Annotated in this window: 83 protein-coding genes, 4 tRNA genes, 2 pseudogenes and 1 riboswitch; of the genes and pseudogenes, 76 read left to right on the top strand and 13 right to left on the bottom strand. The window is 47.6% G+C overall.

Going from position 1 to position 91,069, the window contains the following annotated elements; all coding sequences use genetic code 11:
- Nucleotides 1-339 precede the first annotated feature (339 nt).
- The 5 genes from L9W92_RS08645 to L9W92_RS08625 all read left to right on the top strand — a co-directional run bounded on the left by L9W92_RS08645 (nt 340) and on the right by L9W92_RS08625 (nt 3,712).
- Complete coding sequence (locus L9W92_RS08645) at nt 340-486, top strand: hypothetical protein (RefSeq protein WP_240083349.1); 147 nt, start codon at nt 340-342, stop codon at nt 484-486.
- A gap of 188 nt (nt 487-674) precedes the next feature.
- Nucleotides 675-947: a hypothetical protein gene (locus tag L9W92_RS08640; RefSeq protein WP_240083348.1), complete on the top strand. Its 273-nt coding sequence runs from the start codon at nt 675-677 to the stop codon at nt 945-947.
- A 164-nt stretch (nt 948-1,111) separates the two neighbouring features.
- A riboswitch (SAM riboswitch) is annotated at nt 1,112-1,226 on the top strand.
- An 87-nt stretch (nt 1,227-1,313) separates the two neighbouring features.
- On the top strand, nt 1,314-2,519 hold the full coding sequence (locus L9W92_RS08635; RefSeq protein ID WP_240083347.1) for a homocysteine biosynthesis protein: 1,206 nt from the start codon (nt 1,314-1,316) through the stop codon (nt 2,517-2,519).
- 44 nt (nt 2,520-2,563) lie between these two features.
- Nucleotides 2,564-2,965 (top strand): NIL domain-containing protein, encoded by a 402-nt coding sequence (locus tag L9W92_RS08630; RefSeq protein WP_240083346.1) that lies wholly within the window; start codon nt 2,564-2,566, stop codon nt 2,963-2,965.
- On the top strand, nt 2,966-3,712 hold the full coding sequence (locus L9W92_RS08625; RefSeq protein WP_240083345.1) for a UPF0280 family protein: 747 nt from the start codon (nt 2,966-2,968) through the stop codon (nt 3,710-3,712).
- A 22-nt stretch (nt 3,713-3,734) separates the two neighbouring features.
- Here the strand turns inward: L9W92_RS08625 and hslO are convergent, their stop codons facing one another.
- Nucleotides 3,735-4,598, bottom strand: a complete 864-nt coding sequence (hslO, locus tag L9W92_RS08620; protein ID WP_240083344.1) for an Hsp33 family molecular chaperone HslO — start codon at nt 4,596-4,598, stop codon at nt 3,735-3,737.
- Between the two features lie 212 nt (nt 4,599-4,810).
- Here hslO and L9W92_RS08615 point away from each other — a divergent pair, with 212 nt between their 5' ends.
- Complete coding sequence (locus L9W92_RS08615) at nt 4,811-5,008, top strand: hypothetical protein (RefSeq protein WP_240083343.1); 198 nt, start codon at nt 4,811-4,813, stop codon at nt 5,006-5,008.
- 5 nt (nt 5,009-5,013) lie between these two features.
- On the opposite strand, the gene L9W92_RS08610 is transcribed toward L9W92_RS08615, so the two are convergent.
- Nucleotides 5,014-5,154: a hypothetical protein gene (locus tag L9W92_RS08610; RefSeq protein ID WP_240083342.1), complete on the bottom strand. Its 141-nt coding sequence runs from the start codon at nt 5,152-5,154 to the stop codon at nt 5,014-5,016.
- A gap of 272 nt (nt 5,155-5,426) precedes the next feature.
- On the opposite strand from L9W92_RS08610, the gene L9W92_RS08605 reads away from it, so the two are divergent.
- The 13 genes from L9W92_RS08605 to L9W92_RS08545 all read left to right on the top strand — a co-directional run bounded on the left by L9W92_RS08605 (nt 5,427) and on the right by L9W92_RS08545 (nt 17,966).
- On the top strand, nt 5,427-6,719 hold the full coding sequence (locus L9W92_RS08605) for a GspE/PulE family protein (RefSeq protein ID WP_240083341.1): 1,293 nt from the start codon (nt 5,427-5,429) through the stop codon (nt 6,717-6,719).
- Between the two features lie 163 nt (nt 6,720-6,882).
- A complete protein-coding gene (locus L9W92_RS08600; RefSeq protein WP_240083340.1) occupies nt 6,883-8,097 on the top strand; it encodes a type II secretion system F family protein in 1,215 nt (404 codons plus the stop codon).
- Between the two features lie 64 nt (nt 8,098-8,161).
- Complete coding sequence (gene gspG / locus L9W92_RS08595) at nt 8,162-8,641, top strand: type II secretion system major pseudopilin GspG (protein WP_240083339.1); 480 nt, start codon at nt 8,162-8,164, stop codon at nt 8,639-8,641.
- Nucleotides 8,642-8,702: 61 nt separating this feature from the next.
- Nucleotides 8,703-9,200, top strand: a complete 498-nt coding sequence (locus L9W92_RS08590; RefSeq protein ID WP_240083338.1) for a pilus assembly FimT family protein — start codon at nt 8,703-8,705, stop codon at nt 9,198-9,200.
- 29 nt (nt 9,201-9,229) lie between these two features.
- Nucleotides 9,230-9,619 carry a type IV pilus modification PilV family protein gene (locus L9W92_RS08585; protein WP_240083337.1) on the top strand — a complete coding sequence of 130 codons (390 nt, stop codon included), beginning with the start codon at nt 9,230-9,232 and terminating at the stop codon, nt 9,617-9,619.
- A gap of 4 nt (nt 9,620-9,623) precedes the next feature.
- Nucleotides 9,624-10,151 (top strand): prepilin-type N-terminal cleavage/methylation domain-containing protein, encoded by a 528-nt coding sequence (locus L9W92_RS08580; RefSeq protein ID WP_240083336.1) that lies wholly within the window; start codon nt 9,624-9,626, stop codon nt 10,149-10,151.
- Complete coding sequence (locus tag L9W92_RS08575; protein WP_240083335.1) at nt 10,148-11,485, top strand: pilus assembly PilX N-terminal domain-containing protein; 1,338 nt, start codon at nt 10,148-10,150, stop codon at nt 11,483-11,485. Before L9W92_RS08580 ends, L9W92_RS08575 begins: the two co-directional genes overlap by 4 nt.
- A gap of 183 nt (nt 11,486-11,668) precedes the next feature.
- A complete protein-coding gene (locus L9W92_RS08570) occupies nt 11,669-12,010 on the top strand; it encodes a DUF3307 domain-containing protein (RefSeq protein WP_240083334.1) in 342 nt (113 codons plus the stop codon).
- A 273-nt stretch (nt 12,011-12,283) separates the two neighbouring features.
- Nucleotides 12,284-14,332, top strand: coding sequence for a heterodisulfide reductase-related iron-sulfur binding cluster (locus L9W92_RS08565; RefSeq protein WP_240083333.1), 2,049 nt, complete (start codon nt 12,284-12,286; stop codon nt 14,330-14,332).
- 330 nt (nt 14,333-14,662) lie between these two features.
- Nucleotides 14,663-15,415, top strand: coding sequence for an ABC transporter ATP-binding protein (locus L9W92_RS08560; protein WP_240083332.1), 753 nt, complete (start codon nt 14,663-14,665; stop codon nt 15,413-15,415).
- A complete protein-coding gene (locus L9W92_RS08555) occupies nt 15,396-16,316 on the top strand; it encodes a SufB/SufD family protein (RefSeq protein ID WP_240083354.1) in 921 nt (306 codons plus the stop codon). The genes L9W92_RS08560 and L9W92_RS08555 overlap by 20 nt, the downstream gene beginning before the upstream one ends.
- Before the next feature lie 226 nt (nt 16,317-16,542).
- Nucleotides 16,543-17,691, top strand: a complete 1,149-nt coding sequence (locus L9W92_RS08550) for a S1C family serine protease (protein WP_240083331.1) — start codon at nt 16,543-16,545, stop codon at nt 17,689-17,691.
- A gap of 89 nt (nt 17,692-17,780) precedes the next feature.
- Nucleotides 17,781-17,966, top strand: a complete 186-nt coding sequence (locus L9W92_RS08545; protein WP_240083330.1) for a hypothetical protein — start codon at nt 17,781-17,783, stop codon at nt 17,964-17,966.
- 85 nt (nt 17,967-18,051) lie between these two features.
- On the opposite strand, the gene L9W92_RS08540 is transcribed toward L9W92_RS08545, so the two are convergent.
- The gene (locus tag L9W92_RS08540; RefSeq protein WP_240083329.1) at nt 18,052-19,407 is read right to left on the bottom strand and encodes a polysaccharide deacetylase family protein; all 1,356 of its coding nucleotides are present in this window, start codon (nt 19,405-19,407) and stop codon (nt 18,052-18,054) included.
- An 86-nt stretch (nt 19,408-19,493) separates the two neighbouring features.
- Nucleotides 19,494-20,681 carry an MFS transporter gene (locus L9W92_RS08535; RefSeq protein WP_240083328.1) on the bottom strand — a complete coding sequence of 396 codons (1,188 nt, stop codon included), beginning with the start codon at nt 20,679-20,681 and terminating at the stop codon, nt 19,494-19,496.
- Between the two features lie 214 nt (nt 20,682-20,895).
- Here L9W92_RS08535 and L9W92_RS08530 point away from each other — a divergent pair, with 214 nt between their 5' ends.
- The 34 genes from L9W92_RS08530 (at nt 20,896) to L9W92_RS08365 (ending at nt 57,127) form a co-directional block, all read left to right on the top strand.
- Entirely contained in the window at nt 20,896-21,114 is a 219-nt protein-coding gene (locus L9W92_RS08530; protein ID WP_240083327.1) for a FeoA family protein, read from the top strand.
- A gap of 3 nt (nt 21,115-21,117) precedes the next feature.
- Nucleotides 21,118-23,010: a ferrous iron transport protein B gene (gene feoB / locus L9W92_RS08525; RefSeq protein ID WP_240083326.1), complete on the top strand. Its 1,893-nt coding sequence runs from the start codon at nt 21,118-21,120 to the stop codon at nt 23,008-23,010.
- 159 nt (nt 23,011-23,169) lie between these two features.
- The gene (locus tag L9W92_RS08520) at nt 23,170-24,384 is read left to right on the top strand and encodes a D-alanyl-D-alanine carboxypeptidase family protein (protein ID WP_240083325.1); all 1,215 of its coding nucleotides are present in this window, start codon (nt 23,170-23,172) and stop codon (nt 24,382-24,384) included.
- 117 nt (nt 24,385-24,501) lie between these two features.
- Nucleotides 24,502-24,942, top strand: coding sequence for a Fur family transcriptional regulator (locus tag L9W92_RS08515; protein WP_240083324.1), 441 nt, complete (start codon nt 24,502-24,504; stop codon nt 24,940-24,942).
- 76 nt (nt 24,943-25,018) lie between these two features.
- Complete coding sequence (locus L9W92_RS08510) at nt 25,019-25,825, top strand: histidinol-phosphatase HisJ family protein (protein WP_240083323.1); 807 nt, start codon at nt 25,019-25,021, stop codon at nt 25,823-25,825.
- A 152-nt stretch (nt 25,826-25,977) separates the two neighbouring features.
- Complete coding sequence (gene mraZ, locus L9W92_RS08505) at nt 25,978-26,415, top strand: division/cell wall cluster transcriptional repressor MraZ (protein WP_240083322.1); 438 nt, start codon at nt 25,978-25,980, stop codon at nt 26,413-26,415.
- Between the two features lie 74 nt (nt 26,416-26,489).
- Complete coding sequence (rsmH, locus tag L9W92_RS08500; RefSeq protein ID WP_240083321.1) at nt 26,490-27,431, top strand: 16S rRNA (cytosine(1402)-N(4))-methyltransferase RsmH; 942 nt, start codon at nt 26,490-26,492, stop codon at nt 27,429-27,431.
- A gap of 98 nt (nt 27,432-27,529) precedes the next feature.
- Nucleotides 27,530-28,030, top strand: coding sequence for a septum formation initiator family protein (locus L9W92_RS08495; RefSeq protein ID WP_240083320.1), 501 nt, complete (start codon nt 27,530-27,532; stop codon nt 28,028-28,030).
- A 36-nt stretch (nt 28,031-28,066) separates the two neighbouring features.
- Nucleotides 28,067-30,190: a stage V sporulation protein D gene (locus tag L9W92_RS08490; RefSeq protein WP_240083319.1), complete on the top strand. Its 2,124-nt coding sequence runs from the start codon at nt 28,067-28,069 to the stop codon at nt 30,188-30,190.
- A gap of 75 nt (nt 30,191-30,265) precedes the next feature.
- Complete coding sequence (locus L9W92_RS08485; protein ID WP_240083318.1) at nt 30,266-31,762, top strand: UDP-N-acetylmuramoyl-L-alanyl-D-glutamate--2,6-diaminopimelate ligase; 1,497 nt, start codon at nt 30,266-30,268, stop codon at nt 31,760-31,762.
- 68 nt (nt 31,763-31,830) lie between these two features.
- The gene (locus tag L9W92_RS08480; RefSeq protein WP_240083317.1) at nt 31,831-33,273 is read left to right on the top strand and encodes a UDP-N-acetylmuramoyl-tripeptide--D-alanyl-D-alanine ligase; all 1,443 of its coding nucleotides are present in this window, start codon (nt 31,831-31,833) and stop codon (nt 33,271-33,273) included.
- Nucleotides 33,234-34,220, top strand: a complete 987-nt coding sequence (gene mraY / locus L9W92_RS08475; protein WP_240083316.1) for a phospho-N-acetylmuramoyl-pentapeptide-transferase — start codon at nt 33,234-33,236, stop codon at nt 34,218-34,220. The genes L9W92_RS08480 and mraY overlap by 40 nt, the downstream gene beginning before the upstream one ends.
- Before the next feature lie 207 nt (nt 34,221-34,427).
- Entirely contained in the window at nt 34,428-35,789 is a 1,362-nt protein-coding gene (murD, locus tag L9W92_RS08470) for a UDP-N-acetylmuramoyl-L-alanine--D-glutamate ligase (RefSeq protein WP_240083315.1), read from the top strand.
- A gap of 36 nt (nt 35,790-35,825) precedes the next feature.
- Nucleotides 35,826-36,929 (top strand): stage V sporulation protein E, encoded by a 1,104-nt coding sequence (gene spoVE, locus L9W92_RS08465; RefSeq protein ID WP_240083314.1) that lies wholly within the window; start codon nt 35,826-35,828, stop codon nt 36,927-36,929.
- Nucleotides 36,930-36,941: 12 nt separating this feature from the next.
- Nucleotides 36,942-38,063, top strand: coding sequence for an undecaprenyldiphospho-muramoylpentapeptide beta-N-acetylglucosaminyltransferase (gene murG, locus L9W92_RS08460; protein ID WP_240083313.1), 1,122 nt, complete (start codon nt 36,942-36,944; stop codon nt 38,061-38,063).
- A 350-nt stretch (nt 38,064-38,413) separates the two neighbouring features.
- The gene (murC, locus tag L9W92_RS08455) at nt 38,414-39,799 is read left to right on the top strand and encodes a UDP-N-acetylmuramate--L-alanine ligase (RefSeq protein ID WP_286726281.1); all 1,386 of its coding nucleotides are present in this window, start codon (nt 38,414-38,416) and stop codon (nt 39,797-39,799) included.
- Nucleotides 39,792-40,703, top strand: coding sequence for a UDP-N-acetylmuramate dehydrogenase (murB, locus tag L9W92_RS08450; protein ID WP_240083311.1), 912 nt, complete (start codon nt 39,792-39,794; stop codon nt 40,701-40,703). The genes murC and murB overlap by 8 nt, the downstream gene beginning before the upstream one ends.
- Before the next feature lie 15 nt (nt 40,704-40,718).
- The gene (murA, locus tag L9W92_RS08445; protein ID WP_240083310.1) at nt 40,719-41,978 is read left to right on the top strand and encodes a UDP-N-acetylglucosamine 1-carboxyvinyltransferase; all 1,260 of its coding nucleotides are present in this window, start codon (nt 40,719-40,721) and stop codon (nt 41,976-41,978) included.
- Nucleotides 41,979-42,297: 319 nt separating this feature from the next.
- On the top strand, nt 42,298-43,035 hold the full coding sequence (locus L9W92_RS08440) for a cell division protein FtsQ/DivIB (protein WP_240083309.1): 738 nt from the start codon (nt 42,298-42,300) through the stop codon (nt 43,033-43,035).
- A 45-nt stretch (nt 43,036-43,080) separates the two neighbouring features.
- Entirely contained in the window at nt 43,081-43,776 is a 696-nt protein-coding gene (locus tag L9W92_RS08435; protein ID WP_240083308.1) for a DUF881 domain-containing protein, read from the top strand.
- Nucleotides 43,777-43,789: 13 nt separating this feature from the next.
- Nucleotides 43,790-44,494 (top strand): DUF881 domain-containing protein, encoded by a 705-nt coding sequence (locus tag L9W92_RS08430; protein WP_240083307.1) that lies wholly within the window; start codon nt 43,790-43,792, stop codon nt 44,492-44,494.
- A gap of 8 nt (nt 44,495-44,502) precedes the next feature.
- Nucleotides 44,503-44,844, top strand: coding sequence for a small basic family protein (locus L9W92_RS08425; RefSeq protein WP_240083306.1), 342 nt, complete (start codon nt 44,503-44,505; stop codon nt 44,842-44,844).
- A gap of 91 nt (nt 44,845-44,935) precedes the next feature.
- The gene (locus L9W92_RS08420; protein WP_240083305.1) at nt 44,936-46,018 is read left to right on the top strand and encodes a cell division protein FtsA; all 1,083 of its coding nucleotides are present in this window, start codon (nt 44,936-44,938) and stop codon (nt 46,016-46,018) included.
- Between the two features lie 62 nt (nt 46,019-46,080).
- The gene (gene ftsZ, locus L9W92_RS08415; RefSeq protein ID WP_240083304.1) at nt 46,081-47,124 is read left to right on the top strand and encodes a cell division protein FtsZ; all 1,044 of its coding nucleotides are present in this window, start codon (nt 46,081-46,083) and stop codon (nt 47,122-47,124) included.
- A gap of 133 nt (nt 47,125-47,257) precedes the next feature.
- Nucleotides 47,258-48,304 carry a selenide, water dikinase SelD gene (gene selD / locus L9W92_RS08410; protein WP_240083303.1) on the top strand — a complete coding sequence of 349 codons (1,047 nt, stop codon included), beginning with the start codon at nt 47,258-47,260 and terminating at the stop codon, nt 48,302-48,304.
- 163 nt (nt 48,305-48,467) lie between these two features.
- Nucleotides 48,468-49,379, top strand: a complete 912-nt coding sequence (locus L9W92_RS08405; RefSeq protein WP_240083302.1) for a sigma-E processing peptidase SpoIIGA — start codon at nt 48,468-48,470, stop codon at nt 49,377-49,379.
- Nucleotides 49,380-49,454: 75 nt separating this feature from the next.
- Complete coding sequence (sigE, locus tag L9W92_RS08400; RefSeq protein ID WP_248285948.1) at nt 49,455-50,144, top strand: RNA polymerase sporulation sigma factor SigE; 690 nt, start codon at nt 49,455-49,457, stop codon at nt 50,142-50,144.
- A gap of 122 nt (nt 50,145-50,266) precedes the next feature.
- Nucleotides 50,267-51,040, top strand: a complete 774-nt coding sequence (gene sigG / locus L9W92_RS08395) for an RNA polymerase sporulation sigma factor SigG (RefSeq protein WP_240083301.1) — start codon at nt 50,267-50,269, stop codon at nt 51,038-51,040.
- A 143-nt stretch (nt 51,041-51,183) separates the two neighbouring features.
- The gene (locus tag L9W92_RS08390; RefSeq protein ID WP_240083300.1) at nt 51,184-51,441 is read left to right on the top strand and encodes a YlmC/YmxH family sporulation protein; all 258 of its coding nucleotides are present in this window, start codon (nt 51,184-51,186) and stop codon (nt 51,439-51,441) included.
- 253 nt (nt 51,442-51,694) lie between these two features.
- On the top strand, nt 51,695-52,159 hold the full coding sequence (gene nrdR / locus L9W92_RS08385; protein WP_240083352.1) for a transcriptional regulator NrdR: 465 nt from the start codon (nt 51,695-51,697) through the stop codon (nt 52,157-52,159).
- Between the two features lie 20 nt (nt 52,160-52,179).
- On the top strand, nt 52,180-54,192 hold the full coding sequence (gene nrdD, locus L9W92_RS08380) for an anaerobic ribonucleoside-triphosphate reductase (RefSeq protein WP_240083299.1): 2,013 nt from the start codon (nt 52,180-52,182) through the stop codon (nt 54,190-54,192).
- Between the two features lie 92 nt (nt 54,193-54,284).
- A complete protein-coding gene (gene fliY / locus L9W92_RS08375) occupies nt 54,285-55,253 on the top strand; it encodes a flagellar motor switch phosphatase FliY (protein WP_240083298.1) in 969 nt (322 codons plus the stop codon).
- Nucleotides 55,254-55,351: 98 nt separating this feature from the next.
- Nucleotides 55,352-55,864 (top strand): 4Fe-4S single cluster domain-containing protein, encoded by a 513-nt coding sequence (locus tag L9W92_RS08370; RefSeq protein ID WP_240083297.1) that lies wholly within the window; start codon nt 55,352-55,354, stop codon nt 55,862-55,864.
- A gap of 150 nt (nt 55,865-56,014) precedes the next feature.
- Nucleotides 56,015-57,127 (top strand): BsuPI-related putative proteinase inhibitor, encoded by a 1,113-nt coding sequence (locus L9W92_RS08365; protein ID WP_240083296.1) that lies wholly within the window; start codon nt 56,015-56,017, stop codon nt 57,125-57,127.
- A 67-nt stretch (nt 57,128-57,194) separates the two neighbouring features.
- On the opposite strand, the gene L9W92_RS08360 is transcribed toward L9W92_RS08365, so the two are convergent.
- Entirely contained in the window at nt 57,195-57,413 is a 219-nt protein-coding gene (locus L9W92_RS08360) for an FmdB family zinc ribbon protein (RefSeq protein WP_240083295.1), read from the bottom strand.
- A gap of 185 nt (nt 57,414-57,598) precedes the next feature.
- On the opposite strand from L9W92_RS08360, the gene L9W92_RS08355 reads away from it, so the two are divergent.
- The 9 genes and pseudogenes from L9W92_RS08355 to L9W92_RS08315 all read left to right on the top strand — a co-directional run bounded on the left by L9W92_RS08355 (nt 57,599) and on the right by L9W92_RS08315 (nt 72,066).
- Entirely contained in the window at nt 57,599-59,152 is a 1,554-nt protein-coding gene (locus L9W92_RS08355; RefSeq protein WP_240083294.1) for an MBL fold metallo-hydrolase RNA specificity domain-containing protein, read from the top strand.
- Entirely contained in the window at nt 59,149-59,967 is an 819-nt protein-coding gene (gene pgeF, locus L9W92_RS08350) for a peptidoglycan editing factor PgeF (RefSeq protein ID WP_240083293.1), read from the top strand. The genes L9W92_RS08355 and pgeF overlap by 4 nt, the downstream gene beginning before the upstream one ends.
- Before the next feature lie 17 nt (nt 59,968-59,984).
- A pseudogene (locus L9W92_RS08345) lies at nt 59,985-60,341 on the top strand (response regulator); the annotation flags it as partial.
- Nucleotide 60,342: 1 nt separating this feature from the next.
- Nucleotides 60,343-61,830, top strand: coding sequence for a two-component system histidine kinase PnpS (pnpS, locus tag L9W92_RS08340; RefSeq protein WP_240083292.1), 1,488 nt, complete (start codon nt 60,343-60,345; stop codon nt 61,828-61,830).
- A 23-nt stretch (nt 61,831-61,853) separates the two neighbouring features.
- On the top strand, nt 61,854-63,509 hold the full coding sequence (locus L9W92_RS08335; protein ID WP_240083291.1) for an FAD-dependent oxidoreductase: 1,656 nt from the start codon (nt 61,854-61,856) through the stop codon (nt 63,507-63,509).
- A 354-nt stretch (nt 63,510-63,863) separates the two neighbouring features.
- Complete coding sequence (locus tag L9W92_RS08330; protein WP_240083290.1) at nt 63,864-64,265, top strand: thioesterase family protein; 402 nt, start codon at nt 63,864-63,866, stop codon at nt 64,263-64,265.
- A gap of 129 nt (nt 64,266-64,394) precedes the next feature.
- The gene (gene addB / locus L9W92_RS08325) at nt 64,395-67,877 is read left to right on the top strand and encodes a helicase-exonuclease AddAB subunit AddB (RefSeq protein WP_240083289.1); all 3,483 of its coding nucleotides are present in this window, start codon (nt 64,395-64,397) and stop codon (nt 67,875-67,877) included.
- Nucleotides 67,870-71,709: a helicase-exonuclease AddAB subunit AddA gene (addA, locus tag L9W92_RS08320; RefSeq protein WP_312038076.1), complete on the top strand. Its 3,840-nt coding sequence runs from the start codon at nt 67,870-67,872 to the stop codon at nt 71,707-71,709. Before addB ends, addA begins: the two co-directional genes overlap by 8 nt.
- Nucleotides 71,710-71,817: 108 nt before the next feature.
- Nucleotides 71,818-72,066 (top strand): DUF3243 domain-containing protein, encoded by a 249-nt coding sequence (locus tag L9W92_RS08315; protein ID WP_240083288.1) that lies wholly within the window; start codon nt 71,818-71,820, stop codon nt 72,064-72,066.
- A gap of 100 nt (nt 72,067-72,166) precedes the next feature.
- Here the strand turns inward: L9W92_RS08315 and L9W92_RS08310 are convergent, their stop codons facing one another.
- Complete coding sequence (locus L9W92_RS08310) at nt 72,167-72,724, bottom strand: spore coat protein (RefSeq protein ID WP_240083287.1); 558 nt, start codon at nt 72,722-72,724, stop codon at nt 72,167-72,169.
- A gap of 180 nt (nt 72,725-72,904) precedes the next feature.
- The gene (locus L9W92_RS08305; protein ID WP_240083286.1) at nt 72,905-73,324 is read right to left on the bottom strand and encodes a hypothetical protein; all 420 of its coding nucleotides are present in this window, start codon (nt 73,322-73,324) and stop codon (nt 72,905-72,907) included.
- 263 nt (nt 73,325-73,587) lie between these two features.
- Between L9W92_RS08305 and L9W92_RS08300 the strand changes: the two genes are divergently transcribed.
- Nucleotides 73,588-74,937 carry an ATP-binding protein gene (locus L9W92_RS08300; protein WP_240083285.1) on the top strand — a complete coding sequence of 450 codons (1,350 nt, stop codon included), beginning with the start codon at nt 73,588-73,590 and terminating at the stop codon, nt 74,935-74,937.
- Nucleotides 74,938-74,951: 14 nt separating this feature from the next.
- A complete protein-coding gene (locus L9W92_RS08295; protein WP_240083284.1) occupies nt 74,952-75,134 on the top strand; it encodes a hypothetical protein in 183 nt (60 codons plus the stop codon).
- Nucleotides 75,135-75,198: 64 nt separating this feature from the next.
- Here L9W92_RS08295 and L9W92_RS08290 read toward each other — a convergent pair whose 3' ends face one another.
- The 3 genes from L9W92_RS08290 to L9W92_RS08280 form a co-directional block, all read right to left on the bottom strand.
- On the bottom strand, nt 75,199-75,441 hold the full coding sequence (locus L9W92_RS08290) for a hypothetical protein (protein ID WP_240083283.1): 243 nt from the start codon (nt 75,439-75,441) through the stop codon (nt 75,199-75,201).
- 143 nt (nt 75,442-75,584) lie between these two features.
- On the bottom strand, nt 75,585-76,412 hold the full coding sequence (locus L9W92_RS08285; protein WP_240083282.1) for a hypothetical protein: 828 nt from the start codon (nt 76,410-76,412) through the stop codon (nt 75,585-75,587).
- A 147-nt stretch (nt 76,413-76,559) separates the two neighbouring features.
- Nucleotides 76,560-77,948 carry an ABC transporter substrate-binding protein gene (locus tag L9W92_RS08280; protein WP_240083281.1) on the bottom strand — a complete coding sequence of 463 codons (1,389 nt, stop codon included), beginning with the start codon at nt 77,946-77,948 and terminating at the stop codon, nt 76,560-76,562.
- Between the two features lie 503 nt (nt 77,949-78,451).
- Between L9W92_RS08280 and L9W92_RS08275 the strand changes: the two genes are divergently transcribed.
- Nucleotides 78,452-79,321 carry a TIM barrel protein gene (locus L9W92_RS08275; protein ID WP_240083280.1) on the top strand — a complete coding sequence of 290 codons (870 nt, stop codon included), beginning with the start codon at nt 78,452-78,454 and terminating at the stop codon, nt 79,319-79,321.
- 78 nt (nt 79,322-79,399) lie between these two features.
- Here the strand turns inward: L9W92_RS08275 and L9W92_RS08270 are convergent, their stop codons facing one another.
- Both L9W92_RS08270 and L9W92_RS08265 read right to left on the bottom strand, forming a co-directional pair.
- Nucleotides 79,400-79,876, bottom strand: coding sequence for a general stress protein (locus L9W92_RS08270; protein ID WP_240083279.1), 477 nt, complete (start codon nt 79,874-79,876; stop codon nt 79,400-79,402).
- Nucleotides 79,877-80,078: 202 nt separating this feature from the next.
- A complete protein-coding gene (locus tag L9W92_RS08265; protein ID WP_240083355.1) occupies nt 80,079-80,231 on the bottom strand; it encodes a hypothetical protein in 153 nt (50 codons plus the stop codon).
- Here L9W92_RS08265 and L9W92_RS08260 point away from each other — a divergent pair.
- The 11 genes and pseudogenes from L9W92_RS08260 to L9W92_RS08210 all read left to right on the top strand — a co-directional run bounded on the left by L9W92_RS08260 (nt 80,161) and on the right by L9W92_RS08210 (nt 90,194).
- Nucleotides 80,161-80,559: a pyruvoyl-dependent arginine decarboxylase gene (locus tag L9W92_RS08260; RefSeq protein ID WP_240083350.1), complete on the top strand. Its 399-nt coding sequence runs from the start codon at nt 80,161-80,163 to the stop codon at nt 80,557-80,559. The two genes, L9W92_RS08265 and L9W92_RS08260, sit on opposite strands and share 71 nt — an antisense overlap.
- Before the next feature lie 32 nt (nt 80,560-80,591).
- Nucleotides 80,592-81,419: a polyamine aminopropyltransferase gene (speE, locus tag L9W92_RS08255; RefSeq protein WP_240083278.1), complete on the top strand. Its 828-nt coding sequence runs from the start codon at nt 80,592-80,594 to the stop codon at nt 81,417-81,419.
- A gap of 15 nt (nt 81,420-81,434) precedes the next feature.
- Entirely contained in the window at nt 81,435-82,307 is an 873-nt protein-coding gene (gene speB, locus L9W92_RS08250; RefSeq protein WP_240083277.1) for an agmatinase, read from the top strand.
- A 126-nt stretch (nt 82,308-82,433) separates the two neighbouring features.
- A tRNA-Asp gene (locus L9W92_RS08245) sits at nt 82,434-82,510 on the top strand.
- 7 nt (nt 82,511-82,517) lie between these two features.
- Nucleotides 82,518-82,593 (top strand) — tRNA-Phe (locus L9W92_RS08240).
- A 40-nt stretch (nt 82,594-82,633) separates the two neighbouring features.
- A tRNA-Gly gene (locus tag L9W92_RS08235) sits at nt 82,634-82,708 on the top strand.
- Nucleotides 82,709-82,716: 8 nt separating this feature from the next.
- Nucleotides 82,717-82,792: transfer RNA gene (locus L9W92_RS08230), tRNA-Cys, on the top strand.
- A 333-nt stretch (nt 82,793-83,125) separates the two neighbouring features.
- Nucleotides 83,126-83,741: pseudogene (istA, locus tag L9W92_RS08225) on the top strand (IS21 family transposase); the annotation flags it as partial.
- 90 nt (nt 83,742-83,831) lie between these two features.
- Nucleotides 83,832-83,963, top strand: a complete 132-nt coding sequence (locus L9W92_RS18850; protein WP_282442323.1) for a hypothetical protein — start codon at nt 83,832-83,834, stop codon at nt 83,961-83,963.
- Nucleotides 83,964-84,596: 633 nt separating this feature from the next.
- Entirely contained in the window at nt 84,597-88,046 is a 3,450-nt protein-coding gene (locus tag L9W92_RS08215) for a [FeFe] hydrogenase, group A (RefSeq protein ID WP_240083276.1), read from the top strand.
- A 1,176-nt stretch (nt 88,047-89,222) separates the two neighbouring features.
- Entirely contained in the window at nt 89,223-90,194 is a 972-nt protein-coding gene (locus L9W92_RS08210) for a hypothetical protein (protein WP_240083275.1), read from the top strand.
- A gap of 452 nt (nt 90,195-90,646) precedes the next feature.
- Here L9W92_RS08210 and L9W92_RS08205 read toward each other — a convergent pair whose 3' ends face one another.
- The gene (locus tag L9W92_RS08205; RefSeq protein ID WP_240083274.1) at nt 90,647-90,979 is read right to left on the bottom strand and encodes a spore coat protein; all 333 of its coding nucleotides are present in this window, start codon (nt 90,977-90,979) and stop codon (nt 90,647-90,649) included.
- Between the last annotated feature and the right edge of the window lie 90 nt (nt 90,980-91,069).

The raw sequence follows: 91,069 nt of genomic DNA, 5'->3' as shown, positions 1-91,069 counted from the left end.
GCAGCCCACCGGCATAGTGTTGTTGCAGTTGTTCGATGACAAAGCTTTGGTACGTTTCATGCAGTTTAATGACAGGTTTCAAAATAAACATCCCAATCGCAATTAGTAAGGAAAAATATTCCTCCTAGCCGATTCTGGGGTTATTCTGGAAATGTCAAGTGTTTTTGACGAATTTCGCAACAAGATTTCAGATCCGAATTCCCAATTGGATGCGGATTTAAAAAAAATTCCTCTATGGTAAGTAGGAGGAATTCAATAACGATGGTTCAAGCAAAGCCTTGTGCCATCTGCCTCGGCGAATGCCGAGAGGCTATTAGAATAACAAGGAGGTAGGCGGTAATGATTCCACGTAAGAAAAATCACGGGCAAACCCCTGATCCTGTTACTTCCCCTGCTGATGAAGAATGTGATATTTGCCAGGAAATAGAAGAAGATTGCTGCGCTGATGCATTTGTTTCAAAAAATGATAAGAAAAGCACGAAATAAAGGAGACCTATTTTATAGGTCTTTTTTTTATATGCGAATAAATGTCAGCGGCGCGGCTTCATTCCGGCAATATACAGTTCAGTAGGGAGCTGGTGTAAGTTAATCGTCCGGTGCGGGGGTTGTCAGTGTGAGAAACAAGTGCTATATTGGGATCACTTAAAAAAGTAATGTTTAAGGGGTGATGTATTATGAACCACCAGGCAAAAAATTATAGCAGTGATTACCGGGTGAATGTTCTTAATAACGGTACGATTATTAGTGTGGAAGTTACTTGCTGCAGCAGGCATATTGGCGAGATGCGTTTCAAAGACGGCGAGAATAAGAAATGCCCGCTTTGCGGCACGGTCCATCAAATATTTATTCAGCATAATCACTTTCACATTAGACCGGTAAGGCCGGTATCAGATGAAGCAATCGCCGGAAACGACAGCGATCTGGTTATTAAAGAGAAAGCGCTTTAAATATTTACTAGATCTATCAGCGAGCCGGCTTCAGCATATATCAGCATCATATTTCCAGCTGGATTTGTAAAGGAAATTTATTCTGCTGTTTGAATCACACATGAACCGTTGACACGATATATGGTTACTGGTAAACTTAAGATTAGCGTAATACACAATATGTGCTCTTATCCGGAGCGGCGGAGGGACTGGCCCAATGAAGCCCGGCAACCGTTGGGAGGTAAGAAACCCAAAATGGTGCTAATTCCAGCAGGAGAAATTTCTTCTGGCAGATAAGAGGAAGCAATGATTACTTGCAGGCCTCTTCTGTTTGAAGGGGCCTTCAGTTTGTCGGCATGGAAGGGCATAATATGGGGAGGTATGTAAATGGCAATTGAAAAAACCTATGCAGAAATTAATGAGAAAATCAGATCCGGCAAGGCAGTGGTATTAACTGCGGAGGAAGTTATTGCTCTGGTTGAAGAGAAGGGGGTCTCTGAAGCTGCCCGACAGGTGGATGTTGTGACAACCGGGACTTTCAGCCCAATGTGTTCTTCCGGGGTTTTCCTGAATTTCGGGCATTCCAAGCCAAGAATCAGAATGCAGAAAGTATGGCTGAACGGTATTCCCGCATACTCCGGTATAGCAGCGGTTGACGCCTACCTGGGAGCTACCGAGTTGCCGGAGGACGACCCTTGCAACAGCAATTACCCCGGTGAGTTCCGCTATGGGGGCGGACACGTGATCCATGACCTGTTGGCAGGCAAGTCAATAAAATTAGAAGCTTTATCATACGGTACGGATTGTTACCCCAGGCGGGAGTTGGAAACTTATATTACCCTGAATGACATAAACGAGGCCACGCTGTTCAATCCGCGAAACGCCTACCAGAATTATAACTGTGCTGTTAATTTAAGCGGCAAGACTATTTATACTTACATGGGATTGCTCAAGCCAAACTTGGGCAACGCGCATTACAGCAGCGCCGGTCAGCTTAGTCCGTTGCTTAATGACCCTTACTTTTTGACTATTGGGATAGGTACCCGGATCTTTTTGGGTGGGGGCATCGGTTACGTGGCATGGCACGGTACACAGCATTTCCCGGGCATTCAGACAGACCAGGAGAAAAATTCTTATGGTCCGGCTGGCGGCACACTCGCCGTGATCGGGGATTTGAAGCAAATGAAGCCCGAATGGTTGGTCGGTACAAGCTACCTGGGTTATGGCGCTACCTTGACGGTGGGTATCGGCATCCCTATCCCCATCCTTAACGAGGATGTGATGAGCTGTGTGTCTATCACCGATCGCGACCTCTATGCGCCTGTTGTCGACTATAGTGATGCTTATGGCCAGCGTATCCCCGGCAATTTAGGCTATGTCAGTTACGCGGAGTTGAAAACCGGAAAAATTACCATTAACGGCAAGGAAATTCCAACCGCGCCTCTGTCAAGCTATCCTAAAGCCAGGGAGATTGCCGGAAAGTTAAAAGATTGGATTCAGAAAGGGGACTTTTCCCTTTCCGAGCCGGTAAAACTTTTGCCTTCTTTCCAGGATCAAATCACAGCAAAAACTCTAGACATTAATGGTGTTTAGCATCTAGTAAACTGATTATTAAATGATAGAGGAGTGAACGGCGTTTGGCTGCTAAAAAAATAATTCTTCGCTTTGGCAAAGATATATCCGACAAGCCTATTATTTATCACCTCGCTAAGGATTACGGACTTGTTTTCAATATAATTAAAGCGAATGTCAACCCAAACAAAGAAGGTACTGTTGTCTTGGAACTTACCGGGGAACAATATGCAAAAGGCCTGGAGTATCTGGAAAGCGAAGGCGTCCGGGTACAACCTTTGGCTGAGCAGTTGTCAAGGAACGAATTGAAGTGCACCAGTTGTGGCGCCTGTACCGATATCTGTCCCACCGGCGCGCTATATCTGCATAGGCCTTCAATGGAAGTGGCGTTTGACAGTGACAACTGCGTGCTCTGTCAGATTTGCTTAAAAGTCTGCCCGGTCAAGGCTATGGAGGTTAAGTTTTAATTGGATTATGTTGATCGCTCGTACCGGCGGCAATTCCGCCAGGAAGACTTGACTTATTTTCAGGTAGTGGTGCGCCAGACTGATTTAAGTGTTGGTGTGCGCCGGGACAGGTTTTCTTTGGAATTGACGCGCTGGGTGGAGGAAATAGTGCGGGAACAGAGGATTCTTCTGGAAAATTATATCGAGTCGGACCCTGTTTTCCTTCAAGCGATGGAACCGCACGCGATCAGACCAGATGCGCCACCCATCGCGGCAGACATGGCTGATGCGGCCCGTATCGCAGGTGTGGGGCCGATGGCTGCCGTGGCCGGCGCTTTTGCTCAATACGTGGGCCGGGCGCTTGTCAGGCGCTCGAAGGATGTTATTGTGGAAAATGGCGGCGATATTTTTCTGCGCAGCACCCGGCAGCGCAGGATCGGGGTGTTTGCCGGCAGTTCCGCCTTGTCCAATCGAATTGCGCTGGAAATCATGCCGGAAGACACCCCCGTAGGAATTTGCACTTCTTCCGGCACAGTCGGCCCATCATTAAGCCTGGGTAAAGCCGATGCCGCCGTGATCCTGTCTCCATCCGCCATCCTGGCCGACGCGGTAGCCACCACAGTGGGCAATCTTGTCCAAAGCAAGGAGGATATACAAGCGGCAGTAGAGTTCGCCGTGGGAATTGACGGGATCACCGGAGCGTTAATAATAAAAGACGACCACCTGGCTGCCTGCGGCAGATTGAAGCTTGTCCCGCTGACCGTTTGACGGCTCATAAATGCCCCGGCACTTAAATGATTTTATTTAAATCTAGCGCTTCGTAAATATAATTTTCCCCGCAAAAATGGCAATGTACTTCCACCTTTCCTTGTTCCCGCAAGAGTTTTTCAATCTCTTCTTTCCCCATAGCCGCTAAGATATCCCCTACTTTTTCCCGTGAGCACTTACAGGCAAAGCGTACCGGATTCTTCTCCAGGTATTGGACATGCAAACCTTTTACGGCCTTGGCGACGATTTCTTCGGGAGTCATTCCGAGGTTAACCAGGCTGCTGACGGGGGGCATCTCAAGCAGGCACTTTTCCAGGTGGGACAAGATTTTTTCACTCGCACCGGGGAAAAGCTGGATAATCAGGCCTCCTGAAGCCCTCACGCTTGCGTCGGGTCCTACGAGCACGCCCAGGGATACCGCTGACGGAGTCTGTTCCGAGGTTAGAAGATACTGTGCCACATCCTCGCCAATCTCGCCCGACACCAGCTCAACGCTTCCAGTGAAGGGTTCTCTCAAGCCGAGGTCCTTGGTGACATGAAGAAAACCTTTTCCTACGGCGGCCCCCACCGGCAGTTTTCCTGCCCGGGCGGCGGGCAGGTCTATATGGGGTTCCTGAACATATCCCCGCACTTCACCCGCAGCGTTTGCTGTGACAAGAATCGCCCCAAGAGGCCCATCGCCCAGAATACGCAAGGTAAGAATATCATCACCCTTCAGGTTGGCGCCGAGCAGCAGCCCGGCGGTAAGCCCGCGCCCGAGAGCCGCGCTGGCAACAGGCCAGGTGTCGTGTCTGTGCCTGGCTTCTTCCACAAGGCAAGTAGTGACGGCTGCAAAGACACGAAACTGCTCGTCCTCGCCTATTCCTCGCACGAGATAATCTTTCATTTAAATGGTTAAACCCCTTTGCATTATTAATTCCGTTACTATTATAACATCACCGTGTGTTTTTTACCGAAACAGTCGATTCAGTCTTGCAACAGCGAGTAGCTGGTAAAAAAAATAGATCTTTACAAATAAGGTTATTGCTACAGAGGTCACTGATGAGGAATCGTTGCCTGTAGTCGCACAATATGCCGATGTGCTGCAAATAGAGGGCTATGTTAAAAACTGCGGTTAAAATAATTAGCCGCTATTCAGCGGCTTTGTTTTTCAAGGATTCTCTTTTTGTTTTTTTACCACAGTTGCCTTTTGGGGTTATTATTGAAACATTGCCTTCAGGATCGGTTGTTTTATTTTTCGCCGGTACTGTTCGCCGTTTAGCCAATTTAGTTACCCTCCAATCCATGATTTTTTAATTCTGTTATTTGTCTCTTTCTGCAATGGTGCGTAGCGAGTTGGCAATATCTTTCATGTAGAAGATAAAGGGAATTGTCATTAATAAAGACGTTATTGTCATCATTTTTATATCTGATGTTGTTGAAGACATCTCTTTTCGAAACATTAACTACCACCTCCTTTTATATATTTTTATCAATTTTTTGAAAACAAAACGGTAAATATCCTGGTATTGCATCCAGATCATCCCGTATCACTATCAAAGTGGTGCGGGATTGCTGTTTATATAATTAATTTTGGCCTATCGCGGGGGCAAGAATTTTTAATTTACTTTTGACGCAGTCCTTAAAGGGAGGAAAATTATGTATTATTATAGAAGTAATTGTTGGAAAAGGCTTTACCAGGTTTTATTACCAGGCAAGGAGTGAGAATAAAATATTGGATAAAAATATAGAAAAGTACTTGGGGATATGGAATGTTGACAAAGCCTTTGCGGCATATAAACCGCAGGCTGAATTGCGTGAGCCTGAATCAGGGGCTTGGGAAGAGGAGCTGAATGAAGCGCCGGTCGTGCGGCTGGTAAATTCAATTTTCCTTCAGGCAATTGAACAGAATGCCAGCGATATACACATCGAGCCTCAAGAAGGTCGCGCCAGGGTTAGGTACCGGATTGACGGCATGCTTAGGGAGATCATGACAATTCCTCAAAAAACACGTTCTGCTGTAATCTCAAGAGTTAAAATCATGTCCGATATAGATATAGCCGAAAAACGGATTCCACAAGACGGTAGATTTCAGTTGAAATTCAATTCACGTGAAATTGACTTCAGAGTCTCCACCATGCCGACCGTTCACGGGGAAAAGGTTGTTGCCAGGCTCCTGGATAAAGGAAATATAAAATCATTCAAAATCGAGCGGATTGGATTAGGGCCTGAGAACCTGACGAAGTTAACAAACGCCCTGAGAAGGTCTAACGGTATGTTATTGATCACAGGACCAACAGGAAGTGGAAAAACCACTACCCTTTATGCGGCGCTTAATGAGATCAACAAAGTGGACAAAAATATTATTACCGTGGAAGATCCTGTTGAATACATGCTGGATGGAATAAACCAGACACAGGTTAACACCAGGGCCGGTATGACCTTCGCGGCCGGTTTGCGGGCGATCTTGCGGCAGGACCCGGACGTAATTATGGTCGGGGAGATCCGGGATAGCGAGACTGCTAAAATTGCCGTTAGGGCGGCAATGACCGGGCACCTGGTGCTGTCAACCATCCATACTAACAACGCCGCAGGGGCAATTATCCGCCTTGTCGACATGGGTATTGAACCGTTTCTCGTAGCATCGTCGGTGCTTGCGGCAACAGCGCAACGCCTGGTCAGGTTAATCTGCCCAAAGTGCCGCCTGGCGTCTGTCTTAGGTCCAGACGCACCTGAGCGCGCATTCATCGGGGTGGGGCCGGAGCAACCAGTTACACTATATAAAGGCATGGGCTGCGATGAGTGCGGTAATGTCGGCTACCGTGGCCGCATAGCTATTCATGAGGTTTTGCCTATGTCAAACGCGCTGCGTGCGCTGGTTATAAAAAATGCGTCGGCAGATGAAATAGAGCGTAAAGCTTTGGCGGAAAAAATGATTAGTCTGAAAACGGATGGTATCCGGAAAGTTTTAGACGGATTGACGACAATTGAGGAAGTTATGCGAGTTGCTTATAACGATGAAGCCTGATATCCATATATGCCTCATTAGTAGAAAAATGTAGCAATAGGTAAAATAACTGAAAAATTTTCCTAAGAATGAAGGAATTACTACCATTATAAAGAATTGATTGAGTTAGATAAATAGTTTTATAAAAATTTCCATAAAATTTTTTGAAAATAGTGGTGGGTAAATGCTTCTTAAATACGTTTGCAAGGCCCGCAGCAAGCGAGGCCGGCTGGCTAGCGGGAAGTTAGAGGCGAAAGACCGTCGTGAGGCGATAGACCTGATGGGGAAGCGCGGGCTTTTCATGGGGGAAAGAGGGAAAGTATCCGGCGGAAGGTATATTAATCCGGTCGTTTTTTTCGCGAAAAAGGTTGGTGCAAGGGAACTGGTTCTTATGTGTCACCAGTTGGCCACCATGATTCAAGTTGGCATCCCGTTGCTTCAATGTCTAAATATATTGATCCAGCAAAGTGACGATGTGGTTCTCAAAAATACATTAAAGAGAGTAACGGAGAGTCTTGAGGAAGGTATGTCACTGGCGGATTCACTCAGTTCTCACCCAAAAGTATTTTCTCCATTTTTTATTAGTATGGTGAAATCAGGGGAAGTTAGCGGGACGCTTGATGAAGTGTTGAACAGACTTGCCGTAAACGCGCAAAAGGAGTATGAGCTTTTGGCAAAAATAAAATCGGCTATGATGTATCCGGCGGTTGTTGCGGCAGTGGCTGTGTTATCAGTTGTTATAATGTTAACGTACGTAATCCCGAAATTTGTTTTCTTATTGAACAGCATGATGGCTCCCATTCCGTTTGCCACCAGGTTGATCGTCCGGCTCGGAAGTTTTTTTCATGACTATTGGTATTTAACCGCACTTTTATTCGCGGTGGCGGCAGTAAGCTGTAAATGGGCGATCATGACCGAACGCGGCAAGATAGTTCAAGACAAAATAATTATTAGCATTCCAGTAATTGGGCCTTTAATCCGGAAGGTGATTGTCTCCCGCTTTTGCCGGTCGTTTAGCGCGCTTTTGAAAAGCGGCGTTCCTGTTTTGCAGTCACTTGACGTGGTTAAGAATATCACGGGAAATTATGTTTTTATTAAAAGCATTAAAGAGGCGGAGAGCAGCATTAAAAAAGGCGACGGAATTTCTTTGCCGTTGCATAAAAGCGGGATTTTTCCCCCGATGGTAACCAGGATGATCGCCATTGGCGAGGAAACAGGAGCTATTGACACTCTGCTGGAGAAGGCTGCCGACTTTTACGAAAGAGAAGTTGAAGAACTGGTTGCGCGCTTGTCTTCGTTGATCGAACCGGTTTTAATCATTGTAGTGGGTGGAATGATTGCCTTCATCATTCTGTCAATGATGCTGCCTATGTTCAGCATCATGAACTATATTGATTAGGCAAGTTTCATGCGATTGATTATGTATGCCTCCAAGGAATCTAGCTTTGTCAGGAGGGGAAAGGATGTTGGTTGCTAGAGCGCTAAGAAACGAAAGTGGTTTCACTCTAATGGAACTAATGGTGGTGATTGTTATTATCGGCGTGTTGGCCGCTATTGCCGTTCCTTCAATGGTCAAGCAGGTTGATAAAGCCAAGGTAAAAAGAGCCATGGTGGAATTGAAAGCGATGAAAACGGCAATTGACGTTTATCGAGCGGAAAAAGGTGTGTATCCGACTACTTCGCAGATTAATGACGTGCTTGAGGATTACGGCATCAACTTTGGGTCGGCATCATACAAAGACCCGTGGGAAAAACCTTACGTATACTTGACAAATGACACTGAGCCCTCCGTTTATAAGCTTTTCTCCTACGGGCCGGACGGCCTTTCTTCCGGCGGCGACAACATTGTGGCGACCAGTGATGCTAACCCGGCTGAAAATACTTCAGATGCTGAGGCCGATCCCTTGGATGATTTGATAAATTCGGGTGGAAGCGCGCCATGATGCGATTCATGTCATTTATTGAGGTAAGCGGGAGGGTTGTTTCACAACCTTTTTATGAGAGATGAAGCGAAGTCTAAAGAATAAGAGCCTGGTTAATCATTCTGGTTTTTCGTTAATTGAGGTAATGATTGCGGTTGCCATTAGTGGTATGATCGTTGCGCTTGTCATACCTGATTTTAATAGATTAATCGGGCGATACAGCTTGGAATGCGCGGCCAGGGAACTGGTCTCGGACATGCGCGCAGTTCAACAAAATAAGATGAGAGACGAAAACTGCAGTTTTTACATCCAGTTTGACAACGTTATGGACAGCTATTATCTAATCAATGCTGAAAGCGGACCAAAGGCATATAAAACAACCAAGCTTCCTGCCGGTGTGGATCTCTATTATGCAGCTTTTGGCCCAAATAGTGAGCTCCGTCTTTTTTTTAACACCAAAGGAAATCCCGTCAATGGTATTGGCGGTCATGCCACCCTTAAAGACCGGGCGACCGGGGATTCCCTATATGTCATTATTGACTCTGTCGGCAGGGTGCGGGTTAGCAGAAACCATCCGTAGCAAGCATCGTTTTTGGTCGGGGTGATGGGTTGAGATATATTATACAAGATGAGCGAGGATTTACATTAGTAGAAGTACTGGTGGCGTTGGTTATTCTGTCGGTGTCGCTGGCGGCAATGATGGACGGCTTCGTTACCGCCTGCCGCGGTAACGCTGATATATACCGTTATAATACTGCTTTGTCGCTGGCTCAAAGTAAAATGGAAGAAATAAAAAACAGCCCTTTTATTCTGGTGAAGGATATCGCCCTGGTTGATTTTGCCGGGGAAAGTGACTATGCCGGATTTGCCGGTTTTCGGTACTCGGTGGCTGTGGCGGATAACGATTTGATAAGTAAAACGGTCATTGTCACGGTTTCTTATAATGACGCAGGCATCTCGGAAGAAGTGGCTTTAACCGGCGAGATTGCGAGGAGGTGAAAACGTGGGCCACTTTAAAAACGAGCGTGGTTTCACCCTGGTCGAATTAATGCTTTCAACTCTCCTGTTGAGTATACTCTCCTTGGCGTTATGGGATATTTTCAGCCAGTGCTCGATGTTTTGGAAGCGGGCCGGTGACAAGGTGGATTTGTATGACGGCCTGCGCATATCGCTTGGCAGGATGTGTAGAGAAATAAGATACGCGGGAAGCATATCAACCTCCAGCGACGTCGGCAGTTTCACTTTTGTCAACGCTGATGGAAATACCGTTCGCTATTATTGTAATTTAAATGAATTGCTGCGCAGGGAAAAAGGTGTGTCAAGTCCGGTGGCGAGTGATATTGTGAGTGTCAGTTTTGTTTACACCACCAAAGCGGGGTTGGTTATTGACCAGTCCAATATTGCCGGGCAAAAGCTATTACCCAATTGGACTGACTCCGTCGAGCTTCTGACAATATCATTAGCAGCGAAAAAAGAAGACGTAGGTCCGTTTGTGCTCACTCAAAAAGTGCGATTGAGGGCTTTGCCGTGAAAAGTGTCGATAATGAATCCGGCCAGGCGCTCATTTTGGTTGTGATGATGACGTTGCTGATTCTGTTAATTGGTTTTTCGACGCTTACCTTAGTCAGTGAGTGCCGCAAAGCATCCTTAGCGGAAAGAACAATGGTGCAGGCTTATTATATTGCGGACGCCGGGGTGGAGCGCGCGCTTGCCAAGGTCAAGTCGGACAGTGGCTGGCTGTGGGATGACGTTCATTTTGATTCTAATAAGGAAGTTGAATTTATCATCAACCAAAACTACGCCGGTGGCGTAATCACTGAGGTAAAAGTTAAAGAGGAAGGCATTTATCCCGCAGTTCCATTATCAAGGGAAGATGTCGCATATACAAATATTTTAATAACTTCGGTAGGTGCTTATGAAGGTAGTAAAAAAACACTTGAAGTGAGGGCAAGAGTAGACGCGCCGTTGCATTTCTCCAGGGGTGTGTGGGTCAATTCGCCGGAGTCGGATTTTGGCGGCGGAGTGGTGATTTCTCATGTCACATCATCCGGTGATCTGATATTCCGGCGCAACGGCATATTCAGCGGAGAGATAACCGCGGGCGGGACCGTTACGGTTTTAGAAAGCGTGACAGTTGCAGCGGATGAAGTTAAAGCGGCAAAAAGCATTATCCTGGAAAGCGGCGCGCAGGTAAACGGCGGAGTCAGACAAGCAGGCGCCAGTCCTTTTCAAGTGGCTTTAGCCGGCAGGGCCTCGATTAGCGGAGATATTTATTATAACGGGGTTCTTTTTAATGATAGCGGTAATGTCATGGAGGCTTCCAAGCTGCATCAGGGCGGCGCCGGTGTTATAACGGTGCCGCCTTTTCCGGTTCTGGATTTGTCAATGTACGAAAAAAACCATGATTTGAAATATACGGGCGACAAAGCTTTTACCGGCAGCTTTGAAATAAGCGGGATTACTTATGTCACGGGCGATGTGACGATATCGGGGAATTATAACGGAGTTGGCGCAATCGTCGCCGGAGGAGATGTATATATTTCAAGCGACTTAAAAAGAAATCATGATAATCCGGCCAGCAGCCTGGCGATTTTGTGCTTCGGCGACAGAGGTATAACAATCGCCGACGGCAAAGAGGTCTGGGCGTTGTTGTACACGCCCTCCGGGGGAGCGTCGGGCGCGGGAATGCTCAATGTCGGGGGCGCCGCGACAGTGCATGGCAGTCTCATCTGCGATAAAATCATGATCAGCCCTGCAGCCAATACCCTGGTTCAATATGAGAGTTCTTTATCTAACCATCAGCCGGAATGGATCACAACTAAGATAAGCATTACTTCCTGGCATGAAAATTACCCGGTCTTTTAGATGGATTATTTATTTTTTTGCCGATTATTAATGTTAAAAGGGTTTTTGCCATTAACGGGGAATAATTTAAAAAACAACTAGTCAATTATAAAAATTTGACATTAGTTGTCAGGAAGTTGTAAGTAATAGCCAAGAACAGACTATAACAAGATACAGACTATAATATGGAGGCTGTAAATTAGCATGAATATGTTTTCCTGGATGTTGGTGGGGCACATGATCGGCGATTTTCTGCTTCAAACAGGTTGGATGGCTAAAAAAACCAGCAACGCAACTTCGCTGTTAACCCATTGTTTGGTTTACACTATGACCATCTATATTGTTGCCTTGCCGGCGGGTGGTCTGAGTGCTCGGGCTCTTATCGTTATCTTTGTCAGCCACCTTGTTCTGGATCAGAGAAAGTTTGTGCTCTTTTGGGTTCGCCGGGTAAACAATGCTGATAGTCTGCCGTGGATGAGCATTGTAATTGATCAGAGTTTCCACCTGCTGGTACTGGGATTAACAGCGCAGTACCTAGTTAAATAACGGTCGTCAAAAATTTGCGCGCCCGCGTTAATATAACAAAATTATTATGGACAGGGTAGTGAAAATATGATAAAGTTTTTAGCGAAGTGAGACATGAGTTAGAAGACCTGCTTAAGTGCGGACTAACAACCTGCCACGAAAGAGGGGTGGTTAAGATAAGTAAAGATAGGGCCGCGAAGGTCTTTTTTCCCTCATGAAAGAGACCGTCGTGGTTTTTGTTTTTTGTTTTCATGTTAGAAAAAGTACATATCAATATGAAAGGGGAGTGTGGGGATGCTCAGTACGACAGGCATCATAGTATTCATTTTGCTTCTAGCTGTAGCGGGCTACTTCTGTGTGATGGGGTTAGCCAAGCTTTATAACAGAGTGAGGATAGGCCGTCCAATCGACCGCTCCGATCGTCTTATGGAGCGTATAATGGGGTTTTTCGGCCGACAGGATTGTCAGCGCAAGATTGCCAGGGAGCCGGCTGCGGCCCTGATGCACCTTCCTATTTTATACGGAGTGATTTTATTTATCCTCGGCGCGGTTCATCTCGCCTTGGAAAAACTAATAGGTCTGGTTATATTTGGGTCACCGTACTTTTATTTAATTACTGAAATTGGCGGTATTCTGCTTTTATTCGGGATGTTGTACTCAGCCTGGCGGCGCTATGTGCAGAAAATTCCCCGCCTGGACACGGGAACATGGGAAGAAGAAAGATTTATTGTCTTCCTTATTTCAGATCTCTGTTTGATTGTGGTAGCGTTCTTCCTTTCCTACGGGTTTAAACTGATCGCTTCCCCCGAGTATTTTGACCAGTGGCGGCTTTCGATGGCCCCGGCAAGCCTTCTGGTGGCCTCATTGTTTAACGGTGTGGAGCCTGCCATGGCCGGCAAGCTCGAATTGGTCTTCTGGTGGGTGCACATTTTGGCTGCTTTTACCCTGATCGGTATTCCGCGTTACTCTCCATTGCTTCACCCTGCGGCCGCGCCGCTTAATATTATTTTCAGGTATATGGACAGCAAGATCGAGCCGATGGAGAAGATTGACTTTGAAGATGAAGAGAGAGAAACTTTTGGCGTAAATAAGCTGTCGGATTTTACCTGGAAGGATCTGCTGGATTGTTATGCCTGCGCCGAATGCGGCCGCTGTCAGGATAACTGCCCGGCTTATTTGACCGACAAGCCGCTTTCTCCGAAAAAACTGCTGGCTCATATCAAAGAGCACCTGGAAGAGATCGTCCCCGGCGAACCGCGGATCAAGATGGTTGACGGCCACATGGTGTTTGATCAGCAGGAGCAAAAGTCGGAAGATGCCGAGGATGCCAAAAAACTGCTTGGCGAAGTGATCGACGAACATGCAATCTGGGCCTGCACTACTTGCCGGGCCTGCCGTGAACAATGTCCCAACATGAACGAGCATGCCAACAAAATCATGCAGCTTAGGCGGGCGTATGTTTTGGACGAGAGCGACTTTCCTGCCGAGGCCCAGTTGACTTTTACCAATATGGAGCGGAACTCGAACCCGTGGGGGATTGGTTGGGCTGACCGCGCTAACTGGGCTGCCGACTTGGATGTTAAGATCCTTGGTGAAGCCGAGGACGCGGAGAGTGTGGAGTATCTCTTTTACGTTGGCTGCGCCGGATCCTTCGACGACAGAATCAAGAAAGTATCGACTGCCCTGGTTAAGGTTTTAAAGGAAGCGGGAGTAAGTTTCGGCATTCTGGGCACAGAAGAAAAGTGCTGTGGCGACTCGGCACGGCGGCTGGGTAACGAGTACCTGTTCCAGAGTATGGCCGAGGAGAATATCGAAACCTTTAAGGGCTACGGGGTAAAGAAAATTATTACCGCCTGTCCGCACTGTTTTACGGTGATGAAAACCGACTACAAACAGATGGGCGCTGACTTTGAGATAATACACCATACCCAGTTGATTGATCAATTAATCAAAGCCGGTAAGATTAAGCCGGGCGCGCTGGGAGAACAATTAAAGGCGACCTACCATGATTCCTGTTATCTTGGGCGCTATAATGAAGAATACGACGCTCCCAGGAATATTATTGCCGCGGTAAAAGGTGTTTCCCTGGTGGAAATGACCCGGTCAAAACAAAAAGGCTTCTGTTGCGGCGCGGGCGGCGGGCGCATGTGGCTTGAAGAAGATATCGGCAAGCGGATCAACATAGCGCGTACAGAACAGGCTCTGGAACTGGATCCACAGGCTATTATCTGCAACTGCCCGTTTTGCCTGACCATGCTCGAAGACGGCTTGAAGGATAAGGAAGCCACTGATCGAGTTAAAGTATATGATGTTGCCGAACTAGTTGCGCGGATTTCTTCTTAGCGAGTCAATGAATATTGATTAACAAATAACGGGAGCCGGAAGTCAGAGACTAGATGCCGGAATAAGTGAAAGGTTCTTTCCGTATTCCCTTCTTGTTTCTGTTAATCCGGCTTCATTATTTTTGTCAGCCAAGCGCAAGATTACATTTCACCATACTTATTCCCGGGGCTTATTGTGGAACCTAAACGGTTATGTTATAGTAATAAGTCGGGAGTCGGAATGAGAGAACGGCTTGTCGTCTCGGATTATTCCGAATTCCGGCTCCTGAATTTTGAATACCTGAATAGTAGCATGTTATACACTATTCTGTTTTGAAAGGGAGTGTTCGGTGTGCTGGAAATGAAGAACCTGTCCTTGACACTTGAAGGTGATAAAGGTCCTGTGGAGATCCTTAAGGATATCAATATTGTTTTCAAAGACCGCTTGCTATATGTTTTTACCGGACCCAACGGAGGAGGGAAGTCATCCCTGGCCAAAGTAATCATGGGTATTTATAAACCAACAGCCGGTAAGATCCTGTTTAACGGTAAGGATATAACCGGGCTGGGAGTGACCGAGCGGGCTAGATTGGGTATAGGTTACGCGTTCCAGCAACCTCCCCGCTTTAAAGGCTTGACGGTTGGGGAACTGTTACAACTCGCGCTAGGAAAAGATAAAGCAATGAAAGAGTGCAGTCTGCTTTATGACGTGGGTCTTTGCCCGCAAGACTACCTGGAACGAGAGGTGGACATCAGTCTTTCCGGTGGTGAGCTTAAACGGATCGAAATTGCCAGCCTGCTGGCTAGAGAACTGAAGCTTGCTGTTTATGACGAGCCGGAAGCAGGTATAGATCTGTGGAGCTTTAGCAGGTTAACTGAAACGTTTCAAAATTACCACAGAATGCACGACACTACAATTGTGCTGATATCGCACCAGGAGAGAATATTAAGTCTCGCTGATGAAATTATCCTGGTGGCTGACGGTATGATCAAAGAACAAGGAAGTAGAGACGTTGTTTGGCCTTTGATTATGGAGGATGCCTGTTGTAACTGCCGTGACGCATGCAGCGAAGGGAATGAGGAAATTGTTCAATGCCATAGATAAGCATATGTTGCAGACTGTTGCAGGAATGCACGATATTCCCCGGGGAGCTTATAACATTCGTAAGAATGGAGTGGGAATCAGTCGCAATACCACGGCAAATATTGAGATTAAAACGAAAGAAGACAAGCCTGGAATTGATATTATAGTCAAACCGGGAACAAAAGACGAGAGTATCCATATACCGGTGATTTTGACAGCCGAGGGACTGGAGGACTTGGTATATAACACTTTCGATATTGGAGAGGGAGCGGATGTCCTGATTGTTGCCGGCTGCGGCATACATAATCCCGGGGATGCTAGCGCGCGGCACGATGGAATACATAATTTTATCGTTCGTAAGGGTGCGCGTGTTCGTTATGTGGAGAAACACTATGGTGAAGGAAATGGACAGGGCCAAAAAATACTCAATCCGAAGACTATCGTGGAAATGGAAGAATACGCTTATGCGGAGATGGAACTGGTGCAAATCAGTGGTGTTGACAACACAAAACGTGATACAGAGGCTCGTTTGCACAAAAACGCCCACCTGTTTATCACTGAGCGGATGCTTACGGATGGTGTTCAGTTAGCTGAGTCAAGAATACTCGTCGAGTTGGTGGGGCAGGATTCCTCTGTCAGGATCGTTTCCCGTTCGGTGGGCAGAGATAATTCCCGGCAAGTTTTTTACCCCCGCGTGGTTGGGTTAAACCGCTGCCGGGGTCATGTGCAATGTGACTCAATTATTATGCATCAGGCTCAGATTAGTTCCACACCTGAAATTGCTGCGAACCACGCGGAGGCTCAACTAATTCACGAGGCCGCCATCGGGAAGATTGCCGGTGAGCAGTTAATTAAACTTATGTCGATGGGGCTTTCAGAATCAGAAGCAGAAGAAACCATCCTAAAGGGATTTTTAAAATAATTCGTTCATGAACATTAAAGCAACGTCCCAACCCGTCGTGAGTTACTGGGTTTGCAAAATTAGAGCGGCGGGTTGTTTTTATTGGTGGAGTTTTATAGGACAATAGCCCATTTTTACCATTATCGGCCTGTTTTCTGGTTCATTGCTTTTGTTAATGTAATTTTTTGTTATAATAGTAAGGTAAGTTACTAATAATAAGTTACTAATAATATGGAGGTTTGCGATTATGCCGACCAAATTGAAACGGTTGCTATTATTTACAATAGTAGTTGCTTTTTTAGCCGGAATGGTGTTTATGGGCGGCTGTGATTTCCCCGGGAATTTTCTGCCGGCTAAACAGGGTAATCAGGTTGGTGAGCCGGTGAATGCTGATCCACTGCCAGGAACGGCTCCCGACGCTGTTGCTGATGTAGTTTCCAGTACCAGCCAGGCTGTTGTTAAGATTTCCACAAGAATGGTGAATGGTGAAGCTGGCGACCCTCTATTTAACGACCCATTCTTTCGCCAGTTTTTCGGCGTGCCTTATCGGCCCCAGCAGCAGGAAGAAGGCCTCGGCTCGGGGTTTATCATGTCTAAAGACGGTTTTATTTTGACAAATGAACACGTAATTGATGGTGCTAATGATATTGCTGTTACTGTCACCGGCTATGATCAGCCGCTGGCGGCTAATGTTGTCGGATCGGATTATAACCTGGATTTGGCTCTCTTGAAGATAAACGCTGATTCGGATCTGCCCTTTCTAAATATGGGTAATTCCGACCAGGTTAGGGTAGGCAACTGGGTAATCGCTATTGGAAACCCCTATGGATTAGACCATACTGTGACGACCGGGGTGATCAGCGCCAAAGGACGCCCGATTAATGTCGGCGACCGGCAATATGAAAACTTGCTTCAGACAGATGCTTCCATTAATCCGGGAAACAGCGGCGGGCCTTTGCTTAACCTCCGGGGTGAGGTAATTGGGATCAATACGGCCATTAGCGCTCAAGCTCAAGGAATTGGTTTTGCTATTCCCACGAGTACGGTGCAGCGTGTGCTTGAGGAATTGAAAAACAGTGAAAACAGCGCGGGTCCATGGGTTGGCGTTCAAGTGCGACCGGTGGATGAGGAGGCAGCTCGCTATCTTGGGCTGGCTGAGGCGGAAGGGGCTCTAGTGACAGGTGTGATTGCCGGCAGCCCGGCCCAAAAAGCTGGCCTAAAGCAATGGGATGTGATTGTCGAGTTTAACGAGGTCAAGATAAACAATGCGGATGAACTGGTCACGGCGATTAAGGCTACTCAAGTGGGAAATAAAGTGAAGGTTTTATTGGTACGCAATAGGCAGCTAAACTCTGTAAATATTTCAATAGCTGAAAAACCAAGGAACATTAAATAAGAATAGTACTCAGGAGTCAGGAGTCAGAATTAAAGAATTGTTTTATTGTCTCGAGATTTCTGAATTCTGACTCCTGAGTTCTGAATACTATGAGGGAAATGCAGGTTTCGTTTATGGTTGACTGGGACCGGATTTACAGACTGTTAGATGATATTACACCTCTTGCTGTGGACTGCGGCCGTCTTTGTGGATCAGCCTGTTGTTCCGAGTGGGAGCAGGGTGCGGGTATTTACCTTTTGCCCGGGGAAGAAAGCATGTTCAGCGGGTTTGATTAGGGAAAATATAGAGTTGAAGTCACGCCGGATTGATATTATGGAAAAAGATCCATGGAGAAAATTGTTGGGATTAAGTTAACTTAACTCAGTTATTCTTTTTTAAATGATCCTCTCGTTCCACGATTTTACTTTGAGGCGCGCGGGTATCAGGAATGCCGGCGGGCGGGTAACGACGCATCAATTCTTGCCTGGTCATTATTATATATTTGGGCGAGAGTTTTTTTCTGTATGTTTTGGAATTCTTCAAGCCGCCGGGATGAAAAAGGGTCAGCAGCAGATTTTCATACCAGCCTGTAAACATGCGGAAAAGGCCTGGTTTTAACTCATATGCTGTAAAACCAAGGCGCACCGTTCCTCGGTGCAGGAGGGTGATTCCCAATAATACCTTCGCTTTGCCGTACTGCTGATCATCCTGCATAAGTTTGGCCAGTTTAGGCAGACTGCGGCTTATTTCCCGCATGGCGATGATAGCGGTTCGTTCTGTCGAGGAGTTTTCACCAATTAAGCTCAATAAATGGTCGTTGTTGAGATGAATTTCAATATAATAATCTCCTCCTCTCAGCACAGAGCCGTCTTTCATCAGCCACTCCCGCCCGTGGTAACGGCGAAGCGCCAGCCGCCAGATAAACGATTTATTGTTTTCTATGTCTTTAATCCCGCTTAGCCGTCTGATTATCCAATCGATATGGCTCCATAAAAATAAAACTACTCTTTTGATGGTTGATCTGCTGTTTTTACCCGTCATGATCTCTTCCAAAGAAGCCACTCGCAAGCCGCGAAGTGTTATTTCCTCCAAGATTTGAGGCAAGGCGGCAATGACCCGGTCTGGTCCTCCCGGGGCGGCTCCTACGGAGTCGCTGTCATGAAATATCAGGATAACTCCGTCCCGGAGTTTGTTCAACACCCTGCGCGTTATGCTTTCCGGTGTGGCTCGCTTGGTCCAGTCCCAACTCATGTAAGTCCAGAGCACTACTTTTAGACCTCTGCTCCAGTAGTACCAGAGTGAAAACAGGTTATCGAGTCCCCACGTCGGGCGGAAATAAATTGGTTTTTTACCGGTGAGTTCTTCAATGACGCGATTTGTTTCCGCAATTTCGTTGATCGTGGCGCAAGGACCCAACAGCCAGGCAGCTTTGTGCCGGAAACCGTGGTTGCCGATTTCATGCCCGGCCGATACGATCTGTTTTATTAAATCAGGGTAAACTTTGGCCTTGGCGCCGGTAATAAAAAAACTGGCTTTTACTTGATAGCGGTTTAATATCTCCAGTATGCGCGGGGTGTAACGGGGGTCCGGCCCGTCATCAAAAGTAAGGACGACTCTACCTTTCCCTCTTGGGACGCGTGTAATCACATTAACCTGGCCGAAACGGGTCAGAATTGTCGGGACAACAGTATAAATAAGTAGAACTGTAAGTAATATTTTGAAAAAAAACGGTTCCACCAAAAACCCCTCTTGTTTGGCGCCGGAGCCGGAAAACGCTTCACGGTTCCGGTTAAGTCTTGGAGCTTGCCCAGAGTAAAATACGGCTACTTTGTAAATATTCTTTCCACCGGATAAAACAGATAGAAGCAGGACATGATGGCCAATAATGTTGTGCTGATGATGATGGGGGCTTGAATTCCCATATATTTTGCCACAACACCCCCCATTGCCGGACCGATGGCCACACCCATGCCTTCGATGGTGGAAAAGACGCCCCAGCCGGTAGCCTGTCTGTCTGGCGGGACCGCTTTAGACAGTAGGTTGTTCCAGGCGGGTAGAACCGCGGCATATGAAAATCCGATCAGGGCGGCCAGCAGGTATGCGTTAAAGGCATCCCTGACAACAGAAAACGCTGCCAGGGATAGCGCGCTGATGCCAAAACCGGCGCTTAAAATAAATTTAAGATTTACCCGGTCGGCCAAACGGCCCATCGGCAAGAATGACAGGGCTGCCGCCGCTCCGCCAATTAACAAAAGAATACCGTACTGGCTGGGTTCCAGTCCAATTTTATTTTGCGCGTACAGGGGAAGTAAGGGTAATAGCAACCCCCCTGTCAAGGTTTGGAGAAACATACCCGGCAAGAGAATCTTTTTAATTGCTTTATTCTGGAGCATTTTTAATAATTCTTTTTTAATAGAGTAGCCCTGACCGCTGCCGGTTTTGCTCTCCGCTCCCGGCAATAGTGTTGCAGATACAGCCAAAGCAAAGCCCCAAAGGAAAATCAACAACCAGAAAGCGATATTATAGTCCCGGGCAATAAAAAAGTTTATTACAACCGGGCCCCCACCGCCACCAACCAGCCAGATTGCGAAAATAATACCCATCCGGGTTGCCCGTTCTTTAAGCTGAACCGGCGCCACTTTACTGATCACGGCAAGCCATACAGGCGAGATACCCAATCCCAAGACAGCTGACCCGGCAAGCAGGAGAATGGCGGAAGGGTGAATTTTCATCAGCACCAAAGCTGCCAGTCCGACTAGCAGCCCGATTAGCATCGTTAAATGTCCCCGGCGGTCCAACTGCCAGCCGGCCGCACCCTTTGAAAGGGTTTCCGCCAGGTAGTGCGCGGATACGGCAAGGCCGGCCGCGGCTACTGAAATACCTAAATAATTAACCGCGTAAAGCGGGAGGAATGTAAGAAAGAATGCGCCCCGTGTAAATTCAATCAAGAGAAGCACCAGTAAGAGGCAATATTCTTTTGGGGAAAGAGAAATATTTTTTAAAACGCGCAAGAAATTACTCCTTTATAGAAAATACTAATAAAAATACAATCTTTTCTATTATACACTATAGGCGAATTATGAACAATTACTGTACAAAAGCTGTCAAACATAATAATCATGAAAAAGGGATTGATTGTTGAAGAGGTTGAATGTATAATCGATTTGCGAACGGTTCTAATTATCATATTGGCAATAATGATTATCATTATTGGAGGGGATGCTATTGACCCTGGACAATGTTAGAAAAGGCCAGTTAATTAGAATATCCAATATTCCTGATGAAGAGACCCGCATCAAAGCTATTCGTTTTGGCATTTCGGAGGGAGAAGTTGTCACCTGCCTTGAAGTGGTGCCGGCGGGTCCGGTGGTGGTATCTAAGAATAAACAGGAAATTGCTATCGGCCGGAGTTTGGCCAGCGCTATTTTGGTTGAGCCATGCTAATAGTTGAACAGACTAATTCATTATGACATTACTGTCGGGGGTGAGGAGGTATTGGCGGGCAGCGGGTTAAAAGCCGGCAACATGGTGAAAGGAAAAAAGATTGTTTTGGCCGGCAACCCGAATGTTGGCAAGTCAGCTCTCTTTAACATCCTCACCGGTCTATATGTGGATGTGTCGAATTATTCCGGGACCACTCTCGATATGGCCTGCGGCAGGTACAACGGCGACGTGATAATCGAAGCGCCGGGCGTTTATGGTTTATCCTCCATAAATGATGAGGAAAAGATCACCCGGGATATTATCCTGGCGGCGGACATCGTGGTAAACGTTATCAACTCGCTCCACCTGGACCGGGATTTATTTTTTACCCTGCAGATTATCGATATGGGCATTCCAATGGTTATTGCCTTGAACATGACGGATGAAGCCGTGCAGAGAGGACTTGGAATTAATATCCGTCTTCTTGAGGAATTGCTGGGAGTGCCTGTTGTATCTATTGCCGCTGTGCGTGGCATTGGCATTGACGAGTTAAAAAAAAAGATTTACACAGCCCGGCCGGGCCATGCTCATTTTCAGCCGATAGAAAAAATAAATAAAATGCTTCATAGAATGAACAGGAGAGAAGCACTGCTTGTCATTGAGGGGGACACTGAGCTCAGCGAGTGTTACGGAGTTAAACCCGGAACCGACCGAGAGGCTATTTACCGCGCCCGGCGGGAAAGGGTTAACCAGATTGTGGCGCAGGTAGTCAGAGAGATTAACAAAGATGCGGGCATTGCCGCCAGGTTGGGGAATTGGATGCTCCTTCCCGTAACCGGTTTTCCGCTTTTGGCCTTGACATTATGGGCTGTTTACAAACTGGTGGGAGTTTTCCTGGCCCAATCTGTGGTCGATTTCACCGGGGACGTAATGAACGGGTATTATGAGCCGGCGGTCAGGTCATTGCTGAGCGGTATTATGTCACCTGAGGGTGTTTTATATACAATTCTCGCCGGACAATACGGGGTGCTGACTTTAACTGTCACCTATCTAATTGGTCTATTGTTTCCGTTAGTGCTAGGAATTTTTTTTGTTCTTTCTATCTTGGAAGATTCGGGATACATGCCCCGCATTGCCACTTTGTTGGACCGCGCTTTGACCGGCATCGGCCTGAATGGACAGGCCGTGATCCCTCTGTTGCTGGGTTTCGGATGCGTAACTATGGCTTGTATAACAACAAGAATTCTTGGGTCCGACCGTGAACGCAGGATAGCCGTATTTTTACTGGCGCTTGGTATTCCCTGCTCGGCGCAGATAGCGATAATCACAGCTGTGCTTGCCGGTTCAGGCGCTTTATATATGCTTCTATACGTGCTTTTTATGCTGGGCATAGTATTGTGTGCCGGCACGTTGCTGAAGCGTTTTCTGCCCGGCAGGCCATTCCCTTTGTTGATTGAATTGCCGCCATTGCGTTTGCCGGGAGTGCAGAACGTTTGCCAAAAGGCATGGGGCAGATCATATCAGTTTATAAAAGAAGCTTTTCCCATTTTTGCCATGGGAACACTTTTATTGGGGATTTTTGATGCATATGGTTTTTTGCATGAATTGCAACGACTCCTGGCGCCAATAACCGTAAGCTGGTTACACCTGCCTGAAGATGTGGCGGATATCTTTATTATGGGTTTTATCAGAAAAGAATTTGGAGCGGCAGCCGTCTTGAACCTGCAGATGCTCCCTCTGCAAAAGTTTATTGTCATGCTTACTCTGTCGCTAACCGTGCCTTGTATAGCCTCAGCAATGGTAATTTTCAAGGAGCGTGGCTGGCGAGAGGGGTTGCTGATATGGGCCGTTGTTTTTATCCTGGCTTTTCTTATTGGCGGATTAGCGACGCGCCTGCTGGAAATCTGGTTGGCCTAAAATTTCTTCGCTTATTATAATTGACGTAATCTGCGCGATTGGTGGAGAGAGAAGTTAACTATATGCTATAATATAGCATTAGTTGTGCCATTATAAAGAGCTGGATTTATAATTTATTAACATAAACTTATTTAATAGATTACTTCTCAGGTGGATATAATGCATAAAAAAACTAGTCTATTGGCCTTTTTGACGATATTATTGATTATCTTTGCCGCTGATTCCGCGCTTGCCTCCACCAGTCCTGTTATTGTGGGTGGCGCGGCAATAATTATCGACAGCAATAACGGCCAGGTGCTATATGAGAAAAATTCGCACCAGCGCATGTATCCGGCCAGCACAACCAAGACTCTAACCGCGATAATAGCCTTGGAAAACAGCAAGCTGAGTGATCAGGTGAAAATATCAAGTGACGCGTGCAACATAGAAGGTTCGGCCATTGGTTTGCAAGAGGGCGAGAGCGTTTCCATGGAAGACTTGCTGTATGCGTTGATGTTGAATTCAGGGAATGATACGGCAATTGCCATTGCTCAATATATCGGTGGTTCAGTGAGCGGTTTTGTTGAAATGATGAATAAAAAAGCAGGGGAAATCGGCGCTTTGGACAGCCACTTTAATAATCCCCACGGGTTGCCTGACCTCAATCATTACAGCAGCGCTTATGACCTGGCTATTATCGGTCGTTATGCGATGAAGAATCCGGAATTCCGAAAAATTGTCTCGACCAAAACCCGGAATATCCATCGGGAAAATCCTGAAGCGCAGACATATCTTTTAAATCGCAACAACATGTTGTGGAATTATGAAGGTGCTATCGGTATTAAGACCGGTTATACAGACGCGGCCGGACAATGCCTGGTAACGGCCGCCAACAGGCAAAACCGGGAATTGATTACAGTGGTGTTGAATAGCGTCGGAACCAGTATCTGGGATGATACCAGAGTCCTCTTGGACTATGGTTTTGCTGAATTTAACTCGGTTTCAGTTATAAATGCGGCACAATACATCACGGACGCGCGGGTAAAATACGGAGCGCCAAACTCGGTGAATGTTTTTACCGACCAGTCGCTTAGTTATAATTTCCCAAAGGATAAACCAGTTGTAATTAGGCAAGAAGCAAGATTAATAGAGCAAATATCAGCGCCTATTAAGTCAGGCGATAAACTTGGTGAGCTGGTTTTTTTCTCCGGCGAGCGGGAAATCGGGCGTGTGGACCTGGTGAGTCGGCAGGATGTGGAGAAAAAGCGGTCTGCTTATTGGTGGCCGTGGCTTTCACTGATACTGTTAGTATTATTGTTGCGCTCAATAAACAAATTTAGATACAAATACCGGCGCCGTGATTTTGTCAATATGAGAAGACGCAAGTATTACTAAAAAAGGACTTGGGAGATTGCGTCAAACTAGGTTATGCATACCTGCAACAATGTCTTTTATTGACGGACGCGCGTGGATTGCTTATACTACAAGAAAAGCGTTACTGGCGGTGGTTTGATGAATGAGAAGGTTATTTCAGATATCGGGGAAAAGTTGAGAGAAAAGGAATGTAAGTTTACGTCACGGCGGGAGCACATACTAAAAGTCCTTTTAGAAAATAAAGGCAATCACCTTTGCGCCGAGGATATCTATAATCTGGTTAAGCAAAAAGCGCCGGATGTGGGAATCGCCACGGTATACCGTACATTGGAACTATTTCAGGAATTTGATATTATTAACAGCATGGATTTTGGGGATGGGCGCAGACGTTACGAGTTTGGCGGAGTGGAAGGTGTGAATCACCACCATCACCATCTCATATGCACCAAATGCGGCGCAATTATTGAAGTAAACGAGGACTTGCTGGAGGAGTTGGAAAACAGGGTCAGTAAACAGTATGATTTTAACGTAACCAACCACCAGTTAAAAATTTTTGGTATTTGCAAAAAATGTATCTGACTCATGCCACACAACGAGGTGGTATATTTTTTTAATGCAGAATCGTTTTATCATTAAGTAAGGAAGGACTTAACAAGTGCCGGTAGACTATCATCTGCATACGAAAATGTGCGGCCATGCCACGGGTGAGATTGAAGAATACTTTGCGTCTGCCCTAAGGCGGGGCTTGGTTGAGGTCGGCTTTTCAGACCACCTGCCGCTTTATTTCATGCCCCCGGATAAAATAATGCCCGGCTATGCCATGCTGGTGGACGAGATCCCCGCCTATGTCGGCGCAGTCAGGCGATTGCAGAAAAAGAGCGGGCCGGTGCGGGTAAGGCTGGGCGTAGAAGCTGATTTTGTCCCTGGTCATGAAAGCAAGCTGAGTAAGTTATTAAATTCCCAACCTTTCGATTACGTGATTGGATCGGTGCACTTTATTGACGGTTGGAGTTTCGATAATCAAGAAGAATTGGATAAATACAGCGAATGGGACATCTGGAAGTTATATGAAAAGTATTTTGGCCTTGTCCAGCAGGCGGCTTTAAGCGGCTTTTTCGATATCATGGCCCACCCCGATTTGATAAAAAAGTTTAATTTTATCCCTGCCAGAAGTTTAATCCCTCTTTATGAAGATACCGCGCGGGTTTTTCAGCGGGCTGGGGTGTGTGTCGAGGTCAACACGGCGGGGCTCAGGTATCCGGTGCGGGAGATTTATCCTTCCCGGGACTTTTTAAAGATCGCTTTCCGGTATGGACTGCCTGTTACCCTGGGTTCGGACGCCCATCACCCGGACCAGGTCGGCGCGGGTTTTGCGCAAGCGGTAGCTTTAATAAAAGAAGTCGGTTACGAGGAAATAACCTTGTTCGACCAGCGGAACAGAATTTCAAAAAAGATATATTAACAAAGATTGCTAGAAGTGAGCCTGGTGATAAAAGTTTTCACCAGGCTTTTTAATTTTATTTTAAAAAAAGGAATTTTCTCATTAATATAGAATTAATTGTGGTGGAAAGTGGTGATTAGTGGATCGTATTATTTGCCAGTGAGGTTCCCGTCATGTTTATGGGAGAGTACCAGCACATTATTGACGCCAAAGGAAGGCTTTTTATACCAGCCCGTCTCCGAGAAGGCCTGGGAGATCTTTTTGTCTTGACAAAAGGTCTGGATGGATGCCTTTTCGCTTATCCCTGCCAGGAATGGCAGGTTTTAGAGCAAAAGCTGAAGTCGCTCCCCTTTACCAGGAGAGATGCCCGGGCCTTTGTTCGGTTTTTTTTCTCCGGAGCGACGGAGTGTGAGGTGGATAAACAGGGAAGAATATTAATACCGGGTAACTTGCGCGAATACTCCAAACTGGAAAAAGACGCTGTGGTAATTGGTGTTTCCACCCGGGTGGAAATCTGGTCTGCTCATGAATGGGAAAATTATAAAACAAAGGCCGCTTCTTCTTATGAGGATATAGCTGAGAAGATTATTGATATTGATTTAGAGCTGTAAGAAACGACAGGATTCAACAATTTAATATCCTGAAGTCGAAAAACATGGTAATATAAGCACAATGGAGTAGTGTTATGAATTTTGCTCACGTTCCGGTGATGCTGGTTGAGGCTGTCACTGGTCTAAGCATAAAGCGGAATGGAATTTATGTTGATTGCACGCTTGGTGGCGCGGGGCATAGTGAGTCCATCTTGGAACAGAACGGCCCACGCGGGCGGTTGATCGCATTTGATCAGGATCCGGAGGCCATCGCGTATGCCAGGGTAAAGTTGGCGCCGTACCATGGCAGGGTAGAATTTGTGCAGGCAAACTTTAAAGAGCTTGCGGTTAAATTGAATCAATTAAATATTGACTGTGTGGACGGGGTCTTATTTGATCTTGGCGCTTCTTCACATCAGTTTGACGACCCGGCCAGAGGTTTCAGCTATCTGAATAACGCTCCTTTAGATATGAGGATGAACCCTGAGCAAGAAATAACTGCCAGGACACTTGTTAATGAATTGTCGGTAAAAGAGCTGGCCTGGCTCATTAAAGAATATGGCGAAGAGCGCTGGGCATCCAGGATAGCTGAGTTTATCCAGGTGGAAAGAAGCCGCCGGCCGCTCGAAACAACCGGCCAGCTGGTTGAAGTGATTAAGAAAGCTATTCCAGCCCGCGCCAGGCGGAGTGGTCCGCACCCTGCTAAACGCACCTTTCAGGCGTTGCGTATAGCGGTTAACAATGAACTTGAGGTTTTAACGGAAGCTGTGTGTTCTGCCATACATGTTCTCGGTAACGAAGGAAGAATTTGCGTTATTTCTTTTCACTCATTAGAGGACCGTATTATCAAAGACTTATTTCGAGAACATGCGTCACCTTGTTCTTGTCCGAAAGAATTACCGGTATGCGTTTGCGGTAAAAAGAAGGTTCTGAATATTATTACGGCAAAGCCATTGGTGCCCGGGCCCGCTGAGTTGGAATTTAATCCCAGGTCTAGAAGCGCCAGGCTCAGGATAGCGGAAAAGGTATTGAATTAGCAGTGGTGAATAAGAGAATGGTCTATTCTCAATTCTTATGGAATATTATACCTGAACGTGTGTTCTGTGGTTCTATTCTTCGGGAGGGTTGAATAAGATTGATTGTAGCCCAGGAGAAGAAAGGCAACTGTGGTTTTTTTGATGAAACGTTCCAGCCGAGAAAAACACGCAGGCGCAAGGCGGTTTTCAAAAGTGAGAAACTTGTGCTTACGGGGTTCGTTATGGCGATTTTTTTAGTTGGTGTGTTTATTACTTATTATTGTTCCCAGTTATTTACCCTCGGTTACCAAATAAACCGGCTAAATAAAGAACTGAGCGTCCTCCGTGTGGAAAACCATGGTTTGGAAAAGGATATTCAGCAACTGGTAAGTATAGATAATATTGAATATCTGGCAATTCATAAGCTTAATATGGTTAAGCCGGATGCTGATAATTTTATGGTGATTACTGTTGCCGACACGGCCCCGCAGGAATCAACAACCCAGTCAAAAGTACAGCCTGATCAACCGGCCGCCGTATCCAGGGGTGAAAAAGAAAAAAGCCGCTTGATAGAAACTTTTGCTGAATTGGTAAACCGGTTTGATAATAAGAGCGGTTAGAGCGGGTTGAGGGTTGCGGTTTTTGGGAGGAGGCAAATGCAGACAACAAACATAATGATTCGAAAGAGAATAACCGTACTGTTTCTGACAGCCGCAGCTGTTTTCTTGTTTTTGGTTTTGCGTTTAGGCTGGCTTCAGCTTGTCGAAGGGGACAGGCTGAGAGCGGAAGCTCTGGGCATTCGTACCCGGGACGTGCCGGTGGAGGCCAAGCGGGGAGCGATACTTGACCGGAACGGCAATGAGTTGGTTTCAAGTGTCAGTGTGGATTCCGCATATGCATTCCCTCCCCAGGTTCCTGATAAACGGGAAAACGCGGATAGGATTGCCGGCGCCTTGGGAATGGATAAGGAAGACGTGTATAAAAAGCTCACTCAAAATGTGGGCTTTGTCTGGCTAAAGAGACGAATTGACTACGAATCCTCCCAAAAACTAAAGGCGCTAAAAATAGATGGTGTCGAACTGGTGGAAGAAAACAAGCGTTTTTACCGTCAGGACAATCTGGCCGCCCACTTGCTCGGATTTGTCGGTGATGACAACCAGGGCCTGACTGGGTTTGAAAGTGCTTATGATAAGGAATTGACAGGAATTCCAGGTCGTATCGTTATTGAAAAAGATGCCGTGGGAAGAAGCATTCCTGAAGCGGTGCACAAGTACGTACCACCCGTGCCCGGCAACAATCTGGTGCTGACAATTGATCAGACCATTCAGTTTTTTGTTGAAAGAGAGCTGGATAAGATTACAGAGTCCTACCATCCGAAGTTGGCTGTCATGATCGTAATGAATCCCAAAACGGGGGAAATCCTTGCCATGGGGAACCGGCCGACATTTAATCCGGCTGAGTGGCAGCGTTATCCTCAGTCTGTATGGGACCATAACCCGTCCGTCTGTTATAATTATGAACCCGGTTCAACTTTTAAAATCATTACAGCCGCTTCCGCTTTGGAAGAAGGCGCGGTGAGGCCGAGCGACACATTTAATGACCCCGGCTTTATCAAAGTCGCGGACCGGACAATCCGGTGCTGGTATGACGGCGGACACGGTTTGCAAACCTTTGAAGAAGTATGCCAGAATTCATGCAACCCCGGTTTTATTACAGTGGGTTTGAGGTTGGGCAAGGATAAATTTTATAAATATATCAATGCTTTTGGTCTGGACCAGAAGACAGGGATCAGCTTGCCCGGCGAGGAAGTAGGCCTGCAAATTCCTCTTGATGAAGTTACTGACTTAAATATTGCCACAATGTCCATCGGCCAGTCTATTGCTGTTACGCCAATCCAACTGATCTGCGCCGCTTCCGCGGTGGCCAACGGAGGAGTTTTGCTTAAACCGAGACTGGTTAAGGCGATTACCGACCCTGAAGGAAAGGTGCTGCAGGAGTTTAATACTGAACCGGTTCGCCAGGTAATTTCAAAAGACAGCGCTCAAACCTTGATGCGGCTGCTTACTAACGTGGTTCAGAAGGGAACAGGTCGAAATGCCTTTGTCGACGGGTATGGCGCGGCGGGTAAAACCGGTACCGCCCAGGTGGTTGAGCAGGGAAGGTATGTTGACGGCAAGTATGTGGCATCGTTTATGGGTTTTGCACCGGCGGACGACCCGGAAATTGCTACTTTGGTGATGGTAGCTGAACCCAACGGACCAAGCTATTTTGGCAGTCAGGTCGCGGCGCCGGCCTTTAAGGCGGTAGCGTTGGACACTCTGCACTACCTGAAGGTTCCGGAAAGGACTATAGAAAAACCGAAGGACCCCTTTATGTTTGAAGAACCCAAGTCGAGAATCATTGTCCCTAATGTGGTGAATTATCCGGTGGAAGCCGCCCAAAGGGTGCTGAAAAACGCCGGTCTAGTAGTTCAGACAAGAGGCCAGGGCGGTATTGTAAGCAGTCAGGTTCCCAAAGGTGGTGTTGATGTTTTGAGCGGCGCCACCGTCATTCTCGAATTGCAGGAAGCCAGCACATCCAATGAAGTTGCCGTACCTGACTTAAAAGGACTGACCATTAAAGAAGCAGGAAGCTTGCTTGAGAATCTGGGACTTGTTTTAAGCCCGGCAGGCACTGGAGTGGCTATCGGGCAGCAAGCGCCACCCGGATCAAAAGTTGCTAGAGGTTCGACTATTAATGTTGAATTCAGTGAAAGCTTTGTGCAAACCTTGCATGATTAAGAATATCAATAGATGTCAATAATGGAAATACTATGAAATATTGAGTAGAACAATCCCGAATGGGAGGATTTTTAATTGCTTTTGAAAAAACTGCTTGAAGCAGTAAATATCCAAGCTGCCGGCGGCAATCATGATGTCCGGCTTAAAGGGATAACTTATGACTCACGCAAGGTATGCCCGGGTTTTCTTTTCGTTTCCATAAAAGGGTTTAAATCTGACGGGCATGATTATGTGGGGCAAGCGGTAAAACAAGGTGCCGTAGCGGTGGTAATGGAGCGTAAGGTTGAATTGCCGCCGGATATAGCATGGGCTGTTGTTCAAGATACAAGGCATGCTTTGGCAGTACTGTCAGCGCGGTTTTATGGCGATCCTGCCAAAGAATTAAAGATGATTGGTGTAACGGGTACTAACGGCAAAACCACGACAGCCAGCTTAATCTCGGCAATCTTGGGCCTTTCCGGGGCAAAAGTGGGATTGATCGGCACTATTCATAACAGAATTGGCACCCAGGTTATACCTGGCAATAATACTACCCCGGAATCAACTGATTTGCAGGCATTGCTAAGAAGGATGGTCAGGGAAGGGGTGGGCGCCTGTGTTATGGAAGTTTCTTCTCATGCTTTGGCGCTAAACCGGGTGGACGGTTGCGAGTTTGACATGGCGGTTTTTACCAACCTCACCCAGGATCACCTGGATTTTCACCAGAGCATGGGTCAATATTTGGAAGAAAAATTAAAGCTGTTCAAGAACCTGAAGGTACCCGGCGACAAAAGCACAATAAAACACGCTGTAATTAACGCGGATGATCCGGCTGCGGAGCGCTTTGCACAAGCTGCCGGTGGCTTGGTCCACACCTTCGGGATCAAGAACACGGCGGATGTTTACGCCACGAATGTTAATATAAATACCCGGGGCGTTAATTTTCAAATAGATGGGAAGCTGGGTCGCTGTCAATTAAATCTATGTTTAACCGGCCTGTTTAACGTGTATAATGCGCTGGGTGCTTTTACCGCCGCGGCGGCTTTGGGCGTACCGCACGAGATTATCAAAAGTGCCCTGGAGAACATACAGGGAATACCGGGCCGTTTTGAAAAGGTCGACGCGGGTCAGGATTTTACAGTAATTGTTGATTATGCCCATACTCCGGACGGCCTTGAAAATATCCTGAAAACAGCCCGCCAGTTAACCCAGGGGCGTTTAATCACAGTTTATGGCTGCGGAGGAGATCGTGATCGTGGGAAACGTCCGGTAATGGGAAGCATAACTGCAAAATACAGTGATTTTCAAATTATTACTGCGGATAATCCGCGTACAGAAAGTCCGGCGAAGATTATCCAGGACATCATTGAAGGGGTGCGGCCGCTGGCTCCAAAGGAGAATTATCTGGTGGAACAGGACCGGCGCAAGGCTATCGGCCTGGCAATAAGTATGGCGCGCAAGGGCGATGTAGTAATTATCGCCGGTAAAGGTCATGAAGATTACCAAATAATCGGTACGGAAAAGTTTCCCTTTGAAGACCGCCGGGAAGCAGCTTCAGCAATTAAAAATTACTTGGAGTTAAGGAACGGTTAGATCCTGAAAAAGCGAGTGCGTGGAGTTGCTAAAAAGGATGATTTGTAAACAAATAAACGGGGGTTAGTATGAAAGCAACCACCTTGGTAGAAATAGCTAAAGCCATCGGCGGCGAAATTATCCAGGGTGATTCCGGCGTTGTATTCAGCCAGGTTTCCACCGATAGCCGTAAAATAGAACCCGGCAGCCTTTTTTTAGCCTTGAGGGGAAAAAAATACGACGCCCATCAGTTCCTGGACCTGGCAGTCGCGGCTGGCGCGGGAGGCTTGGTGGTTGACCGGGCGGTAAAGGTAACTGCCGGTCTTCCTGTAATAAAAGTATTTGATACGCTGGCCGCCCTGCAGGCACTTGCGGCATTGAACAGGGACCGGTGCGGGATACCGCTGATCGCAGTGACCGGCAGTAACGGGAAAACTACGACAAAAGATATGATCGCGTCTGTTCTGGGTAGGCGTTTACGCACCGTAAAAACCATGGGTAATTATAATAACGAGATTGGCCTGCCGCTTACGCTTTTACATATAGATGAAAGCTCAGAGGTCGCGGTGGTGGAAATGGGTATGCGGGGACCGGGAGAGATAAATACTTTGTGCCGTATCGCCAGGCCTACCGGCGCGGTGATTACCAATATCGGAGAGGCCCACTTGGAGTTGCTGGGAACGGTGAGCAACATTGCCGCGGCCAAGGGAGAAATACTGGAAAACATTCCAGCCGACGGGTTTGCCGTATTAAATGCCGACAGCCCGTTTATTCGGAGGGAGGCCGGGCGTTGCCGCGGGAAGGTAATCTTTTTCGGTACCGATAAAGAATGTGAAATAATGGTTAAAGATGTCAGAGCGGAAAAGGGAGGCAACCAGTTTACCGCAAAAATATCCGGGCGCGAGTGGGGATTTTCTCTGTCCCTGCCGGGGCGGCACAATGTGCTGAATGCGCTTGCCGCGATTGCAGTGGGAAGGGAATTTGGTTTTTCTATCGAAGAAATAGCTGAGGGACTTAACACAGTGACTTTATCGGACATGCGCCTGGAAATTATCGAAGCGGCTGATGTGAAAATTATTAACGATGCATATAACGCCAGCCCGGCTTCAACCGGGGCAGCCCTTCGGGTACTGAAAGAAGTATCCGGAGGCAGATGTACAGTGGCTGTGCTCGGCAATATGCTGGAACTGGGTCCCCGGGCGGTGGAAGGACACGTTGAAGTTGGTTCAATAGCGGCTGACCTGGGGGTGGACTCTTTGGTGGTGGTTGGCGATCTCGCTTCAGGTATAGCTGAAGGGGCTGTGAGATCCGGCATGCCGGCTGGTAAGATCCACAGCTGTGCGAATAATCAAGAGGCGATAACGGTATTAAACAGCATTCTCAGGAAAGGGGACGTTGTCCTGGTTAAAGGTTCCAGAGCTATGCATATGGAGCAGATCGTCGCGTCGATTTCCGGGGCAAAGCCCGCGCATGAGTATAGTAGGAGGCTTTCATGCAAGGATTATGGATGGCATTCGCTGCCTCGCTGTTAACGACATTATTAGTGGGTCCCCTGGCAATACCTGTTTTAAGAAAGCTAAAGTTCGGCCAGAACATTCGCGCGGAAGGACCTTCCCGGCATCAACAAAAAGCGGGTACCCCCACCATGGGTGGGGTGATATTTTTGGCAGGCGTGTCTGTAGCGGTGTTGTTAGTCGCTCAAGGGGCGCGGGATAGTATCATCGTACTCGTTGTATCCTTGGGGTTCGGTTTGATCGGGTTTCTTGACGACTATATCAAGGTTGTGCTGAAAAGGTCGCTGGGCTTGAGAGCACGGGAGAAACTGCTCGGGCAGGGGCTTCTTGCGGCCGGGTTGGCCTATTGGGTAGTATTTTTATCAGATAGGGGCACCAGCTTGTCTCTGCCGTTTTCATATCTGATAGTTAATGGAGGTGCAAGCCTGGATTTGGGGTGGTGGCTGTTCCTGGCATTTACCGTTCTGGTTGTTGTCGGGATGGCCAACGCTGTCAATCTTACCGATGGGCTGGACGGTCTGGCCGCCGGTGTAAGCTTGCTGGTTGCGCTGGGTATGATGGTTATTGCTTTATTGATGGACAACACCGGGGTTGCCCTGAGCCTGGCGGCATTGGCGGGGGGTTGTCTGGGTTTTCTTTATTTCAACCGCCACCCGGCCAGGGTGTTTATGGGTGACACCGGCTCCCTGGCTTTGGGAGGAGGGCTGGGCGCCGCTGCGGTAATAACCAGGAGTGAGCTATTCTTATTAATAATCGGCGGTATCTTTATTATTGAAACACTTTCCGTGGTCATCCAGGTGATATCCTTTCAAACCAGGGGTAAACGTATTTTTCGCATGAGCCCTTTACATCACCATTTTGAATTGGGCGGATGGGGAGAGAACCAAGTGGTGCTCACCTTTTGGACGGCTACCATAGTTTTTAGTATGATTGGGCTTGCCGGGTTTTACCACCTGGGTAGGTAAAGTGTTAAGGAAAGGTGACACACCTCTCTTTAAAGCCTGACTTTGGGGTCGGAGGAATGTCCCCAATAATATGACTTTGGGGTCGGAGGAATGTCCCCAACGAATGGAATTGCCTTCGGGCTGCGGTGGCGGTAGAATCCCCCACCGCAGCCCCGAAGTTTAGCGGAAGCTAAACGAGTTCACTCAGCTTTTGAAAGGCGGGCATCAATGGAACTTAAGGATAAAAAAGCGCTTGTTGTTGGCGCCGGCAAGAGCGGATTGGCTGTTTCACGATTTCTTTTGAAAAAAGGCGCTGTTGTTGTTTTAACGGATGCCAGCAATCCGGTGGATCAGGATAATCAGTTGGCGGAGTTGGCTGCTGAAGGGGTTGAGCTTTCTCTCGGCAGATACCCGGAGGTGCGCAAGGGTAGTTTTGATCTGGTGGTTATGAGTCCCGGAGTTCCTCTTACTGTCGAGCCGGCCTTGTCTGCCATGAACAATGGAATAACTGTCACCGGAGAGCTGGAGCTGGCTTACCATTTTACCGCGGCGCCTATTGTGGCTATTACCGGGACGAATGGCAAAACCACTACAACCGCCTTGCTTGGCTCTATTTTTCAGGATGCCGGCATATCCACGCTGGTAGGCGGCAATATCGGCCTTCCGTTAGTAACTGAAGTAGAGAAATACTGTTCTAGAGATGTCGTTGTAGCCGAGGTATCGAGTTTTCAGCTGGAAACTACCAGAGCCTTCAAGCCGAAGGTAGGTGTGGTCTTGAATATCACGCCTGACCATCTGGACCGTCATGGCAATATGGACAATTACATCGCGGCCAAGGCCAGGATATTTACCAACCAGAAACCTGGTGACTTTATTGTGCTGAATTATGATGATCCGCTGACCGCTGCGCTGGGGAATAAATCACGCGGCGATACTGTTTATTTTAGCCGGCGTGTGGAATTGGCGAAAGGCGTCTTTGTCAGTGAGGGAAAAATCGCGGCCAGCCTTGACGGGCAAGCTGAGATTATTTGCGGCGTTGATGATTTAAAGATGCCCGGCGCGCACAACTTGGAAAACGCTCTCGCGGCAGTTGCGGCCGCCAAGGTGATGGGAGTGAACAGCGCATCGCTGGCCTCCACCTTGAAAAATTTCAAGGGAGTATCTCACCGGTTGGAATTTGTGGCTGAAATTAATGGTGTAAGGTACGTTAACGACTCCAAGGGGACCAACCCGGATGCATCAATTAAAGCGCTTGAAGCTTATGACAAACCCATCGTGTTGATTGCCGGCGGAAAAAATAAAGGTAGCGACTTTAATGAACTTGCTGAAAAAATCAAGGAAAAAGTCAGGGTATTGGTGGTCCTGGGGCAGAGTGCCGGATTAATTGCCGACGCCGCCAGAACAAGAAAATTTGAAAATATCCTGGCCGCGGCGGGTTTTAAGGAGGCCGTGATGATGGCCAGTCAAGCCGCCCGGCCCGGAGATATAGTTTTATTATCCCCGGCGTGCGCCAGTTGGGATATGTTCAATAATTTTGAAGAGCGTGGAGATTTATTTAAAGAAATAGTTTTTAGTCTTAAGAATCATTAGGAGTAATATTGACTAAAGGGGGGGTAGCCTAAAGCCATGCAGCAAAAAAAGAAGTCTCCTGATTTTGTTCTATTCTTAACGGTAATGAGTTTATTAAGCATTGGCGTTGTCATGGTTTTCAGCGCTAGCGAGTACAGCACCCTGGTCAAATACAATGACAGCTTTTACTTTTTTAAACGACAGTTAATATGGGCGCTGCTCGGATTGATTGCCATGCGTTTGGCAATGAAGTACAATTATTGGCAGCTTAAACATTATATTTTACCGATCTTAATAATTGCTTTACTGCTGCTTGTGTTGGTTTTTATCCCCGGCATCGGCAAGGAGGTAAACGGGGCACGGCGCTGGATTGCCGTTGGCCCGACACCTTTCGCGCCCGCTGAACTTGTCAAGCTCTGTATGATTATTTTTACCGCGTACGGTTTGGCCAGGCAAAAAGACAATATCAAAACTTTCTCGAAAGGCGTATTGCCTTACCTGCTGTTAATGTCCTTTGCGGCTCTCCTGATTTTAATCCAGCCGGACCTGGGAACAGCTGTGTCCCTGGCCGGAATAGTAATAGTAATGATTTTCGCCGCGGGCGCCAGGCTGACCCATCTTGGCAGCATTATAGCAACCGGCCTAGTGGCGGTGGGTTTTGCTATTATGATGGAACCTTACCGGTTGCAGCGCTTAATGGCCTTCATGGACCCCTGGTCCGATTCTCAGGGTGACGGATTTCAAATCGTCCAGGGCTTATACGCTATCGGCTCCGGCGGCTTATTTGGGTTGGGCTTGGGGCAAAGTAAGCAAAAGTTTCTTTATCTGCCCGAAAACCACACCGACTTTATTTTTGCCATCATCGGTGAGGAGTTAGGTTTTATCGGAGCTTCACTGGTAATCTTGCTTTTTGCCATTTTTATCTGGAGAGGTCTAAAGATAGCGATCACATCGACTGACCCGTTCGCCAGCTTATTGGCGACCGGTATAACCGCATGGGTGGGTATCCAGTCAATAATCAATATTGGCGTGGTAACCGGATCCTTGCCGGTAACAGGTATACCTTTACCTTTCATCAGCTTTGGCGGCACATCTCTGCTTTTTACCATGATTGGAGTGGGTATATTGCTAAATATTTCTCAATATACCGCCGCCCGTTAAGGAGTGAGGTGTTTGCGTTTTGTGGTGTCCGGCGGGGGGACTGGAGGACATATATACCCTGCCCTGGCTATAGCCCGGGGTCTGAAAGAAAAATATCCCGGTGCGGAAGTGCTTTATGTCGGAACAACGAAGGGTATGGAAACGGATATTGTTCGCAAAGAAAATTTTCCGTTCGAGGGTATTGTAGCGTCTGGATTAGAACGGAGGTTATCTCTCCATAACTTATTGGCGTTATGGCAAGCCGGACGAGGATTTTTCCAGGCAGCCGGGATTATCCGGCGGTGGCGGCCGGTGGCGGTGATCGGGACGGGTGGTTATGTTTGCGGTCCCGTGGTGCTGGCAGCCGCTCTAAGCAAGGTTCCTACTTTGATCCATGAACAAAACGCATTTCCCGGTATTACCAACAGGATTCTATCGCGTTTTGCCGGGCTGGTGGCCGTGACTTTCACAGACTCAATGGAATATTTCCCAAGCCGGGATAAGGTTAGGCTGACCGGTTTGCCTGTGCGGCCGGAAATCTTGACGGCTGACCGGAAGACCGCCTTGAAGAAATTGGGTTTAAGCCATGAGTGCTTTTTATTATTGTCTTTTGGGGGTAGCAGGGGAGCCCGTGCCATTAATGAGGCGATGGTTTCAGTAATTAAAAAGTTTGCGGATGATCCGCGGCTAAGCATCATTCATGTGACCGGTACGTTAGGGCACCAAGACTTTATCAATAACATCGCCGCTTGCGGTATAGATTTGGACAAAATTGGGAATGTTACCATCATGCCTTATCTTTATAACATGCAGGATGCCCTGGCGGCGGCAAATTTGGTTGTCAGCCGGGCGGGTGCGGCCACCCTGGCTGAATTAACGGCCATGGGCATCCCTGCGATTCTGATTCCGTACCCCTACGCCGCGGAAAATCACCAGGAGTTTAACGCCCGCGCTCTTGAAAAAGAGCAGGCGGCGATTGTAGTGCTGGATCGCGAGTTGAACGGGGAAGTGTTATGTAACAAAGTAGCTGAAATGCTTGACAACCGAAACAAATTATCGGCCATGAGTGCTGCCAGTAAAAGGCTTGGCAGAAGACATGCGCTCAAAGATATAATAGAATGTGTGGATGAGTTAATTAAAACAAGAAAAAATTAGCCAGCTTTTGACATAAAGCGATCAGTAATATAAAATATGGTAATGAGTTTAAGTTATTGGTCTACATTCAGTGGACAAGTCTTAATATGAGTAATGTAACACTTTTTTGAAATATGCATAGTATATTCTATATTTCAGGCAGAAATATTTGATTGGTTTCTGTTAAGGTTAAGGAGATGATAAATACTTAACAAAAATTAATAAGACATATAAATTTATATGGTAAATTTATTTATTGTGGTTAATTATGGTTGATTATTTGCTGGCCTTGTTTGGTATATGCTGGAATAATGTTTTATATTTAGTGCAAGAATGACGCTTAAATAATATTAGAAAGGTAGATGTGATTAGTGCAAAAAAAACAGCATGTTCATTTTATCGGAATCGGTGGCTCCGGTATGAACGGTATAGCCGGGATTATGTTGGGGCTAGGTTATAAGGTAACAGGTTCGGACCTGAAAACCACAGCCGTAACCGAAAGGCTGGAAGCCCTTGGGGTGACCTGTTATGCCGGGCATGCTGAGGAAAACTTGGGAGATGCTGATTTAGTTGTGGCCTCTACGGCTATTCCTGCCACAAATGTAGAATTGGTTGCGGCAAAGAACAAAGGCCTGCCGATCATTCACCGGGGCGAGATGCTGGCAATGCTGATGGATAGACAGAAGGGCATAGCTATAGCTGGGGCTCACGGAAAAACTACAACTACTTCGATGCTTTCCCTGGTATCTGAAAAGAATTATCTTGATCCCACCATAATCATCGGAGGTGAATTGACAGATATCGGGGGGAACGCCAAACTTGGCACCGGCGAATATCTAATTGCGGAAGCGGATGAAAGTGACGGCTCGTTTCTAAAATTGAATCCCTTTATCGAAATAATTACTAACATAGAAGACGATCACTTGGATTATTATAAAAACATTGAAAACATAGTGGCCGCTTTCCGGAAATTTATGGCCAAGGTACCGTACGACGGCCTGTTGATAGCCTGTCTGGACAACGCCAGAATAAGAGAGCTATTGGATGAATATGACCGCCCATACCAGACTTATGCCATTGAACGGCATGACGCGGATTATACCATGCAAAATCTCCGGCTTGATAATGATACCACGGCGGGTGACGTTTATTATCAGGGTGATTTTTTAGGCTGTCTTGAATTAACCGTGCCCGGAAGGCATAATCTTTCTAACGCCCTGGCAACGGTTGTGGCCGGCCGGTTTATTGGGCTTTCTTTCGAGGGCATCGCGGCGGCTTTAAAAAAATTTAAAGGCGCCGGGCGTAGATTTCAGTGTATGGGCGAAGTAAAAGGGATAAAAGTTGTCGATGATTACGCGCACCATCCTTCTGAGATAAAAGCTACATTGAACGCAGCGCGCCAGATGAAAAACGGTCGTGTCGTCGGGGTCTTTCAACCGCACCGTTACACGAGAACTTCACTCCTTGGCGAACGCTTCGGGACGGCGTTCAGCGATGCGGATATTATTATTATCAGCGACATATACAGTGCCGGTGAACAGCCCATAAACGGTGTAAGCGCGAAAAATATTGTCTCCGCGATTGAGAAAAATGAACATCGCGAGGTAATCTATTTGCCTACCAGACAAGAGATAGTAAATTATCTGGTTGAAACAGTGCGCCCCGGCGATTTGATCCTGACTATGGGAGCAGGTGATATTTGGAACGCAGGTGTTGAACTGGTCAACAGGTTGAAGGAGAGTCAAAAAATTGGCTGATTTAACCCTTTACCATGAACTGCTTGCGCTTTTGCCCGGCCGGGTACGGGCAGGCGAACCAATGAAAAAACATACTAGCTGGCGCATCGGCGGGCCTGCGGATGTTTTTGTGGAACCGGGAACCCGCTCGGAACTCCAGCTCGTTGTTTCTTTTGCCAAAGATAAAGGTGTTCCTTTAACAGTGATTGGGGCGGGCTCAAACCTTCTGGTTTCCGACGGCGGAATCAGGGGGGTTGTGGTTAAGATAGGAAATAGCATGGCCAGGGTGGTTACCGCCGGCAAGGAAATTACTGCGGAAGCCGGAGCTAAATTGGCGGCTGTTGCGTCGACGGCCATGGATGCCGGTCTGGGCGGATTTGAATTTTCAAACGGTATTCCCGGTACTGTCGGAGGGGCCGTGGTAATGAACGCGGGGGCTAACGGTTCTACCGTGAGTACCCTGGTTAAAAATGTGCTGGTATTAAGCTTCGAAGGGGATTTTATCAATAAGAACAAGGAAGATATGTGTTTTGGCTACCGGAACAGTATATTACATTCGGAACCGGCTATTATTGTGGAGGTTACGTTTACCTGTTATCCCCGGGATAAAGAACTTATCCGGAAAGAAATGGCGGATTACCTGACCAGGCGCAAAGCGTCACAGCCGCTTTGCTATCCTAACGCCGGGAGTGTTTTTAAAAACCCGCCGGGCGAATCTGCCGGACGTTTGATTGAAGCTGCGGGATTGAAAGGGATGCGGGTGAGGAATGCCCAGATTTCTACTCAGCATGCCAATTTTATAATTAATCTGGGTTCTGCCACAGCCAGGGATGTGCTGGCTTTAATTGAGCACACCAGGGAAGTTGTAAACAGTCGGTTTGGGGTGGATCTCCAGCCGGAAATAAAACTTACCGGTCATGATTAGGCAGAGGTGACAAGAATGGAAAAATTCATGATCTTGGGTGGGAACCGCCTGAAAGGGACTATTCGCGCCGCTGGGTCTAAGAATGCCACCTTACCGATATTGGCGGCGTGTATTCTAAACGCCGGCAAGAGCGTCATCCATGAAGTGCCCAGACTGCTTGACGTGTCGGTAATGAAAGATGTGCTGACTCATCTTGGTGCGAAAGTTTATTGCGACAGAAACACTGTTGAAGTTGACAGCTCAAATGTTCAGCCTGTTGAAATATCAGAAGACCTGATGCGCCGGATGCGTGCTTCAAACCTGGTGTTGGGCGCGCTGTTAGGCAGGTTCGGACGCGTAAAAATATCATACCCGGGGGGCTGCCAAATCGGCAGCCGGCCGATGAATCTCCACTTAAAAGGCCTCCAATTGTTAGGAGCCACGATTCAGGAAAAGTTTGGCTATATCACGGCCGAAGCTGATCGGTTGGTTGGGGCCGATATCCACCTTGACTTGCCCAGCGTGGGCGCCACAGAGAATCTAATCATGGCCGCAGTGCTGGCTGAAGGAGTAACATTCATCCGTAATGTCGCTAAAGAACCGGAATTAGTAGATCTGCAAAATTTCCTTAACAGTATTGGCGCCAGGGTTAAGGGTGCTGGGACGGATGCAATTAAGATCGAAGGTGTCCGTTTAGAAGACCTCAAACCGGCTTCTTATACTATAATTCCTGACCGTATTGAAGCGGGCACGTTTATGGTCTCTGCCGCTATGACCGGTGGTGATGTGACTATAACGAACGTTATTCCCGAACACTTGGATCCGTTATTGGCAAAACTGCGCGAGGCCGGAGTCAATATCAGCGTTGGAGATGACTGGGTCAGGGTGCTGGGAAACGGGCGTATAAAAGCGGTCGATATAAAAACGATGCCCTACCCGGGGTTCCCGACCGATATGCAGCCGCAGATGATGGCGCTCTTGAGTCTGGCGAAGGGAACCAGTGTAATCACTGAAACTATTTTTGAAAATCGTTTTAAACACGTTGGGGAACTGCGCAGGATGGGCGCTGATATTAAGGTCGAAGGGCAGACCGCGATCATTAAAGGAGTTGATAAACTGAGCGGCGCCTATATCGAAGCCAGCGACTTACGGGCGGGGGCGGCGCTGGTAATGTCCGCGCTTGCCGCTGAAGGCGGGACTGTTTTGGAAAAAGTCCAGCACATCGACCGCGGGTATGAACGGTTGGAGGTAAAGTATAACGCCCTGGGTGCGAGAATTATTAGAGTTCACAATTAATGTGGCTCTTTTTTGGATATCTTCAGGACGGGCCTTATATGCTCAGCTCTGTTCGCCAAGCTCATGTTCAATATTTTCTTCTTCCCTCACATGCCACCTTCTTTAACCACAGATGTTTTTTTACCGGTAAACTTTTTACCTAAACATAAAAAATATTCCTGCCTGAGCATTGATTAAATTGCTTGGCGCCAGGACAATACTAATTAAATGCTGAAATTATTATATTAATAAACTGCATTGAACCATGGACAAGGAAAAAACAGTTGCTATAATTATATTTGGCTAGATTTTGTAAATATGCCACTGGAGTGAGGTGCTATTGAAGGACACTTTTCAGAGTGGTAAAAAGAAAAGAAAATGGAATGCTCCTGAAAGTCTTTTTTTTATATTTTTAGTTTTGATAACCGGGTATGTTTTTTTGCGATCGCCGCTGTTTGAAATACAACGGGTGGTGGTCCGGGGCAACCAGTATCTTGTTGAGGATAATGTGCGTAATGCGGCGGATATTGGCCTAGGTGTTAACATTTTTAAAATTAATTTGGCCGCTGCAGCTGATAGATTAAAAACGGTACCCATGATTAAGGAGGCGCGTGTTACTAGAGTATTGCCCTCAACTGTGTTGATTACTGTTACTGAACGTCGCCCGTTAGGGCTATTACCGGCGGGAAACGGTTTTTTCGAAGTGGATGAGGAAGGCATTTGCCTTCAGCAGACCGGGTCAGGTGTTCCCGGTGTGCCAATAATAACAGGAGTGCAGGTGGATGTCGTCAAACCTGGGGAGATAGTTGAAACGGAGCTCCTGGCGGATGTCCTGATGATGATCAGCGGCTTGCCGGATGAGGTGGTTAACCAGCTCTCGGAGGTGCATATCGACCCGGATGGCCAGATTAAGGCTTATACACTGGATCGTATAAAGTGCCGTTTGGGGGAGGCTGTTGAGGTAAGGGAAAAAGGCGTGGTTTTGGCAAGGATCTTGCAAGAACTGCAAAAACAAGGCGCCAAGGTTGATTATATAGATATCTCATCCTCGGGAAAACCTGTGGTGAAATATTATTAAAATAGACAGCCTCGTTGAAAGATATCCCATTTGGGAGGAGGGTTGATGAGATTGAAAAACTATCAGTGGGTGTTTGCGCTAATGGGCCTGGTGCTTGGAATAATGCTGGCCTTTCAGTTCCGCTTTACCAGGGAAATCCACCGTACCGAATCAGTGCAAAGAGTGCAAGAACTTTCGGCTGAGGTAAACCAAATGAGGCAAAACCACGAAGCGCTTCAAACCCAGGTTAATAATTTGCGTGCCGAATTAGATAACGCCACCCCACTGAATCCAGTCCTGCGGGATGAACTGGAGAAAGCCAAGGTGGAAGCCGGTGTTTCCGAATTAAGCGGGCCAGGCGTTGAGGTTACTTTGAGCGACAGCAATATTAATCTCCGCCCGGGCCAGAACCCCAACCTTTATGTGCTGCATGATGAAGATTTGTTAAAGGTCTTAAATGAAATCAACGCAGCCGGAGCTGAGGCGGTTTCGATTAACGGTCAAAGACTGCTGGCAACCACCGAGGTTAGGTGCACGGGTCCGACTATTGTGTTGAACAAGAGTAAGCGCCTGGCGCCGCCATTTGTGATTACAGCGATCGGCAATCCGGATACTCTGGAGAATTCTTTGAAAATGAAAGGCGGAGTGGCTGAAGCTCTCCAAGTCTGGGGAATCCAAGTCTCAGTTAAAAAAATAGCTCAAGTTACCGTGCCGGCATACAGCGGCGGGATTAAATTTGAATACGCGAAAGCAGCCGGTTAGGAGAGAGTTGGTTTTGAATAAGTCAATTTATTTTTCTATCGCTTTAGTTTCGCTCATACTGGGTTTAATTGTGGCATTTCAATTTCGGACTACCAGTAGTATCGAAAGCGGAGTGCCCTCTGGCCGTGAGCAGGAATTAACCATGGAGAAGCGTCAATTGCAGAAAGATATCACTCAACTGCGCGAAGAAGTGGACGACTTGACGGCCAAGCTTGAAGAGGCAGGTAAAGGTTCCTCGCAAGCAACGGACGCTTTTACCAGCGAGTTGCTTAAAATAAGACTCTATGCGGGACTAACAAAAGTTGAAGGTCCCGGCGTAGAGGTGACGTTAGACAATCTTGCCGAAAACGCAAGACCGGGCGGGAATCCCAATCTTTACTTTGTTAAAGACGAGGACTTGTTGAAAATAATTAATGATTTGCGCGGCGCCGGGGCGGAAGCCATCGCCGTAAACAACCAGCGGATTCTTGCCACCAGCGAGGTCCGCCTGGCAGGGAACCATATCAATGTAAATCTTACCAAACTGACTGCCCCTTATAAAGTTACTGCCATTGGTAATGCCACAACATTAAAAAGCAGCTTGGAAATCAAGGGGGGGCTTGTGGAAAACTTGAGCGAGCGCATAACGGTAAAAGTGGAGGAGAGAGATAATATAGTAATACCTGCTTTTACCGGAGAGCTGCGGTTTGATTATGCCAGATCAACGCAAAGAGGGTGAACTTAAATATGTGGTTGGGACTATGGTTGGCGGTATTTGGCCTGGGAGTGGGGATCATGGTCGGGTTGAATATTCCTTTGGTATTGCCTCAAGCCTATGCCAAATATATTTCAGTGGCGGCTCTGGCTGCGATGGACTCGGTTTTTGGAGGCATACGCGCGGCTATGGAAGACCACTTCGATAACGACATTTTTGTTACCGGTTTCTTTAGCAACGCATTGCTGGCGGCAGGCCTGGCCTTTATTGGTGAGAGGTTGGGGATTGACCTTTACCTTGCCGCGGTAGTTGCTTTTGGTGTCAGGCTCTTCCAAAACCTTGCAATTATGCGTAGACATTTGTTAAAAAAGTAAGTTTATTAAAGAGGGAAATTGTATTCCATGTGGAATTCCTATAAGATGGAATATTAGCAAAACAAGTAAAGCTGGTCGGGAGGTTCCTTTCTTGGCCAAAAGACATCCTGCTACGCTGGTTGGTCTTGACCTAGGCAGTATGAATACGGCGGTGGTGATTGCTCAGGCTGTTAACGATTTTCAGCCGCGGATAGTCGGGGTGGGCGAAAGTTATACCTTAGGTGTACGGAGAGGTTCAGTTGTTGATAGCGAGGCGGCGTCAGGATCAATCAGACAAGCGTTGGAGAAAGCAGGGAAAATAGCGGGAGGGAGAGCGCTCCCGGCCTATATTGGTTACAGCGGCTTATCAATAACAACAAGAAACTGCAGAGTTGCTCTAAAAGCAGGAAAACATGCCGGTGGCAGGGTTCATTTACAGGATATAGCAGCAGATGGAATTCCGGCTGGAGAAAAACTGCTGGCGGTTCTCTCCACTCCTGGCCTGCTTAGTATTTTAGAATCAGGGCTTATTTCCGAGGTGCGCACAATAACTGCCTGCGGCCGCGATTTTGATAGTGTTATTGAGAGTGCCCGCTTGGCCGGCCTGGCAGTACGTGATATTATATACAGCCCGCTGGCAGCGGCTGAAGCGCTCTTGAGTCCGGCCGAGAAAGAGCTGGGAACATTGCTTGTTGATTTTGGCGCGGCCGCTACGACGGTGAGTGTTATCGACCGGGGGCTAATCCGGGAAAATGCTGTTCTGGCGGTTGGCGGCGAGCACATAATTGCTGATTTAGCCATAGGGTTGCATATTTCCTTGACACAGGCCAGGGAAATCTTAAAACAATACCAGGTTAACAGGGAAGCCGGGCAAGGGTGTATAGATATTATCAGGGTGGATGGGGAAAAAGCTGTAAACGTGCCTGCCGACTTGGTGCACTCAATAATCACGGCCCGGGTTAAAGAGGTTTTAGAAATGATTGCCGGGGCGGTAGTAAAATTTAATTACGCAGGCCAATTGCCCGGCGGTGTTGTCCTTTACGGTGGAGTGGCGGAAATGGGCGGTCTTACCTCGTTAGTTGAAAACAGCCTGCGGTTTCCGGTGAGGATTGGTGTGCCTAAAGATACCGGAATGGATTTGGGTCCACGTTATGCGAACGCCTTTGGCCTTGTCAAATGTGGTTTCGCATCATAATAGTAGCATCATGGTAAATTGCATATTGTTTTTATACACTGATTCTAAGAGGAGGCTAAGGCATGCTTGATTTTGAACTTGACCTTGACCAGTTTGCAAATATAAAAGTTATCGGGGTCGGGGGTGGTGGAAATAACGCAGTGAACCGGATGATTAGCGCAGGATTAAAAGGGGTAGAGTTTATTGCCGTTAATACTGACGCTCAAGCCCTTCACCTGGCGCAAGCAAACCAAAAAATCCAGATAGGCGTTAAACTGACCAAAGGACTTGGTTCGGGCGGCAACCCCGAAATAGGGCAAAAAGCGGCTGAAGAAAGCCGCGATGAAATAATGCAGGCTTTAAAGGGATCGGACATGGTTTTTGTCACCTGCGGTATGGGAGGCGGCACCGGTACCGGAGCGGCGCCTATTGTCGCTGAAGTGGCTAAAGAATTGGGAGCCCTAACTGTCGGGGTGGTAACCAAGCCTTTTAATTTCGAGGGGCGCAAGCGTTCCAATCAGGCTGAGGGCGGCATTGAAACATTGAAAGCCAAAGTTGATACTTTGATCACCATTCCTAATGACAGACTATTGCAGGTAATAGAAAAGAATACTTCCATAGTCGAAGCTTTCCGTATTGCAGATGACGTACTGCGCCAGGGGGTCCAGGGTATATCGGATTTGATTGCTGTTCCTGGACTGATTAATTTAGATTTCGCAGATGTAAAAACTATCATGAGGGAAACCGGCTCAGCGTTAATGGGCATTGGTGTCGCCAACGGCGACAACCGGGCCACCGAGGCCGCCCGCACTGCTATTTCCAGTCCTCTGCTGGAAACCTCCATTGAAGGCGCCAGGGGTGTTCTATTAAATATTACGGGCGGTACTTCCCTGGGCTTGTTTGAAGTAAACGAGGCGGCGGAAATTATCGCACAAGCCGCAGATCCGGAAGCGAACATTATTTTTGGCGCCGTCATTGACGAAAATATGGAAGCGGAAGTCAGAGTAACGGTTATTGCGACTGGTTTTGAGCAGAAAAGCTTTAGAAAAGAACGGATGGAGATGGAAATAAAACCATTCTCCACCCACGACGATTTGGATATCCCCGCTTTTCTCCGGCGGCGGTAAAGCTACAAGGAATGTTTAACGCCCCTACCAAGGTAGGGGTTTTTATATAAATTCCTCGTTCAAAATGTGCTCGTTGCAGGTTTATAATCTTAAAATGGTGTAAAATAATAGTCAGGAGAGAGGGGGGAACGGAATGCAGGAAGAAAAGTATCGCCTGACTCAGATGGCCAGTTGCGCCGGGTGAGCGGCTAAAATCGGTCCCAAGGACCTGGCGCAGGTGCTGCGCCAGTTAGAACAAGTTGAAGATCCGAATCTGTTGGTCGGTTCCTCCACCTCTGACGACGCGGCCGTATACCGGCTGAATAATGATATGGCCATTGTACAAACAGTGGATTATTTCACGCCGGTTGTCGACGATCCTTATACGTTCGGGTTGATTACAGCCGCGAATGCTTTGAGCGATATCTATGCCATGGGAGCTAAACCGCTACTGGCCTTAAATATTATCGGCTTTCCAACTAAAACCTTACCATTGGAAGTTATGGTGCAGATCCTCAAAGGTGGGGCCGAAAAAGTAAAAGAAGCGGGCGCGATTCCAGCCGGCGGACACACCATAGAAGATGAGGAACTCAAATATGGGCTGTCCGTAACTGGTGTGGTCCACCCGGAACGCATAGTAACCAATGCCGGGGCGCGCCCGGGAGACACCCTAATCCTGACCAAACCGTTGGGCATAGGCATTGTGACAACGGCTTTAAGAGGTGATTTGGTCGACAAGGCAACTTATCAGGGCGCTGTTGAATTAATGGTGACTTTAAATAACCGTGCCGCCCGGGTTATGATTGAGACCGGGATAAACGCATGCACAGATGTAACCGGTTTCGGACTGTTAGGCCATCTTTATGAGATGCTGGCGGCCAGCGGTGTGGGAGCAAGGCTGCGATTACCGGCCATACCAGTTCTGAGACAGGCGCGGTCCCTTGCCGGTATGGGTATTATCCCGGCAGGCGCTTATCGTAATCTAAATTATCTTGACGATTTTCTCACATGGGAAGGCGGCATTGAAGATGTTGACAGACTTGTCCTAGCCGACCCGCAGACTTCAGGCGGCCTTTTGATGGCTGTTCCCGGGGACAAAACAGAGATTGTCATGGATGGTTTATTGGCGGAGGGAGTGGCGGCAGCTGAAATTGGGGAGGTTATTGACGCAAAGCCGCGAATATTGGTAATTAATTCTTAAGAAAAAAATCGCATCACTTCAAGACTCGACAAATTCCTGAGCCCTGACCGTGTATAATTAGGTCAGGGCTGTTATCATTTTACTTGCCTGTCATAAACGGTTAATTGAAGTAATATACTGGTAACGGAATACTAATTTTTTTGCCGGTGTTAGGGGTCGGGCGATGTTGTTTTATACTGTGTATCTCGACCAAGTTTTTTTAGGCAACATGGTAATGAACTATGCAATTCTATGGGCTACCGCCAAACTCAGCCGGACAAAGGCCGTTAAAGGCCGCCTGGCCGCCGGTGCGGCGTTGGGAGCGGCTTATACACTGACTTTATTTATTCCTGGAAACAATGTACTATTGACCGCTTGGTTCAAGTTAATAGCATCAGTATTAATCATCGCGTTAACCTTTGCGCCGCTCCAGCCCAAAAAGTTTTTTGTGTGTTTAGGTGTTTTTTATTTAACTTCTTTTGTTCTTGGCGGGCTGATTTTGGGAATAATCTTTTATATTCAGCCATTCCGGATTTCCAGTATAAATGGTACCGGTCTGATCGTATCAAAAAATTTTTGGCCCGGCTTATTACTGGGCATAATTGCCTTTGGGGTCATGGTCAAGGTGATTAGTTCCTTACTTAAGAAGCGTATTATGGAAAAAGTATTCAAGCTTGGTTTATTTATTAAATCACAGGGAATACAGGTTCAGGTCAGCGCTTTTCTTGACACCGGCAATCAGCTTATCGATCCGATGACAAAACGGGCGGTAATCGTGGTGGAATATGGTGTTCTAAAGCCGCTCTTGCCTGCTGAAGTGCAAGTTTTGTTTGAGCAAGCCGGTGAGCCAGACGTGTGGCATATACTTAGCGCGCTGAGTGAAAACCCCCGGAGGTCGTTATTTAGCGTTATTCCTTTTAACTCGCTGGGTAATTCCGGTGGATTAATGGTGGGCTTCCGGCCGGATGAAGTGTTTTTTGAGCAACGGGGACACCTGGTGCAGATAAAAAAAGCCGTTATCGCAGTATATCATAAAAAAATAGACCCCGGTAACTCATACAACGCTTTATTGCATCCGCGCCTTCTGGAAATGTAATGAAGGATTAAAAAAAATTAATTCAAGGATGATTTATCTGTGAGGAAAATTTGGTGTACAATATGGTGCGTTCGCTTGGCGCTTTTGCGCTTTCTGATCCGGGTCGGCTATCGGCCCCGCATTCACTATGTCGGCAGCAGTGAGGCTTTGCCGCCGCCTTTAACCATGGATGAAGAGTCCTTTTTAATCAACCGTTTAGAGTCCGGGGATGCCGCGGTAAGGAGCGTCTTGATTGAAAGGAACCTGCGGTTGGTTGTTTACATCGCGCGAAAATTTGAAAACACGGGAATTGGTATTGAAGACCTGGTTTCTATCGGAACCATTGGCTTGATCAAAGCCGTTAACACCTTTGACCCGGCGAAGAAAATCAAACTTGCCACTTATGCGTCGCGTTGCATTGAGAATGAGATTTTGATGTACTTGAGGAGGAACAGCAAGACCCGCACAGAGGTTTCCTTCGACGAGCCGCTGAATATTGATTGGGATGGCAATGAGCTGTTGCTGTCGGATGTCCTGGGCACGGAAAACGATATCATCTATAAATATATTGAGGATGAAGTGGATAAGAAACTCCTCTACCTGGCGCTTCAGAGGCTTTCGGGGCGTGAACGCAAAATTATGGAACTGCGTTTCGGTTTAAATAACGGAATGGAAAAAACTCAAAAGGAGGTAGCTGATCTTTTAGGCATATCTCAATCTTATATTTCCAGGCTGGAGAAAAGGATTATCAAAAGGCTGAAAAAAGAAATTCACCGCATGGAGTAAACCTTCTTAGAGTGAGAACCGGCGCTGCGCCAATGTATATTTCGGTAATTCCGTGGCAATAATGTACTGGGACAGGACTTTGTTGTTTATTTCCCGACAATACCTGGAATGGGAGGATGTCCATGCTGGTCAATAAGGTTGAGATCTGCGGGGTTAATACATCAAAGCTCCCGGTACTTACAGGAAGTCAGATGCGAACGTTGTTTGAGGCCATGCATAATGGTGATATTGCAGCCCGCACCCAGTTGATCAGCGGGAACCTCCGGCTGGTGCTGAGTGTGATTCAGCGCTTCAACAACAGGGGAGAATATGTTGATGATTTGTTTCAGGTAGGTTGTATCGGCCTAATGAAGGCTATTGACAATTTTGACCTTTCCCAGAACGTGAAATTTTCCACCTATGCAGTACCCATGATTATCGGGGAAATCCGCCGCTACCTGCGCGACAACAATCCGATCCGGGTCAGTCGTTCCTTGCGGGACGTGGCCTACAAGGCGCTTCAGGTGCGTGACGCGCTGGTAAACAAATATTCCAGGGAGCCTTCCATCAATGAAATTGCCGGTGAGTTAAAGATGCCGCGGGAGGAGATCGTTTTTGCGCTTGATGCTATCCAGGAGCCTGTATCTCTTTTTGAACCGGTTTATCACGACGGCGGCGACACAATTTTTGTGATGGATCAGATTCATGATGAAAAAAATATGGATCAGAGTTGGCTTGAAGACATAACTATCAAGGATGCTCTCAGAAAACTAAGCAACCGTGAAAAATTAATTCTAACTTTAAGGTTTTACGAAGGGAAGACTCAAATGGAGGTGGCCGAAGAAATCGGCATATCACAGGCTCAGGTGTCGCGGCTGGAAAAGGCGGCGCTGAACCACATGCGTAAATTCATGTAATATGCATGTTTTGAGGGGGTCAGGCTTTACTTTGTGAGTTTCTATAAAATAGAAACTCACAAAGTAAAGCCTGACCCCCATTTTTAAATTTATGGTCAGTGCCGCAATATTCGATCATATAAATATAGAGGGAGGTGTCCGGTATGGTGAAAATTTCTGATTTGCGGATGCGGGAGGTTATCAATATAGTAGACGGGCGACGGCTTGGCATGATTAAAGATATTGATATTGATCTGGAGGAAGGCAGGATCGATGCGATTATCCTGCCCGGGTTAAATGGGGGGAAGTTTTTAGGTTTCCTCGGGAAAGAAGAGGAGATTATCGTTCCGTGGGATAAGATAAAAAAAATTGGAATGGATGTTATCCTGGTGGAGGCCAACAGTTTTAGAGATATAACTTGAACTGTCCTTAAACATGTTTTTTGATAAACCGGATGCCTGGCAGCAATATTTTAAATATTTATTATTGTATTTATTATGTTTATGTGAAAAATTTACCTTTAAAGCGATAGAGAGACTTAAATGTCTCTTTCTTTGTTTTTTACCGGATCCGGTGCTTTTGTTTTTTATCAAGATATTGTATAATGTTAGCATTGTATATACAATATCCTGTGGGTTATAATCATCCGCAGGCAAGGATAGTCAGGTGAAAAAGATGAGGTGTCCGTATTGTGGTTTCAGTGACAGCAGGGTGCTCGATTCCCGGCCTACCGTGGAGGGGCATTCAATTCGTCGGCGCAGGGAGTGCGGCAGCTGCGGAAAGCGTTTTACAACTTATGAAAGAGTGGACGAACTGCCTCTGCAAGTAGTGAAAAAGGACGGCCGCCGGGAGGCTTTTAACCGGCGGAAGCTGCTGCAGGGTTTGCTCAAAGCCTGCCAGAAGAGGCCGGTTTCCACTGAAAAGCTTGAAACAATAGTCGAAGGCATTGAAAGGGAACTGCGCAACACCATGGAGACGGAAGCCAAAAGCACTTATATAGGTGAATTGGTAATGGACAGCTTGCGCGGCCTCGATGAGGTGGCGTATGTCCGCTTTGCCTCGGTCTACCGTGAGTTCAAGGATGCCGAAAGCTTTATGAAAGAATTAAAAGATCTTCTCAATAATAAAGGTAACAGTTAAAAAGGAGGACTAAGCAGACTATGTTTAAGACTGTCCAGAAGCGTGACGGCCGGGAGGTTCCGTTTGACGAAACAAAGATAACGGACGCCATCTTTAAAGCCGCGCGGGCAGTTGGCGGTGAAGACCGTCAGACCGCCATGGAACTAACTATCGAGGTAATAAAACTGTTAAAGAAACAATATAACGGCAAAACTTTCGGAGTGGAAGACGTACAGGATATTGTGGAAAAAGTATTAATCGAAGCGGGCCACGCGCGCACCGCGAAAGCTTACATACTTTACCGGGACAGGCGTACGCGCATCCGTGAGGCAAAGGGCGATTTGATGGACGCGGTGGAGGAAATTCTGGAGGAGACCAACCGGGAAAACGCCAACATCAGTAACTCTCCTTCCGCTAAGATGCTCCAAATTGCCAGTGCGGCCAGCAGAAAGTATTATTTAACCAGGCTAATCCCCGAGGAGATGTCGCAAGCCCACTTGCGCGGGGATATTCATATACATGATCTTGATTTTTACGGAAAGACATTAACTTGCCTGCAAATACCTTTAAATAAATTATTATCGGAAGGATTCAACACCGGGCACGGGTATATCCGGCCTCCTAAACGGCTTGGGACGGCAACGGCCCTGGCTACGATAATCCTGCAGAGTTCTCAGAACGACATGCACGGCGGACAGTCGTTTGCCTTCTTCGACCGGGATATCGCACCCTTCGTGTCGGACGCTTCCGATTTTGAAACATACCAGGCCATGGAGGCTTTGATATACAACCTAAACAGCATGCATAGCAGGGCGGGAGCCCAGGTACCGTTTTCTTCAATAAACATCGGTACGGAAACATCTGAGCCAGCCCGGCGCGTGGTAAAAAACCTTCTTTTGGCCTACGAGGCGGGCCTGGGCAAAGGTGAAAACCCAATATTTCCGAATATCATTTTCCGGGTCAAAGAAGGAATTAATCTGGACCAGGGAGATCCTAATTACGATCTGTTCCAGTTGGCGATCAGAGTTGCCAGCAAACGGCTGAACCCCACTTTTAGTTTCATGGATTCTTCTTTTAACAGCCAATACGGTTGCGATGTCAGCTACATGGGCTGCCGCACCAGAGTCATGGCCAACAGGCGGGGACCGGAGGTTACCGACTGCAGGGGTAATTTATCATTTACCACCATAAACCTGCCCCGCGTGGCGATCAAGGCGGAGCGGAACCTGGACGATTTTTACCGCGGGCTTTCCGGAGTGATGGATTTAGCCGTCCGGCAGCTATACCACCGCTACACGGTGCAGGCGAAATTGAAAGTTAAAGATATGCCATTCATCATGGGGCAAAAGCTTTACCTTGATTCTAACGGACTAAAGCCGGACGACCCGATTGAAGAGGCCATTAAACACGGTACTCTTTCCGTGGGCTTCATTGGTCTGGCCGAAACGCTAACGGCGCTAACCGGCCGGAACCATGGCGAGGACGAGGAGTCGCAGGCTCTTGGCCAGGAGATAGTGGCCTTTATGCGTTCAGCCATTGACGGGGCTTGCGAGCGTTATAATTTGAATTACACTTTGCTGGCCACGCCGGCCGAAGGACTTTCCGGGCGCTTTGTGGGGTTGGATTGTAAAGAGTTCGGGCTTATCCCGGGGGTAACTACAAAAGAATACTATACAAATTCGTTTCATATTCCCGTTGACCAGCCAATCAGCGCCTATGACAAAATTAAGCTGGAGGGGCCTTATCATAAGTATTGCAACGCCGGTCACATCAGTTATGTAGAAATGGCTTCGCCTCCGCTGCACAACCCGGAAGCAGTGGAGGCGATCATCAGACACATGCGTGAATGCGATATGGGTTACGGCGGTATAAATTTTCCGGTAGATTTTTGCACCAACTGCAATTTATTGAGTGTTATCAATGAAGATACCTGCCCGCGCTGCGGTTCGGCCGACATCAGCCGGGTACGGCGGATTACCGGCTATTTAAGTACCACCGACCGGTTCAATGACAGCAAACTTTACGAATTGAGGGACAGGGTAACACATATGTAGAATATAATATACTTGTCGTGCTGGTGACACGCGTGCTATTTATTGCTTGGTGGGATATTTAGAATAATTGCATATAAGGATAGGTGAGACGCATGAGTGAAGAGCTATTAACCCAAAAAGAAATTGATGAATTGTTTAACAGATATAGTGAGAAACCTATCCAGGAAGAAGCTGAGGAGCTTTTAACCATGCAGGAGTTGGATACCATTGGTGAAATCGGAAACATTTGCATGGGCACGTCGGCTACCACTTTGTCCGAGTTGTTGAACAAGGAAGTAACCATAGGTTATCCGCAGACGATTGTTTGCCGCCAGGAAGAAGTCTTCAAGGCTTTTTCGACACCTTATTTAATTATTGAGGTTTGTTTCAAATCAGGGTTGAGGGGTTTTAATGTACTTGTAATCACTGAGGAAGATATAGCATTGATATCCGACATTATGATGGGCGGCGTTGGGGAAATACAACACCCAATTAAATTAACCGAGATTGAAATAAGCGCCGCGACTGAGGTCATGAATCAGATGATTGGCGCGGCGGCCACGGCTATGTCCAATATTTTTGGGGTGGCAGTCGATATTGAGCCGCCCCGGACAATCATGGTGTCGGACTTGTCGAACGCCGACCACTCCCCGCTGATGACCGACAAGCCGGTAGTTGTCGCCCGTTTCGAAGTGAAGATTGGAAACCTGTTTAAAACTACTTTTATGCAGATAACCGACGTTGACACGGCACGTGATGAAGCCTATTTCCTCTTGATGAAAGCGGGTCTGTTTGACGTGCCGGATGAACAGGCAGGTTCATCGGTATCTGCGGAGCCGCTTGCCTTCCAGGAACTGCCCAACCTGGCCGGTGTTCTGGCCGTGCCGTCAGAGGTTTCGTTTACCTTAGGCAGGCTTCGATGGACGATGGAGGATGTAGCCAGGTTGTATATTGGCGGTGAAATCAATATACCGTTTCCGTCCGGGCAAGTAGAACTTGAAATAAACGGTTTAACAGTGGCAAAAGGTAAGATGCTGCAGAATGGGAAGGTACAGATTACTCAGATTTGCAAACCGGTATAATTAGTTTAATAGTAATCAGGAGTCAGCAGTCAGGAGTCAGAATGAGAGGATAGTTTGTCTTCTCAATATATTCTGAATACTTGAAGGAGGTGACGAGCATGGAACTGCGGGTTTCCGGGACTGTCAAAGAGAGTGTGGTTGACGGGCCGGGGCTGAGGTTTGTTATTTTTACCCAGGGCTGTGAGAAAGGCTGTCCGGGCTGCCACAATCCGGACACATGGGACCTGACCGGCGGCACTCTGGTCGAGACAAAGGATTTACTGGAACAGATTAAATCTGCGAAGCTGATTAAAGGGGTTACCTTTTCCGGGGGCGAGCCTTTTCTTCAAGCGTTGCCTTTGGCATGGATAGGCCGTGAAGTCAAAATGTTGGGTCTGGATGTGATTACCTATACAGGTTATGTCTGGGAAGAGCTCTTGGCGCTTGCTGATTTAAATCAGCCTGTCAGGGAACTGCTTCTACTGTCCGATTATATCGTAGATGGCCCGTTTATTATAGCGGAGAGGGATCTGGAGTTGCCTTTCCGGGGCTCTCGCAACCAGCGGGTGATTGATGTGGTGAATTCATTAAAAGAAAGAAAAATAATTGAATGGAATGCTTCATTCAATTAGCATTTGTTTCTAAATATAAAATAGCAGAGTTTGGACAAGGAGCGGCAACTTTAGAACGTTCCTTGTTTTTATTTGTGTGGCATTTTTGGGTTTTACACATAAGATGTAAAAAAATGTGTCTAGATCTAATTTGGAAGGAAGGGAGACATTATGGCAATAACTTATACAGTTCAGACAGGAGACACCTTGTTCCTGATCGCCCGGCGTTTCGGCACCACAGTGGAAAGAATTATTCAGGCTAATAGCATTGCTGATCCTAATACAATATTTGTAGGACAGACTCTGACCATTCCGGAAGATGAAGGGGGCGCGGAAGCCAGTGCAACGGCAGGAAACAGGGCAACACGTCAGGTAAGGGGCGTTCGCTATGTTTTATACACAAATAAATCGGTGTACCGGCGGGGCGAAGATGTGGTAATCACTTTGGTTAAAACCAACGTGAGCGGTAGAAATGTCACGCTTCGCTACCGGAATGCCCAACGCTATGATTTTGTGGCCAGACGCGGTCAGACTGAAATCTGGCGCTGGTCCCGTGGACGTTCTTTTGCCCAGGTAGCTTCAAATGTTACCCTCAGATCAGGCAGCAGCCAGACTTTTCAAGTAACCTGGAACCAAAGAAACAACCGCGGCCAGCAGGTGGCGGCAGGCGACATAACCATTGAAGGATATAACGTTGCCCGAGGTTTTGAGAACGTGGCCGTGTCCGTTAATATTAGAATCCGCTCAGCTGTTGAACCGACACCCACACCCACACCGACAGTTGCTCCCACCCCTTGCCCGGGAGGAAACATTTTAGTTAATCCTAATTTTGAGGATTGGCCTCGGGCGGCTTCTTTCCCGCGGGGCTGGACGGGAAGCAACCTGTACCGCAGCACTCTCTCCCATACCGGTAATTATGCCGCCGAGCTTGGCGCAGTTCATAACGAAAGCGCTGTATTGTCTCAAAAGGTAAATATAGAGCCTGGGAGAATATATGAACTAAGCTGGCGGGCCAGGGAGAATATCCAGCCGGGCGGCGTGGGAAGATTCGTTTTATTTGTTGAAATCATTTATACCAACCGGGCCGGGAATTTTGTCGGTAGAACTGAACCAAGATATTCACAGGAGAACATACCGAATAACGCTTACCAAAGATATAGCCTTTCCACTGGACGTGTGCCCGCGGGAGCCAGGATCGCCGAAGTAAGATTTACCTTCGAGCCGTCGGGAAACAATAACAATACGGTTAAGATTGACGACGTTGAATTGCGTTGCCTATTCTAGAATCATTTTTCTACAAAAACAGCAAGGAGGCAGTGTTTCCGCCTGCCTCCTTGTGCATTTCTTCAGGCTAATGTCCGCAAGTGCTGCAATTTGAAGAACCGCAGGTGCTGCAGCCGGCATCCCCGCTGTTTACCCCACCGCCGGCGGCGCGAAAAGATGACATCACCCGTTTGGGGGATGCGGCGCCGCAACTGGGGCACCTTAAGCCTTCACCGCTTTCATCCAATTGGCATAGCTTTTCGAAACGACTACCGCACCCGGTGCACCGAAACTCGTAAATCGGCATATGAATTACCTCACTTTAATCAGCAATATTACTTTTCTAGAGTATGCCATTTGGGGTTGCCATGTCAAGCGGCCGTTACTTTTTATCTGAAAAAAGAGGGATCAAGGGTTGTGGAGAGGAATTATCTTATATACATTATTTAGTTTCATATACCTGCTAATGTGGGAAGAGGGGGAGGGACTCTAATGCAACTGCAATTTTTGGGAGCGGCAGGCACGGTAACTGGTTCATGCTACCTGCTGGACACGGCAAATACTAGAATAATGGTTGACTGTGGGATGTTCCAGGGACCCAAAGAAATCAGGGAACGTAATTACGGCAAAATCCTTGCGCCTCCCGGCAGTGTTGATTTCTTGTTGCTCACTCACGCACATATTGATCATAGCGGCTTGATACCCAAGTTCGTCAGGTATGGTTTTCGCGGCAAAATAATCACCACCGCTCCCACAGTGGAGTTGTGCGAGGTCTTACTGCCCGACAGCGGGCATATTCAGGAAATGGAGGTTGAACGCAAGAACCGCAAAAACCGTCGCGCCAACAAAGCTATGATAGAACCTGTTTATGATGTGAGGGACGCGTACAACAGCCTGTCTTCTTTTAGCCCGGTTTCATATGATGAAATAGTCCAGCTAACACCTGAGATCAGAGTGCGGTTTGTTGACGCCGGTCATATTCTCGGATCAGCGATGATCGAGTTGTGGGTTAAGGAAGGGAACGACGAGATTAAACTGGTTTTTTCCGGCGATATCGGCAGGAAGGACCAACCATTGATAAAAGACCCGTCAATAATCAGTCAAGCTGATTATGTGGTCATGGAGTCGACCTATGGCAACCGCATGCATGAGCAAAACGAAGATGAAATGGAATTATTGCATGAAGCAATTTGGGAAACCTATAAGAAGGGTGGTAATCTTATTATCCCCGCTTTTGCCGTTGAGCGCACTCAGGATCTGCTTTACCACCTCAGTCTCCTCGCGGAGGCGAAAAGGATGCCGCCAATGGCGATATATATCGACAGTCCGTTAAGCACGGCCGCGACCGCGGTTTTTCAGCACAGCCAGGCGTATTTCGACCAGGAAACGCTTGATTTGATCAAAAGAAGCGGAAACCCAATCAATTTGCCGGGGATAAGATTCACCAAAACCGCCGAGGAGTCCAAGTCCTTGAACAACGTCAGCGGCGCCATTGTTATTTCCGCCAGCGGTATGTGCGAGGCCGGCCGCATCAGGCACCATTTGAAATACAACCTTTGGCGCCCCGAATCAACCGTGCTTTTTGTCGGCTATCAACCGCCCGGCACTCTCGGGCGGCTAATTTTAGACGGGGAGAAGACAGTGCGGATATTTGGCGATGAAATAGCTGTCCGGGCCGATGTCAGGTCGATCGATGGTTACTCGGCGCACGCCGACCAGGCGGAATTAATGGAGTGGGTCAGGGGCTTTCAAATACCTCCGAGAGAGATTTTTGTAGTACACGGTGAACCCGATTCCTCCAACGCCTTAGCCGGTTTAATTCGTGCTGAGCTGGGTTTTAACGCCACGGTTCCTACCTGGCGGCAGACCGTTAATCTTATTGCGGCAAGCGCGGCGGATCCGCTTAGAACCGTATATGCCTCGCTATCATCTAAGCTGCGTAATCTTCTTGATTGTGATTTGCCGCAATCTCAACGGGAGGAAATAATTCGGCGCATGACTGATTTGGAAACTTACTTGGACGAGGGATTGAAAAAAACAGGATGAGAGGCTTTGTTACTGAAGTAAAAAATCACTTGCAGTTTTATCAGATCCCCATGTTTGAAGCCACCGGCCAGGTGAAGCATGGATTTACCACCCGGGGCGGCGGTGAGAGCCGGGGGCCGTATTCATCATTGAACACCGCTTTTCACGTCGGTGACGCTGTTGAAAACGTGCGGGCGAACAGAGCGCTGGCCTGCCGCGCCCTGGGTATAAACCCGGATGATATCGTGGCCGGCAGGCAGGTGCACGGCGACAATGTTGAAGTGGTGGTTTTGAGCGATAAGGGAAGAGGCGCCAGGGTATTTGAAGATGCGCTGCCGGATGTTGACGCCCTGGTCACTGCCGTGCCGGGTGTGCCTCTATCCAGTTATTATGCGGACTGCGTGCCGATTTTCCTTCTCGATCCGGTTCAGGGGGTGGTGGCGCTGGCCCACGCCGGATGGAAGGGGACGGTTGCTAAAATAGGTTTAAAAACTGTTCAAAAGATGGTTAAGGTATGCGGAACTAATCCGGCGGACTGTCTGGCCGGCGTGGGGCCTTCCATCGGGCCCTGCTGTTATGAAGTGAACGGGCAGGTCATCGGGTTGTTTAAAAAAAGCTTTTCCAACTGGGCGGAATTAGTGGAATCCATACATCCCGGAAAATGGCGCTTGAATTTATGGAAGGCTAATTACCACACCCTCCTGGAAGCCGGCTTGCCGGAAAGCAGCATAGCTATGGCTGGCGTTTGCACTTCCTGCCGGAATGATCAGTTCTTTTCTTACCGGGCTGCAGGAGGGATAACCGGTAGGATGGCGTCGTTTATCATGTTGAAATAGATGAAAGGGTGATCAAGATGCCAAGGATATTGGTGGTCGAAGATGAAAAGAATATCCTTGAATTAGTCCGCTTTAATCTTGAGCGGGAAGGTTATCAGGTATTGACTGCCCTGGACGGCGTTCGAGGGCTTGAACTTGCCCGGACTGAAGCCCCGGATTTGATCTTGCTGGACGTCATGTTGCCGGAAATGGACGGCCTGGAAGTATGCCTGGAACTGCGTAATGATACGATGACTAAAAGTATTCCGATCATTATGCTCAGTGCCAGGGCCGAGGAACTCGACCGGATGCTGGGGCTGGAAATGGGCGCTGATGATTATGTGACCAAGCCTTTTAGCCCGCGGGAGCTGTCGGCTAGAATTAAAAACAGACTAAATGAGAACAAACATTGAATGCCTGCCGGATGGAAACCTTACCGGTGAAATATGGCCGGGGCAGGTACGGTTTAAGGAGGATTGGGAAGTGTCACCCGTTGCAAAACCATTCCTTGGGATAGGATGGAGACCACTGATTAGTTATTTTTTTCTCTTCCTGGGTTTTTTAGCCCTGGCGCAGCTGTATGCCCTGCATAAACCCATTCTTTGGGAAATGGGAGTTGTCGTTTTTATCAGCGCCGCGATACTTGCCTGGATCACTTACAGGCGTTTGATTAACCCTATTGAGGAAATGTCTAGTATCGCCCAGGATATGGCCAGGGGCAACCTGGAACAGGAGATACGCATCTTCGCACAGGACGAGACCGGCGACTTGGCGCGTTCGATCAATTACCTGTCCAGGGAGCTGAAAAAAAATATTGATGATGTTATTTCGGAGAAAAACAAAGTCCAGGCGATTCTAGCCAGCATGTGTGACGGTGTTATCGCGATGGACAATTGGGGCCGCGTAATTCTCGTCAACCCCATTGTGGAAAAGTTTTTCGGCACTACTCAGGAAGCAAGCAAAGGCAAAAACATACGCAGAGTGATCAGAAACAGCGATTTTGAAAAGGTGCTGAACCAATTTCTTGAAACCGGGCGGCCGGTGCAAAAACAAATTCAGCTTATGACGCCTGAACCTCGTTTATTCCGTGTGCAAGTGACCCCGCTCATGGATACTGGCGTTGACGGGGGCGGGATGGTGGCGCTGCTGAGGGATTTTACCGGCAGAAAGAAATTAGAGGAAATGCGCAGTGAGTTTGTGGCCAACGTTTCTCACGAACTACGGACTCCTTTAACTTCAATCAAGGGCTTTACTGAGACACTGCTGGACGGCGCCCTGGAAGACGCGCAGACAACCAAGCATTTTTTAGAGATTATCTACGTTGAGTCGGAGCGGTTGACCAGGTTAATTGATGAATTGCTGAACTTGTCCAAAATTGAGGACCATAAGGTGGCGCCTGACTGGCAACCGGTGTCCATGCATGAATTAATGGAGCGTACCGTGGCAATTTTTAAACCTCGCGCAGCGGAAAAAGACTTGAACATAGAAGTTGTCCTTCCTGAAAAACTGCCGATGGTGCACGGGGATCCTGACATGCTCGGACAGGTTTTAATTAATTTAATCGACAACGCGGTGAGTTATACTCAAAACGGCGGGATGATTCGTGTCAGTGCCCAATCTAGTGGAGACAAAGTCAAAGTCGAAGTCCAGGATAACGGAATAGGCATCCCCGAGGACAGTATATCCAGGGTGTTTGAGCGCTTTTACCGCGTGGACAAAGCACGTTCGAGGGAGCAGGGAGGCACCGGGCTCGGCTTGTCTATCGTGAAGCATATTATCGACGTTCATCATGGCAACGTACAGGTTAAAAGCAAGGTGGGCGAGGGCAGCACTTTTACCTTTGAACTGCCTGTTAACGGGCATAATACAAGTACCGTTGTTTAAAAACTTGCCGGGAGGAGTATTGTATGCCGACGAAAATATTGGTTGTCGGCGGAGTGGCAGCCGGTGCCAGCGCCGCCGCCAAAGCCCGCCGGACAGACGAAGCCGCGGAAATAATTATTCTCGAACAAGGCCCTTTTGTTTCTTTTGCCAACTGTGGTTTGCCGTATTATGTGGGACGGGTCATACCGAAAAGAGAAGACCTCCTGATTACAACTCCGGAAAGATTTAAGGACCATTTCAACATTGAAGTGCGACTTCAACAAAAGGCTTTATCTATTGACCCGGCAGGGAAGCAGGTGGTCGTAAAAAATTTGGCTGCGGGAGAAGGATACAGGGAAAAGTACGACAAGCTTATTCTTGCCACAGGCAGTGCCCCTGTGCTGCCTCCCCTGGAAGGTTCCGGGCTGGCAAATATCTTTCATTTGTGGACCATACCGGATGCCGACTCAATAAGCGCTTTGCTTGCCGGTCTGGGTGCGCGCACCGCTGTAATTATTGGCGGCGGCTTTGTTGGTCTGGAAGCCCTGGAAGCCCTGCTTGCCCGCGGTTTGGAAGTGTCTTTGGTGGAAATGCTGCCCCAAGTTCTCCCGGCGTGGGACCCGGAAGTGGCAGAATTGGTGGCCGGCCACTTAAGAGATGAGGGTATTCAAATGATCCTGGGGGATGGCGTCCGCCGTTTCTTGGGGTCAGGTATTCTGCAGCAGGTTGAGTTGAATAGTGGCCGTATTCTGCAGGCCGATCTGGCCGTGTCGGCAATAGGTGTACGGCCGAGGTTGGAACTGGCCCGGGAGGCTGGTCTGAAAATAGGTGTGACAGGCGGGTTGGAAGTAAACGAAAAGATGCAGACCAGTGATCCGGATATATACGCCGCCGGTGATATCGTTCAAACCAGGCATCTTGTATCCGGACGACCGGTCCGCTTACCCTTGGCCGGACCCGCAAACAAGCAGGGGAGAACGGCCGGGGCTAACGCCGCGGGCGGCAACATGGAATTTCGGGGAGTACTGGGGTCCGGTATTGTCAGAATCGGTAAGTTGACGGTGGCAAAAACCGGGTTGAATGAGCAGGAAGTGATCGATGCCGGATATCAATACGATATTTCTTACACATACCCCCTGGATCATGCCGGCTATTACCCCGGAGCTAAATTTATGTTGATAAAATTAATGGCTGATAAAGAAACCGGGCGTTTGCTGGGTGCTCAGGCCGTTGGTTATCAGGGCGTGGATAAACGCATTGATGTTTTGGCGACAGCAATGGCCGCCGGTTTTTCGGTAAAGGACATGGAGAATTTGGAGCTGGCATATGCGCCGCCTTATTCATCCGCCAAAGACCCGGTGAGTATGGCCGGCATGGTGGCATCAAATATTCTGCGGGGCGAGGTTCCCACCCTGACGGCGCGGGACTTGCGGCGGGAGCTAAGCAACAGCGCGGATATACAGCTTGTTGACGTGCGCACCACCGAGGAATTCAATCAAGGCTATATCTCCGGGGCGGTCCATTTACCGCTTGACCACTTTCGTCAGGATATCAGCCGGCTGGACTCCCGGAAAAAGACCGTCGTATATTGCCGTAGCGGTTACCGTTCTTACCTGGCGTTAAAAATTTTGCAGCAAAGTGGTTTCCGTGAAGTATTTAATCTCAGCGGGGGGTACATGAACTGGAGCGCGGCATTATGAAAGAACACCCGCCGTTACGCGGGTGTTTTAGTATAATAGAATGGGTACAAGGTAAACATCAATTTGATCTTGTTCCGCCGTACTTTGTTCTTTGGATTTAGCAAGTAAAGCGTTCATAAATGTTCCCCCTTCCCCTAAAAAATTTAGATTATTTTTTATTATCATATTATCAGAATATTTAGAATGAGTCAATATGAACATTGTAGAAAAAATTTAAATAAAATGACCTGAATTAATACAGGAATAAAATTATATTACAAATTTATTCTATGATAAAATTATGATATAATATGTTTAATTCTTGTGATTCGTTCAAAAAATGTTAACTGATTGGATATATCTGGGAGGTATAGCATGTTGCGTGAAATAAAGGTTGGCATTGAAGGAAAAGCCTCGACTGTAGTAAATAAGGGTAACACGGCCATGGCTTACGGGAGCGGAGCGGTAAATGTATTTGCAACGCCGGCTATGGTCGCACTGATGGAAAAGGCCGCCCTTTCTTCGGTTGACCCGTTGCTGGACGCAGGCTATACCACCGTGGGAACGAAAATTGAGGTCAAACATATGGCCGCAACTCCTATGGGCATGAATGTCACCGCCACCTCCCGGCTGGTGGAAGTGAACGGTAAGCGACTTTTGTTTAATATTGAGGTGAAGGATGAAGTAGACCTGGTTGGCACCGGCGTACATGAGCGTTTCATTGTTGAGTTGGCGGGCTTTATTAAGCGCGTTGAAGGCAAAGCGGCAAGCAAATAGAAGCATTAATTACATAATCATAATATAAGGTTCTTTTTGATCTTGCTCCTCCATTAGGAGGATTTTGTTTTTGTGTGCCGAACATATGCTCTATTACATTTAAGGGATGTTTTGCTTATAGGATGGTGAATGAAAACCATGACTTTGCGCTTTATTATCGGCAGGGCCGGGGTAGGGAAAACCCGCGCTTGCCTGGACGCCGTCCGGCAAGAACTCCTGGCCGGGCCGGACGGGCCGCCGCTGATTTTATTAGTGCCGGAACAGGCAACGTTCCAGACAGAATACGCTCTGGTCTCCTCCGCCGGAGTCAAAGGCTTTATCCGCGCTCAGGTGCTCAGTTTCCGGCGCCTGGCTTACCGGGTGCTGTTGGAAGTAGGCGGCGCCGCCCGGGCGCATATTGGTGAGCTTGGCAAGCGGATGGCACTGCGCCGCTTGCTGGAACAGCGGCGGGGAAATTTGAAGGTATTTGGACGGGCGGCCGGACAGCCTGGTTTTGCCGATACCCTGGCCCGCACTTTGGGTGAAATGAAAACCTACTGCATTACGCCGGCAGACCTGGCCGCGGGCTTGGACGCCCTGCGTGAGCAGGGAGTGCAAAGCCTGCTGACGGATAAGCTTGAAGACCTCTGTCTTTTATATGGTGAATTGGAAGCTTATTTGGCCGGCCGTTTTACCGACCCGGACGATTACCTGAGCCTGCTGGCGGGCCGCCTGGAAAAGGCGGCGGCGATCAAGGAGTCGGAAATCTGGGTGGACGGCTTCATCGGGTTCACACCCCAGGAATACCAGGTGTTGGCCGCTCTTCTGCGATCGTCGCGCCGGATAAATGTCACTTTGTGCGCCGATCTGGCCGCAATGAGTGGCAGCCTTGATGATAACGACCTATTTTACCCTTCAAGGGAAACTTACGATATCTTGTGCGAAATAGCGGCCCGGGAGCGGGTGCCGGTTGAACGCCCGCTGACACTTGAGCAAAAAAAGAACCGGTTCCGCAATTCCTCCATCACTTACCTTGAAGAAAACTTTTTCCGCCGCCCGGCGCCGCCCGCTAAAAACACCGGCGACGGGGTGGTGCTGGCGGCTGCGGCGAGCCGCCGCGCTGAAGTGGAGGGGGTGGCGCGGGAAATAATAAGCTTGTGCCGCGACCAGGGTTACCGCTACCGTGACATTGTCGTGCTGACAAGAGATCTGGATGCTTATGACCATCTTATTGCTGTTGTTTTCGACGATCATGGTATCCCCGTTTTTGTGGACCGGAAGCGTCCGGTGATGAGCCATCCCCTGATTGAGCTGGTCCGTGCGGCGCTTGAGGTGGTAGTGAAGGACTGGACCTATGACCCGGTATTTCGTTATCTGAAAACCGACCTCATTCCGCTTGCCCGGGAAGAAGTTGATTTGTTGGAAAACTATGTGCTGGCGCACGGCATCCGGGGCAGCCGCTGGGTTGACGCCAGACCTTGGGAGTACCGGAGACGGCTGACGCTTGAGGAGGATCTTGAGGTTTCATCAACGGAGGTCCGGGAATTGGAGGAGATCAACCGGATTCGCCGGACGGCGACGGCAGCGCTGGCCGGCTTCCACCGGGCGGTCCGGCAGGCCGGTAATGTACGGGAGATAACAATAGCGCTATTTAACCTTTTGTCCGAGCTAGAGGTTCCTGAAATGCTGGAAGGCTGGAGCCGGCGGGCTGAAACACAGGGGCTTCTGGAGGTGGCCCGGGAGCACAGTCAGGTGTGGGATATGCTGACGGCTTTGCTGGATCAGGTTGTGGAGACACTGGGCGACGAGGTTTTAAAGCCGGCGGATTATGCCGCGGTACTGGACGCCGGTTTTGAAAGCATGCGACTGAGCTTGATCCCGCCCGGACTTGACCAGGTAGTGGCCGGTTCCCTGGATCGTTCCCGCAGCCCACAAGCCCGCGCCTCTTTTATCATAGGCGTTAATGAAAGTGTGCTGCCCGCCCGGATAACGGGGCAAGGGGTCCTGTCCGAAACGGAAAGGGAATGCCTGCAGGCGATCGGGTTGCCTTTGTCTCCCGGTGTCCGCCGGAAAGTTTTTGACGAGCAATACCTGGTTTATATCGCCCTGACCCGATCGGCGGAGCGCTTGATTCTCAGCTACCCGTCGGCGGACGATGAGGGCGGGGCGAATATGCCCTCGCCGGTGATTGCACGGGTTAGGGAACTATTGCCTGGCGTTGAGGAAAGGGTTTGGGCGGTGGAGCCGAACGCGGCCGGTACTGAAGACCTTGAGTTTGTGACAAACCCCGGCCGCTGCCTGTCTTATTTGGCTGTTCAAATGAGGGAAGCCAAGGGTGGCCGCTCCTTAAATCCCATCTGGTGGGATGTATACAACTGGTTTGCGCGGGGGGAGCGGCGGGAGGAATGTACCCGCGCGTTATCCGGTCTATTTTACAACAACAAGGAAGACAGGCTAACTCCCGGCGCCGCGAAACTCCTGTACGGGCAGCCGCTGAAAACCAGCGTTTCCGGTATAGAAAAATTCCGCTCCTGCCCTTTTGCCCATTTTTTATCTCAAGGCTTGCGGCTGCGGGACCGGCCTGTTTTCAGGCTGGGCGCCCCGGACCTGGGACAATTTTTTCACGCGGCGCTAAAGCTTTACGGGGACCGGGTCCAGGAAATGGGATTGGATTGGGGTGAACTAAACCAAAAAGACTGCCGCAAGTTGGCCGGGGAAGTGGTGGACTATCTCGCTCCCAGGCTGCAGAACGAAATACTGCTCAATTCCGCCCGGCGGCGCTACCTCACCAGGAAAATCAAGCGCACCGTGCAGCGTGCGGCGCTGGTGCTGTCTGAGCACGCCCAGCGGGGGAAATTCCGCCCGGTCGGGCTGGAGCTGTCTTTCGGGCTGGAGGGTGAATTGCCCGCCGTAACCTTTATTCTCTCCGACGGCAGTGAGATGGCGGTAACCGGCCGGATCGACCGCGTTGACGCGGCTCGTGGCGACGCCGGGATTTACCTGCGGGTAATTGATTACAAGTCGGGCCGGGTGACCATAAATCTCTCGGACATCTTTCACGGCTTGAAACTGCAGCTGTTGACCTACCTCGAGGTGGCGCTGCGGCAGGCGGACCGTTTGGCGGGTGGGCCGGGCCTGCCCGGCGCGATTTTTTATTTCAGCCTGGACGACCCGTTAATCAAAACCAGCGGTGAAATTCCCCCGGACGAGGAGCTGGAAAAAAGCATTCTCAGGAAAATGAGGATGGAGGGTATGCTGCTCGCCGACCCGGCCGTTGTCGGGATGATGGACAGCGGGCTTTCTGGCCCCTCAGACCTGATTCCGGTGCAGCTAAAGAGAGATGGTGATTTTGCCGCCCGCTCCGCTGTTCTCACCGGACAGCAGTTTGAATTGCTGCGGGCTTACCTGCGCATGCAGTTATTATCCGCCGGGAACGACATTATCAGCGGCGTGGTGGATATCGCTCCCTATCGCCAGGGGAATTTCCGCTCGTGTCAGCACTGCCTTTTCAGCCCGGTTTGTTCGTTTGACGAACTGGTGGAAGGGAACGCCTACCGTCAGATCGCGCCGGTACGGAAAGACATCATATGGGGCAAGCTGGCTGAAATACTGGGGGGTGAGCACGTTGAGTAACGGCGGGCCGCGGGAACAATTTGAGAGCATGGAGCGCAGCTTGATCAGTGCCAAAGTTAAACAAAAAGGCAAAAGAGAATGGACGGCGGAGCAACTCGAAGCCATGAACAGCCGTAACGGCAATTTGCTGGTGGCGGCCGCCGCCGGGGCCGGTAAAACAGCGGTCCTGGTGGAACGGATCATTCGCCGGATTACCGACCTGACGGCGCAGACCGATGTTGACCGCCTGCTGGTGTTGACTTTTACCAATGCCGCGGCGGCTGAAATGAGAGAGCGCGTCGGCCGCGCGCTTGCCGCGCATATCGACGAACACCCGGGATCAAAACATTTAAGTAGGCAAATGTCTTTGCTCAACCACGCCAGCATCGGCACCATTCACTCTTTTTGCCTGGATGTTATTCGTCAGCATTTTTACCGGATTGACCTGGATCCGTCTTTTCGGGTAGCCGATGAAACCGAGGCTGCTTTAATCCAGGCGGAGGTGTTGGAAGAGCTTTTTGAGCGCCGTTACAACGCCGGTGATAACCTCCCTTTCAACACATTAGTTGACTGCTATGGGGGAAAGAGAGACGACACGGATTTGCAGGCGCTTGTTCTGGAATTACACAGATTTGCCCGCAGCATGCCTCAACCGGCAAAATGGCTGGAAAAACTGGCGGCGGGTTTCGACATGCCGGAGGATATCTTATTCGACCGGCTCCCCTGGAGCGCATCCTTAAAGAAGGCGATTGCGCTTGAGGCGGCCGGGATTGTCGCGACGCTTGAAATGGCTATCCGGCTGGCCGGCAGGGCAGGCGGCCCGCGTGCATATATAGACACCCTTGAGGCTGACCGTGACGCAGCGCTCAGTCTGGACCGGGCTTGTGCGGCGGACATGAGCTGGGCCAGTCTTTATTCCATTATTAACACAATTAGTTTCGGCAAATTAAAGGCAGTTAGAGATGCCGGGGTCGAGCAGAGCTTAAAAAAACAAGTGACTGCTTTACGTGATTATGCCAAAAAACAAATAAAAACTCTTAAAGATGATTATTTCTCCCGCCTTCCGGAAGACTATTGCGCCGATCTGCGCGCCGTTGCCCCGCTGGTAAAGGAGCTAACGGAACTGGTGCGCGATTTTGATAAAGCGTACCAAGAGGCCAAAACGGCTAAAGGGCTGGTTGATTTCAACGACCTGGAACACTATTGCCTGCGAATTTTGTCGACTGCCGGACCGGATGGGTTGGCTCCGTCGGAATTGGCCCTGGAGCTGCGGCAGCGCTTTGTGGAAGTGCTTGTGGACGAGTACCAGGATACGAACGCGGTTCAAGAGGCAATATTGCGGCTGGTGTCACGGCAGGGTGAAGCGCATCCGAATTTGTTCATGGTCGGGGATGTCAAACAAAGTATTTACCGCTTTAGGCTGGCGGATCCCGGCCTTTTTCTGGATAAATACTCAAAGTATCCGTCGCAGCCGGGCGGCCCGGAGCGCAGGATTGATTTGGCCAGAAATTTTCGCAGCCGCCGGGGAGTAGTTGACGCCGTGAACTTTATTTTTCGCCAGTTGATGTCTCCCGCAGTCGGCGAGCTTACCTATAATCAAAGGGCGGAACTGATTTATGGCGCTGATTATCCTGCAGTTGACGGGAGAGTGACGGCAGAGGACGGAACAGTGGAAGTGTATTTGATTGAGCGCGGCAAACAGGCTGAAAACCCCGCAGAAGATGTTATTGCGACGGACGGTTCCGGAGATGACAAGTCAGATGATTCCGGAGAACCGGAGGCGGACCTGGACGCGGTGCAAATGGAAGCCTGCCTGGTAGCGTCCAGGATTGAGGAAATTGTCGGTAATGACCCGGCAGGAGGGGCGGGAACGCTGATTTACGATAATGATCAAAAAAAATACCGCCCGGCGGTTTACCGTGACATAGTGGTGCTTTTGCGCGCCACCACCGGTTATGCCAACAGCTTCCTGGAAGAATTTCGGCGGATGGGGGTGCCTGCTTACGCCGAACTGGCTACCGGTTATTTTGAGGCGACTGAGGTTGAAACTATTCTCGCATTGTTAAAAGTAATCGACAACCCGCGCCAGGATGTGCCGTTGGCCGGAGTCTTACGGTCTCCTGTGGTCGGGCTTAACGCTGGGGAACTGGCGCAAATCAGGCTGTGCCGGCGCCAGGGCGATTTTTTTGAGGCGGTGGTGTCCGCGGCGGCGTTGATGAAAGGGGCAATTTCGGACCGTTTAACATGTTTTCTGGAAAAGTTGGACGGGTGGCGCACTACCGCCCGGCGGGGAACACTGGCCGGATTGATTTGGACCCTCTACCGGGAGACAGGATACTATGATTTTGTCGGAGGACTGCCTGGCGGCGGGCAGCGGCAGGCTAATTTGCGGGCGCTGCACCAGCGGGCGCAGCAGTATGAGACCACCGGGTTCAGAGGGCTGTTTCTCTTTCTCCGCTTTATTGAGCGTATTCAAGACGGCGGACGCGACCTGGGGGCGGCACGGGCTTTGCATGAAAAAGAAAATGTAGTGCGGCTGATGAGTATACACAAAAGCAAGGGGCTGGAGTTTCCGGTGGTCTTTGTGGCCGGGTTGGGTAAGAAATTCAATATGAAAGATCTGAACAAAACAATGCTCCTGCACAAGGATTTAGGTTTGGGGCCGCAGTTAATTGACGCGGAGAGAAGAATTACTTATCCTACGATAGCCAAACTGGCTATAAAGCACAAATTAAAAATGGAAGCTTTGGCTGAGGAGTTAAGAATCCTTTACGTGGCCATGACCAGGGCGCGAGAGAAGTTGATTCTGGTCGGCTCGGTCCGCAATCTCCCGGCGCACGCCCGCCGCTGGTGCGGTCCGGTGGCGGCGGCGGGGTGGGCTTTGCCGGACGGTGAACTGGCCGGGGCAAGTTCTTGCCTGGACTGGCTGGTTCCGGCTCTTGCCCGCCATCAAGACGGCGCGGGAATAAGAAAACTGGCGCTGTGTGATGATCAGCCCCCGGCGGCGGTGGCAGGGGACTCCTCACGCTGGGCGGTATTTTTTAAGGGTGGAGGCGCCGCTTCAGAACAGGAAAAACCATCCGAAAGGGAGTTATTAAGTCAAGTCCGCCGGATGGAGCCGGTGGACACGGACAGTCGGTTTGCCGGGATTGTGAAAAGCCGGTTGGAATGGAAATATCCTGATTTGGGGCTGACCGGCTGCGCGGCAAAGTCTTCAGTAACTGACCTGAAACGAAGGTTTGACCGGCAAATTGTGGAGGATGAGGGAGCATCCCTGGATTATCGTCCGCCTATTGGCAGGCGGCCGGTTTTTATGCAGGAGGAACATGGCTTGACTGCCGCTGAAGCAGGCTCAGCCCTGCATCTGGTAATGCAGAATCTGGATTTGACACATGTCGCGGACGCCGCGGCAATTAAGAAGCAGGTGGCAGTGATGACCGGGATGGAAATACTGACATTGGAGCAGGCAGATTCAGTGCCGGTAGAGAAAATCATGTTTTTCTTCAAATCGCCGCTCGGCAGGCGTGTGCTTTCTGGAAAAAAAGTTTTCAGGGAACTGCCGTTTACCTTGTCGTTGCCGGCCGGGGAGATCTATTCCGGACTTGCCGGTGATTCCGGCGAGGTAGTGTTGGTGCAGGGCATCATTGACTGCCTGGTTGACGAAGGTGACGGCTTGTTGTTATTAGATTACAAAACCGACCGGATCGGCAAAGACCAGCTTGAGCAGGTGATGGCGCGTTATCGCGGCCAGTTGAACATCTATGCCAGGGCGGTGGAAAATATCTATGGGAGTAAGGTAAAGGAAACATATTTATATTTGTTTAATCTGGATCTAGAAATAAGATGCAGCTGACCTGCTCAGTATAGCATGACTAAAAAAACGATAGAAGGATAAAATATTTGTAACTAATCAGAAGTCAGATTGAGAGAATGGCTGAAAAACAATCGTGGAGGTGTGCGTATGGAAGCGGATATATCCTGGAATATGTGGAAAAAAACTCTGGGTAAAGCCGTGAAAACCGCGGATTTAGTAGGCGTGTCCGATGATACGGTAGATAAATTCGCTTACCGGCTTGGGGACTTCTTTGCGAACAATTTAGACCCGGCAAATAGAGAACAGCGACTACTGAAAGAATTATGGGAAGTCGGCGAGGAGGGAGAGAAGAAGGCCTTGGCCAAAATGATTACCAGGCTCGTTGAAAATACATAAATGAGGAAACACCCCTGGCAGTAATGAAGTGAACCCCAGTCCGTTTTCCGGGGTTCACTTCATTACTACCAGGGGTGTTTAAATTTCAGTTATCTCTAACCTAGCTGATTTGTCCCATGTTAGCCGAGGTAAAACCACTTACCATGGTTTGTGTGGTCATATCTTTCATCGTCGGCACTTGGTAATATTGTTTCTGGTTCATATAATTCCATACTTCATATGCCTGTTCAGAACAATTAACGGCCCCTTGCTGAAGCATCCGCCTCAAATGCGGATCTGCACATTCCAGGGATGCAATCGTTTTAACAAGAGCTGATGCTTTGTGGCACCCCAGCATTCCACTGGCAACGTCCCTGTCATCCATTTCATTCATTGAAACATTAGGCGCTTGTGGCTGAGGATTCTGCAGGCCATAGGAAGGCGACACGTTTTTTACGGAACGATAAGGAATTGATTCACCTTTCCCACGCTGGTTGATAGTTTGGACCATATTATTGTACTCTTCTGTCATGAATTTAATTTGATTATTCAAGATAGAGCGCAACTGTTGATCTCTTATATGAGGACTATAAAGCTGGAACTGATTAATACCGTCAACGGTGGCTGTCAGAACCTCGTGTAATTCCATCACTTCGTGTGCGCCTAAGCTAGCGGCCATATTGCACATTCTCCCTTCCATCATTGTATGATTAAAACTATTATGTTTAATATCATGGAAATTATTCAAAAAAAAGCAGTAAAACCAAACCTTGTGTCAGTTGACAGATCGGTTTTACTGCTCATATAAACAATATGCAAATTCTATAACCAGCCTCTCGCTGAAGTTGCTGTTTCGGAACTATTTCCAGCCTGCGTCTTCAAACCAATATTGGGTTATTCCATTGCTATCCTTATATTGATGAACGATATAATCTTTATCCGGGTCAAGGTAGAAGTAGTGACTTACACCGTTGTCATCCACATAAAAATATCTTTCAAAGTCTCTGTCATAATTCCAATGACTGCGCAGGTTTCTTGTATTATACTGGTGTAGTATTCTTTCTAGCTGCGCAATTCTTTTTTGATAATAATCATAATGATTTTTGGCATAAGAAACTGCTTTAATCTTGTACCAACTGTAACCGTAATTGCTGTGAGACGAATGACTAATCTTAGAATCATTATGGGTACCACGATCCCTCGACTGACTGGCAAACGCCGTTGAAGATAGGGCGGTTGAAAGGATTAGTGCCATTGCCAGCAAGACTATTTTTCTCATGTTGCCGCTCAACTCCTTTAAATGGTGAGTTTTTTTGTACATTAAATAATATAAATAAGCATGAAAATAAGATCAATGCGAAATTAGTGGTAAAAACGATAGCAAATACCTGAACTAAAATATCTTTTCCAAATGATCATACCTGTGGTTGAGGCAGTCGTAATATTTTGCGGCAATTGCACGGCCTTAAATTCTTTTATGATATAATTGAAAATGAATCGCTTATCACATAATGCTTTGGTATTTGACAGAGGAGTGGTTTAGTGCGCAATCATTTAGCGAAAAATTATAAGACAGCCTTGGATTCGTTAACGGTTTACCGCGGTATTCTAAAAAATCCATTGATTAAAAAACTTTATATTTTGCTGGAAAAACTGTGCGCGGTGGGCGAGGACTTTGATGCCCTGCTCATTGAATACAACAACTTTTTTTACCACCTGTCACAAGCTGATGAATACCGCAATTTCAAGCACTATGTAATTACTTGTGTTTTATACGACGAAAATGCTTTTACGCGTATCGCGGAGAAACACAGTTTTGCAGATATTGATATTCCACTGCTGCGAACTGTGGAGAATGACCTGGAAAATCTCCACAAGGTGGCAATGTTGTCATCCAGGGAGCTGAAGAATATTATTTTGAGCGGTTATGCCGCCAAATATAATTCAGAAAAAAATACAGCGGAAAAACTTCCTGAATGGGACAGCAGTTTAAATAGCGTACGGGATGGGCGTCTCAATATATACCAAATACTGGACCAAAATCAGTCCTGGGCGAATTGTATCAAGGCACTGGCTGAATTCCACAGAGCCAATGGCGCGGGAAACTTCGCCCGGTATGCAGGCTTTATTTGGGAAGAGCAGTCGGATTTTCATGGCTTAAAAGGACTTGCATCGACAGATCCGGTGAGATTGTCCGATTTAGTGGGTTATAACGCGGAAAGACAAGTTGTGTTGGATAATACCATGTTCTTTTTAAAAGGTCACCCGGCAAACAACGTTTTGCTTTATGGGGACCGGGGCACAGGCAAGTCCTCCACCGTAAAGGCTCTTTTAAACGAATTTGCCGCGCAGGGCTTACGGATAATTGAAATTCCCAAAAAATATCTTGAGGATTACCCGAAGATTATCAGATTGATTCGCAATAGACCGCAAAAATTTATATTATTCATTGACGATCTGAGCTTTGAGGACAGTGAAGAAAGTTTCACCGCATTAAAGGCGGTTTTAGAAGGCGGCTTGGAAAGCAAGCCGGTGAATGCCGTGATATACGCAACCTCCAACAGGCGTCATTTAGTTAAAGAGAAGTTTAGTGAAAGAGCGGGCCTGTCGTCCGGCAACAATGACGAGGTTCGCGCCGCCGACACCTTGCAGGAAAAGCTGTCCCTGGCGGATCGGTTTGGCATTGCCGTTACCTTTTCAACTCCTGACCAGAAAAAGTATCTTGAAATAGTTGAAGGACTTGCTTCTATTAGAAACATTGATATTGATTCTAAGACATTGCGCGATGAGGCTCTTATATGGGAAATGGAGCACAATGGCCGTTCACCCCGCACCGCGAGGCAATTTATCGATTGGCTGGAAGCGAAAATCAAGGGTGATGACGGAGAATAAGGAGGCTTAATAAAATGTGTGGTTTGCCCTTATGGTATTTTTACAGCAAAGAGACGCCGATGAACAAGCAGCTAGAGGCAATATTAAAACAGGTGGACCTTTTACCCGCGGATCAGCAAAGAGAACTTCTCCGAATTCTGCAATTATTGCTGACGATAATACCTCAAACAGATCCGGGTGAGGTTGATCCTTCCTAGCCCGGCTGCTTTATTCCGGGGACGGTAAAATATTTGCCCCGCGGATTTAACGCGGGGCTCATGACTACGAAATCTTTTGGACTGCCTCTTGCTGCTTATGCTTTCTCCCGGCGATCTCTTCAGCGTAGTCTGTGGAGATGAGGTAAAGGCTGACCCAAAGATCATGTTCGTTGGCTTTGCCTTCAAGCTCGTGGGACAGTTCTTTAAATCTCTTTTCCACCCTGTCTTTAAATGCTGAAAATTCTCCCAGCAATTCTACTATATCGCGTTGGCTGTATGAGGCACCTTCCCTTAATACTTTTGCCAAGCCGACTCCCCCTTGTTATCAGCATTTGTTTAGGTAATTATAACTTAATTGGTAATTAGTGTTAAGGGTGTAATTTGTCTTTTCGTGCTGTTTCCAAAAAAATAAGGGGGGATGTCCCCCCGTTTGCCTTAATAGTATTTTTATTAGAAATTGCTGAACTGGCCGATGTTTTGGCTGCTCATTCCCATTAAGGATTGATTCGCGAGGCCGGTGCCCATCTGCCCGGAAGTGCTGAGTTGACTTGAACCGGAGGTGGGTATATACTGGCTTCCGGCAAATCCGCTTACTCCATACTGGCTTGGTGTGTTTTGATAAGAAACGGGATGTGCGGGTGCAAAGACGTAGTTGCCCGCGCTGGTGCCGGAGAAGCCGCCTTGTGATAATCCAGTACCCAAGGTAGTGCCGCTGTATGTGTTGGTGCCGGATGCGCTCATTCCCAAGTTCCCTTGCGAACCCAGCATTCCCTGATTCGCCATGTTGCTGATTTGCTGGTTGGTGGCGAAATCGTTGCTGCTGAATCCTAGTCCGTAACGGTTAGCCGCCATTGGGCTGATTTGTTGATTGCGCGCGTATTCATCTGATTTGTTACCGCCGAACTGGGAGCCGAAAGTTCCAAAAGCAGGCTGGCCGTATTGACTGGTGCTGATAGAGGGGTTATAGCTGCCGAACTGCCCTGTGCTAATTTGGCCCGGGTAAATACCGGCGCTGAACTGGCCGGTTTGCATGCCGGCCATTTGCGGGATTTGCTGAGCTATACTGCTGATTACATTAACGTCCTGGCTTAAACGGCTGCAGAGTTGCTGAATAGCCTGCAGCTGTTGTGTCGCGGCGTTTTCACTTTGACTCATTTGCTGAAGCTGCGCCGCGTGGTTGGCTTCCGAGCGCTGTAGCTGCCCTGCGACTTGACTGATGCTGTTGACTTCCTGCCGCAAATCTTGAATCTGTTTGTGAAGCTGATAAATTTGATCCATTGTTTTTCCCCCTTGCTAGATTTAGGCTTAATGTGCCTTTTGTAATATTATTCTACTTTATGCAGCAGGTTATTACTGGAAGATAATGGTCTGACAAAATCGCCCTAATGGCTGCGCTGCTCCAACCCGAGTAAACTTATAGTCTATTTACTTTCTCTTTGTTACAGTGGCTAATGAATTGTTTTCGGTGGACAGGAAAAACCCTTCTATACTTGGTGATGTTGCCGCCAGGCTGACGCTGTTGTTAAGAAAGACCCATGGCGCGTCTTGAACAATAGTTTTCACAGCTTTGCGGTATAGTTCCTCCCGTGACAGGCGATCATTATCTTGCTGGGCTTTTATTAATAGCTGGTCAACGTCATTGTTGCGGTAATGAGAGATATTCAGACCACTTTCAATCTGCGATGATGATAATAAAGTGTATAGGAAGTTATCTGGGTCTCCATTATCACTGATCCAGCCATAAAGAAAAGCATCGCCTTCTGCATTGAATAATGCCTCTTTATACTGCTGCCAGGGATAGGCTTTTATTTCCACGTCAATGCCTGCCAGCGCTAAGTCCGACCGGATAGCCGCGGCCAGTTTTTCCCCCCCGGCGGGATTATATACTCTGGTGTTTGTGTAAGTAATAATTGTTATTTTAGTACCTTCCGCCAATCCGTTGCGGGTGAGCAATTCCCTGGCGCCGTCAGGGTCGTACGGGGGGGGACGGGTACCCGGGTCGTAACCCAGGACACCGGGAGGCAACGGACCGTTTGCCACGTGTGCACCCGAATGGAATAATCTTGTTATTATTTGTTCCCTGTCGATGGACATACTTATCGCCCGCCTGATTTCAGGGTTGTCAAAAGGTTTCTTATCAGTGAAAAATCCGAGGTAGCTTAGATCCAGACCTGTTTTTTTAATTATTGAATAGCCGCTTTGCTCTAAAAGCCGGGCATCTGAAGGAGTGATTCCATCAATTATATCAGCCATGCGCATTTTTAATGACAGTGACCTTAACCTGCTGTTTTTGACGACCGTAAATACCAATCGGTCGTATTGAGGCTGCTTCCCCCAGTATTCAAGGTTTGCGTTTAAAATTAGTTTTTCTCCTTTTTCCCAGCTTCCGAATTTGAACGGTCCCGTGCCAACGGGGTTGGCGCTAAAATTATCTCCTAAAGCTGAAACGGCGGCGGGGCTTACTATAGGCGCCGCCGCCGGCATGGCCAGATTGTTTAAAAAAGGCGCGTAAGGATACTTGAGAGAAAACTTAACCGTATAAGAATTAATGGCTTTTACACTCTCAACCATACCGAAGACGAAGGGGGCGTAAGCCATGTCCTCTGTGCGGTTGGGTAACATCTGTCTTTCCACGCTGAATTGCACAGCCTCAGCATTGAAAGGTGTTCCATCGTGAAACTTAACGTTTTTTCTCAGGTAAAAAAACCATTCCCGTCCGTCCGCGGATACTTGCCAGGTTTCAGCCAGGCAGGGTTCTATTTCGGTTGTGCCAGGTTTGAAACGGACAAGGCCCTCAAAAATATTGGAAATCACTTTATTGGACTCCTCGTCTTGGGAGACGGCCGGATCAAGTGTAACAGAGTCCCCGCCTCTGGCGTATAAAAGGGTGCCTGTTTTTTTAAAAAATAATCCGTAAAACAGCATATTGTCAGTAAGGCACAAATGCAAAGCTGTAATTATAATAATAAGGAATATTGGTATTAATACCAGTTTGCGCGAACTATGTTTCAGCAAAATACCACCTCGATAATTTTATTGAATAATAAATTCTGTATAATATGTAAAAAACCTCCATTATAGATTATGAAAATTATAATATTTTTCTAACCAATAGAGGTATAATTAAACTATTATTAAGTAAAGGCTTGGGGGAGCAGTCTTAACAAGCACTTAAAATAGCAGGAGTTGATGAACTGCCCCGCCATCGGTTCTACCGTGATTGTCCCAGGGTATATCCCAAAGGCCAATTACCTGAAAAATAAATATGACCAACTGGAAATTATACCGTTGGCCATATCATACAAGGAGTTGGTAAAATGAACGTTCGCTTTGGACCGGCGGGGGCTTCTGCTTCTTTTTATGCCGAGAAGCATAAATCTTCCCTCGAAATGCCGGAATGGCTGGATAAACGTGGTTTAAACGCTTTTGAATACCAGTGCGGCAGGGGGGTGCATATTGGGGAAGAAATGGCAGCCCACCTGGGGAAACTGGCTGCGGAGCATGGAATACAATTAAGTATTCACGCTCCTTATTACATTAATTTAAGCGCAATAGACCCCGAAATGCAGGTTAAAACAAAGAATCACCTCTTAAAAACATTGAAAGTCGCGCGGGCGATGAGCGCTAAAACGGTTGTATTTCACCCTGGAGCGGCGAGTGGTGGTAACCGTAAAGAAATACTGGCCAGGGCAAAGAAGTTCCTAAAAGAGATTTTGGCGGAGGTGAAAAAAGAGGGGCTTTCCGGTATTATTCTTGCTCCGGAGACAATGGGTAAAAAAAACCAGCTTGGTTCGCTGGACGAGGTTTTGGAGTTGTGTGAGTTAGGTGAACAGCTTAGGCCCGCCGTTGACTTCGGGCATATTCACGCGGTAACCGGCGGTGGATTAACAGATAAAGCTTCTTTTGCCGAGTTGCTGGATACTATAGAGAAAAGACTTGGACTCTTTTATCTGCAAAATCTTCATATTCATTTCAGCCCGGTTGAATTTACCGCTGGTGGTGAAAAGAGGCATCTCACCACCATGGACAATAACTGCGGGCCGGATTTTACACCGCTTGCCGAGTTATTGGTAGAGAGAAATTTATCGCCTACAATAATTTGTGAATCAGATGAACGGCAGGCGGAAGACGCAATAATTTACCGGGATATCTATTATAAGTTTTTAAATGCGAGTTATAAAAAATGAAATGGGACGTGTCAGGCAGGATACATTTAAGCTGTTAGCGCCTTAGTTTCACGTCCCACGAAAGTTATTCCGGTTAGTTTAGTGAGTTTCTACATCCTTTGCTCCGTTTTTACGCATGATTCCGGCAGCGTCTTCAATTTTCTTTTCATCTGTGCGGACGGAAGCCAGGATTTTACCTTCCTTCACTTTGCCTTCATAATATCTGCCGCGTTCAGACGGAACACCCCAGTCAATCAGACCGCCTGCTATGCCTCCTGTGGCTGCGCCCGACAGCAGGCCGGCAATAGGACCGGCTGCAAGAATCGGCCCGATCCCTGGAATAACCAGGGCGCCCGCGCCCATAGCCAAGCCGGCCAAGCCCCCCAGCACGCCGCCCGTGCTTACTCCTGAAGCAATGCTACCGCCAGTTCCTTTGTTTTCTCCGGTGTCGCCAGTTTTACTTTTATCAGCGGCCAGCACCGATATTTCTTCGTAAAAACCACGTCCACGAAGCGCGGAGACTGCTTTTTCCGCCTGGTCCCTAGAGTCAAATAATCCGACAACAGTTTTCAGCAAATTAGATCCCTCCTGCAAATATTGTTCCAACATCCTTATCCTGCCACATTAAAACAATATTATACTATAGTTTGTAGTAAACAATAATTTTTTAAGGAGATAACGAAATAACCGGTTCATTTTTTTTTCAGTTTTGATATAATATTGTATGTTTGCAGACTATGACTTAATAAAACAAGGAAAATGTTGTATAGCTAAATAATTAATTTACGGAGGTTTGAGAAATGCTGCCAACCCCTAAGAAATTTTTTGTGACTGCTGGCAGTGCGGAAGGGAAAAGTAATTTGACTGCATTTGATAATGCATTGTTAAAAGGTAGAATTGGCAACCTAAATTTAATGCGGGTATCCAGCATCTTACCTCCTGGAGTACAGTATTGCCCGGATATGGAAATACCCCCAGGCTCGCTTGTTCCCACGGCTTACGGATTCATTATCAGCGATGTCCCTGGTGAATTGATTGCAGCGGCGGTTGGCGTGGGCTTTTCAAAAGATACTTTCGGAGTTATAATGGAATTTTCCGGCAAGTGCAGCAAGGCTGACGCGGAAATGAAAATTGAAAACATGTTGAAAGAAGCGTTTGAAACCAGAGGAATGGAATTGGTCGGCACCAAAGTAGCAGCCACGGAACACCGTGTGGAAGAGATTGGCTGCGCCCTGGCTGCTGTTCCGCTCTGGTATTAAATTTTATTAATGTATGTGGAGGTGCCGTCACTTTGGACTTATGGTTTGAAGAGTACCAGACAAAAGATATGGTTATTTCCTGCCGGGTGTTGCGCACCATTCATCAGGAAAAAACACCTTTTCAGGAATTGGCTGTGCTCGATACAGTTGAATTTGGCCGGATGCTCGTATTGGACGATGTCATTCAGACAACGATAAAAGACGAATTTGTCTATCACGAAATGATTGTTCATGTGGCTCTGGAGACACATGCCAGGCCGGTAAAAGTGCTTATTATCGGCGGCGGCGACGGAGGGGCGGTAAGAGAAGTTGTCAAACATCAGTCAGTAAATAAAGTTGTCCTCTGTGAAATTGACGGCGCCGTGGTCGAATCGTCAAAAAAATACCTGCCTGAAATTAGCTGCGCTCTGGAGAATCCTAAGGTAGAAGTTGTGATCGATGACGGGATCAAGCACGTCAGGAATAACAAGAACACTTATGATATTATCATTATCGATTCCACAGATCCCGTTGGGCCGGCGGAAGGGCTTTTCAGCGCCGCTTTTTACCGTGACATCTACAATTCACTAAATGAAGACGGTATTTTTGTCGCTCAAACTGAATCGCCGTTTTTTAACGGTAGTCTGGTCCAAAGGATTTTTAAAGATGTTTCCGGCATTTTTCCCTTGGCCCGCCTTTTCCTGGCCAATGTGCCAAGTTACCCCGGCGGATTGTGGACTTTTACCATGGGCTCCAAGAAATATGATCCGCTTGATGTGGATATTAAAAAAATAAAAAATATGGATACGAAGTTTTACAGTCCGGCTATTCATCGTACTTGCTTCATTTTACCTCCTTTTGTAAAAAAATTGCTAAAGTAGTCAGGAGGAGAAAGATTGCTGGATCTAGTTGAAAAATACACTGGATTCATCGGATGTACGGACAGCTACGAACATTCCGGATTAATAATTATCGGAGCTCCTATGGATCTTACGGTAAGCTTTCGGCCAGGTACTCGCCTTGGCCCGCAGCAAATTCGCCGGGTATCGCACGGGTTGGAAGAGTACAGCATCTATCTGGGCAAAGATTTAGGCGATTACCGTTATTACGACGCGGGGGACGTTTCCTTGCCGTATGGCAACATTCAGGAAGGTTTGTCCCGAATCGGCAGGGTAGTATCTAAGATATTATTCGACGGCAAATTCCCGCTTGTGCTCGGCGGTGAACATCTGATCACCCTGGCTGTGCTGCGGGAAGTTGTAAAATTACACCCTGATGTGGCTGTGGTTGTTTTTGACGCTCACGCCGATCTGAGAAATGAATATCTCGGTGAAGAGTATTCTCATGCCACTGTAATGAGGCGGATTATAGAAGTTATCGGCGGTAAAAATCTTTACCAGTTCGGAATTCGCTCCGGTATCAGGGAGGAATTCGCTTTTGCCTCTGAGAATACGAATATGTATATAAATGAAATCATACCGCCATTGCAGGAGGTTCTTCAGCAATTAAACGGCAGGCCGGTTTATGTATCACTGGATATCGACGTGGTGGACCCTGCTTACGCCCCCGGTACCGGGACTGCCGAACCAGGCGGCTGTACATCCAGGGAAATCTTGAAGGCAATTCACCTGTTGGGTGAATTAAATGTAGTTGGCTTTGATTTAGTCGAGGTAAGTCCGGTCTATGATATAGCGGAACAAACTGCTCTTCTGGCTGCGAAACTTGTCAGGGAAGCAATAATTTCGTTCGCCCGGCCTTATAATCGTTAAGAACGGGGTTATAATATTCAATATTTGATTACGTGTTAACAAAAAAATATTTGACTTCAATCAACAATTTCGCTATACTAAACAATGTCAATGATAAGGATTCGCTAAATTATCATAATTGGAATTGGAGCTGTGGTGTAGTGGCCTAACATGCCTGCCTGTCACGCAGGAGATCGCGAGTTCGACTCTCGTCAGCTCCGCCATTATCACGCCACGGTAGCTCAGTTGGTAGAGCAGCGGACTGAAAATCCGCGTGTCGGCGGTTCGATTCCGTCCCGTGGCACCAAATTGACAAGTTGCTTTTCATAGATTATAATAATTAGTGTGCGGAAGTGGCTCAGTGGTAGAGCATCGCCTTGCCAAGGCGAGGGTCGCGAGTTCGAATCTCGTCTTCCGCTCCATTTTATGCGGCGACATAGCCAAGTGGCTAAGGCAGAGGACTGCAAATCCTCCATTCCCCGGTTCAAATCCGGGTGTCGCCTCCATCTGAGAGGATAACTGATAATCCTTTGTGATTATCAGTTTTTATTTTTGTTGTTGTCCTAAACGGATCAGCAAAAAAGTTCATATATGAATATTCCGTCGTGTGAGTGCGGCTTGACCGTTTGATGTCGTTCATGCGTTCCGCGAAGATTGTGCATAGCTTCCGTTGCCGTTAAACATCTTCTCCGCCCTAAATGAACACCTTTGAATATTACGAGAGCCTGTTAATGCTAAGCTAAAAGTGTACCAGATGCTGGTTAAAAAATAGGCCACCTTAACCAAATAATCCTGTACGATAAAAGTTGCCGAGACTAATACGTGCAGGAGGAAAAGAGATGATTAAGATGGCCCAATTAGAAGATATCAGAAAAATGTACTTCATGGAAGAGTTAAGTATCCGGGAAATTAACCGGCGAACCGGTATCCACCGCGATACAATTTCCAAATATCTATCCACAGATGAACCTGTGCCACCTAAATATCAATTAACTAAAGATAAAAACCATCCGGTGCTTGGACCTTATATACCCATGATTAAATAAATCCTTGAAGATGATAAAACAAGGCACCGTAAGCAGAGACATACCGGTACAAAAATCTTTGAAGCATTAAAAGATGCCGGTTATACAGGCGGGTACACCACTTTAACCGATTATCTTCGCAAAGAACATAAAAAACAGCGCGAAGCCTTCCTGCCTTTAGAATTCGAGCTAGGTACTTATGCTGAAGTGGATTGGACAGACGCCTATATATACTTGAACGGGAAAGAAAAAAAAGCACATATCTTCGTAATGAAACTTCGTGGTTCCGGCGGATTCTACGTACAAGCTTACCCCTTTGAAAAACAGGAAGCATTTTTTGACGGGCATATTCGATGCTTTGAATTCATGAATGGGATTCCATATAATCACCTACGATAACTTAAAAACAGCGGTTAAAAAAGTCCTGCAAGCGTTCCGGTGAAGGGTGAGCCAATAGCGTATTCCTAATTCGATTCTATAATTCCAAGTAAAAATAATCATAATCGGAGTGAAGCGACGCATGAATATTAAGTTCTTTATAATAGCCGAGGTTGTGGGCAGTGTGGATAACGCGGAGCGTTATCCAAGCCCTGTGGTCAACCCGGTAGGGTTGTCCACAGGATGGCACTGTCCACAACCCTTGAGCAAGTAACTCTCCTCAACCGGAAGGTTGGTTCATAAAGACCGGAGCATTTGCTCTCTCATTTCGAAACAGTGGCTCATTTTACTACGGATTATTCACCCCTCTGAGCAGTGGTTTTATCCGTTTATGCCTTTCTTCTTCCGCATGGAGTTAGTCCGCATTTTTGATGAGACGGATCATACGGTTGCTTTTGCGAGCGGCCCACTCGGCATCGACCAGCAGCCCAAAACGTTCCTCAAATGACATTCCGGTCACGAAACGCTAGTATTAATATACTACAAGGGATGCACCCCCAACCTTACGTTACTTAATACCACTAATTTTTAATAATCGTTACGTTACAGCAATTTTATAAAAATATCAATATTAGGTGTAGAGATTGCTTCCTTATTCAGCTAATATTCCTTAATTTATAAGTTATTGGTAGTAATGTTTGTTGTTTCGAGGGGAACTAATAAATATAGACTGAATCAAGCTATTGTTTTATAAGTAATAATTAGTTATAATATTCTGGTGTCCCGGTAAGTAATAGATCATATTTATCTAACAAGTTCCCAAATTCACTAATAATAAACATATCGCGTATCTTTTACAATCGAATTCGTAATCAAAAACTTTTCAGGAGCACTTGGGGGGGTAAATGTGAAAAAAATCACGAACCACAAACGGATTCAAGTTACCATTAACAAACGCAACATTGAAGTATATGATGACCTAACCATTCTGCAGGCCTTATTGCAGGAGGATATCCAGATTCCGCATCTCTGCTATGATATCCGGCTTGAACGGTCAAACGGCAACTGCGGGCTATGTGTGGTTGAGTTAAGTGACCAAAACGGCGTAAGGGATGTAAAAGCGTGTCAGACCCCGATTAAAGAGGGTATGGCAATCGTTACCAATAGTGCCAAGCTGGAAAGCTACAGGAAAATTCGTCTTGAGCAAATCCTATCCGACCACAATGCGGATTGTGTTGCTCCCTGTGTGATGACTTGTCCGGCAAACATCGATATTCACTCTTATCTTCATCATGCGGCGAACGGTAATTTCGAGGCAGCGCTACGCGTGATTAAAGATAGCAATCCGTTCCCGGCTGTGTGCGGCCGCGTCTGCCCGCATCCCTGTGAGAAACAGTGCCGGCGCAATCTGGTTGATTCACCGGTGGCCATTAACAATGTCAAGCGGTTTATTGCCGACTGGGATCTATCTCGCAAGCAGCAGTGGATTCCACCTAAAAATCGTACCACCGGGAAGAAAGTTGCAATTGTCGGCGCGGGTCCCTCCGGTCTTTCAGCTGCCTATTACAGCGCAATTCAAGGTCATGACGTGACGGTGTTTGAACGTCAACCTCTGGCCGGGGGAATGATGCGTTATGGTATTCCTGAATACCGGCTGCCCAAATTGACGCTGGATCAAGAGATTGGGATTATTAAGAGCCTGGGCGTAAAGATCATGACGGGGAAAGCGCTCGGTACCCACATTATGCTTGAGGACCTGCGTAAGGATTTTGACGCTGTTTATCTTGCGATTGGCTCATGGCGTGCAACCCCTTTGCATATTGAAGGAGAAAATTTGAAAGGGGTATGGCTAGGCATACAATATCTCGAACAGGTGGCCAGCGGCGTGGACCTGCCGCTGGGGGACACGGTTGTGGTTATCGGTGGCGGAAATACAGCGATCGACTGTGCCCGCACCGCTCTTCGTAAAGGGGCCAAGTCCGTAAAGCTGATCTATCGCCGTACCAGGGAAGAAATGCCTGCTGAACCTATTGAAGTAGAGGAAGCCTTATATGAAGGGGTCGAGATGCTCTTCTTAATGGCGCCGGGCAAGATTGTCCCTGAGGGGTGTAAGAAGAAACTGCATTGCATCAAGATGGCTCTTGGCGAGCCGGACCGCTCCGGCCGCCGTCGTCCGGTCCCGGTCGAGGGCAGGGATATAGTGATCGAGGCAGATACGGTAATTGGAGCCATCGGGCAAAGCACAAACACCCAATTCTTATATCATGACCTGCCGGTTAAGCTGAACAAGTGGGGTGATATCGAAATTAACGGTAAGACCTCACAGACTTCTGAATTCAATATCTTTGCCGGAGGAGACTGTGTTACCGGACCTGCTACCGTCATTCAGGCTGTTGCGGCAGGCCGTCGCGCGGCTGAGGCGATGCACAGTTTGCTGACCAAAGGTTATGTTAAGGAAACACATAGTGACTATAGCTGTAGCCGTGGTACCCTGGAAGACCTGCCAAGAGGTGAATTTGATCGATTGCCCAGGCTTGAACGTGCAAGAATGCCGGTTCTTTCCCTTGCTGCTCGTAAAGGCAATTTCAATGAAGTTGAATTGGGGTACACGGAAGAATCGGCAAGAGAGGAAGCACGCCGCTGTCTTCAATGCGGCTGCGATAAGCGGTACAATTGCGATTTAAGAAAAGAAGCAAGCTATCATGGAATTGAATATGTTAAACCGGCTCATGAACGTCCGTATATCCCTATCGTTGAAGATCATCCGATTATAAGGCGCGATCATACCAGGTGTATCTCTTGCGGGCGCTGTATCGCTGCCTGTGCTGAGGTTGAAGGGCCGGATATTCTCACCTTCTATATGAAACATGGCCGTCAACTAGTTGGTACCAAAAGCGGTCTTCGCCTTGAAGATACGGATTGCGTCAGTTGCGGTCAATGCGTGAATGCCTGTCCCTGTGGAGCACTCAATTACCGCAGTGAAGAAGGAAAAGTCTTCAGGGCGATCAATGATCCCGGCAAAACCGTTGTTGCCTTTGTCGCACCTGCAGTACGCAGTGTTATATCCTCGCATTTTGGTATACCGTTTGATGAAGCCTCTTCTTTTATGGCTGGCCTGCTCAAAAAGATGGGCTTTGATAAGGTTTTTGACTTCACCTTTGCGGCAGACCTGACTATTGTCGAAGAAACAACAGAGTTCTTAAATCGCATAGAGAAAAAAGGTGTCATACCTCAATTTACGTCTTGCTGTCCCGGGTGGGTAAATTTTGTTGAAAGGCGCTACCCTGAAATGATCCCACACCTTTCAAGCTGTAAATCCCCACAAATGATGATGGGCGCAACCGTAAAAAATCATTACACCAGGCTGAGCGGCATTGATAAAAAAGACTTGTATGTCGTTTCTATCGTTCCCTGTATTGCTAAGATATCTGAAGCTGACCGTCCTGAATTCGCTTCTGACGGAATCCGCGATATTGATGCTGTCCTCACCTCAAGCCAAATGCTTGAAATGGTGCACCTGAAGCGGATTGATACCCGGGAAATTATCCCGCAAGAATTCGATGAGCCCTACAAGCAAGTTTCCGGTGCAGGTATTCTCTTTGGTGCATCGGGTGGGGTTGCAGAGGCAGCCCTGCGGATGGCGGTCGAGAAACTGACCGGAAAAGCTCTGACTGAACATCTGGACTTTGAAGAAATAAGAGGTTTTGAGGGGGTCAAAGAGTCTACTGTTAAAGCCAACGGCACAAAAGTCCGCGTTGCTGTCATTAGCGGTCTACAAAATGTCGAGCCAATCATTGAAAAAATTATCCAAGGTGTAGACGTTGGTTATGACTTGATCGAAGTTATGGCATGCCCCGGTGGGTGCATCTGTGGGGCAGGGCACCCTGTTCCGGAGAAGATTGACGAACTAGAAAAACGCCAGCAAGTACTGGTGCATATCGATCAGATTTCGCAATATCGTAAATCCCAGGAAAACCCTGATGTTCTAAGGCTGTACAAGGAATTTTACGGGGAAGCAAACTCTCAGCTTGCGCATGACTTGCTGCATACCCACTATAGCCCGGTAAGGCATGACCCGGTTTATAGTACTAATAGAAAGAAGGCCGACTCTGCGTTTAAAACCAGAGAGCTTACCATTTGCATATGTGAATCCTGTTCAGGCAGGGGATCGGTTGAGCTTTTCAATGGAATCAAAGCAAAGATCAAACAGCAGAAGATGGATTCCTTCATTGAAGTGAAAACAATCCGCTTAAAAGAAAACCATCCGGTTGAATGGGTTTATATGACCCTTGACGGAAAACAAATTCAAGAGTTCAATCTCGACAACCTTTATCAGCGTATAATCCAGACAAAATAAACCTGAATTAACCCAGGCAAAGCAGAATCAAGACAGAAGAAATCGGCAGAATAATTAATGAATTGGCGTTACCTGCATTTAAGAGGAAATCCTATGCTATGCGGTAGTTATAGTAGAAGTCTCCTACTTGATTACAATGCCTGGACAAAGACGACCTCGCGGGGGCTGTTGGAGAACTTTTCTGGCGGTAAAGATGCCGCCGCGCTATGTTCTTTCTACACATAGCGATAATATTTACTGTATTTGCGGGGACTTGGTTTCACGGCTTTATGACAAATCCGGGTGTCGCCTCCCCAAAACCAGTAACGGCAAGGTTTTCAGAGATGGAAAACCTTGCCACTTTTATTTTATATTTCTTTTTAGTCACAAAACAGTCACGGGTTTTTGAGTATTACCCTGTTTTTTTATATCTATGCTATCTATGATTAAAATAATAAAGCCTTATTTTATGGGGTTTTTGTGAACGGGGGAAATCTATAAAAACCTAAAAATACTTAATTTTAAGGCTGCAAATCCTTTACTAAACGGTTTAAATCGAGTGTCATTCTGTCGATCATCCTAGGCATGTTAAAATAAAAAACAAAGCTTCCTGTATGTAGCCACTTTTTTCGGAGTGGTTTTCTTTCTTCTCGCTGAACTACTCTTCAAGGTTATTTTTATGACCCGCTGAGAGCTTATAGAAGATATATAGCCGCCATAGGGGAAGTTATAAGCATATTTGTTTTGGGTTCTCGTAAATTTTGATAGTAGGTAGGGTTTAATAAGTCCTTTTTCCTTCGGCGGAGCCAGTATAGCGTTCTGTACGATTTTATATTTTAAGCCACAAATATCGGTAAAATTATTAGTTTTTTGTGATATAATTATAAAAATATGTAAAAATGCCTGATATGATTTCTATGGGTTGATTAGTAAAGACAATGTCCACTAGTGTATTTTAGCGATTGTTGGAGGTGCTTTATGCCTGAACATGAGAAATTTGCTGTACCACAAAAAAACAATACCGTATCAGAGTCAAATCAATCAAAACAGATGCCGCAAATAAAAGATTCACATCCAGCAGCTATTATTCAGAGAGCAAAGATCAATCCTCAATCACTGACATATGCTCATGTTATGCAACTTCAGAAGACAATTGGTAATTTGGCAGTTTGCCAACTTTTCAGGCAAGCAGGACTTATGAATGAAAATTCTAAACAAATTTTATCTGAACCTTTTCAGAAAAAAGAAAACAATACAAGTTTGCCGTATAGCTTGAGATCAGGTATGGAGGAGCAGTCAGGATTATCGCCGGGTGACGTGAAGTTGCGTTATAATTCAGATAAGCCTGCTGAATTGGGAGCGTTAACTCACACCCGGGGCAAACCAATCCAACTCAGGCAGGAAAGACACCTGCCGTATAAGGACCGGCAGGTGGTAATGCAGGCAAGGGACCGGTTTTATCCCACCCTTCAGCAAAAAAGCTCAGGCATTAACGATGAACGGGTACAAAGGACCGTCGGCAACCGAGCGATGAAAAAGTCGCCACAGGAGCAGGGACAGCCGCCGGCAAAGGTTATTCCGCCCGGCGGAGCGGAGGTCATCCAGGGCTACAACCTACATCAGGTGGGTTATGACGACCCCATGGTAGACGAGGTCCGCGACGAACGGGGGAACAACGATGACTTTACGGGCGTAAATTACGCCACCTTTTGGGTAAACGATCAACCGACCACAGAAAGCAGCGACCAGTATCACTCAGAAAAGGAATGCTGGCTCACTGTGGGTAATGACAATAACGAACTCCAGGACATCAAGGTTACTACTTGGCCAACCGGAGACTTCGGCGGTACCCATACGGCCAGCGAGGTCCGGCAAAACAATCATATCTCTATCGACCCGGTCTATACCGAGCGCCAGCCGTGCGGTGGATGTGCACCACTTCTTAATGAAATTCTGCCTACCGATGCAGATGTCTACTATACCTTTGTATACCCGAGTAAGGAAACCCGAAAATTCAATCACTGGGAAATGGATCCGGACCAGTTTGCCATGAATGCGCTGTTATCAATGCATTCGGGGCTTCAGTATGAGGAGCAGACGGGAGAATCCCAAAAGATAGGACGTAAGCTAGGGAATAAAGAACTAAAAAAGGAATTGAGGCATCTCTGATATTGGACCGGCCGTTGTTAATTTGAACTGCTGGAGAGATCCGATAATGAGCGTTGACTGCTGGGCATATGAGGCAACATACTTAAACTGAATTATAGACCGAGAAAACCACCGAATAGGTGGTTTTTTTTTGTATGCCTGGCAGTTTAGGCATACGTATTGTGCTGATATGAAAGCAACATTTTTTATTGAGAATAATATTAGGAAAAAACTCTAACTACCCAGCTTACATATGCCTAATGTGGTTCCTGTTCGTCAGACCAGAAGTTTGCCTCCGGCTTCCTTCAGATTCCACCTCGCGATGGACACCCTTGCCCTTGGCTATATGCTTGGCACTATCAACCCGCACTAGGGACTTTCACCCGTTAGACTGCGCCCATGCCGGGCGCACATATGAAAGCCAGGAGTCACCGCGTCTATCCTGGCTTTTCGTATCTGAAACTAGAGCTTTTTTAAGTACTTGAGTTACTGTAATTCGGTGCGCTATATACCCAGTTTTTTGATTCGCCGTATTCCAATAATAGGTTATAAATTTCGATTTCTTCATTAAGGAAATCCGTAAACATATTTCTAAGAAAATTATTGGTACATATATTTATTGCTTTAGTATGTAAGCTGAGAGCTGTCTGGGTCATGGACAAAATAATGCGAAACATCCCTTGATCTCTGGCTATATCCATATTTACCGAAAAATCAGTGCCTTTTGGTTGCCGTGGCGGCAGTGGAACCTGATATCTTTGCATGGCTTTGTGAACGGTCAATAAAAATACAGCATTTTCGGCCATTTAAAATGCAGCACTTGGCCACATATTTTACTGGAAATTTATTAACTTCTTTGAAACTGCCGGTATAGGCGGGATGGAAGGAGCCCGTAG

It is taken from the genome of Pelotomaculum terephthalicicum JT (assembly GCF_022410535.1).
Classification (GTDB): Bacteria; Bacillota; Desulfotomaculia; order Desulfotomaculales; family Pelotomaculaceae; genus Pelotomaculum_D; species Pelotomaculum_D terephthalicicum.
This window is presented reverse-complemented; position numbering and strand designations above follow the sequence as displayed.

Coding starts and splice junctions, on each gene's coding strand:
- L9W92_RS08425 (WP_240083306.1), top strand. CDS start 44,503: ATGTGGTTGGGACTATGGTTGGCGGTATTTGGCCTGGGAGTGGGGATC.
- mraZ (WP_240083322.1), top strand. CDS start 25,978: ATGTTTATGGGAGAGTACCAGCACATTATTGACGCCAAAGGAAGGCTT.
- L9W92_RS08310 (WP_240083287.1), bottom strand. CDS start 72,724: ATGGCCGCTAGCTTAGGCGCACACGAAGTGATGGAATTACACGAGGTT.
- L9W92_RS08390 (WP_240083300.1), top strand. CDS start 51,184: ATGGTGAAAATTTCTGATTTGCGGATGCGGGAGGTTATCAATATAGTA.
- L9W92_RS08515 (WP_240083324.1), top strand. CDS start 24,502: ATGAATGAGAAGGTTATTTCAGATATCGGGGAAAAGTTGAGAGAAAAG.
- addB (WP_240083289.1), top strand. CDS start 64,395: ATGAAAACCATGACTTTGCGCTTTATTATCGGCAGGGCCGGGGTAGGG.
- L9W92_RS08600 (WP_240083340.1), top strand. CDS start 6,883: ATGCTTCTTAAATACGTTTGCAAGGCCCGCAGCAAGCGAGGCCGGCTG.
- L9W92_RS08490 (WP_240083319.1), top strand. CDS start 28,067: ATGCAGACAACAAACATAATGATTCGAAAGAGAATAACCGTACTGTTT.
- L9W92_RS08590 (WP_240083338.1), top strand. CDS start 8,703: ATGAAGCGAAGTCTAAAGAATAAGAGCCTGGTTAATCATTCTGGTTTT.
- hslO (WP_240083344.1), bottom strand. CDS start 4,598: ATGAAAGATTATCTCGTGCGAGGAATAGGCGAGGACGAGCAGTTTCGT.
- nrdR (WP_240083352.1), top strand. CDS start 51,695: ATGAGGTGTCCGTATTGTGGTTTCAGTGACAGCAGGGTGCTCGATTCC.
- L9W92_RS08550 (WP_240083331.1), top strand. CDS start 16,543: ATGCCGACCAAATTGAAACGGTTGCTATTATTTACAATAGTAGTTGCT.
- L9W92_RS08305 (WP_240083286.1), bottom strand. CDS start 73,324: ATGAGAAAAATAGTCTTGCTGGCAATGGCACTAATCCTTTCAACCGCC.
- L9W92_RS08365 (WP_240083296.1), top strand. CDS start 56,015: ATGGCAATAACTTATACAGTTCAGACAGGAGACACCTTGTTCCTGATC.
- L9W92_RS08565 (WP_240083333.1), top strand. CDS start 12,284: ATGCTCAGTACGACAGGCATCATAGTATTCATTTTGCTTCTAGCTGTA.
- spoVE (WP_240083314.1), top strand. CDS start 35,826: ATGCAGCAAAAAAAGAAGTCTCCTGATTTTGTTCTATTCTTAACGGTA.
- L9W92_RS08480 (WP_240083317.1), top strand. CDS start 31,831: ATGAAAGCAACCACCTTGGTAGAAATAGCTAAAGCCATCGGCGGCGAA.
- pnpS (WP_240083292.1), top strand. CDS start 60,343: ATGAGAACAAACATTGAATGCCTGCCGGATGGAAACCTTACCGGTGAA.
- L9W92_RS08610 (WP_240083342.1), bottom strand. CDS start 5,154: ATGTTTCGAAAAGAGATGTCTTCAACAACATCAGATATAAAAATGATG.
- L9W92_RS08210 (WP_240083275.1), top strand. CDS start 89,223: ATGAATGAAAATTCTAAACAAATTTTATCTGAACCTTTTCAGAAAAAA.
- L9W92_RS08360 (WP_240083295.1), bottom strand. CDS start 57,413: ATGCCGATTTACGAGTTTCGGTGCACCGGGTGCGGTAGTCGTTTCGAA.
- L9W92_RS08615 (WP_240083343.1), top strand. CDS start 4,811: ATGTTAAAAACTGCGGTTAAAATAATTAGCCGCTATTCAGCGGCTTTG.
- L9W92_RS08435 (WP_240083308.1), top strand. CDS start 43,081: ATGAGATTGAAAAACTATCAGTGGGTGTTTGCGCTAATGGGCCTGGTG.
- L9W92_RS08545 (WP_240083330.1), top strand. CDS start 17,781: ATGAGGGAAATGCAGGTTTCGTTTATGGTTGACTGGGACCGGATTTAC.
- L9W92_RS08285 (WP_240083282.1), bottom strand. CDS start 76,412: ATGGATCAAATTTATCAGCTTCACAAACAGATTCAAGATTTGCGGCAG.
- mraY (WP_240083316.1), top strand. CDS start 33,234: ATGCAAGGATTATGGATGGCATTCGCTGCCTCGCTGTTAACGACATTA.
- L9W92_RS08330 (WP_240083290.1), top strand. CDS start 63,864: ATGTTGCGTGAAATAAAGGTTGGCATTGAAGGAAAAGCCTCGACTGTA.
- rsmH (WP_240083321.1), top strand. CDS start 26,490: ATGAATTTTGCTCACGTTCCGGTGATGCTGGTTGAGGCTGTCACTGGT.
- L9W92_RS08405 (WP_240083302.1), top strand. CDS start 48,468: ATGTTGTTTTATACTGTGTATCTCGACCAAGTTTTTTTAGGCAACATG.
- L9W92_RS08275 (WP_240083280.1), top strand. CDS start 78,452: ATGAACGTTCGCTTTGGACCGGCGGGGGCTTCTGCTTCTTTTTATGCC.
- ftsZ (WP_240083304.1), top strand. CDS start 46,081: ATGCTTGATTTTGAACTTGACCTTGACCAGTTTGCAAATATAAAAGTT.
- fliY (WP_240083298.1), top strand. CDS start 54,285: ATGAGTGAAGAGCTATTAACCCAAAAAGAAATTGATGAATTGTTTAAC.
- murD (WP_240083315.1), top strand. CDS start 34,428: ATGGAACTTAAGGATAAAAAAGCGCTTGTTGTTGGCGCCGGCAAGAGC.
- L9W92_RS08295 (WP_240083284.1), top strand. CDS start 74,952: ATGTGTGGTTTGCCCTTATGGTATTTTTACAGCAAAGAGACGCCGATG.
- L9W92_RS08205 (WP_240083274.1), bottom strand. CDS start 90,979: ATGGCCGAAAATGCTGTATTTTTATTGACCGTTCACAAAGCCATGCAA.
- pgeF (WP_240083293.1), top strand. CDS start 59,149: ATGAGAGGCTTTGTTACTGAAGTAAAAAATCACTTGCAGTTTTATCAG.
- sigG (WP_240083301.1), top strand. CDS start 50,267: ATGCTGGTCAATAAGGTTGAGATCTGCGGGGTTAATACATCAAAGCTC.
- L9W92_RS08370 (WP_240083297.1), top strand. CDS start 55,352: ATGGAACTGCGGGTTTCCGGGACTGTCAAAGAGAGTGTGGTTGACGGG.
- L9W92_RS08335 (WP_240083291.1), top strand. CDS start 61,854: ATGCCGACGAAAATATTGGTTGTCGGCGGAGTGGCAGCCGGTGCCAGC.
- murA (WP_240083310.1), top strand. CDS start 40,719: ATGGAAAAATTCATGATCTTGGGTGGGAACCGCCTGAAAGGGACTATT.
- L9W92_RS08355 (WP_240083294.1), top strand. CDS start 57,599: ATGCAACTGCAATTTTTGGGAGCGGCAGGCACGGTAACTGGTTCATGC.
- L9W92_RS08520 (WP_240083325.1), top strand. CDS start 23,170: ATGCATAAAAAAACTAGTCTATTGGCCTTTTTGACGATATTATTGATT.
- L9W92_RS08570 (WP_240083334.1), top strand. CDS start 11,669: ATGAATATGTTTTCCTGGATGTTGGTGGGGCACATGATCGGCGATTTT.
- L9W92_RS08635 (WP_240083347.1), top strand. CDS start 1,314: ATGGCAATTGAAAAAACCTATGCAGAAATTAATGAGAAAATCAGATCC.
- L9W92_RS08265 (WP_240083355.1), bottom strand. CDS start 80,231: ATGCTGGATACCCGCATTAAATTTAGGTTGCCAATTCTACCTTTTAAC.
- L9W92_RS18850 (WP_282442323.1), top strand. CDS start 83,832: ATGAATATTAAGTTCTTTATAATAGCCGAGGTTGTGGGCAGTGTGGAT.
- nrdD (WP_240083299.1), top strand. CDS start 52,180: ATGTTTAAGACTGTCCAGAAGCGTGACGGCCGGGAGGTTCCGTTTGAC.
- L9W92_RS08640 (WP_240083348.1), top strand. CDS start 675: ATGAACCACCAGGCAAAAAATTATAGCAGTGATTACCGGGTGAATGTT.
- L9W92_RS08315 (WP_240083288.1), top strand. CDS start 71,818: ATGGAAGCGGATATATCCTGGAATATGTGGAAAAAAACTCTGGGTAAA.
- gspG (WP_240083339.1), top strand. CDS start 8,162: ATGTTGGTTGCTAGAGCGCTAAGAAACGAAAGTGGTTTCACTCTAATG.
- L9W92_RS08645 (WP_240083349.1), top strand. CDS start 340: ATGATTCCACGTAAGAAAAATCACGGGCAAACCCCTGATCCTGTTACT.